Source organism: Sutcliffiella horikoshii, assembly GCF_008180725.1.
Lineage (GTDB): Bacteria > Bacillota > Bacilli > Bacillales > Bacillaceae_I > Sutcliffiella_A > Sutcliffiella_A horikoshii_B.
On sequence record NZ_VTEV01000003.1, the window covers coordinates 1 to 114,372 of the forward strand.

A 114,372-nucleotide genomic window follows, 5' to 3' on the forward strand; every position below is an offset into this window, starting at 1 on the left:
TCCAAAAGTTCATTAGTAGTTAAAGTAATCTTTTAAATGCGTAGCGATTTGCTTATCTGTATTGTCAGTAGCGATTACCTTACCAAACTTATTTACAACAATGTAAGGTTGGTCAAGAAACCATCCTTCACGATAAATAGTGCCGCCTTCCGGATCGCCTAACTCATACACGTTACCGAAATGCTTCATGGCTTCTGTTCGTGTTGTGATTTTGATGCCTTTTTCAATAGCTTTACTAATCAGGTATTCCAATTTTGACGAAGTAAAGGCAGTTTGCCACGTATGTTCATAAGTGAAGCCCATAAGGTTGTTTGCAACAATATCATCTAAGATAGAATCAATTTCAGTTTGAGGTCTTAGAGACAACTCGCCTATGGACGGAATTCTCATTTTCGGAATAAAAAAGTTATCGTCACTTGGATAACGTAGCGCATCCCCATTTCGCGCAGATGCTAGACGTTTTGAAATATAATCCCTTGAATAAGGACAACTTGAGTTATGAGGGTATGCAAACCCTTTTACCTCTAACCCCATTCCCACTAATTCATCAATGCTGTCATCAACTTCAATTTTCAATTGATTATCAGACAGTCTCAAACAAGCATGATTTGTATAGGAATACTGCAAAGGATCAGATAATACAAACACTTCGTTTCCTTCAGTGTCAGTTGTTTTCCCTGTGATTGTAACAATTTCCTCCCTAAGACCTGCATATGACGATGCATCGGTGTGAAATAGGAAACCTTCAAAAGGGTAGATGTAGTCAAAACCGGATATTCTATCCACTCTTAATTGTGTGTCTCCTACATCTTGACTAGTAACTACAAAAGAAACACCGAAATCCAAATGGTTGAATCCATGGCTTATAATTTCCCATCCAGCATCTTGCATTTCAATGAGTTGTGCGGTGGTTAAACCTTCAGAGGTATTTAACCTCCAATTATTAACGCACACTTCAGCAGGGACTCCATATTGTTCATGAATAGGGAAAGCCTTCGTATAGTCTTCTGGAGGAGAGTCATCATAAGAAATTACTAACATAGGTTTTGGTTTATAACTTAAATTGCTTACGTTATTTGCTAATGCTGTTTGTCTTATGAAATTATGGTTTTCTTCAATATCAATAGTTTCGACTGCTTTTAAACGATCATCAAGGTCTTTTTGTGACATAATATATGTCGCATCAAACCAGCCACCAATAGAATTTATTTTTTCGTCCATTTCGGCTACACTTGGTTCGTTTCCCAATCCGAATGATTCAGTTAGGTCGATCACCATTACCTCGCGCACTTCCGTTGTCTTCCCGTCAGCGGACGATGCACTACTGTGGATGTGTCGTAAATCAAGTCTTACAGTACCGTCTGATGGGCATTGTATAACTCCTGATAAATCATATTCTGTATTAACTTCTGGATAATCCTTAACCGTCACACTTGGCGACGTCGAACCAACCAATCTAAAACTAAAAGCCACTCCTGATACCGTTATCGCTTTTAGTTTTGCTCTGATATATATTTTATTACCTGACTTCATTTCCGAAATATCTTGTCTTATATGTGGGTCGCTCCCCACGCCTGTACCAGTCATAGATATAGTACTGTTAGCCACACTAATTGTAGAAACTCCACCACTCCAATTTGTCGTACCCTCTGTAAAGTCACCGTTGTCAACAAGGTTTTTATAGTAAACATTCGCCCTTTTAATGATAGATAACTCATCTTTAACATTTCTTATATTGCTACCTAAAGTTGCTTGCCCGTCACGAGCATCCACGACCTCTTGATCTTTATTGGGGTCTAGGTCAGCCGACTGTATTACATCTTCCATTCTAACATTCAAGTTATCTACTTCTGTTTGTTGAGCTTTTTCTGCCAACTGTACNAGCCACACTAATTGTAGAAACTCCACCACTCCAATTTGTCGTACCCTCTGTAAAGTCACCGTTGTCAACAAGGTTTTTATAGTAAACATTCGCCCTTTTAATGATAGATAACTCATCTTTAACATTTCTTATATTGCTACCTAAAGTTGCTTGCCCGTCACGAGCATCCACGACCTCTTGATCTTTATTGGGGTCTAGGTCAGCCGACTGTATTACATCTTCCATTCTAACATTCAAGTTATCTACTTCTGTTTGTTGAGCTTTTTCTGCCAACTGTACATCAACAGATTCCAATTTATCACGTAATAAAGGGTAACCTAAGCGAGCATCTACAACCTCACTTGGTTGCTCCACACCTGCAATTAAATCATCGACACGTTGAGTCTGAGTTGCCACTTCTGTCTCAATATCCGTTTTGAATTGTTCGATTTGGGACACTTGAATAACGATATTTTCTTCAATACTACCTGGCAAATCTCCATCTAATGTGGCATTAATCGTAACAAGAATATAACCATCTGAAGGATAAGTTTTCTTCTTGCCATCATCGTATTCCACATGGAATTCAGCGTGGAAATGACCATTTAACAAAGTATCCGTTTCTGATAGTTGATAGCTTAACTTCCCGTTCTCTGGATCTGTTATTTCTGCTGAAGCATTAACCACTGGTTCCGAAGAACCTCTTTTCGCCATAACAAACTTTGCTGTTGCTCCTGTTAAATCAACTGGCTGCTTCCCGACAGATGTAGCAGTATAAACAATAATATCTTTGGTATCTGTTTGCTTTAATTTTACAGACATTGGAGAACCTCCTTATAGAAATTGATAGTGAAAGTCGAAAGAAATTTCAAAAGGGTCACTTGTGCCAGTTAGTAAAAATTCATTCCAACCTGGCTCCAATGTAATTGCCTTAAAATTTGTATCAGGCACAATACTTAATTCGTTTTTGCTTGCAAGTATTCCGTTTAATTCGATAACATCACCTACATTAGAAGAACCTGTATAAGTCCATTCTTCATTCGTGGTCAGGTTTTTTATCTTCAAATTAGTGGATGCGCCTTGAAACTTAATAACTAATTTCATCTGCCTAGGGTTAATTAGTTCATCACCAGCGTTATAAATAGAAAAAGAGCTTGTCGAATGGATATAATCATCTACCGACAGCCCTTGGCCATAATCATAATTAAATATATACGCTTCAAGAGTGCTTCCTAACGACTGACTAAAGGCGCTAGGACTGCTTAGTGTAAAGGTAAACTCTCCAGTCAATGCGATTTGTGGAATATTAAAAGCAGAATCCACTTTTACTAACCACTTTCGACCTGGCTCTTGGTCACGAATAAGATAAAACGGCTTGCGAGAAAAGAATATCTGAAACACCTTATTCCGCTTAATCGGATATTCCAGATAATCTTTAGCTTTAATAGTGATTTTCCCCTCCATTTGCCGACCTTCGTACTGCGTACCCATATCAATATATCCGTGCGCACCTGGTACTGTGTCTCTTGTGTGGACAGGGGAAGGAGATGAGATGCGAAGATAGTTGACGATCATATCATTTTCTGACAGATCATACTCCACATCTTCATAAATCACTTTAAAATTGTGGATACTTCTCATGTTTTCATCCCCTTCATAAAGAGATTAGTGTCTATTTCTTGCTGTTGTATAATATCAATGATTGGAATAACAGCTCTTGCAATCTCGTAGCCGTCCACGCTTATAGGGATTACCACGTTTCCTTTTTGGGCATTAAAGCTTCCTGTCCCATTAGATGGTTCAGGTTTCATTTCACCTACAACATTGTTCATCAAAGCTCTAGCATCTGGAAGCATCTTCTCAGCGCCTTCTAGGAACCCATCAATCATATTGGATCCCCACTCTACAATGTGCCTACCTTCTCCTTCTTCAGCTGGAGAATTAAACCCTAGAAACCCTTTCACATTACTCATTACATTGGAAGCAACTTCACGAACTTTACCGATCATGGCCGTTATTCCATCAATGAATCCTGAAATCATATTTTTTCCCCAACGAATTGCATCAGTTTTTAATCCAGAGAACCAATTAGAAATATTTCTTTTAATGGTACCGAATGCTCCGGACAACAAACTCCAGGCACCGCTAAGGATGGCCTTTATTGCATTCCACAATCCTGACCAAATTTGTTTTAGTCCTTCGCCTAACTTTCTCCAGTCTCCTGTAAATAATCCTGTGAACACTTTTACAGCACCCATAATGATATTCAATGCGCCATCAAACACACCTTTTACAACATTCCAAGCAGTCTGTATTACTGAAATTACTACTGGCATCACTGCCTTTATGATACCTAAGATTAAATTAAATACGTTCTGAACTGCCGTCATAATTTGGGCTCCATTGTCTTGCCAGAACTTTAGTAATACTGCTAACTTTTCCTGCACAAAGGAAACAACGGCCGATAGTGCAGCAGTGATTGTACTAACAATTTGTTCACCATATTGAGCCCACAATGTAGTAACGAAGGTTACGAAATCAGAAAAGAAACCTTTCACAAGCTCAAAGAAATTTAAGAAATAATCTCTTAATCCACCGAGTTGTTCAGAGTTACTAGATACCCACGTTTGAACATAGGAGATTAATTGTTGAATCCAACCAATTAAAACAGAGAATCCAGCTTGTACAGGAGGTAAAATTTCAGTTGTGAAAAATTGAATGGCCGCACTTGCTCTGTCAAATGCTTCTTCAATAAAGGTTTGTATTTGAGGCATGTTCTCTGTGACCCAATCCAAAACAGTTTGGAACATTGGCATGAGTTGAATACCTAATGTAGTTGCTAGGTTCGATAGAGTATTCTTAGCTTGGTTCCAACCCTCTTTAAATCTTGCAGCCTTCTGGAGATCTTCTTCCGATATGACATTTGCATTCTCTTTCATTTTCGCTAATTCTTCAGCTGTCATGTTTAAAATAGGTGCTAATTCTTCCCCAGTTGTGGAAAGCAAGGCAGAGGCTATTGCATTACGTTCCGTTGCGTTCTCCATACCTTGAAGGGCTGTAATGGTTTCTTGGAATATTTGCTCTTGTGACTTTAACTTTCCACTGGAATCTGTAACGGCTACACCAAGTTTACCGAATAATTCAGCACCCTCTCCGACTCCATTAGCAGCATCCATAGCTTTTTCACCAAGTGCTGCAATATCTCCACTTGCCTGTTCCATGCTATATCCTACAGTTTTCATTACACCGTCCCAACGTTGAAATGCATCTGTTGAGTGTCCCGTTACCTGGCTAAACTTGTCTATTTCAGCAGCGACATTCATAGCTCGTCCAGTGAAAGTAGCTAACACACCACCTGCAGCAGTAGCAGCTCCTGCAACCGCAACTCCCCACTTGCCAACCGTTTTAATTCCTTCCACAAATTTACTGCCAACACCATCGGCTTTTTTCTCTGTTTTGGATAAACTTTCATCCGCTTTATCTGTGTCCACAAGAATGGATCCAAACAGTTTAAATATTTCCATTGATCTCACCTTCTTTCTTAAAGGCGTTTAGAATCCCTTTCACATCTTCAAGAATTTCTTTTTCAGATTTATCACTTTCTGAGGATATTGTAGGACTGTAAAATTCATCAAAAGGCATATAATTTTCTTTTGTCATATGCTGATAGCGCGCCAGATAAAGTTGCCACGCTTTTTCTTCGCGTTTCTTTTCAAGGGATTTCACTAGTAGTTTTCTTACATTTTTAAGAGGAAGTTTTAATACATAATCAAACGAATAATGGCTATGGAGCAGATGGAGGGTTTCTTCATACCCACCTACTTCATAGCCTCTTTGAAAAAAGCAACTAATTCACTGTCAGCGAAAACATTTTTAAAAGTTTCGATTGTTTTTGTTAGTGGTTGTTTTTTTACTTCTTCCATTGTATTTTCTTGAGCGATTGCAACTATCTCTAACATTTCTGTTTTTATTTTCTTAGAGTTTTTCACTACATATAGCATTAAAGAAACGCCAGACTTTACTCGCAACTCATCTACATTGTCATCTTTACTAGCTTGTTTAAAATTTTTTTGAATGTAATTTTGCAAATCTAATTTTTCATAAATCTCAGCTGCATGCGGTAGCATATCTAACGCTTTTTCTGTTTGGATCATTATTGAACAACCTCCCGGATAATAAAAAAAGGGGCATTAAGCCCCTAATTTTGGATAATAGATTTTGAATGGTACTTCTTCTAATGTTTCAGCATCAAAATGTGCTTCATATTCTAATGCTAATACTGCTTCATTTTTGTGTTGAGGTTGTAAAGTAAGTCCGTTCTTATTTAAAGCATTGTAAATTTGAATAATAACCGGTTCTTCTGATCCAGATAACTTACCTACATAAGTAATATTGTCTTTGTAATCAATTGATTCAATGGTAGGTTTAGCCGTAATCACATCATAATCAACATCAGTAGTGTCAATGTCGCTTGCAGCTAAAGCGTCTGCCAGTGTTTCTTTTGATATTTCTACAAGATTTACAGTCATTTTAACTTCCCAACCGTCAATCACTTGTAAATTCTTCGGCTTTCCTTTAGGACCATCTATTTCAATATTTCTAATCTCTGGAATCGCACTAAATTGTCCGCCACCTCTAGTTGCTCCTAATAATTTCCCAGATGTTACAGCCGTTGCAAACGTATCTGTTTCAACATCAAAATCTTTAAAATAAGCCCCGGCATCTAACAATAATTTCTCAGCTGTTTTATTTGTAAATCCACTAAACATTTGAAGACCTCCTATCAAAATATCTTAATTGAAAAATTAATTTTCGTTGGTTGATGTTGGTGTCGGTATTGATTGGTGGCAATCTATTTTCACGATAGATAGTAAACTGAATGTTTTCATCTAAATATCGCGCTTTGTCTAAACCTCTCCAGAATTTATCACTGATTTCTTCTATACTTGTAGTGTCTAAATTGTTGTCATAAATATCTACATCAAGATTAAACACTTCTATATCTTCATCTACAAAGCTTGTGGGGAGGTCATAAACGACATGCGGGTAAATAATGATATCTGGTACTTTCTGATAGTAAACTTTAGGGTAGTGTAAGGTGAGAAGGGGTTTTAAAGCATTCCTTAGTTCAATCATTCTGGACCATCCCCACTTTTATGCTCATTCTCGTCAATTAATCCTAATGCGCGATTTTCATCTTCAATGGCCGATAAATACTGAGCTTGAATTCTTCTGATTTCGTTTATGTTTTCATATACAGTGGTACGTAATAAGCCTCTTTTAGGAGAGCCATGTTCACCTAGTTCACCGCGCGATCCATACCAGGTGTCATGTTTAAACCCTATTTGCAAATCTCCTTCTCTTCTACGTAACCAATACTGTGAACTGCTATATAACCTGTTTGTATTTCCATAATCAAAAAAACCAGGCAAATGTCTCAGCTTCTCAATTAATCTTTTTCTGATTAATTTTGCAGTATCTCTGAGAGCAGCTCTGGTTAGCTCTTTTATGGTGTATTTAGCTCTGTCCACATTAGATGTGAATTTCACGCCATTTTTATCTATTTTTGTAACACTTTTAGGTAGAGGCATTATTCATCAGTCCCTCACACACTAATTCCACAGATTCAAAATCAGCGAAATCCTTTTGTGTTTTTGTGAAATAGTGACGAATTACTCTGTATCTAACATTCTCAAATTCAACTAATCTTTGACCTTCATACTCGTACTTATTTAGTACAAATGTTAGTTCAGGTTTCAATCCATGAGTAGCTGCAGCATAATGTTCAGACCTTGTTATCGCCTGAACATCACATAGGACAGTTACAGAGGTTTCCTCCACAATTGGATCACCCATGCTATTTTCAGCAGGAGATAAAGAAATTAGGATTAATTCATGGTCAAACACTATTAGCACCTCCACCGCTGATCAGCAGGTTGTGGAAGCGCCATTGAAAGTGTCTAGGTAAACCATTAGGGCTATCTCTGTTTTGGTATCTCCATGTGGATAGGTCCACGATAAACATCAATTGATTCGCTTTTTCTTCAGATAAAGTGAGGCCATGAACATCTTTCATCTCGGCAATCACACCACTAATTATGGCTAGAATGTACTCATCTCTAATTGTAGAGTTGCTAATACCTAGCCTAGCTTTCACAAGAGATAAAGCAGCTACAGTGTTCATTTATCTTCAACTTCTTCGATTAGCACTTCTTTACGCTTGTTGTCCTTGCTTGACAGCTCTTCAATCCGTTCCTTTTTAGCACGTCCGGACCGGGGGAATTTATCCCCCACCCGGTAAACGTGATTCTCATCTTGAAGATCTGTAAAGGCTTTGACTACGCGATATTTCGCCATGCTTTATCACCCTTTCAGATTAGAATTATTAAGCTCCAGCTGCCGCCTTTGTGATAACTACAAAGTATTCATTGTAGATAGGTTTACCATCATAACGAGCAGTACCTTTAAATACAGTCTCATCTTGGATAAATCGTACATCAGTAGATACAGCTAATTGAACACCTTTACGCTCGCCTAGTAAGTATTTCTTAAAGTCTCCTAGAACGATAGTGTCAGCCGGTGCATATTGACTAAATACAACTCTAGTCCCGTCAGGAAGACGTGGAGATTGAGCAGTTTGTACAACAAGACGTCCATCAGAAGTTGATAAAAATGTTTGTGGAGCAAGTTCAGCATAATATGTGCTACGCTTCATTACTGCAATCACTTCACCTACCGGTACTCCATCATCACCGTCATCAATGATGGACATTTTCCCAACGATATCAGCAAGAGTGAAATCAGATTCCACATTTTGAGCAGTGATACCATTTAAAGCAGTGATAACTCCTTGTGGTTGTTTAGAAGCAGCACCAGCACCTACAAGGATTGCTTTATCAATAGCTTTTGCAATCGCCATTGATAAACGGCCCTCAATAAAGTTTGCTAGATTAATCATGCTATCTTCCAGGACTGCATTACACACTGGAATGAATCCGCCCACTTTAAATCCATCTAATTCAGTTTGGCTGAATGAAGTAGCTAGTTCTTGAACAGGATCACACATCTCAGTCCAAATTGCCTCCGGGATAGCTCCATCCATGATAATACGAGCAGTGCCATTTAATTGTTGTACTGTCACTTCGCGGTAAAGAGCAGAGTAATCACCTAAGCGAGATTGGATCATATCAATTACAACTTCAGGGATTATTAAGTTTGTATCAGAAAGAGCACGCTTATTAAGAGCAGCTTCTGACACCTTAGAATAGAATTCACGTACCTCTGGACGGTTTAATCTTTCTAGCATTTGGCTACGAGTTTCAAACTTGTTAACTTTCATTCGTGTTTCCCCCTCCTGGACTCTGTTTGGTTGTTGTGAATCTGGTGATGCAGAACGTTGTCCTTCATCATTTTTAGGTTCCTTGGAATTCAATCCCTCAAGCTCACCTTCAAGTTTGGAGATTTCCTCTTCCAATTCTTTTTTCTTACCGTCATGCGCTTCCTTATCAGTGTCAAACTTGTTAATTTCCTCTTCTACGGTGGCAACTTCCTCGTCTGTACTAGCTTCTTCCAAGGCTGCTTCCAGGTCAGCAGAACGTTTAACAAGCTCCTCACCCTTTTGGTTTAATTCCTCAAGTAATGATTTACGCTGTTCAATTTTCTTCGCCAGCATTAGTTGTTTTAGTGCCATGCTTCAATCGCTCCCTCAATTGATTTTTTTTAGCTTCTCTCATACGCTTAATGTCCCTCTCGTAATCTGCTTTTCTAGCTTGTACAGAGGTGTCAGCGTATGCAGGGAATGTGACAACAGAAATCTCATGAAGGTCTACTTTCTTCAACCGCCATTTAATTGATCCGTCATCCCTAAACTCTGTTTCTTCTTCTAAGATTCTGAAACCAAAACTACACTGATCAACATCTCCACGCTTCAAACGAGCATAGGCATTAACCGCATCAGAATCATCTTCATTGACTTTGACTTTTCCCCACAGACCTTTGCCATCCACACGAAGCTCAAGTGTGCCTGACTTAGTTCTACCTAAAACAAGGTTAGTATCATGGTTAATAAGTGCTCTTACATCATTAGTGACACTTTCATTAAAAGCGCCTGGATCAATTTCTTCGAATGCCCCCGGCCACAGTTCTGTCTCAGAGTTAAAAACAGCAAAGTAACCTTCAATCACTTTCTCATCAGACTCAAATCGGGTAGTGAGTTCACTTGGAAGGCTACGGATTTGTACTTCCTTTTCTCTATTCATCATCCTCACCTCCTTGCAAGAGCTTCTTTTGATTGCCTAACATATCGGCAGGAACATAGTTCTCTAATGCCAACAACTCACTCATTCGTGAATCAGGGCTTAGACCTACCCAGTCCCTCCACTCATTCCTATCCATTGCCATACGGTCCACAAGCTCTTTTCCGGCACTTACAAGCTCAGTTAAGTCGTAAGAATATAAACTCCTTGCATTGAATTTGAAATACAAATCTGGAGCATACAGAAGCTTTCTGGTTAGTTCCTGCTCAATTCCTTTTGCTATTGGTAGGATAGTCGAACTAACGAAATGGTTATATTCATCTTTTTTGAATTCTCCAACCCCAACAAAAAAAGCAGGGATTCCAAAGATTCCTGCCACCGTCTTTTTATCCAGTTCTACTGCTTCGTTTATGGCTAAGTCTTTAAGAGATAGTGGTGTTACTTGTTCTACTTCTAAAAGTTCAGCCGGTATAATCCAGGGTTGTCCTGCCTTAGATCTTTTTAAGTACATATCATAGACAGCTTCCCTACCTGTTTCACTGGATAACTCAGCAGTGTGAGCATCTACTTTAACAATAAGAGAAGGCATGTACTTGCCACTCATAAATTCTTTCTTGGTGGCAGTAGCTTGCTTTAAGTTGTGGACGATATCTTTCAATACAACTTTATATCCTTCCCCCATGTATGGTTTATCCGGGTTAGGATTTACCACAAAATGAAGAATTTCATCATAGTTGTACGCTCTGCCCCCATACACAACTTCATATGCATTATCAGTATCACGAAATTTAACCTTTGATGCTGCAAAGGGAATCAGCTCATCAATCAACCCATCTTTAAATCTCGGAAAGACGACACTATTACCATCACCTTCTAACATCAGATTCCTAATAATGTTATAAACCCACGTCTTACGGGTCATAAGGCTATATGGATTAATGTCCATTTTCTTTGAAAGTTCATTTCGAACCCTTACATCTCCACTATCTGTATTCCTCATTAAGTGAATAGTCATAGATGAAATGAGATCAGCAATCTTGTGGACGGCTATTTTTACTTCTGGATTATCACTTAGCTTTGTATAACCAGGAACACATAAAGTGTCATAAGCATCAGTGGTTAAAAAGAACCCTAATGAAGAGTCAGTTGACTCGGTACTTCTAACCTGTTTTTTATTCTGACGTTTCTTTTTACTCAATTACCATCACCTCCCCCAAGCCACTTAGCAGCTGCAGTAGATTTCTCCATGTTTTCGAGTTTTCGCACAGCACCAAAAACCGCAGCATCGAATAAATCAATCCGTTGCTCCGGCATCACCTTTTCATATTGGATCATGTCATCTGTTTTCTCGATGGCCCTTACATTTTGCACACAGTATTCAAAGGCATCAGATCCAAGATAATAAAAGTTCCCATCCTTGGCTTTCTTCTCAATTAAACGGAAACCTTGTGATTTCTTGTGGAAGTATTGAGGCTGATCCACAATACTAAAACCATTTCGCTTCATACCTAAGAAAAATTCTTGAGCAAACTTCCTATCAAATCCTACCTGTTTAATTCTAAAACCTTTTTTCTTCATCATGACAAACCATTTAATAACATCATCATAGTTTACAGTTGGCGTATTACACATAGTCAACCAGCCATCATCTTGCCAGCCAAACAAAGGTATGTTGTCCTCCTCGGCTTTTTGGTGTGCTGTGACGATGGGGAAGAAGGCGTGGGTGATGACTATGTCCACATTGCCATATGAACCATACAAAGCAGCCGCGGTTAAATCGTGCATCTTAGATAAATCCGCACCGCCATACCAATCAATTCTTAATTTAGCCAGGTCATCTAAAGTCCAACTATATTTCTTGTCAGAGTTTTTAAATTCATCAATATTGAAATAAGCTTTCAAAGCAGATGTATATATATTCAAAGACTTTGCTAAAAAATCTTTTCTTTGTTGTGGATCGTTCTGAGCCTGCATGGCATCATTCATCATATCTGATGGACGAATAGAAACACCGTAGGCTGGATTTGCTTTTTCATGTTCGATTGGATTGGTGTAGTCCACATTACCATGCTCATCTTCATCAGCTTTTGCTATGAATACATAGTAAGCTTCATCTTTAACTGTCCCGTCTAATATCTTTTTACAATATTGTAGACGTTGATAACAGAAACTTGTCATGTTATCCCCAGCAGTGGTAATTCCAATCATCAATTTATTGGTATAAGCTTTCATAGCTTCTTTAATGATGTTATATTGCTTGGCCGTTTTATAAGCGTGGAGCTCATCGGCAATACCAATGTTACAGTTTAATGAGTCTTGCTTATCTGGGTTAGCAGCAAGCGCCTGAATGTATATGGATCCATCACCTAAGTCACCTGCAATGGAGTGTTCTTGGTTATTATCGATAACTCTAAAATTATCTCTTTCACCCATTTGGCCTAAATTGAAATTTATAAAATTAAAACTTTCTAGTGACTGTTTCAGTGCGGCAGCAACAATATAAACTTTACTACCACTTCGTCTATTTAAAAGACCAAGCGCCCATGCTAAAGCTGCAGCAAAGGATGTCTTAATATTTTTACGTGGAATATAAATAAACGCTTCTTTAAAGCGCCTAATTGTTGTGTTTTTATGGAAAAATCCTAGTAGATTGTAAACTTGAAACTTATGAAATGGTTCAAGTAAGAAAGGCGTACCCCTTAATGGTGTACCATCTTGCGTTTCACCTTGAGCATGGACAAATGTTTTTTCAATTATTCCGATAACAAACTCAGCATCTTTAGGATTGAAATCATATTCAGGATTCTTCAAGTCATTCAAGAAGCGTTGACAACCTTGTATTTGTTCCTTATTAGCAAGTTTTCTGCCTTCCACAATGCTCTTTGTGTACTCCATAACCAAATCGTAGTTGGCGAATTTTTGACTCATGAGTTACCCAACACCAGCTGCAACTTGGATTTAGGCTTGGCCGGCTCTTCTTTCCTTTTCGGAACACCAGGTTTCTTAATCGCGTTGAACGCTTTAGGGTTAATACAAAGAATATTGGAGTACGTTGCTAGGTCTTTCCTCAGAGCTTCCATTGCAGAATAGATAGGAGTCTTCCTATCATTGGTTGCCCCGGCTTTATTCGTGTATTCCTCTGTGATCTGATAGCCAGATTCCTCAAACGCTTTTTCAAATGCCTGGTACTGGGCTAACATCCCAACATAAATGTCGATAATCTGATCATAATCATCTTTGTACACGCCCAAATGAGCCATCTGCTTCACCGTTTGATTCCTCAGCTGAGTTTTCGTTTTCAATTTTGCCATGATGTTTCCACCCCCTTCCAGATTTGAAAAAGTCGCTCTATTGGAAAAAGTTGCCCCCTTCGGTCCCTGTACTTTTTCAAAAAAATTTTAAAAGGTGGGGGGGATATTTGTACGCTCTTTCCACTGAATTCCTTTTTCCGTTAGCTCGTTTGTAATTCGGTCATGCATTTGGTTATGACACTTGTTGCATAGAGATAAAAGATTCTCGGATAGCAACTTGTATTGAGGATGAGTCTCTAATGGATAGATGTGATGGACAGTAGTAGCAGCTGTGCACCGTCCGAACCTTTTGCATTGTCTACATTCGTAGTTGTCTCGTCTGAGGATGCGGTCACGCTTCTTCGTCCACAGTGAGGAACGGTAGAATGGGTGGACAGTCTTCATCTTCTTCTGATAGCTCCCTTACTACGCTTGAATGTATCCCTGTTCATCCCCATAATGTCATGCCAGTCGACCTTCTCAGGCTTGCGTTTCCTTTTCTTCTTGTTCATACCTTGGAGTTTCTGCCTCTGATCATCAGGTAAACGGTCAGCAATCCTCATATCATCACCCTCTAGGCATAATAAAAAGAGGCACTCCACAGATAAGGAACGCCTCTTTGATATATTTCGTTAATACCATAATAACTCTTTTAAAGCCTAATGCTCATTTTACATTCGTGTTTAAATCGTTTTCTAAACGTTTTGAATTCGTTTGAATAGTTAGGTGTAGGTTGTGGTGTAATCATTCGTTAGAATCAATCCTCGTAAGTCTGGTGATGTGTTCTCGGAATGCACATCACTTTCCTAAACATTTTTTGCAATAAATTCTAGCTGTTGGCTTATCTCCTACTACTCTGTCCCTATCAATAACACCATTGCATTTCATACAAATACCTTGTATCAATCTTAATGTTCCTTTAGCTTTTGAATGATGAAGTGAACCGCCTTTTCCAACGCAACAAATAACTAAAAGCAAAATTAAGAAAAAAGATATTATAGTAATGATGTTTCCACATAACATTACAGTTTTCACTCCTCGTTGCATAGTTTTGGTCATTTATCAACTGACTCGAATACCTCTATCCGTAAGATGAATGCTAACTTATAGAATATCCTCGGCTTAAACTTCTGGTGGTAGTAAGTCTCACTCATACCCAACTCATTGTAAACTTCATAATCAAATAGCTCATCATCACCAAAGTATTTCATGATGACTGCTTGCCTCTCTTGTTTCGTCAGCCGGTTCACTGCTTTTCTTATACGCCCAAGATGATTGTCTCTTGCTATCTCAAAGTCTACCTTCTGGATTACAGCATTCTCGGTGGAGGAATTGAATTCATTGGTGTTAGAAGGTGTAACAAGTGAATAAGAAGCGGTGACTTTCGGCAGACGCTCTTCTGGGACCGTTAGTAAATAATAACGATACAGTTCTAATGCCTGCTCAACATTCTTCTGAGTTTCTTTTCTATTTATCTTCGGTAACTTGAATAACTGTAATTGAGACACCAAGATCCCCTCCTATGATATAATGAGTTAGGTTTGGTCAGGAGCGATCCTGGCTTTTTTTATTTTCCTTCCACAAGGTCATAGAACCATACAGCGTCATTCAAATCGAGAGCTAGGTCAATTAGCTCTTTTTTTGTTTCATCATGAACCGGTGAAAGTTTTAGGAATTCTTGATACATCCACACGATTACGCTTGTATTCTCTTTTGAACCGTTGAAGCATCTTACTTTGACTTTCTTTTTAACTTCGTCCAATTCCAATACGTAGCCCTTGATACCATTATAACCTTCTCCGACTCCGATAACTTCTACCCAATCACCTTCTTTGTAAGGAAAAGCTGATTGTTTATCCATTTGTATTTTGTGCTGGTAAGCATAAACTAAAGAATCTAATGAATCATCTCGCTTCAAACTAGAACCTCCTCTCCGTTCTTTTGCTACGGTCATTCCTAGTTAAAGTGTTAATGTCTGCAAAAGCTGTTCCCTTTGGTACCTTTTTATCCATCTCATCTTTAGGACCAATAGGATGTTTCTTGATGTAATCCTGTCTTTCTTCCTCAGTCATGTACCAGACAGTTACTTTACCGATCATGAATTCTTCTCCTTTCTTAACAGTTATTCCGTATATTTACTAACTTAGGCTTTCTGTCTATCACTTGATCTTTCAAAACCTTTACTTTCATAGGGTTGTACTGATGAGATTTTCCCGGTTTAGTTCCACTTATATCAGAAAATAAATCTTTCAAAGCATCAAATATTTTATTGAAAGCTTTAACAAGTTCTTCAAAAGCACCCCTTACTTGTTCAATTGCTTCTTGGTACTCTTTATTTTCCATAAAGTCACCCTCTTGGATTTACTGTGCTATATCTTCGAACTGTTCAGTAACGACCATGCTTCTTTAAAAAATCTTCCGTATCCCTAATTCTGGTTATTAAAATACTGTTTTTGTGCCAAATCTCATTGGAGTCCTCTTTAATCCTAAGAAGTATCTCCAATTCATTTTCAGCACTATCAAGTTGACCATCTAAATACCCTTTGTCATATTGTTTGATAACAATTGCCTCCTGTTGCACCGTTTGAGTCAGATGTTTGTTAAACATTCTTCTCGTATTATGCAATACCAATTAAATCTTTATAAAGCTTTTCAAGTGTTTCCACTGGTACACCGCCATAAACTGTTCCTTCATAATGTTCACTTAGTTCTGAGATAACTTCCTTGTTTTCAGTTACTTCTTGAACACTTACAAATTCACCATCTTTGAAAATTGCTAACTCCATTGAAGAATACATTTCTAACGGTAAAGTCTTTCGTGGTGAACAATAATGACCGTAACTAGCTTGAATTGATAACCCAACTTCATCCGAAATTTTCACTTGTTTAAACATCCTAAAACCCATATCTTCATAAGTACCAATAGGCTGACCGTACTCTTTCATTTTCAAACTACCATCAGTTTCAACTAACTTTTTAATAAATTCCATTTTTCCACTACTCCTTTATTTCGCATTATGAGTCGACTATCCATTAATCCTCATCTTCCAGAGCAATGGCAATCTTGTAGTCTGTACCGTTGCTGGCCTCCATTCTCTTCTTATGGGTAGGAGAGGATAAAAACCGAACACTCTTCTCACTGACTCCCATATAATCAGCACATTCTTTTGCAGTCCCTACACAAATGAACTCATCACCCTTGTAGACTGCATAGTGCCTGGTAGTTTTCTTACACATGACTGACTAACCTCCTAATCTTCTAAACTAGAATCAAGTCCAATGGTGATGAGATAAACAAAAACTAAAATGCAGATAATCTCAAACATGCTGGATCTCCTTAAATAAGACTCTGATTTCACTTGAGAAACGATTAACAACATGCATTTCATGGTCCAAGTTCTTCACGATCAGCCAGTCAGCAGGATTAAGGTTGTTTTTAACCATTAAAATCTTTTGAGCTTTAGTAGGACGTTTGCCATGTTTCATAAACCTTCTCCTTCCAGAGGAGGAAGCAACCTTAGTTGCCCCCTTTTCCACCTCTTTTAATTTGGTTAGGGTGCTTGCAATTGATACCTCTGGCCGTTCCACTCAATAACAGTAGGAACACCGTTTTTAACCTTGATGACTTTAATATCCATTGGCCTGTCTCTCATGATTTACTTTGTTCTTTTCGAAATAGGCTTTTTCTATTTCCTCCCAAGTAAATCCATTATTTCACCCTCTGCAGCTTAGATTCTGATTCTTCCTCTTTCTCGAATTCATCCAGGCTAAGTTGGCCATCTTCCACCTTTGCGGTTCCATCCTTTTCAACCTGGTACTTGATTCCGTCATGAGATTCGTTAAACTCATCGATACTCATTTGAGATTCCACGATATGCAACGTCACATCTGAGCCAGCTTTCTTGTAAAAATTGAAAGATTGCTCTGCAGAAGTATCGCCTTTCACGATGAATTCAAGGGTGGTCTTTTTGCCATCCTTAGTAGTTTTGCTGAATTCACAAGTTAGTTTTTCTTCCACACCTTCGATCTGCAGCTCCACTACTTCACGAGTCATTTGAGAAAGCTCCTGCTTTTTCTCGTCATCGCCTTTCACGTAAAACTGGATAAGTTCTTTCTTGCTGTCCTTCGTCTGTTTGTTGAAGTTTGCTTTTACAGTTACTTGCATGCTTAGCACGCTCCTTCTAAGATTTTATAGACTACTTCATATTGATAGGTTGGTAGAGTTCCACTGTTTTCAAATCCGTCAATGCCCTCTTTGACTATCCATGAAAGACGTGCAACATGAGCTAAGATGTAGGCGTCTACCACATTGTCACTTCTGTGTGTAAATCCAAAGTGCTCTTCAACGGCTTTCATGATTGCCTTTTTCTTTTGAGGACCCGTCAGGCGTTTCTTGCTACCTTTCTCCCCTTCCCAACCGGTTATATTTACAAATTTCTTTACTGCATTTGGCGCTGCCTCGTAATAGCTTAATTTCCGCTTGTAAATCTCGTTTCTTATGCCGTGGTGCAATCCCCCTGCAAACATGGCTTTTTGCGTACTGAAGGGGAATCCTTCGATGCAGATAATATCATCGGGCTGAATGTGAGATATTACCTCGTTAATGAGAGTAATCATTCTTTTTGGATCAACTGAACCAACCCCGGTTAGTTCTTTTGCTCGTATTACCTCACCATGTTCATCTAAAGCAACAAATCCCGTTTTAGTAGATGGGTCAATTCCTACGAATCTCAATATTTCTTACCTCCGTGTTTATAAGGGCGGTGCTTGTTGAGCTCCATCTTTCTAAGGATATGGTGCTGCAGGTCAATCCCCTTACTACCAGCGGTATCGAATACCCGGATGCAAATATCCGCTAATTCTTCAGCGAATTCTTCCTCTGTTCCTTTGCGATCAGCTTCAAGTGCTTCACTAACCTCACTATGAATCAGTGCGAGTTGCGTAGCTGTTTCAATCGGCTGGTCGTACCATCCTTTTTTCTTGGCAGTTTCATGGGCCTCGTGACAAAGTTTACTTATTAGCATATTCCCAACTCCTCTCTCCGTTTTTGATTTTGATAAATGGCGTTAACCTCTGTTAAAGTAAGTTTCTGCAGATCTTTTCCGTCCGGTGTTCGGGTATACCCCATGTTGATAAGCCTGTGGATAAGCGTTTTTTTCTCCTCCTCTACCAGTTGCATTAAGCGCATCACTAACCTCCTGTTTGCAGTTCTAACCGCTCTTTATATTCCTTCAAATGCTCATTCATCCTATTGCGAAACTTTTCCTGAAAGTAGAATCGCAACTTTTCTTCATCATCATCCATGGCAAGCACCTTTTTTTCATAAATGAGGAAATCTAGGAGTAATAAAAGGGACTCTTGGTTGTAATCAACAGCATCTAAATACCATTCTCTAATTTGCATTTTTTTGATGTAGATCCCGCATCCGTTGGGTCTCTTTGTTGTAGTAGATGTCCACTTTCCCAGTAGGTCCATTCCGTTGTTTGGCAATGTCTACTTCCAGGATGTTTTTCTTGTCCGACTCAGCATCATAATATTCATCTCGGTATAGAAACCCGATGATGTCAGCATCCTGCTCGATACTGCCGCTTTCCCGTAGGTCTGACATAACAGGTCTTTTGTTGGCTCTTTGTTCTACACCACGAGACAGTTGGGCAAGTGTAATGACCGGGCACTTAAATTCTTTGGCCATTCCTTTCAAGTTGCTACTAATCTCAGACACTTGTAGATGTGCATTTCCGTTGTGGCTTTCTTCGGCTTTTATCAACGTGAGGTAATCAATCATGACCAAGATCTTCTTATCCGGATTCTCCCTCTTCACGTCACGTACATGCGCTCTCATTTCGTTAATGGTTTGTCCGGTCTTATCGAATATCTGAAGTTTAATCCTTTCCAGAATTCCTATTGCTGTTACCCAGTTCTGGCGATCGTTGTCATCGAAATAATGATATGGTTTTCTTGCCTTTATCCCTTGGATTCCTCCAAGAAGACATAACATCCGTTTGATCAGGCTTTCTGCACTCATTTCTAGTGAGAATATGACTGGAATAGCTCCTTTAAATCCTGCATTGGCAGCAATGTTTAGTATGAAAGCCGTTTTTCCCATACTTGGTCGGGCTCCGAAAATAATACTGTCTTCATCTTGGAATCCATCCGTCATATCATCCAGATCCATGAACCCGCTCGGGATTCCGGAATATCCCTTCTCTACTTTGATAAGAGGTAATTCGTACATCTGGACTAGGTGCTGATTTAAATCAAATTTCTCTTTGGTGCCAGTCTTGTCAATGTCATTTAGCTGCTTAATTACTTTTTGAATCTCGGTAGTATTGAATTCGGGATTATCCACAACAGGCTTTAAAATATTGTGGATATTAATCTTTTTCCAAGCTTCAATTACTGATGATTCATAGTTTTTAAACCCATGTACGGAAGGAACGCTTTCTTTCAAAAGGGAAAGGTGTGCAGTCCCTCCAATCCTGTTTAGGTTATGCCGGCCGATCTGTTCAATTATTGTGATTGCATTGATTGGTTGATCCTTATCGGCTATTTCTTTCATAGCGATAAACAGCTCTTTGTTTTGATAGTGCTGGAAGTGCTCTGTCTTCAAGGTGATTTCTGACATGATGGTGCTATCGATTAAGATACAACCCAATATGGCGCATTCAGCTTCGTAATTAATCACGCGATCCACTCCGTAACTTCCTCATGAAAGCAAGATGTTCATGATTTACTTTTGATTCAGATGGCAGTTCGTAAAGGTCCGCTATGGTAGGTGGAAACTTGCTTGTTAATACATGTTTTTTCACCTTGGACCTTACCTGGTTGAAATCTTGGTCTTCTAAGAATTCATGCCATGCTTCAGCAATTGTTTTGATTTTAATTTGTTGCTCAGAAGGCAAAATGTTTTTAGTAAAAGGATTGTTGTACATCTTTTCAATTAGTTGGATAATCTCCAAGACTTCCTTTTTATTCATTCTCAAACTCCTTTGCTAAGGCATCATAGTCCACATTATTGGCTTTCTTATGGGACTTGATATTTACTTGAAAGTGTTCCAGATCTTCCACTGACTTGATTCCTTCCTTTTTCCACTTTCTTAACTTGTTATAGACAAACAACCAAGTCTTTCCGTTTCCTCTTGCTGATTCTTTAATGGCCTCTTCAATCATCATTTGAGGATCAATGAAACCAAAATTCTCAAAGACATCATTTATGTCATCCCTAAGAAAATCATTTATGTCTTTTTCCCCTACGATTTTGCTCTTTTGAAGGAGTTCTAAAATCCTCTTCACAGTGTTTCTTTCCTCCTCCTCTTTATTTGTCTTTAAAAAAATGTCTTTAATAATGTCTTTAAGGGCGCCTTCGTCCTTACTCTCCCAATCGGTTACGGTCTCTTGGAGTTGGTGTTTTACCAACTTTTCAATTGGTGTTTTACCAACTTTAACCCCTAAAAAAGTTAGTGTTTTACCAACTAGGTCATCTAAGTCGATTGGTGTTTTACCAACTTTTTTGTTTTTTAGATTGAAATGAACTAACTGATCCACCCTATTTTTGTTCCATCCTTTATTAGGGTTTATGTGCCAAAGTTCGTAGTTTTTTTTAAACGAAAACTTTTTACCTTCTTGATTCCAGTCAATAACATTTGCCTCTTTTAAATAATGGAGTTCTTTTTTTATATCGCTCCTATGGATGCCAGCGACTTCAAAATCACTTAATTTATCAATCACGCAATCTTTTTTATTGCATCCATACGACAATCGGATAATGAGGTGAAGGATGGCTATTTGTCGCTTAGAAAAATCCCGTCTGATAATTTCATCCATCAGCTCATTTGCAATTCTTATGTAGCCATTTTCCACTTGAACATTAGCCAAGTCCCTTCACCCCCCATATTTCTTGATACAAATTAATATGTCAGCTTTGTTCTCGCCTCTCGGAATGATTTTCTTTTCTTTGAGGTCTGGATGATATCTAGACATAAAACCTTTAATATAACGAACATACAAATTCTTATGACCACCAGATAGCCCTTTATAGATGTACGGAATTTGAATATGGTACCTCAAATTACTCCAGCTCCATGCCCTCAAAATCATCAAAACTCATTTCTTCTGCTGCTGGCTTTTGCTTAGGAAAATCGTAATCAAGCATTTTCTTAAGAGCCACAACTTCCTGCAGGGTAAGCTCCTTGCTTTTCTTCTGGAACTTCTCTTGGATATAATCCTTTAAATCTTCTTTACTCACACCCCGGTCATTTACGATGTTTTGAATCTCTGCCCATGTTTTAGCCAAAGCATCGTCTGCGTCAATTACTTCTCCTTCATTAACTGAAATAGATTTATTATCTTCAGGAGTAATATCTACTCGTTGACGAGGTTGATATGGTTCTATTTCTTGTTGGTCCTGATCGTCAACGTCAATCCCGAACTGAGCCTTAAGCGCTCTTTTTAAAACGTGTTTCTTAAACATGTCGTTAAAGTATGTGTTCCATTGACTACCCGATTTTTTACTAAGGTGCTCAACCTCTTCACGTTCAATAATTACTAACTTATCTGGAAAACCTTCTCGTCTAGCAATGGCATAGCATGCAGCTACTTTACCTCGAGGGAACTTGATTCCATGTTTAACCACTCTTACTTCCTGTGTATTTTCATCTACCGCAAATTCAATATCATCATTTTCATGGACCAATTGAGTGGTAACACCTCGATAATCGTCACGCTGCTGTGCAAGGTACTGAATTCCCTCTACCGAAACCTGGATACTCATTTGGTTGCCATACTTGATGAAATAAATGTGATTTTTAAACGGATCCAAACCATTGTTTTTGCAGATTTGGATAAACAAAGCAAGTTCCTCGTTTGTAGCATTTTTCGCAATACTGTTTACTACAATGTCCAGTTCCTTTTGAGTGAAGTAATTCTCGAATTCATCAGTTCTAATTGGCGCAAGTTGATTTTTTGACATTACAATCTTCCTCCTCCATAGTTATCTGAAATCATCATTGCGAAATTAGCTATGTTGGCACATCTTAAAGTGATTTCATACTTGTCATGATCTTCTTTCAGTAATTCAGTTACTAATCTGTGATAATTTTTACTTAACTCACGTTTTAAAAATTGCCAGTGTTCATTTTTCCAATGCCCTTTCTGTTCGTTTAAAGCAAGCATTATTTCCATTGCCTGAGCAAACTCTCTTACTTCTTTTCTTGGTCCTGGTTGCGGATCCATCTGTTGAACAAAGTTAGCAACCTCGTCACCTAGTTCAAAAACATGAACACAATCCCTGTCAGCGCCCATTCGAAGGGCAATCATTTCGCTTCTTGGATGGTCCCTGTACGTTTCTAATAAAGGGTTATTTTGAAATGCATCTTTCGCTTTTCCTACAAATTGCAAGTGCTGATTAGTTATCTGATGGGTCAACGGACGATTCTCCCTTCAAAGAAACTGTTTTTATACTAAACTCCTCATCTACCACTCTCGCAACGATTAGCTGACCGGGCGGTGAAGTGAATTGAAGAATGGACTCCGCATTGTCCACAAAAGTAGGAGATATGATATCAGCTTGCTGGGAAAGAACTTCAATCAGTTCCAGACCTGCCTTAATTTTTTCAGCAGCAGAAAGCTTGCTGTAAGGTCTACCATCCATTTCGATTTCGAAGGTGGCTTTCTCTTCCCCGTTCTTTAATTTTTCGTATAGCTTCACAGTGATCTTGGTAAAGAGGTTGTCCACCTTACTGACCATCAACTCAGAACGAATGGTCCGGAACTTCTTAATTGCTTCCACAATGCGTTGTGATTCATTACGGTCTTTCCGGATAGCCTCTGTCTGCTGGCGCGCCTCTTTGATTTCATTTTCCAAGTAAGCAATACGGCTAGCTGCATCCAATTGAAAACGAATCTGCATGATTTCATCATCGATTTTCATTTTTTCACTTGTATCGATTTGAACTTTATCAGGAAGAGCGGAGAGGATAGTTTGGATAGCATTCCTTTCCTGCACCAACTTTTTCCCATGCTCGACCTCTGTGTTGAACCTCTTCTGTCTTTCCTCTTTCACCTTTTGGACAGAAGTTTCGTCCAGAGGCTGGCCGCACTTGGTGCAGTTTTCTTGAATTTGTTCTTCCTTAATGCGATTCACCGATTGCTTCTGTCGTTCAATCTGATCAGCAAATCCATTCAATTTGCTTTCTAACCGAATTCGTTCATTGTTGCTTTGAATGATTTCCTTATCATGATTGTCCAGATCTTCCCTTTGTTTTTTCAGAGTGTTTACTCGAGTGATAAGCTCTTGTTCATTGACATTCGAATCAGCGTATTTCTTCAATTGTTCTTCAAGCGTTAAAGATCGTTCAGCTGCTCGTTCATATGCCTTATCATTTTTGTTGTAGCGGTCACGATGTACCTTTTCCAAGTCATCCAATGAATACTTTTTCAGGTTGTCTTCTAATGCTTCTTTGTCCAGATTCTCCATCTTAGCCAGTACTTCCTTATTCAAAGGTTCGCTGATGTACTGGAGCAGTTGAGTGCGTTGTTCATCCCATTTCTGACTAGAAAAGAACGTCGGATTAAATAGTGAGAAGAAAAGTTTTTCATCCCACAGGGAATCAACCAATTCATTGAATGCTGTGGCTTTTTCCGGCACTTCATTGATGTAATACTTTGCTGTTTTCTTTTGGCTACGTGACAGGAGAATTTGAGTGCCATCTACTTCAATAAGCAGCTTCACTGTAGACTCTAGGTCAGTACCTATAGGCATAGGCTCAAGCTTGGAGCCCATTACATCTTTCCCGTACAGGCACCAGGTCACAGCGTCACCGATTGATGACTTGCCCGCACCGTTGCGGCCATGGATATTAGTAATGTCGCTGAGAACCACCTTTAAAGATGTGTGGTTTTTAAAATTCGTTAATTCTATTTCGATAAACGAGATCCGTTTCATATTTACCTCCATTTGATTTTTTAGAGGAATTCCGATAGAATCTTTACAACCAGTAAGATTTATCCGAAATTCCTTTTATGGCCCACTTTCCTACAAGTGGGTTTTTAATTTTCTCCAGCAACTTTTCTTTCGGCTCCTAGAATATCCACTAGGTAATCAATGGCATTCGATTCTAGGATTGTTTCTCCATTGTGGATGAGGATATAATCACCTTTTTTCACCTCATCCCCACAAGCATCATTTCCTTCATGCTGATCAGCTTCCTTTTCGTAACATCCATATGGGCAAATGTGGTCATATTCCTCATCTTCCATAACTTCAAATGTTTTATGACATAACCAGCATTTCTTCACTACCGTTTGCATTTTCCCACCACCTTTTTTAAAAAGTTGGAATACTTGTCCTCCTTCCCGGCATAATATGTACTAAGATGATTAAATTGGTGTCTGTAGCACCGCACTATCCTAGAGGGCAGACAGTCAGGTAAGGGGTGGACCTAACCATCCTTCGTCTAAGACAGTGCGGCAATACAGAAGACTTGCCGCAACACTTCCACAGTGTTAAAATAACAATTGTTCGTATTTAGTAGTATGAACGGCAGTTTAGTGTCTTCAGCACTAAGCTGCTTATTTTTGTTCTAATGCTTCTTTAATCAATGCTTTCCTTATGTATAAAACTTCTAGTTGACTTGCTATATAATCCGCCATATCCTTCATGCCTTGTGCTAAGTAGAGCTCCTTCACCTGAACACCTATTCCAATTGTGTTAATAAGAGATAAGTAGTCTTTCTTTGTTACAGTTTGATAGGTTGTTGCCATATTCAATCCCCCTTCCTTCTATAACTTCTCCACCAACTTCACAATGCGATCAGACCAACCTAGCTTTTCAACAGCCCATAAGCTAATACCAGCAATCAACATGAGTGAAGTAAATCCGAGCAAAGCAATCATTTTTCACCTCCTAGCTTGTCCTTCTATAGAAGAGCTCCAAGTTTCTGGAGCGTTTCATCGGACTGTTCGTTATTCGATATTAAATTTCTTAACAGCTTTATGTTTGTAATACTCTTCACCAGTTAATAGTTTGTAAATATGCTTGTTGAATAAATAGACTTCTGGAAGCAACCCTTCTCGTTTGTCTTTTGAAGTGTCCCATGCGACTAAATTTCTTGCTATAATCCTTGTTAGTTCCTTTACTGATACGCCTTTAACAATCTCGAAAACACTTTCAAATTCATCTTCATACATAAATATTTGATTCGCTACTTCACCGTCAAGTTCTTGTTCAAGTGAAACAATTTCCCCGTCAAACTTAGCTCTTAATTCGCTTGAACCGTAAATAACTTTTTCATTCACATTACTTCCTCCTTTTAATTGAGTAGTATCTGTCTACGATTACCTGGCTTTCTTCATCTGGATGATGTGTTTAAACCTACATTTTCTACACTCAATATGTGTGATATTTCCAACAACGTAGTTAATCACATCATCATCACTTCCACATTCACACTTTCTTTGTGCTGCATGAACACGATCCCAGGCTTTCACTTTAGGGTGTACTTCTGTTTCCAGACGTTTCATTGCCATAGGTTCAGATGTGGCGGTGATGAACCCTTGATGGATTACAATGTCATCACCGATAATGTAGTGGTATTCATACAATTTCAATTAAAAGTCCCCCTTTTAAATAGCTGAATTCTTATGACTTTGCTCCTCAATCCATCTAAAGAAAGCTTCTCGGTTTACCTTCTTATGTCTCCCTACAGGGAATACCGGAAAATCTTTTCGCTTCATCACTTCATATGCGTAGTGATAACTTACTCCTAAAATTTCAGAAACATGTTTCGCTGTCATCATGATTGGATACTTGTCTTTAACTTCCTGACTTATCATAAGTTGCACCCTCCTCTTTGTTAACCCATAGGTTGACTAATTTTCGAAAAATAAATCCTCAACTCTACAATTAAGGATGTGCGCCATTCGAATCGCTAATCTGACACTGGGGTTTTCTTTGCCGTTTTCAATTTTGTTCATATAGTACTCAGAAATCTTTAATTTTCTTGCAAGATCCTTCTGGCTCAAGGATAAATCTTCGCGTAATTCTTTGATGTTGTTTCCCAACAAGAAACCACCTTTCTAATAAAGTTGAGTTATTGGTTTACTTAACCTTATTATAACCCGGTGGAGTTATAAGTCAACAATTTTATTTAGTTTTATTTAATTTTATTTTTATTCGTATGAAATTTATTGTAGTTATTTAATACTAATTTAATTTATTTCCATATTAGGAACGCCTTTAATATTGATAACTCTTTTAGAGTGACGCATAATATATCTGTTGAGTGATAATGAAACAAGGGGTGAGTATTTAATTGGATCACATAAAAGAAAGCATTGGGAAGAGGATCAGGACTAAAAGAAAAGAGAGAAAACTTAGTGCTGAAGAATTAGGGAATCGAGTTGGAGTTTCTAAAAGTTTTATTTCTAAAGTTGAAACTGGAAAGAGTAAAGCTAGTGTTGAATTTTTGAATAAGATTAGTGATGTTCTTAATACACCAATAAGTTATTTTTTAGATGAATTTAAAGAAGAACCAGATGAAGAATTAAAACAAGAAGATGTGGAATGGATTTATTTTAGAAAAGAAGTAGAACAAGATGATATTTCTATAGAGGAAATTAAAAAGATATATAAATTTTATAAAATGACATTAGATGACAAAAATTGATTAAGTAAATTATATACAATTATTGATTTACCAAGGTGTCTTGTCACCTTTGTCGAAAAAGAACAAGATATTTTCGACAAATTCCCCCTTTTACTAATACCCAAATAGGGTATAATCAAAAATGAAAATACAAACACTCGTTCGTATTTTTGTTCGGTCATTATCCTGGGGGGGTATTTCAATGAATGATAAAAGGGTTGTCAAAGTTGATGAGTTGCCAGAAGGAATAATTATAGAAACAACATCCACTCTTCTTGTTGGTACTGGTTTGAAATACAACAAGGGAGCTGCTCAACAATGAAAGGATATTTTCGTAAAAGAGGGGACAAATGGAGTTTCACCGTGGATGTAGGTCGTGATCCACTCACAGGTAAGAGGAAACAAAAATCAAGAAGTGGATTTAAAACAAAAAAAGAAGCTGAGAAATCTCTAAATGAAATGATTTATGAATTAGATAAAGGAACATATTTTGAACCGAATAACATTTTATTTAAAGATTTCGCTTGGGAATGGTTTGATAACCACAAACACCGACTAAAGGTGACAACAGAAGAACAATATTATTCAAAAATTAAAAATCACATCATTCCGTTTTTAGGTCACTATAAATTAAGTGACATTAAGCCGGTTCATGGACAAGCCTTCACCAAGCACCTTTTATCAATTATGAAACAGTCCACAGCGCATAAGGTGTTCTCTATCACAAATTATATTTTATATGGTGCTGTTACTTTGGAGTTGATTCAAAAAAACCCTTTCAAAAATGTAACGAAGCCCAAAGATTCCCGAGGGAAAATTGATACCTGGGATTTTGAAGAATTAAATGCTTTTTTGAATTTCGCTAAAACCTATAAAGACGGGTTCAGAGATAATCCATTTTACTACAGGATATTCACTGTGGCTGCTTATACCGGAATGAGAAAAGGTGAAATATTAGGATTAAGAAAACAAGACGTGGATTTCGAAGCTAAGAAGTTAAATCTTCGAAAGAGCGTTATAGAAACAAAAAAAGCAGGAGTCTCAACTGGTGAATTGAAAACTCTTGCTTCTTATAGGCAAATCTCTATTGATGATCTCTTATGTTCCATTTTAAAGGAACAAATTTTAAAAAACAATAGTAATAAATTACGTTTAGGTGCAGCATACCAGCAGAACGGATTAATATTTTGCAGAGAAGATGGTGCACCTTTTAGACCCTCTACAATTAACAAACCTTTTAAGATTTTCATAAAAAAAAGTGGAGTCAAAGATATAAGGTTCCACGATCTAAGACACACACACGCTACATTGTTATTAAAGCTTGGAGTAAATCCTAAAATCGTTTCAGAAAGATTAGGCCATTCAAATGTTAAGATCACATTGGACATTTACTCACATGTTACTTCGGATATGCAAGAAGACACGATGTTTAGATTTTCTGAAAAGCTTTCTAAAATGCAGTAATGTGGTCAATTTGTGGTCATGCCCTATAAATGAGCTATGAAAACACTGTTACATCAAGGTTTATAGGGCTAGTTCCATAATCATATCCGGATCGTGCCTTAGAATGGCTTTTAACCCAGAGGCATAAGTAATACCAGCCTTTTCATTTACCTGCACTTGCAAAACATGTCTGCTTTTTCGCTCAACAGGATCTTCTAAGGTAATGATATTGCGTTGCAGCAAACTTTTTGATTCCTCTAGAATGGAATACAGTGTAGTGGTTTTCCCAGATCCAGTAGGACCGGTGAACAAGACAAGTCCATGGGAGTGCTTCATTAAGGAAAATAACTTTCTGGTAGAGTTCGGGAATAGGGATAGGTGTTTTAAAGGGAATTGTTTATCATCATGCGGCAGGATTCGGATAACCAGGCTTTCCTGGTTAACTGTCGGCAACGTAGAGAGTCGAAGGTTAATCGGTTTGGAGTCAACGTAGAGCTTTAAGGCGCCGTTCTGGGGTTTTCTTGTTTCTCCGATGTCCATTTCGGCCTGGAACTTTAAGTGGGACAACATTCTTTCATAGATTTCAAGCGGGAGTTCTTCTTGATCATAGAGGTAATGGTCGAGTCGAAAAAGAACTTTAGCAGACGCTTCTAGGGGTTTAATGTGAATATCTGAAACTTGTAAGCGGACTGCTTGACGAACAATTTCTTCACATTTCTTTTCAATATTCATTTGTCACCTCAATTGTCATTGAATTTAAGGGTTGTGATGTATTACTCCTTTCCAATAAAATTAACTGCCCTTATATTATTCTTCAAAAAATGACAGAATCCTTCAATGTTTTTAATTTCCTCAAAAAAAAGTTCCTCTCTTTAAAAAGATCAGGAACCTTTTAAATATTCTTCTATAATACGGCCAATCTTCTGAATTGCTCGCTTACCAGAAGGATTTTCAATTAGATTATCTACTAGAACTGCCATTATCAAGCTCTTCTCTCCAAATGTCACAATTCCACAGTCATGTTCCACACCTGGCAGCTCGCCTGTCTTGTTGGCAACTTGAACAGTATTTAGATTCATAAAAAATGGCAACTTGTCCAGGAGCTGTTGACCTCTTAACATACTCATCATTAATTGCTTACTTTCTACGTTCAATACATTAGACTTGGGATCTAGGAGAATCTTTAGACACGCAACTATATCTCGTGCACATGTTCTGTTTTCCAACCCTGCATCGGAAGCTTTAACATCCATCATTTTTCTTTCTAGTATCGTGTTGCTTAATCCTTGCTCCGTACAGAATTTGTTAACAGAATCTATTCCGATAAGGTCAATAACTTTATTGGTAGCACTATTATCGGATACCGTTATCATCAATGTTAAAAAGTCGCATAGAGTGAAACTTGTATCCTGATCTAAATACTGAATAACACCTGCTCCACCAACACGACTTTCACTTTCAATATTCATTCTGTCAGACAGATTTATGTTGCCTGCCTCCACCTGTTTAAGAGCTGCCATTAATAGCGGAATCTTTATCAGACTAGCCGCCTTTTTCGGTACATCACAATCTTTTTCCAGTAGCTGGCCACAATTGTCCTCCAGCATAAAACTAACGTGTCCGGCCGTGGAATCCACCACTGCCTGAACACGTTCCTTCAACTCCAACAATCGGGTTTCAGTTCCCATCATGTGCACTTGCCACCATTTCCCTTACTTTATCTGGACCAACAATCTTTTCGTTATATAAGTGGCATGCCACATAGTGCCTGTCCTCTACTTCCTGCCAATCAGGAACCGATTGGCTGCAAGCTTCCATGGCGTGAGGACAGCGGGTGCGGAAGACACAGCCGCTTGGTGGATTTATCGGGCTAGGTATCTCACCTTGGACAATTTGCCTTTCACGCTTGTCTTCTAGATCCGGATCCGGTATTGGTATGGCAGATAATAAGGCTTGTGTGTAGGGATGCAATGGCTTTTTGTACAGTGCCTTACTCTCCGTCAGTTCCATCATTTTCCCCAGATACATAACCCCTATTCTGTCACTGATATGCTTGACCATAGATAAATCATGGGCAATAAACAGATAGGTTAAGCCTTTTTCCTTTTGAAGCCGTTTCATTAAGTTCACAACTTGAGCTTGGACGGATACATCCAATGCAGAGATTGGTTCATCGGCAATGATAAAGTCTGGATCCAAGGCCAGCGCACGGGCAATACCAATTCGCTGTCTTTGTCCCCCGCTGAATTCATGCGGGTAACGGTTCGCATGCTCGCGGTTGAGACCAACATCCTCCAACAATTGATAGACGCGCTCTGTTCGATCTTTACTATTTTTATAGATTCCATGTACTTCCATGGGTTCAGAAATGATTTCTTTCACTGTAGAACGCGGATTAAGAGATGCATATGGGTCTTGGAATATCATTTGCATGTTTCGGTGGAAAGCGAATTTTTCCTTCTCCGTTAGGCTGTGGACATCTTTTCCGTTAAAGGTCACCTCGCCTGCTGTTTTCCCATAAAGACCAATGATGGTCCTTCCGGTAGTTGATTTACCACAACCAGACTCACCAACAAGGCCGAATGTTTCCCCTTGATATATATCAAATGATACGTTGTCTACCGCTTTTAAGGTTTGTTTTTTTCCAAGGAAAAAATATTTCTGCAGATTTTTTACTTGAAGTAATTTCTTTTGCATGATTATTCCCCGTCCTTTTGCCAGTACCTTCTTGCTGCACATAGTTCTTTTTCATAGATGGTATTTTTCATTGGAAGAATCTCAATATCTCTTCCAGTTTTCGGTGAGTGTAAGAGTTTGCCGTCTCCATGATAAATTCCAACATGATGGAGTTTTCCTTTACCTTCTTCATAAGCAAAAAACAATAGATCTCCAGGCTCCAAAGCATCAAGCGGAACCTCCAATCCTTCTTTCGCCTGGTCATGGGCATCACGTGGAATGGTATAACCGTTTGCTTTACACATCGTATAACTGAAACCGGAACAATCCATACCATAACCACTCATTCCACCCCATAAATACGGGAGGCCGAGAAATCTCTCTCCTGTCTGGACGATATCCGCTCCGGAGCCTTTAGGGATGGAAACTAGCCCATCATAAATTGAGGTATCATCCGACCTAAGCACACCAAACTCACCATCAGGAAGTTGAACCTTTACTGACCCTTCTCCTTTTTCCACTACCGGTAAAATGGTTTGAAAGCTCAACTCAAGTAACTCTTTCTCCGTTTTTGAATATAGGGGAGCCAGGTTGCTTGTCACTACTGCGACAGAGCTTTCTGTAAGCTTCCAGTTCAAAACTTCGGTAATTTGACATTTAGGAACCCAGCCTGGATATCCTCTTTGATCCTTTGATGAACCTTGGGTCAAAGCGATAATATGGTAATAATTCTCCTTCTCTTCCAATACGAGAACTTCCTGACCGAAAAGCAATTGAGACTGGATGAGGTTGTCATCACATAGTTCTAGTCTTGTTTCAAAGTTCAGTGAATCCAGCCAACTTTTTATATCGGTAGGATTGGAGGTGGCTTTTTCATCCAGTTTTCTTGGTGAATTATAAGAGGTCCAGATGGTAGCAACCGGTACATTTATGACATATTTACTCAACGTTGACTCCTCCTTTTACATCTACATCAGTGATCCCTAATCCATTAGCATTTGGAAAACTAATCTTTCGCCCGTTATAGAGGATACCACCTGTAATAATATCCGCGGCGAGCATAAGTGGTGCATCGAAATCGAATCGTGTGATGTTGCTTTTACTGGCGGCAAAATGCGCCGCTGCTGTGATCCCGAGCCTTGTCTCGATCATGCTGCCTACCATGCACTCGACTCCATAGGCTTCTGCGATACTATTAATTTTCTCGGCCTGAAATATTCCGCCCGACTTCATAAGCTTGATATTAATCAGGTCTGCACTTCGAGTTTGGAATACCTGAAGGGCTTGTTCTGGCGTGAATACACTCTCATCTGCCATTATAGGTGTTTCCACGGAGTCGGTAACCTGTTTTAAGCCATCTAAATCGTGTGCAATAACAGGTTGTTCCACAAGCTCGATATTCAACCCCAGGTCTTCCATTTTGCGAATACCGCGTATGGCTTCCTTTGCCGTCCAGCCCTGGTTTGCATCCAAACGGATTTCCACCGCATCTCCAACACGGCTTCTGATCTCTCTAATTCTCGCAATATCTGACGCCATATCGTCTTTCCCTACTTTTACCTTGAGAACACGGAAACCTCTCTCCAAATAATGCAAGGCGTCCTCACCCATCTCCTTCGGGGAATTGACGCTGACGGTGAAATCTGTTTCAAGTTCCGCTTTCGCACCTCCCAAGTATTGAAAAAGAGGCAGCTTGCTGTGCTGGGCCAAACAATCATAGATAGCCATATCCACTGCAGCTTTTGCACTTGAATTACGGACTAGTGATTTATGCAGTTTTTGCAGTAACGGTTCATAGTTTAGTAGGTTTTCATTTATTAGGTTCGGTTTTAAAATTTGTTGAATGGCATACTCCACACTATCAAGGCTGTCTCCTGTGATAACATGTGTTGGAGGTGCCTCCCCCCATCCGATTAGACCGTTATCACAGGTGATTTTCACTACCACTGCTTCTGCAACATACACCGTACGCAACGCTGTTTTGAATGGTTTGGAAAGAGGAACTGCCGTTCGAAAGGTCTCCATTTGTTGGATGTTCATGATTTTCTCTCCTTTCAATCCACTCCCGCTTGGATGGTTAATGTCTTGTTGTATGTGTTCAGTTCCGCTTTCGCACCATGAGGCACCGCAATATTAGGTGAGCAATGTCCAAATTGGAAACCGCTCATAGTCGGTTTATTTGCATCTTGAACATGCTGTGTGATGACCTCCTCTAGCGTCAAGGATGCTTTCCCTTCATCTGGTACACAGTTATGGAAATTGCCGATGACAATTCCCTTCGCATCCGCAAATTTCCCGGCCATTTTCAGCTGATTAAGCATTCTGTCCACTTTGTACGGTTGTTCATCAATATCTTCAAAGAAGAGGATCTTTCCTTTGGTCTGCAACTCAAACGGAGTTCCAAGTGAACTTACAAGCAAGGTTAGATTTCCACCAACCAACTCTCCGGTTGCAACGCCCTCATTCATCACTTCAAGCGGGGAAAGTTCTTCTGTATACACGATCTCCGTCGGTTCAAACAGCTGTTGAAAATACGCTTTGGATAGAGGATGGATGCTATCGAGTCCGATATCAGAGCTCAGCATCGGACCATGAAAGGAAGTTAATCCCGCCTGTTGGTAAAATGCATGATGTAAAAAGGTAATGTCGCTGTAGCCCCAGAAAATTTTGGGGTTATTTTTAATAATATCGTAATCTATGTTAGAGGCGATCCTTGCCGTTCCAAACCCACCACACGCACAAAAAATGGCCTTTACTTCTTCGTCCTGAAACATCGCATGCAGATCATCGATCTTCTCCTCATCCTTTGAAGCAAGGTAACCGTATGGGGCATCCACATACTTGCCCATCTTTATTTTCAATCCTAATTCGTCTTCCAAAAAAGGTAACGCAAGTTTCAATTTTTCTTGTTTCGGGGGACTTGCAGGTGCGATGACTCCTACTGTGTCACCTTTTTTCAAACGCAGTGGCTTCATGTTTCGCCACTCCTCTCCTATATAGTTTCTATCAAACTATGTATATGTATGGTTATGACTTATCAGTATGTATTCCCTATTTCAATGAAAAGGGTGTTCAGTGAACACCCTTCTCCTTTAAAACTTGGGTTCCGTTAAACACCGCTGTTGATTTACGCACTAGGGTTCGCTTTCCTAGGGGCGTTTGGGGAGCCTCCTCGGAAAAGCGCCTGCGGGGTCTCCCCTAAACGCTATCTCCCTAAGGAGTCTTCGCCTATTGCTCCAATCAACAGCTAGGTTGCTGCAAAAATCAACAGTTTGCTTTAACAGAGCCAAAACTTATAACCTTTTATTCTTTATCTGCCCATTTCAGTTCGATGTATCCAACAGGATGGCGAACGATTCCTTTTACCGCTTCGTTTTGAAGATAAACATGGTTATAGAAATACAATGGGATGATTGGCATCTCTTCAAATAGAACCTTTTCCGCTTCATACATGTACTCAAATCGCTTTGCTTCGTCAGCCTCGTTAAGGGCTTTTTGGATCAGTTCATCATACTTGGAATTGGCCCAGCCCGTACGGTTCATAGAATGACCAGTCTGGAAATTCTCCAAGAAGTTGATTGGGTCCGCATAGTCAGCCAAGAAAGAGCTTCGGGAGAATTGGAATTCTAAGTTTTTTTGCGCATCAAGGAATACATTCCATTCCATGTTTGCCAGTTTCACATCTACTCCCAGATTGTCTTTGAACATTTGTTGAAGTGTTTCAGCAATACGCTTATGCTCATCACTTGTGTTATAAGTCAACGTTACTTCTGGTAATGTTTCATACCCTTCTTCTTCCATTCCTTTTTTCAGTAACGCTTTTGCTTCTTCCGCATTAAACGTCACAAGGTCTCCGTTTGTCTCGCGGAAATCATTTCCTGATGGATCATTAAAGCCCTTAGCAACAAATCCTTTAGCTGGCTCTTCTTCTCTTTTTGTAATGTAGTCCACAACATCTTGTTGGTTAACTGCCATCGCAAATGCTTTACGGATGTTCGCGTTTTGGAAAGGTTCCTGTTCTACACCGAAACGGAAGAAGTAAGTTCCTGCTTGCTCCCCGACATTAACTTTTCCTTCTTTAAATAACTGCTCACTCACATCTGCAGGAACTCCTGAAGTATCCAGGTCCCCTGTTTGGTACATTTGGTATTCGGTGTTGGTATCATTAACCATTGCCCAGTGAACTTTATCAAGCTTCACTGCGTCAGCATCCCAATATTGTTCATTTTTAGCCATTACAAAGTGGCTTTCATGCTCCCACTCTGCAAGGTTGAACGGACCATTTCCTACAAAAGAATCCGCTTCTGCAAACCACTCTGGATTTTCTGTAGCCACCTTCTCATTGATTGGGAAGAAGGCTGGATTTGTAATAACACTTAAGAAATATGTTTGTGGAGCTACAAGTGTAACTTCTAATGTTTTCTCGTCAACTGCTTTTACCTTCACATCGTCAGCAGAGCCTTCGCCGTTGTTATACGCTTCTCCACCTTCAATGAAGTAACCCAGGAAGGCAGCAGGAGATGCTGTGTCAGGGTTTAAAAGACGCTTCCAGGCAAATTCGAAGTCTCCTGCAGTTACATCGTCCCCATTAGACCATTTTGCGTTGTCACGGATATAGAACGTGTAAGTTTTTCCATCTTCGGAGACATCCCATTTTTCTGCTGTAGCTTCTTGCGGAAGATGCTCGTCATTTAGGCGAGTCAGTCCCTCCATCAAGTTGTTTAGTGCGTTCCAGGAATAAGAGTCAAAGCCGATTGGCGGGTCCAATGATGTTGGCTCAGATCCGTTGTTCAAACGTAGAACCTTTTCTCCTGATGTGCTGTCGTTGTTGTTAGTGTCTTCGCTCGTGTCGGTTCCTGCGTTGTTGGTTGCTGTACATGCAGCTAAGATGAACACAAGCATCGCGGTCATTAATAATGCCATTACCTTTTTCATGTGTTACTCCCCCTCTTGATACTTAAATGTGTAAGACGTCGCTGTTGATTTCCGCTGAGCTTTGTTTTCCAATCAACAGCTATAAAACTCTATTTCACTATAAGTCTTACCTTATAGTAGAAATCACTGTTTTTACTGGTTTAGGAGCTCTTGGGTCCTGTAGCCAGCAATCTACATGATGTTCCTCGGACAAGGTTGTCTTCATCGGATATACGCGCTCACATACCTCCATCGCATGCTCGCATCTTGCTGCAAATGCACAGCCTGTTGGTGGTGAAAATAAATCCGGTGGAGACCCTACAATAGGCACCAGTTCTTCATCTTCTAAATCGAGCCGAGGAACGGAGTTTAATAGACCTTTCGTATACGGATGCTCTCCTCTGTAGAAGATCTCTCTCCTATTTCCAGACTCCACAATCTTCCCTGCATACATGACAGCCACACGGTCTGCCACTTGTGCTACCACACCGAGGTCATGAGTGATAATGATGATGGAGACACCTGTTTTCTTTTGGATATCTTTGAATAAGTTAAGAATTTGAGCTTGGATTGTCACATCTAGTGCTGTTGTTGGCTCATCTGCAATCAATACTTCTGGTTGACAGACGAGGGACATTGCTATGACAATACGTTGCCTCATTCCTCCACTGAACTGATGAGGATATTGTTTCAGGCGCTCTGCCGGACTAGGGATGCCGACTAATTTGAGCATGTCCACCGCCTGTTTCTTCGCTTCTGCTTTGGATACCTTTTTATGTTGTATGATCCCTTCCATAATTTGATCCCCTACCGTCAGGGTAGGATTCAAAGCTGTCATTGGATCTTGGAAAATCATGGAGATATCCGCTCCACGAATTTTTCTCATTTCCGGTTCGGACACTTTCGTTAAGTCTTTTCCTTTAAAAAGAATGGAACCTTCCGTAATGCGGCCCGGTGGTTCTGGAATTAAACGCATAATACTTTGAGACGTTACACTTTTCCCACAGCCTGACTCTCCTACGATGGCCAGCGTCTCCCCTTTATGCAGGTCAAAGGTTACCCCACGGACCGCCTTCACTTCACCACCGTATGTTGTAAAGGAAACATGTAAGTCTTTTACTTGAAGTACTTTTTCCATGATGTCACTTACCTCCTCAGCTTTGGATCTAGTGCGTCTTGTAATCCGTCTCCAAGCACGTTAAACGCAAACATGGTCATGGAGATGAAGAATGCCGGGAAGAACAGGCGCCACCAATGTCCTGAAATGATTGTTGGCAGTCCATCATTTGCCATTACACCCCAGCTCGCATAAGGTGCACTCACACCTAATCCAAGAAAGCTCAAAAATGCTTCGGCGAAAATAGCTGCCGGTACGGTCAATGTCATTTGAACAATGATTGGTCCCATCGTATTCGGAAGAAGGTTCTTTCTAATAATTCGAGACGTCTTCGTTCCAAATGTTTTAGATGCTAGCACAAACTCATAATTCTTAATTTGTAATACCTGCCCCCTGACAATCCTCGCCATCCCAACCCAACCTGTCACAGTTAGAGCAATGATGATAGTCAGTAATCCCGGGCCCATCACAACCATAAGTAAAATGACAACTAATAGATAAGGAAGTCCATAGAGCACTTCCACCACACGCATCATGGCGTTATCTGTCTTGCCGCCTTTGTAGCCTGCAATTCCCCCATAAACTACTCCGATAATAAAATCAATCAGCGCGGCCATCAAACCAACAAACAAGGAAATTCTCGCACCATACCAGGTACGAGTGAAAACATCTCTTCCAAGTTCATCTGTACCAAAAAGATGGGTAGAGGATGGTGGCTGATTCTGATTAGGCAGATTTGTTTCTGTCACACTGTAAGGAGAAAATATCGGACCAAAGATGGCCATGATAGTCAAGAATACGAGAAAAACCAACCCTGCCATCGCCAGTTTATTTTTCAAAAGCCTTCGCCAAGCGTCTTGCCAATAAGAAAGACTTGGCCGGACAACAGCCTCTGCTTCTCCCTTATTTTTATCCACAGGTTTAAACCATTCATCCGGCACTCTGTTTTCTTGATTTTCTTGAAGTTTACGCTGCGCCATATTAGTTCCCCTCCTTTTTATGAAGCTTAATACGAGGGTCTAATATCCCGTAAGCTATATCTACAAGAAAAAGCATGATGATTAAAAAAGCACTATAAAAAACAGTCGTTCCCATAATGACTGGATAGTCACGGGAGTTAATGCTTTCTACGAAATATTTCCCCATGCCGGGAATGGCAAAGATCTTCTCAATAACAAATGTTCCAGTCAAAATTCCTGCAGCAAGAGTTCCCAAGATTGTGACAACTGGAAGCAGAGCATTTCGAAGCGCGTGCTTAAACACAATTTTTGCAGGGGATAACCCTTTTGCCTTCGCTGTTCGTATGTAGTCCTGTGTCAACACTTCCATCATGCTTGCTCTAGTCAATCTTGCGATGATTGCCATCGGACCGGTTGCAAGAGCTAATGTCGGCAGTATCATATGCTTCCAGCTCGTCCAAGTGGCAGGCGGAAGCAAGCCCCAAGTAACTGCAACCTGCTGTATGAGCAAAGTAGCAAGGACAAAATTGGGGATAGATATCCCGAACACCGCAAAGGTCATTGCCATGTAGTCAATGACACCATTGCGTTTTAGAGCAGCAATCACTCCCAGGAAAATACCTGAAATAACGGCAATGGTTAACGTAATCATTCCAAGCTCAAACGAAATTGGAAATCCTCGGCCCAACATGTCATTTACTGTTTGGGACGGTTGTTTAATCGACGGGCCGAAGTCTAATGTCACTAGAGTCTTTAAATACATCACATATTGCACCGGTATCGGTTTGTCTAAGTGATAGTGTGCTTCTAAGTTGCGTTGAACCACATCGCTTGTAGAGCGCTCTTCATTGAGTGGCGAACCCGGAATGGCATGCATCAAGAAGAATGTCAACGTGATAATGACCCATAAAGTTATGAGCATTGCTAGTAATCGTTTTGTTATAAAAGTTCCCATTCTCCCACTCACACTTTCTATACTAAAGGGTTTTTATGTAATTAAGAATTCATCAACAGAATGTTGTTCGCATAGCCAATTCTGTCATCACAAGCATAGCCTGATAAGCTTCTTTTATATCTTTCGCCTGAAATTTGACAATTGTTGTCCCAGGCTCTATTTCGGTTCCAGGCATTAGGTTTGCCCATTCCGCTTGTCCGTAGTTGGCAAATTCAATACGTAACGTTGGATGATCAGGCGGTACCAAAGGCTTTATATTATGTATGTCATCCAATGCTTTAGATGTTCGCTCTTTAATTAGCGCTTGTGCTTTAATGGGAGTCAGTGATTTAGCAGCAGAACGTGAAGCCGCTTCCTTGACAACTGCACAATGTATACCAGGGATGAGGCTTTCTGCTTCAAAGGCTGTTTGGTCATCCCCTGCCACCATGATGACTGGTACACCATAATAACCAGCTACATAGGCATTAAAGCCCAATTCGCCAACTTGCACGTCATTTATGTACATATTCCTTACACCAAAAATCATGGAGTGTGTCATGACGCCTTTCATCGAAGCTCTTGCATGATATCCTACAAAAATGGCAGCATCAAAGCTATCATCCAATCCTTGAACCATAGAAAGAGGTTTCACATCTCCTGTAATCAATTTGGTTTCAGGGTGAAGATCCTCAATCAGTATGTTATTCATTTTTGAATGACTGTCATTGACGACAACTTCTTTAAAACCTTTTTGAAAAGCTGTAGTCACGACCGCATTTGCTTCCTGGGTCATTATTTTACGACCACGTTCATAGTTATGCAGCCTAGAATCGACATGGGTATGATCTACCAAACCACTAATTCCTTCCATATCAACCGATATATATAAATTCATCCAATTCCCTCCTTTCATGTTACAATTTTCTTAATATTATAACAGTATTATGTTTATGATTCAATCAAACTAGAAAAATATGAGTCTAATTATTCAGACTTTTTATTCAAATGTACTAAAACCTTATTAAAGCAAGGAATGTACATGAAACAAATGACACGTGTTATACAGGTTTTTGTATGAGTATGATAGTAATCTCTATATAAAAATGTATTTCAATAAAACTTTTTAGTATATTTTGGTATTTTGTTTCATAAAAAAGATCCAGACTGGAGTATTTCTCCTTGTCTGGATCCTTCCATTCTTATTTATTTAGAAGCTTCAACGATTCTCTAATAAATGCAGGAATGTCATCTGGTGTTCTACTAGAAACCAACTGATCATGACATACGACCACTTCTTTGTCATGGAAATGAGCACCTGCGTTTTGCAGATCAATTTTAATTGAAGTGTATCCCGTGATATCTCTTCCTTTAAGGGCTTCTGCCGTAATTAGTAATTGAGGACCATGGCAGATAGCAAAAACTGGCTTTTGGTCATCCATGAATGCTTTCGTAAAGGTAACAAAGCGGTCATCCGCCCTTAAAATGTCAGGTGAGAATCCTCCCGGGATGAACAGGGCATCGAAATCCTCAGGAGTTACATCATCTATTCCTGCATCAGTCGTGACCTCCACTCCATCCGTTTTTCCTTTAACCGTTTCTCCCTTGGATTTCTCAATAACTGTCAGCTTGTGACCAGCCTCTTCAAAAGCTTTGGCAGGTTCTGTGTACTCTGAATCTTCAAATTCATTGGTTAGTAGTACTGCGATTTTCTTAATCATTATATAACGACTCCTTTTTGTTAGGATTGCTCTGCTGCAAGTATGGTCCGTTTTGCAATTTATTCAGAGCCACTTAGCTACATTAGATAAAGTACCCGCCAGCAATCAAACTAAACGTTTCCTTGCGCATCCGGTAAGAACTGTTGAAAAATGGAGTCCTTCTGAATGGGATAAATCTCTTTTCCTGCCACATCGTTAATAATAATTTGGTTTCGCATGACTGCCAGACTTAAATTGGTAGCTGCTGTCCCATGAGAATGTTCAAGATTGGTGGACATATACATATGATTCATTCTGTTTTTCTTCCAAACTAAGCGAAACTTCTTGTCTACTTTGAATTCCTTTTCACTTTCCCATTGGATTTCCTCTTTATTATTCCAAATCCACTTAGGGATGTGAGGTTTGTAACCAGTTGCAAGTACCACTTTATCTGCTTGCACCGTAAATTCCTTCTCCTTCTCCCATTGGTGACAGGAGAGGATTAAGGAATTGTTTTCTTCTTTAATGGCATTTACTTCTGTTAAGGGCTGTATGGTAATCTTTTTATCCCGCCCTTCCACTGAACGGTTGTAAAGAAGGTCATAGATATTAATTAATGTTTCTTTGTCCACCCCGTTGCGGACCGTATCCAATCTTTCCAGTGCTTCCTTTCGCTTTTCATAAGGAAGAGAATGAAAGTATTGAACATAGTCTGGCGAGAATACCTCCTGTCCAAGCTTTGCACTCTCTAGTTGAGCAAAGTTGGAAGATCGAGTGTACCATGTTAGAGAGTAGTTATGGTGCTTTTGATCTTCAAGCAGTTCGTAAAAAACCTCAGCAGCACTCTGCCCGGATCCAACTATAATAAAGGATGAGGAACCTTTAATATCATTAGCTGCTTGTAAGTAATCACTTGTATGAACCAGATGTTCACTTTCTTCCATATTGTCTGGAATGAAAGGGACACTACCTGTCCCAACTACAACATGCCTTGCAAGATAGGTTTCGATTTCACTTGTATTTACCTTTTTCACCTCAACCTCATAAACATCCCCGTTAAAAGATACTGCCACTACCTCCGTATGAAATTGGCAGTTTTGAAGTTGCTCTGAGACCCATTTTGCATAAAGGTTATATTCTCTTCTAGGAATATCAAACCTACGATAAAAGAAAAATTGAAATAGCCTGTTCTGGTTATGTACATAATTAAGGAAACTGTAAGGACTTGTCGGATCTGCAAAAGTAACCAAGTCTGCAATAAATGGAACTTGCAAATCGGACTGCTCAATAAGCATACCTGGATGCCAATTGAAACATTCTTCTTTATCAAAAAAGATGGTTGTAAGATCAGGCTGCTTCTCTATTAATGCCGCCAAACCAAGATTAAAAGGGCCTATCCCTATTCCTATTAAGTCATATATTCTGTTCATTGACATCAGACTCCCCCATTTTAACTAGACTGTCTTATTTATACCCTGTATTCAGAAAAATACTTCCTTTACATATTGCCAAAAGAAAAAAGGGACAGAGACTTAGTCTCTGTCCAAAATCCCGTGTACGAAAGGAGAAGGAAGCTGCACACGATATATTTTATGCATAAATCTATGAACTGCTTGGTCATCTATCTCTTATCAAACGCACATTTTTTATTGTGTTGGAAGGTCAATCGTGACAGTTGTCCCGTTTCCTTCCTTGCTTTCAAAACGAATTTCCCCTTGATGTTCTTCAATAATTTTTTTAGTTATTGTTAACCCAAGACCCATTCCTTTATCTTTGGAAGTGAAAAAGGGATTGCCGATACTACTCATATTGGAAGATGAAATTCCAATTCCATCATCTTTGACTTGGATACTCCTTCTACCATCTCCTGTATCCGCCAAACCGCTTATGGTTATGGTTCCTCCGTTAGGCATTGCTTCCATCGCGTTTTTAATTAGATTGATAAATACTTGTTTGAGGTTATTTTTATCCCCTCTTACCATCGTTTCAGATCCTAAGTTTTCAATGGAAAAAGAAATATTATGATTAATAGCTTCATTCTCCACTAAGTTGATCACATATTGGAGAACTTCCAATATTGGAATAAGCGTTAGTTCCTTTGTTTGAGGTTTAGATAGAACAAGCAGCTCCGAGACAATATCATTTATTCTATCGATTTCAGATAGCACCATTTCCACATGCTTTTTGTTTGCATTTCCGGACCTTTGGATTAATTGAATAAACCCCTTGATAGAGGTTAGAGGATTTTTTATTTCATGGGCAATACCTGCAGAAAGTTCACCAACCACCGACAGTTTCTCTTTGGTTACCAACAATTGTTCCGTTTTTTTCAGAGATGATATGTCCCTTCCTATCGTAACAAGTGCTTTTCTCCGGCCATCCGCATGAAACAAAGGCACTTTAATTACATCAAACGTCTTCCGTTCCCCATCTGCAAGGCAGAACGACTCCTCTGCGCGAGAGATCTTGCCTTCCTTCCAGGTCTGCTCGTCTGTTTTCATACAGTATTCAAAAGCTTCCAAAAAATGTGGAGAATAAGCTCCTAATTCTACATCAGTCTTTCCTTTATAATCAACCTTTTCCAGATCATATAGCGCAAGACCATATTCATTGGTTTGCAGCCATCTACCTTCACCATCTTTGAAGCATACAAAGTCAGGCATATTGTTTATTAGAGTTGACAGCTCTTGTTCCTTTTGTTCGAGTTCCTTTAATGCCGCATGCTTTTTCAGCATCAGATATAACAATAGTGTCGTGATGAGTATAAAAAGCCAGCCTTTTAGAAGGCTAATATATTCTGAAATAACGTAATGGTCGTTTTGCTTTAGTACATATATCCAATAATCTGTCAGCCCAATCCATACAATCCCAAAAAAAAGATAGATTAAAGGTATAAACTTCAGCCAATTCCTCTTCATAAAATACCTCTTATATCTTTAAAAATAGTTTCATTTCATTAAAATATTGCCAATATTCCTCTGATACTTTCATTATATCTTTTAAACCGAAATATAGATACAAAGTCCCACTTGGGAAAGTCAGATGAAAAATCATTGAATTATACCTAAAAGTCATTATACACTTTCCTGTACCGTTATTTCTAGTTACTTTCGCAGTATAGTTCTTTTTTCACATGAAATAGTAAAGGTTTAACCTGTTACCAACAGGGTATATATTTGGTAAAACAAAGCTTTACTGGGAGGAATCTATATGGAAGATAGAGATGTAAGAGTTGATAAAAGGGAAACCAAAGAAGATCGCGGTTTAGTCGCATCAACATTCATTAAATATACTGCCTACCTCATTATATTTTTCGGAATTATCTGGTTCATAATCAGTTATTTGCTACCAATGTTCCAATAACCAAACAAAGCCCAAGTCTTGGTAGACTTGGGCTTTGTTATATTTTCATCATTAAAGAATGGTCCCAGAAAACTGAGGCATTTGTAAAGTAATGGATTGAATCTTTTCACCATTGATATCCACTGCCCACAATTTGTAATTCGGTTTCCCCCTCAACCAACTCTGATCCTGAATAAATAAAACCCTGTCTTTGTCACGAAAAAATACCGGTTCTGTAATTAAAGTACGAAAGCTTGTGATAGGCTGTACTTCTTTCCCACTCTCGTTCATGGTATACATTTCATAGATAAATTGTGATTTTTCTCGAGGATTTTCACTTGCAGCAGAAAACGCAATAATGTCACCAGTAGGAGAGAGTTTGCCGCTATAGATAATATTGGTATCAAACTCAAAATCAGGGTTTACATATTTTCTTTCTAACGTTTGAGTATCCATCACAATAAAGGAAGAATGCAGGCCTTTTTCTTCATCTACTCCCCATTCCACATAGCCAAGTTTTGTGCCATCATTTGTGAGCGAGAGACTTCGCTTTTTCAAGCTTTCATCATGAGTGAGTCGCTCCTTCTTGTCACCTGTTATAGAGATGGTATACAAATCAATGTTAGTTGGCCCTTCCTCCATTTCATTGCCTTCTTGATATTTCTTTGCCGCTAAATAGTAGATCGATTGGTCATCTTGTGAAAAAATCGCATCTGTTATAAGCTCATCATCTTGTGAGAGACGGACGAGATCACTACCATCACTATTCATAATGTAAAGTGATCTAGTTAATGTGTTTTCACCTTTTTCTTGGGATAAAAAGAGGATCTTATCCCCTTTAGAAGAATAACGAGGATGCACATGGCTTTCTTCCTGCCTAGGGTAAGTCAGCTGATTGACATTACTGCCATCAACATCTGCTTGATATAACGCTCCATCCCCGCTTTGAAAAAACGGAAAAACGATCGATTGGTCATCGGGAGACAGGGTGACAGTCTCTCCGAATCCGTTATCGATCGGGAGCCATGAGCGGGTAAATCGTTCTGAAAAGAAATATAAAAGGACGGATATGATGATGACAAATCCTATAAGGGAGATAGTGAATAGCTTTAATGTTTGTTTTTTCATCGGTATCGGCCTCTTTCTGATTGATGGAATTAGTTCTTAGTAGTTTACCCTTAATGGAAAATCCTACTTATTTTTTACTATATATTTTTTTAAAAAGCAAAAAGCAACCTAATGATAGATTGCTTCTGTTTATTAGTATTTACTATTAATCATATAACTTTATTTTGTTGTGTTTATGATTTGTTTTAGGATGATTTCTAGAGTGTTCGGTGCGCTGTCTTGGGACATGTTTTTTTGCAATTGATCTTTCTCATGCTTAAGCGCATCTAGTTGGTTTAAAAGTGTTTCTTCTGTAAGGTCCTCTTCGAATAAAACTTTTGCAAACCCTTTTTTCTCAAACGATTGGGCATTTAATATTTGGTCTCCCCTGCTTGCATTCCTAGAAAGAGGAATTAATAGCATTGGCTTTCGTAACGCCAAGAATTCAAAAATCGAATTGGCACCCGCTCTTGAGATAATGAACTCAGATGCTGCTAAAACATCTGGTAATTCTTGATTGATATATTCAAATTGCTTATACCCTTTTATACCTTTTAGGGAATGATCCATGTTTCCTTTTCCGCATAGATGGACAATTTGATATTGCTCTGTTAATTTCGAAAGTACTTGACGTAAAGTTTCATTGATTTTTTTCGCTCCGAGACTTCCTCCCATTATGGTAAGTATCGGTTTTTTCTCATGAAATCCAAGCCATGCTCTTCCTTCTTGAGCTTTGCCTTGGAATAACTCTTCTCTAATAGGAGAGCCAGTAAATAATACTTTATCCGATGGAAAGTGATTCATTGTCTCGTCAAATGTAACAAATACCTTCGTCGCAAACTTGGTTGCAATTTTATTAGCAAGGCCAGGTGTGATGTCTGATTCATGGATAATAACAGGTATCTTCAACATTTTCGCTGCCATCACGACAGGAACTGTTACAAATCCCCCTTTAGAGAATACGACCTTTGGCTTCACTTTGCGTAAGATAATTAAGGCTTCCATGGCCCCTTTAATGATTCTAAGCGGATCGGAAAAGTTCTTCCAGTCAAAATAGCGTCGAAGCTTACCACTTGAGATTCCGTGAAAAGGGATATCCTCTTTTCCGATAATATCCTCTTCCATTCCTTTTCTTGAACCGATATATGTAATATCCCACCCTGCGGCTTTTAATTTATTCATAATTGCGATGTTAGGTGTGACGTGACCAGCTGAGCCGCCGCCTGTAAAAACTATTTTTTTATTCGTCATGGTATCAACATCCTTCATGTCATTCTCTTCTTCTTATTATTAACGAAATATGCGTTAAAGGCAAAGATTTATGCAACAATGACGTTACCACAATTCATCTTTTTCGTAAAACATGCTACGGAACCATATTTGAAGTTCCATAGCCTGTTTTAGACTCATTTTATGTTTCTTGAAGGCAATGTTTCCCTGCATAATTGATATGGAAGTTGCTGTAACGTTTTTGTTACATTTTCTAGTTTTTGTTCTATTCGATGCAACAAGTAAAACGTAATCACAATTGGGAAACCAACTTCGCTTATCCATGTCCACCATTGATCCATGACCTCTACCCCTTTCTGTTTAAATAGGAAAGGCCTACTGTAATAGAGTAGACCTTTCCAAAGTTTGTTAAGCTATTTCAAATTCGATTACGTTACGTTCAACAATTCTAGCACTATCCTTTGAGACGAAGTTTCCACCTTTAGAGGTAAAAACATTTGCGGCAATAATAGTATCCATTGCTCCTTCCATTTCCACCTGTGTTAGACCTGCTCTGGGATCATCAACTGTCACCTTAACCTTCGAGCCTTCTTCATTAAGGAAGATTAATTCTAGTGTAAACATGTACACACCTCCTTTCTTTTATGGATATAGTTGTACAAATTAGCCTAGGAAGTGCAACTCACTACGTCTAACATTAGAAACAGGTGTTGTCTGAAGACCAGAAATTGCTCCTGCTGCTTGTAGTAGTGCTGTCGCCTCAGCATCCACTTTAATATTGTTGTAGTTTTTCGAACGGTACAACAAGTTCCCTTTTTCATCCTCACCTAATTCATACATCAGGCGAAGTTGGACATTTTCCACTGCGTAATCTGCCATGCTCTCACCCCCTTTCACCTTCTATATAAAAAGTTAAAAGGGAAAAGTAGTGAACATATGAAAAAATATTAGTTTTTGGTTGATTTAACACCGCTATTCCTTTCCGCAAACGGCTTCGCTTTCCGCGGGACGGTGCTTGAGCCTCCTCGCTGCGCTGCGGGGTCTCAAGCTACCGTTACTCCCCCGCTGGAGTCTACGCCATTTGCTCCAATCCACAGCTTGAAGATACATGATAAAAGTTAATACGCTTATCCTAAAACTAAAATTCAAGGCTTCTTTAAACCTTAGGTAAACAAAAAAACCTTGTTGATTGGAGTGGAAGGCGTGCAGATGCCCGCGGGAGGAAGGGACAGGTGAGACCCCGGAAGGCGAAGCCTGAGGAGGCTCACGGACCGCCCTTCGGATAAGCGAAGCGCCTGGAACGGAAATCAACCGTTTTATACGCTTCCTAAATCAAAAAAGCCACTCCATTTACAAAGGTAGATGGAATGGCTGAATATGAATTTATGAAACAGATTGCTTTAGTTCTAACTTAGGTTTCTGTCTGGAAAGCTTTTGCAACGCCGATTCGTTATAACCAACAATCAACTTTTTCCCACTAGTAATGATTGGTCTTCTAAGCAGCTTCGGCTCCTCAATGATTAATTCAATTAGTTGGGAAAGAGATAATTCATTCACATCAATTCCAAGTTCCTTAAACGTTTGACTTCTAGTAGCTAGGATTTCATCTATTCCCTCTGTCGTTAATGAAAGGATCTTCATCATCTCTTCTTTGTTTGGCGTTTCCCTAAAGATATGCTTCTCCTGAAACTGAATGTTATTTCCTTTCAACCACTTCTTTGTCTTTCTACATGACGTACAACTTGGGTAACTGTAAAAAATGATTTCATTCATTATGCTTACCTCCCCGTTTTCTTCAATATTTTATGTTATTCACATTGTATACCATTTGTATAACTTTTGTACAGTAAAATGATAACTATTTTATGAACAAATTGCGACAACTTTTTTTCTTGATGAAAAAAGAAGGCTTTCTGTTTAACTTTGCACTATAATGGAAATAGGTATGGTAGAAAAATAGTTGCATAATCATTATGGATCTGGTGAAAAATGTACTTATCTTGTAATCGTCACAAACTAGAAACAAACGCTTATTTACAAGTAAAGTATTGGTACATTATAATAGGAAAGTGACAAGCATAAGGATTAGTGCGTAAGGAGGGGATACATATGGATCGTATGTACCGTGTAATGGGTTTCTGGACTGGGATTTTCGCGGTTATGTTTTATCTTGGCCACATGACTCAAACGTCTTTACTTTTCTTCGGACAAACGGTATTCTTCATTTTATTAAGTTATCTTAAGCTATCTGAACGTATGTACATCTATATTTTCGGAGCATATTTAACAATTTTCTTTGTTGCCTTCTCGTATTGGACAACATTTATGATGGTGCCTGGATCTGGTGGTCATTAAACATACGTAGCTAAACAATAAAAAGCGATTGACTTATGTCATCGCTTTTTATTGTGGATTCAAACCTATTAACTTGTTCCATATATTTGTTCCTTTTTCATGAATAAGCACATGAAAAGAATTGCTCCAGCTGCTATCCATAATAAGTGTTCTAATTGCCCTGTTCTGCTTGCTTTTCTCCGAGAATGGATTTGGATCCTGATTTTCTTGAAGGTAATCAAGTATGCCTGCCGCCACCAGAAATTCTCCTTGCCTCATGGTTCCTGCATGAGCGAAATCCAACTCATTTAAGCACTCTTCTAAAGCATCTAAGTGTATATGGGAGGTTAAATCCATGTCGGTAGGATATTTTAAAGGATCATTTATTAGTTGATGCTGGTAATAACCACGAAGACTCCCCTTTAATAAGTCCTTACTGGATAGTTCACAGAAACGGTATCCATAATCAACTGTTATAATGGTGCCTTTAAGCAACCACTCTCCAAGTATTTTCGTAAAGTCCATCATCGCTAAAGGAATTTCCATCCTCTGCCCTTCAGAAAAACTTAATTTGTTCTTAGTAATATAAGCAAGGATGTCCTCATTAAAAAGAGGAGCGTTTTTCTCCGCTAGTCTACCATCCTCGTTTATGGTTACGAAAACTTCCTTTAAAGATCCATTTGTGTATTCCAAGACATGAACAGGTAATGCATCGAAAAGTTCATTGGAAAACAAAACACCTTCTCTAAGTTGATCGGGGACTTCCTCTAATGAAGTGAAGTATCTCACAGGTGCCGTATGTGGGATTGTGGTTTGCTGCAATTTGATATGATAGGGGCTTGTTTCTACCATCACATAATTCAAGCGATCATAGAGTGGTGCATCAAGGAGCATTACTTCTTCCAATAGATGCTTAGCAAACCTCCCATTTCCGCCGCCTACCTCGATGATGACTGGCGGAATATCGGTTTCATTAAAATACTTTACTATCAGTTTTGCAAATAGTTTCCCGTAAACGTTGTGGACATTACTACTTGTGATAAAATCCCCTCTCGTACCTACCTTATTCTTTGGTTTCATATAATAGCCTTCAGAAGGGTGATAGAGTGCAGCCATCATATATTGGGAATAATCCAGTTTTTGTCCCGGGGCCTCCTCTATTTTTTCTTGCAGAAATGTTGGAATCATTCCTTAGAACCCATTAAGAAATGGGTTGCTATCCATTTCCTTCTCGATGGTTGTAGTCATTCCATGGCCAGATAAAACGGTCGTTTCTTCAGGAAGCGTCAACAGCTTGTTGTGTATGCTTTGTATAAGCTGATCGTGATTGCCACCTGGGAGATCTGTCCTTCCTATACTGCCGGCAAAAAGAGCATCACCTGCAAAAACCACTTTGCTAGGTTCATGATAAAAGCTCACACTGCCTGGTGAGTGGCCTGGCGTAAACATTATGTCTAGTTCGAAATTGGAAATGACTAGTTTTTCTTCGGATTGAATAAGGTGGTCCGCAGGCATAGCAGTTATCGGCCCAAGTTGAAAAAACTGAGAGCCATTTAGACTTGGATCACCAAGCCAATTTTTTTCTTTTTTATGTACATATACTGGTATATCCCAGTGTTTGCGTACTGCATCTACTGCACCAATGTGATCAAAATGTGCATGTGTTAATAATATAGCTAACGGTTTAAGCGCATTCTCTTCCAAGTAGGAATTGAATGCTTGCCCTTCGCTTCCCGGGTCGAAAATGATGCATTCTTTTCTATCATTTATTAATAGGTACGCATTCGTTTGCAGTGGACCTAATGGTAGCTGTTTCCATTTCATTTCTTTCCACACCTTTCCTTGAAGTATCTATCCATCTATTTTACACTAAGAAGTAGAACTTGAGAAACGAAAGGAAATTGCCTATGAAGTCAATGTTCGGTTTGGAAATTCAATGTGCAGAGGATAAACCGCAATACTTTCAGAACCTTCTCTTACAACTTAAACAAATAGCCAGTATTTTTGATTCTGATGATAGCATGCTTATTACCGATTCTGCTATGGAGGCTAAAGTCGTAAAAAACATGTTGATGGACTGGAGTATACTAGAGGAAACGTATTCACTTTCCCTCATAGAAAATCCAATTGCTACAAGTCTTTTCACCGATTATGGTTTTGTTTCAGAAAAAAACAATCATTATTTGTATCAAGATATGATATCCATATTTAGAATTGAAAGCGGTAAACAAGTTAATATTGATATGTTTCTCATTCAGTTGGAGGAATCAATTATTGCTATAGAGGAACAATATAAGAAATCCTATATCATCGATAAAGAAAATAAAGAATTTATGCAGAAAGTGGCTCGAGCATATGACATAGAAGTGTCAATTTTTGACCTCGACAAATAGTGAGAAAACATTTAAAATGTAAATGGAGTGTAGTGTAATGTTCCATTACATACTTATTTTACGGAATTTCTTTCAAATAGAAATGGAAATGATCTCTGAAAGGGGCGTTAACCTTGCCATTAGTTATTATTTTTGGACTTGTAACACTTTTATGCGTATTTGGACTTGTCCGTTCCCTTAAAGAAAAAAACTTCTTAGCAGTTCTTTTCGCATTTGGAACAGTTGCAGTTTTTGGTTGGTTTACGGTAATGACTGTCATTGAACATGGTTACCCGGTAGCACATTAATTTACTAAGACAAGAAAAAGAGTATCCACCCGTTCTGGGAGGGATACTCTTTTTTGTGTGGAGTGAAATATTTAAACCAAAATCTAAATGCTGAATATACTATATTCAAGGATTTAAGGAAATACTATAAATAGAAAATTTGTAGGAGGGTGATATGGTTGGCATTAAGAACATTGTGCGGTAGTTGCAGTGGGACAGGGAGAAGGAAGCTCTTCATACTGCCCTTCTATAAGAAATGTAACAAATGTAAAGGACAAGGCCGCTTAACAAAAAGTTTCTATATTTAATTAGATAGAATGAAAAAATGCCAGCGCATCTCACACTTGAAGTGCCTGGCATTTTTTCATTTATTTTAAGCGTTTAGATTCCACTGCGCGCAGCTTATCTTCCATTTGTACACTTTTGTCCCTGCGATCATCTATCCTAATGTTGGTCGCTACTCGATGAAGGCCTTTTTGGAACGGCGCTTCGTGGATAACTTGTACCACGTGCAATAATGTCGGGAGCTCTCCCTCTATAATGGTGCTCATCGGAGTTAATTTATAGTTGATTTTTCCTTCTTTTTTAAATCCCTCTAATATATCTTGAATATCTGCAACATAGTCACTTACACTTGGCCCATTGGTTCCAATAGGTATAACGGTGACATCAACAATTGCCATTCTTTTTACACCCCTCTTTTAGGATAATTCCACTAGATTTACTATTTCCTTTGTTGAAGGAATTATTAATTGCTCTAATTGATAACCGTATAAACAATAGATGCCGTTTGGAGAACATTTCAATGGTTTGTTCTCCATATCTTTTGCGAGAACCTTTTTCTCTCCACTTGTGGTATCGAATGAAATGAATTGAAAGCCTTCGGTATATCCATCTGCATTCCCAGCACGATTCGATTCAAATGTATAAAACATTTTTGAGTTTTCTACAAAATCATAATAAGGAATAAAGTAATTGGAATATAAAGTGAGTAAGGGCGCTTCATAGGATTGAGTATCTTCCAAGTCAGGATATCGCGAAAACGTATAGGAGGCGATACCTCCATCATCCACTGCCCCAACGCTAAGAAGTAGGTTTTCATAGGAATGAAACATTACGACGCTTTCCTTAAGCTGCTTCTTTTCTTGCGTAGTTACGTTCAATGCATTAAGCGGAGCTTCCAAGGCAGGCATATCTTGGTTCCAATCTATAAAACCTAAATCTTCATCTGAAAGCCATTGTACAAAAGGGTCTGTTACATCTTGTTTTAACATACTTTTGTTTTTAACATCAAGCAAAAAGCTGTCATAAGACCAGTCCTCCTTAAATGAGGAAACAACTAGCTGTTGACCAGAAATGGGATTCCACGAAAAAACAATATCTATGGAGTTATCAAATTGCCATTCTGCAAGTTCTTCTCCTTTATCAGATAGAACCCTTAACTTCCCTTCTGTAGTGGAAACGGCAGATCGAACAAGAAACATTTCATACGTCTTATTCGCTTCTACTGACATTATCAGCTCTTCAGATTTATAAAATACATCTGTTTCACCGGAAACCAGATCAAAGGAATGAACGATAGAACCTGTTCCATCGTTAACAATATATAATATGGTTTCATCATTCAACCATTCTGAAACAGCACTAAATTGATCAAAGGGTATAGAGAGCTTTTTCTCATTATGAAAGTTTAATGGTTTGAAAGGTTTTTGTTTTTCCTGATTTGAGAGAGTAGGTGCGTTACTAACTTCCTTGGGGTGAGAAGGAGATTGACATCCTAACAACATACAAATTATGATACAGACTACCCAAAAATTCTTTTTCATTGCACCCCTCCTTTTTTCCTATCTTAATAACGATTATGAGGCAGGAAAGGTTTCAATACAAGCTAAAAAAAATAATATTCCTACAGTAATAATTTTCATCTCAAAAAAAACGGCAAGCTGGCTGCTTTGCCGTTTAAGTGTATAAGGAAGCTAAGAAAATACCGAGGGTTTTTTGATAAATAGTGTCGTATTGGGACAGTGGAAGGGGATTAATTCCTTTACCTAGTTCCAATGTAAAGCCGGGCTTTTTATATTCCTGAATGAACCAATCTTTAAATCCAGCGTGACTGTCAACATAACGGACGCTTTTATAGGTACTGACCCTCTCAAATTCCTGAGCGATCCTTTCACTTTCCTTAGGTTCCATCCCTTCATATCCCCAGTAGAACTCTTCTCCTTGGGTGTGAACAGCAATCACTTTATTGAAGTCTTCTTTATCGGCCAGGTTTGCCATTGCCACTGCTTCAGGCTCAGTCAATGGCAGGTCACCTGGATAATCTCTAGGAGAAGGAACTTTCTCTTCTTTTCTAACCTTTTCAATTTTCCAGTTGGCAGGGAAATGTTTATTTAAATCTATTCCCCTAATGTTTGCCTTCCAACCTAAATAATCAGGACGATCAAGATTAATACTTTCCACAAGTTCCTTGTATGGTGTTTCAGCTGGAGGGCCATTTAGTACAAGATCTACTCCATCAGGGTTTACCATCGGCACAACGGAAAGCTCTGATTGTTCATAAAGAGGTGTGCAAGAGATTCCTCTTAGTGGGGTAAAGTTTGTTAAACATCTAAGGTAATCATTGAGTAAATTCATAATTACTGCACTAGTAATCCATTCGTTTGCATGAAAACTGCCATTCCAATGTATTTTATTTTTCCCTTTCCCTAATCGAATGTGATGCAGTGGTTTTCCCATCACAGATTGTCCAATAGAAGTGCATTGAATAAATGGATATATGTCCTTTAGCTTTTCAATGTCATTTTTTAATGATTGATAATCGTATCGCTTTTTAGGATTCACTATGTTTTGTGTCATTCTATGTGGGATGTTCAGAACATCTCCAGTTTTTAAACGAGCAAAATCTTTATCTTGATTTAATAACAGCATACAATCTGGTGACAGATTTAGTTTTTGAGCGATTGTATGGATGGTCTCGTATTTTTGAATTCTATGATCTCTAGATACATAACCCGGAATAGCTATTTCTTCATCCATTTTAAGGGGTTCTGAACTAGATGATGTTGCAGGGTTGGAATCGCATATTAAATCCAATGGCACCCCAAATAATTGGCCATAGTACCATAATGAGTCCCCTTTTCTTGCCAAGACCTTCATTCTAAATCACCGCCCACCATTAGCATTTATACTAATCCATATGGTGATAGGGTAAAATTTAGAACGATAAGTAGATGTATAATGAAAAAACACCGAAAAGCAATTAACCTGCCTTCGGTGTTTTGTATTTATTCTTCCAATTTACTATCGTCCATTTGAATGGATGTTCCATCATAGAAACGAAGCAAATCTCCATAAACGATTTCATCGGAATATTGAAGCTCTTTTTTCGCTTTTTCCATGTAAGGCTCACATGCAGACTGGTCTGTCTCTTGTTCAGTTTCCTTATCATAGCAAGCGTTTTTTGCATATACCACTTTGTCTGTTACAAAGCTACCGTCACGGAAAACTACAAAATTATTTCTGTCTTCGGAGAAGAGATCTGCACCGAATTGAATATCATTTTTCGTTTCCATTCCAAGTAAATGTTTGATAGTAGGCTTAAGGTCAATCTGTCCACCAACAGTATCAAATTCTTTCGGATTTTTATCCGTTACACCAGGGATGTGAACGAACATTGGCACACGCTGCAATTGAGCATTTTCAAAAGGAGTTATCTCTTTTCCTAAATACTGGCTCATTGCTTCATTATGGTTTTCAGAGATACCATAATGATCTCCGTACAGGATGATGATGGAATCTTCATAAAGACCTGATTTCTTTAACTCATCAAAAAGCACTTTAATTGATTCGTCACTATATCTTACTGTAGGGAAATAACGGTTCAAGGTACGACTGTTAGAATCGAATTCATCTACAAATTTATCTTCTTCATCCAAGACAAATGGGAAGTGATTGGTTAACGTGATAAATTTAGCATAAAAAGGTTTTTCTAAATCCTGCATGTATGGGATGGATTGTTGGAAAAACTCAATATCCTTTAAACCCCAACCTACAGAGTTTTCGTCGTTTACATCATAACTTTCAATATCGAAGAATTGGTCATATCCAAGTGACTTATACATTACATCGCGGTTCCAGAAACTTTTGTTATTTGCATGGAAAGTAACCGGTGTATAACCTTCTTCTTTAATTACGTTAGGTGTTGCTGTATGGAAATCATTTGTTCCATGAGTGAAGAACACGGCACCGCGTCCTACAGGGTATAAGGAATTATCTAATAAAAATTCAGAGTCAGATGTTTTCCCTTGACCTGTTTGATGAAAGAAGTTATTGAAATAATAACTTTGGTCTTTTAATTCATTTAGGAACGGAGTGATCGGCTCACCGTTGATTTCCTTATCAATAACAAAGGATTGCATGGATTCTAATTTAACTACAATGACATTTTTGCCTTTTGCAATTCCATAAAGATCGTCATTCGGTGCTTTATAGCTAGCATTAATATAGTTTTGAATTTCAGCCAGTTCGCTTCCATCCGCCATCGCACGTTGTGCACGAGTTTTGGACTGGATAACAGCATCGTACACATGATAATTGTACGTACCCAAGTTTTTCACAAGAATTTCACGGTCAAATGTACGAGTCAATAATTGAGGTCTTTCTGTTTCAGCTAAACCTAGATTGAAAAGAAAAATACCTACAATGGATAAGAAGTACATCTTGCGAACTTTCGGTCTCCACGTGCTCATGCTCACAAATGATGGAGTCCACTTTGCAATGGCAATCAGAATAATTACATCAGTGAACATCAGTAAGTCAACCGGAGTCATTAGTTCTGTAATACTACCGCCTAGATCACTCATGTTACCTGATTGGAAAAGTAAAGGTATGGTGATGAAATCATTAAAGAAGCGGTAATAGACTGCATTTGCATAAAGTACAAACGAAACGATAAAACTTGTAATAATCAGGTATCGCTTCATCCCCTTTTCTTTAAAGAAGAGGGCAAAACCGGCAATAAGCAAAATAAAGCTTAATGGGTTAATAAATAAAATAAACTCTTGTTTTAGGGATTCAATTGTAATGTTAAAACTTGTTTTATATACGATATACGTTTTTATCCAAAGCAGGACAACTGCAATTAGGATAAAAGGCACTTTAGATTTAAAGGCTTGCTTCATCTTTTTTACCTCCTTATAGCAAAGACAGGGAAGCTCTTTATTAGTTCGGTATTTATTATTATTGTTTAAAAAACTTTTTAGATGTATCCATGACCAACTTTTCATCACTCAAAAAATTTGGCTACGACATATCTTAAAACTTTTTTTACAAAAAATCAATGGATAATTAATACTGTATTTATATTAAAGAGCTAGAATAATAGTCTTGGCGTTGTTTGCAACTATATATAATAGACGCGGTACAAGCCGAAAAGTTTCAAAAAACAAAGATGTTTTTTTATTCAAAATAGTCAAACAAAATGGAGGCTTCTATTTAAGAAGCCTCCATTACGCGCTATTCTCGCTTCTTTCTATCTTTTTTACCCAAGAGAAAGAAAGAATAAACTATACACTTTTTTACAATTTTGTTTTGGCTAGGTAAGCCGCTCCGATTACCCCGGCATCATTTCCTAAAGTTGCTTCAGCAATTTTCACGCCAACCTTGGTTCTTGAAAATAAGTATTTTACAAAATGATGACGAACTGGATCTAATAATTTATCTCCTGCTTTTGATACTCCCCCACCAATAACAATTTTCTCCGGGTTCATGGCGTTTGCCAAATTTGCTAGAGCCAATCCTAAATAAGAAGAGACTTTATCGACTACGTATTTCGAAATTTCTTCTTTAGCATCAGCCTGTTCAAAAATTAACTTTGCTGTTAATCCTTCTTGTTGTGCTAACTCTTCCAGCTTACTACCAGGATTTTTTTCCATTGCTTCTTTAGCTAGACGAACAATTCCAGTTGCAGATGCAATCGTTTCTAGACACCCTGTTTTTCCACAGTTGCAAGGTGCTCCACCTTCTGGGATTACGGTAATATGCCCTATTTCTCCGCCTGCTCCGTTTATGCCATGCACAATTTCTCCATTGGTAATAATACCGCCGCCAACTCCCGTTCCAAGGGTAACACAAATGAGATCCTTAGAACCTTCACCGGCACCTTTCCACATCTCCCCGATTGCAGCAAGGTTCGCGTCATTATCAACCACTACAGGCAATCCAGTTTCTACTTCTAATAGATCTTTAAGGGGATAGTTTTCCCAACCTAAGTTAACTGCTTCATATATTAAACCTGTTGTCATATTGACTGGACCTGGCGCACCCATTCCAAGTGCTTTTAATTTTGATTTTGACTCGCCAAGTTCTTCTAATTTACTATCTATCGCTTTTGCAATATCTGTTGTGATATTTTTTCCTTTTTCACTTATATCCGTAACAATCTCCCATTTGTGAGCGATTTCACCGTATTGTGTAATAAACGCCATTTTTATCGTTGTGCCCCCTAAGTCGACACCCACTAACCATTTGTTTTCCATTTGTTTCACCTTTTCTTTATCTTAATTTGGATAATTCTTGTCGCAGGATGATCATGGCGGACTGGAATACACTTGCGTCCAGTACTCCTGAGCGATAGAGCTCCCTTATTTCATCTTCCATTAGCTCTAGATCTGCTATTTTGTCACCTGTGTAGATAAAGGCTCCATAGCTTTTTAAGAGTTGTCTTATGTCAAACATTGTTTTCATGACTTCACCTTTTCTGCTTTACTAGTTGAAAGGGTTTACGCTCCATTTTTAGTATATAGGATTCACTTGCGACGTCAAGGAAGAAAACATAAGAATACCCCACTTGGTCCTATCAATTCTCAGAACTTTAGTAGAATGGTTAACCGCCGCTGTAGATTTCCGCAAATGGCTTCGCTTTCCTAGGGGCTGACGAGAGCCTCCTCGGCAAGCCTGCGGGGTCTCCACCTAGCGCTATCTCCCTCAGGACAAGGAAGGCTTCGACAGCGAAACATCGCACGAAGAAAATGCGTAGCATTTTCGAGGAGTCTCCGCCATTTGCTCCAATCCACAGCTAGGAATCACATGTGTGAAAAGTTAATGGTGTTATTACTTAAACAATTCCGTGGTTTTGTCTTAACCTTAAATGAATGTAGTAAACTTCTTGATTGAAGTGGAAGAGCCGTAGACGCACGAGGGCAAGTCAAGCGCTTGGAACGGAAATCAACAGTATTAAATGTTTTCTTGATCTTCATGAAAAAACGGATGGAACAGGGCCATCCGTTTTTCTTTATAAAATTCTTCTTATCTATCCGGATCTTCAGAATGTAGGATTGTAGGCCTTCTGTTTTTCAACGGAATCGGTGATCGTATGATTACATCACGGAATCCTCTGTAGTTGAATGGGATGAATGGCCATAGGTAGGGAACGTTGTAAGACTTCATCCCCATCAAGAATAGAATGAGAATGACGAGCCCGATCATAAATCCAATTACTCCAAACAGGTAAGTCAATAAAAGGAGCACAATCCTAAATAATCTGTTTGCCAAGCTGAGCTCATAACTAGGAGTTGAAAATGTCCCTATAGCAGCAATGGCCAGGTATAAAATTATTTCTGGTACAAAAAGACCTACTTTTACTGCAACATCCCCTATGAGAATTGCCGCTACTAACCCAAGTGCGGTACCTAGAGAGGTTGGCGTATGAATGGCTGCCATTCTGAGCATGTCCATACCGATTTCTATAATAAGTATTTGAGCGATTAGAGGAACTTCACCCGTTTCAGTCGGGCCGATATAAGATAATTGTTCAGGAAGTAATTGTGTATTGGTTGCTAGCAAGTACCATAAAGGCAGAATAAATATGGACGCCCAGACTGCAAGAAATCTAACCAGTCTTAAGTAAGCCCCTACTACTGGTTTGTTTCTGTACTCTTCAGCATGTTGAAGATGATGCCAAAAAGTAGCAGGAGTTATGATGACACTAGGAGAACCGTCTACTATTACAAGTACATGTCCTTCATATAAATGCGCTGCTGCTGTATCAGGTCTTTCTGTGTATCTGACTGTAGGATAGGGATTCCAGTGTCTTCCTCCTACAAATTCCTCTAGCGTTTTTTCGGCCATTGGCAGACCATCTGTGTCAATGTTTTGCAATGACTCTTTAATTTTTTCAACCAGATCAGGATCTGCCAGTTCATCCATATAACAGATACTAATATCAGTCTTTGACCTTCTTCCAACCTGCAAGTATTCCATTCTGAGTGAACTGTCTCTTATTCTTCTGCGGATTAATGCACAGTTGAATATCATTGTCTCGACGAAACCATCCCTGGAACCGCGAACCACTCTTTCCATGTCAGGTTCTTCCGGACCTCTGACAGGGTAAGTCCTCGAGTCAATTATGATCGCTTCCTCCAGACCTTCTACAATGATGACAGTTGGACCTGCAAGGACTTGATCTACAACTGTTTCCAAATCGTCGGTTTTACCAATTTCGACATAAGGTATGTAGGTCTTTAATAACTTGTCCAGAGGTTTTTCATCAAGATCTTCTGGCAATAGGTCGGATAGAAATTTCATTAAAAAGAGCATGATATCATCTTTACCGAAACCATCCACTAGGAACATCCCTATTTTTCTACCTGCATAATGGAGATCTAGAAAGATTAAATCAAAACTTTTATCAACTGCCATTCTTTCTTTTAAATATCCAACATCTTCATCGAAGTTTCCCGACATTTTTCTAGTTGGTTTATGCCAAGTCAAAATGATTTCCTCCTAATTCTTCATGTATTAGGTATGAAGTACTTATCATCTTTTCATTTTCTGCTAATCCCAATGAAAAAATACAAGATCATACAAAAAAACAGCAGGAACTCCCATCTCAAAGGTATGGTAGTCCTTACTGTTTTTTCATTAAAATTTATTCTTCTATTAACCCATCTATTTCTGTTCGAAGGCTAGTATATGCCTCCACGGTAGAATCAAGTTCTATTGCCTTGTTAATGGAGCTGGATGCCTTTTCAGCGTCATCCAGCTCCAAATAAACTAAGGCTAAATTATAATGCGCTTCATGAAAACTGGGCTGAAGAGTAGTAAGTCTTTCTAATCGATTTTTCGCATTCTCTATGTTGCCTTCTTGAATATCAATGTAGGAAAGGTAAAATAGGACCTCAGGAAATTCCTCTTCCTTTTCCTCTAGATCAATAAGCAGATTAAATGCTCCTTCATATTCTTCTTGTTGAATTAATGTTTCCGCCTGTTTAATAAGCGCAGTCGGATTTTCAGCATTGTACCCTTCTTGTAAGAGAAAGAAAGTTAATACAGAAGCTGCCGCTAAACCAAAAATTCTTTGGATGAATTTTTGGTGATTCGGTAAATGCACTATAGCTGATGCTAAGAAACCACCAATCAACCCGCCAATATGACCAGCATTATCAATACCTGGAATGGTGAATCCAATCGCTAGATTTATTCCTATTAATACGAGAATGTTCGTACCCATTGTCCGGAAAAATAACTTGGGATGGGTTATTCCAACAAACAGGAGCGCACCAAAGCAACCAAAAATTGCCCCAGAAGCACCTGCAGATAACGATGAGGTAAAAACAAAACTAGCTAAAGAACCAGCAAATCCTGCAAACAAATAAATGGCTAGAAAGCGAACGTTCCCATATATTCTTTCCACCGCAGTGCCAAGATAAAATATAGCCATCGTATTCAGCAGTAGATGAAGAAATCCAATATGGAGAACTATAGGGGTAAAGAAACGCCACCACTCCCCCTCCAGAATGGCTGGGTTATATTTTGCACCGTATTTTACCAATGTCTCAGGATCTTGGCTTCCCCCATTCGTCTCAAGTATATAAAACATCAACAGGTGTAAAAAGATAAAAAAGTAGGTGAAAAGGGGTTTTCCATGTTGAAATAAGGACCTTTCCTTTTTATCTCTTTGGGAGGATGTGTTTAGGACACTTTGCTTGAGATGATAGAGTCCAAGATCATCTAGTGCGTCCTGTTCCTTTATGGTTACCTCATCCCCAGTTACATGAGAAATCCTATTTAATGCTTTTTGTGTATTGCCTTCATGCAATACGATAGAATGAATTTCCGTTTTTTCACTTACAAAAGGTTCTTCCACCCTAAACTCCCAATCATCGACAGGAGGGTATGAAGATACATATATATTGAATGCTTGTAAACGACGCTTACGCAGTTGCTGCTTGAAATTAACAACGTGTCTGGATGCATTTTCAATATCACGTTGAAGCCACGTGCTCCAATCTAGATCATGTCGATAGATCCTGATGATTGGTGCTTTTTTATGGGTAAGGTTTTCTAGCCAAAGTTCGTTTTGATCTGGAGAGATATGTAAAATTCGATATTCTTTCATTACAACAAAATGTTGAATAAGCTGCCAAAATAAGATATCTTGCTTCAATTTCCCACCTCCTTGTTCCCTTTATTTTAAATGGTCCAAGGAGAAAAGTAAAAATATAACTAAACGAATGTCGTTTCTAGAAGCTATTATCTAGAAGTTTAATTATTGATTTCAAATCTTGCAGCAATAACAGAAAGTGATTTAGACAGGGCATTCAATTTCTTTCCTATTTCATTTGTGTACTCCATTTGTTCGACCTGATTTTCACTTGCTGATAGCATTTCCTCTGAGCTTGCTGAAGTTTCTTGCGAGACAGAGAGCAAACTGTCCGCTGCAAACTCTAAATTAGGTAAAAACTCTTTCCAACCCTTCAAGTCTCCATTTATGACAGTTAGATTCTCGCTCACTTCTTCCATTTCAGACATGAGCTCGTCAAATGTAACTTTTGAAAGGTTTGCCATGTGTAAGTTATCTTTAATTTTCACATGCATGTTTTCAAATTCATTTACAGCTTTTGCTGTTACATTTTCCATATGCCCGATGGAATTTGTGATTTCCTCGGCGGCAGAAGTTGATTGTTCTGCTAAATTTCTTACTTCGTTAGCTACAACGGCAAATCCTTTCCCTGCATCTCCTGCTCGGGCAGCTTCAATGGTTGCATTCAGTGCCAATAGCTTTGTTTGTTCAGCCATCCCTTTGATTAACCCCACTAATCCTGTAATAGAGACGGAATAGTCTTTTACATTTTTCACGGTGTTGGACAATTCCTCAAAATCCTGTTCAAATTTAATAATAGTTGTGATGAGCGTATTCATGTGTTTTTTCCCAATCTCGGCAGAGTCATCCATTCGATTGGAACTAGAAAAAACATGTGACATATTTTTTTGCATTTCCTCAATAAGGTCTTTCATTTCTTTAATCGATTGAACGCTGGTCTCAGAACTAGAAGCAGTTTGCATTGCCCCTTCTTTTACCATATTGATGGAACTAATCAATTGATGTGTGGAAACCATGGAATCTTCTGATGAAAGTCCAAGGTGGTTACCTGTTTCTTCTAATTCTTTCGTCGTTTGCTTGATCTCTTTTAATACTTGTGTCATGTTATGAATCATGGAATTATAGCTCTTGTTTAAAGACACAATTTCAGGAATAGATGTCTTAATGTTTTTAGCTGGCCGAAGATTCCCTTCTCTTCCTTCTCTCATTGCTTCCCGAAGAACAGATAATGGCTTTGTTAAAGTCCTTACGAAAATAATGGTAATGCAAGTGAAAAGCACGATACTACCAATAATGACCATAAGTGTGAAAATACCCATTTCATGGACAGGGCTTAAATAAGAACTAGTTGGAATAATCAAACCATAAATTCCATCCAACTCCTTCATCTCCCTAAAGGAAATAGTATATTCCACCCCATTAATGTTCTCTTTAATAATTCCATTTTTACTGTTTACCATTGATTCCACCATGGAATCTGTTATATTAGGAAGATTACCTTCACTTACTTTAAAAGGAAGTGTCTCGTTATTAGTTATGTAAAAAAACTCCGAAAAGATTCCATCCTCTTTCAATGTATCCCTTTGTGAGCGTATGTTCACCTCTAACTGTTGCATAAAATATGCATCATCACTTATGTATGTAAACTTTAAGTTTTCTGCAATGTATCCCATAAGTTCTACTTCTCTAACAAGACGGTTTTCTATACTATTGACGGTCATTTCTTTTGATTTGATATAAGAAACTAACCCGACTGCCGAAATGGAAGCCAACATTAATGTTATAAAGAGTAGGAATACTCTAGTTCCTAAGTTTATTTTTCCGATGTAATGTTGAAACTTCTCGTCCATTCTCTTTTTATATTTTACTAGTTGTTTCATCCAGTTGATCCCCCTGTAACTGCTATTCGTCTAACAGAATAAATTATAGAGGAAGAATATTAATGTAATGTTAATTTTATGTAATTTTAATGACAAAAGAAAAACCACCAGCAACTACTGGCAGTTTATCCTCGAAATACGGTTTGTAAAAAGCGGTCTCGAACAAATGGAATGTCCATTCCGAATGCTACAACAAATCTCCTGATGCTAGCGATTCCCAAAATATAATTTAGGATTTTATAACGACTTTGGTAAATGGCATATGTACCCACGCCTATTAGAAAAATTCTTAGTAAGAATCCCATTGTCATCCCTCCTATCTATATCTTGCTTAAAAATGAAAAAAACATGCCCAAGAATAGGCATGTTTTAGAATACTTTATCTTTTATTTCTGAAAGTACTTGAACAGAGTATTGAAACTGCTCCGCCTCTTTTTCACTTAAGTCAAGTTCAAGAATTTCTCTAATTCCGTTTCTATTGACGATAGCGGGAACTCCAATGTAAATGTCCTCACTTTTATATTCTCCATCCAAATAGGCTGACACGGTTAAAATGGAATTTTCATTTTGAAGGATTGCCTTTGTCAGCCTAACAAGCCCCATGGCAATTCCATAATAGGTTGCACCTTTTCTCTCTATAATTTGGTAGGCTGCATCTCTTACACTGACAAATAGGTCATTCAGATCTTCCTCTTTGTACTTTTCCTGTTTTGCCATCAGCTCTAAGATTGGTTTTCCACCAATATCAGCTTTACTCCATACAGGCAGTTCCGTATCTCCATGTTCCCCAATGATATAAGCATGTACATTGCGGGCATCTACTTGAAAATAATCACCGAGAACATAGCGGAACCTAGCAGTATCTAGAATGGTTCCAGAACCGATTACCCTCTCTTTAGGCAAGCCCGAAAACTTCCAAGTAGCGTAAGTTAAGATATCAACTGGATTTGTTGCAACGAGGAAAATACCATCAAATCCATTCCCCATTACTTCATCCACTATACTTTTAAATATTTTCGTATTCTTTTCGACAAGATCTAATCTCGTTTCACCTGGTTTCTGATTGGCACCGGCACATATCACCACAATGTCTGCATCCTGACAATCCTTGTAATCACCATACCAGATTTTTGTTGGTGTTGGTGCAAATGCTATTCCATGATTTAAGTCCATTGCATCGCCTTCTGACTTCTCCTTGTTCAGATCAATCAATACGAGCTCTTCTGTCACACCTTGATTCAATAAGGCAAATGCATAACTTGAACCGACAAACCCTGTTCCTATTAGAGCAACACGACTAATTCCGTTTCTCATGGTATCTCCTCTTTTCACCTAGGTTACGTTACAACTTTATTATACCAAAAAGATTGTGAAATACTGAGCAAAATATAACTATTTTGTTACATAAGTATTAGAATAGTGATGACACTTGCTATTAAAATGGAGGAGATGTTGACTACATCGTTGTTCACCCACGGATTGCCTTTTACTAATTGTGTGGGTTGTTGACAGTGTACCTTCTTCTCCACTTGTTTTCCGCACACTTTACATCTGTAGGCGGATTGCACAGTTGCTCCTAATATTGTATCAATAAAACAACCCATCACCCCAAATGCGGTAAGTAAAAGGGTTATCGTGATAGTTATTTCGCTCCAGAAGAAGTAGGAAACTAAACTTATTAAAGCAGAACCTGCAACCGCCGCTAGTGTACCTAGTAAAGAGATTGCCCCCGAAGTTCCTGGCTCCACTGTTTTCATTTGAACAATAGAGAAAGGCCTTTTCTTACTTAAGGACCCTATTTCCGATGCCCATGTATCTGAATTTGCCACAGCAATAGAGGCAATAAATCCGTATATCCAAAATTCTGCAGGAAACACGTATGCCGATAAACCTATTAATGCAGGTACGCCTCCATTAGCGAAAACTTGCATTATATCTCGTTGCGAACCTTTTTCGTGCATATCTCTAATGCTTTCCTTCTGCTTACGATTATATTTACTCCAGAAACTAGAGGTAACAAAGAACAATCCAATCAATAGGAGACCATATCCTTTAAAACCTAATGCAATAAAAATCCCTACTAAGAAGGTGCCAACCGCTCCGGATGCAGCTAATGCCTTTAACTTATATCCTCCCCAAGCCAATGCAGCAATACCTATTAACAATAAAATCTCATTTTCTAATAGCGCAGTCATACACGACCTCATTTGTCACAATTTTATGTACGGGTATATCGAATGGATCTGTCGGGACTTTTTTAACCAGCTGTTCAGTAAATGCCAATGATACTTTAGAGCCAGTGTAATCAACCAGGTAACGGTCGTAATATCCACCGCCGAAGCCTATTCTATACCCTTCCTCATCAAAGATTAGACCAGGAACTAGAATGAATTCGAGCTTGTCTTTATGACATATTTCCACTTCGGTGACGATGGGCTCTTTTAATCCAAAGTAGACGGTTTCCAGTTGATTGAAGTTTTCTAGGAAATAAAACTCCATGCTTTTATTCTTTGGAATGCATTTCGGTACGGCCACTTTCTTTCCTTCGTCCCACGCGCGCATGATAATGTCTTCTGTATCCACTTCTGGGAAACGTGAAATGGTCACAGCAATTGTCTGAGCATCCTTCCATTCTTTTGAAGCAAACAGCTTATCGTGAATCGCTTTGCATTTTGTTGCATGGCTTGAACGGTCCATGTTCCCTAGTATTTTTTTCATCTCTTCCCTTAACACACTTTTCTCTTTCATACCTTGCCTCCTAAGACACTCTTACTACTACCATACCAAAATACATCTTTCAGGCTCAAGCACCACAGGAAGGAAACAGGGTGTTAAAGAGACACCTGGACTTTATTTTCCCCATCCCGAAAAAAAACTGGCATTATAAAAAAAATAATGATATTATAGTAAGGTCTGAATTGAATGCACTATATGTTTGGAGGGATAACGATGCGCGTAAACGTAACTTTAGCTTGTACTGAAACTGGTGATCGTAACTATATCACTACTAAAAATAAACGTAACAACCCAGATCGTCTTGAGCTTAAAAAATACAGCCCAAGATTGAAAAAAGTAACTGTACACCGTGAAACAAAATAAGCAGCAGGATTTTCCTGTCTGCTTATTTTTTTTGCCCATTATCCAGCTTCTACAGGGCTAATATTCTTTTTATTTTTAACCTTCACAGAAGTACCCGCTTTATATCCTTCGCTAATCTGATACCTTGGAGCAATTGTTACATTCCTTATGGATGATGGCGAGGTGTGCTCAATGGTTACATCATCCCAGACAATACTCCTGCTTAACTCACAATCCTTCGTTATTTTGGAGCTTTTACCGATGATGGTATATTTACCAATAACCACATGGTCCCCCAAATAAGAGTCGTTGCCGATGTATGCCGGCCGATTGATGGTCACATTGTCTTCCATTTTTACATTTGATCCCACCCATAGGTTTGGCAATACCTCTTCAGCAGCTATATTGACTCGTACTTTTTTATCCAACATATCGTACTGTGCCTGCCGGTAATCCTCATGACTACCAATATCTTTCCAATACCCATTTGCATGGTAGCCATAAAGGCTCATGCCGTTTTTAATTAGCCTTGGAAAAATGTCTTTGCTGAAATCATATGCTTTTCCCTTTTCCATCATACATAATACAAACGGATCTACTACATAAATTCCGGTATTTACAATTTTACCGAATTCCTCGTCTTTCAGTGGTTTTTCCACAAACCGCCTAATATGTCCTTCTTCATCTATATCAACAACTCCGAACTTATTCGGCTTTTTGACTTCCTTTGTAAAAATGGTAAATAAAGAATGTTTTTGTACATGATAGCGTACCCCTGCCATCAAGTTAAAATCGGTTAAAGCATCACCGCTTATAACTAGAAAAGGTTCATCAAGGAGGTGCTCAGCATTTTTCACGCTCCCCGCAGTACCTAAGGGGACCGTTTCCTGGAGGTAGGTTATTTGTACGCCCCATTGGGATCCATCCCCAAAGTAGCTTCTAATTTTATCGCTTAAGTATTGAAGGGTGATGATGATTTCTGTAATACCATGCTCTTTTAAGAGCTCAATGCTGTATTCCATAACAGGTTTATTCAGTAGTGGCACCAATGGTTTTGGGAGTTTTTGTGTTAACGGCAACAGCCGGGTACCTTTTCCCCCAGCCAATATGACTGCTTTCATATGTTATATCCCTCCTACTGGACGGAAGAAGTAGTAACTGTTGTCTCATAAACTGCCTCTGTCTGATCTCTTACATCTTCCCAGTTGTATTTTTGGTTCACTTCATTAAATGCTTTGTCACCGAGTTGTGAACATAACGTTGGGTTCTCAATTAAAGAATATATCTTTTCACAAAGATCTATGCCATTTCCAGGCTCAAACAACAGACCGTTTTCTCCATCTTTAATGATAGAAGAAAGTCCTCCAGTCTTAGCCGCTATAACAGGCTTACCAGCTGCCATGCCTTCTATGGCCACTATCCCGAATGGCTCATAAATGCTGGGTACAATAAGCATGTCGCATCGCTCTAGTAAGGTAGCTTTTTCATATTCATTTACATATCCAATGAACAGTACGTGTTTATCCAGCCCAGCTTGCTTAACTAATGCTCTATAATCCGACAGATAAGGCCCTTTACCAGCTAGTATAAAAAGACATTCAGGATAAGATTCATTTATTGTATTTGCAGCATCTATTAAAGTCTTTATTCCTTTTTCAGGCACCATTCTGCCTAAAAAAAGAATCAGGTGTGAATATGACCTTCGGCTTATAAATTCCTGTAAGCTGTCACTTCCCTCATCGAAAATGGCAACACCATTAGGGATAACATAAATATTCTTTTTCCCGCTAATGTTTTTCTCCACTTTTTTCTTCATATATGCGCTACAAACAATCAATACATCGGATTGTAGAATCAATAACTCTTCCCATTTTGCAGTTTGCAGCTGCATATTGGTATCAAGATTGCTTCTACCTTCTTCTAGTGCATGAATAGTTGACACTAAAGGGAGACTCATACTTTCTTTCAATGCCCTTGCAGCAAATCCCACAAGCCAATCGTGGGCATGAATGATAGTAATTTGTTGTTGACTAGCTATGTTCTGCACCTGTTCAACCAAATTCATATTGGTTTGCGCGACAAAAAGATGAAAATCATCATAAGAACATTCCACTTCTTTAGCCCTGTAAACTTTTATCCCCTCCACTGTCTCCGCCTCAGGTGCTCCAAGGCAATGAGGGGTCACAAGCGACACATGATGGCCAGCTTTTCCCAACTGTCTCGACAATTGCCATACATGTTGCCCAAGTCCCCCTAACATAGCAGGAGGAAACTCCCAAGATAACATGACAATATGATAGGTATTTTTTATATCTTCTTGTAACAAATGATTATGTGAAGAGCGAACAGAATAGAATACATCAGAAGTAACAGTTTCCTGAAATGTTCCAGAATTTAACTGATGTGCTTTTTGAAGTTCAAATGAGGGTTTTTCATAAAAAGTATATGCAGCTTTCAACTGTTGCCATTTTCTTTTATCAATTATATTTATTGGTGTCCATAAAGCTGCCGTTTCTAAGGACTCCTTAATTCTGCACTCCATTTTCAAGTTGTCGCTTTGAAAAAAAGGGAAAAATCCGTCCGCTTTTCCTACACCAATTTCCGCTCGAATGAAATGGAATTCGTTGATTTCTGGAAGAGTTTTGCTCCCACTATTCATTTTGGTTAGTATATCTAAAAAGAAGACATTGTTTCTACTAGCTTGTGAGCTTCCTTTCCAACCAATCAGCCTAATTACCAACCCTTCCTCCCTTAATGACTGATAGGACTTAACAAAATCTTTCCTCCATTGGTCCACCATCCATTCAACTTTTGGTCCTCCAGCATCATTCAACATCAACTTAAAAAATTCCTTATCCGATCCAATGTTGCTCATGGTAAAACCTCTTCCCCCACGAATCTATCTTTTCTTTCATCTTATCACGTGAATTTTCTTTTCCACAACAGCCGGTTTTTGTCGTCTTTTGTGTTATAACGTAAATTTTTTATGTCCGTTGACAAAAAACGTTCACAAAACCGTCATATGTTTCTGAGGAATTTGTCGAAAGACTATTTTTCCATCTCTACTCCTGTGATATAAAAAAGAGAGAAACTTTTATCTGAGGTGAAAAAATGTTAATTGCAAGTATAAGTTTAATCATTATTGCAGTCGCAGTGATTGTAATTTCCTTCTTTGTGGACGACAAATTCGCTGATCTAGAAAAAGAAATGGAACAGTTATCCTTTGATGTTGTTCAGGATAAATATAAGTTGGAAAGAAAAATGAAAGTATTAGAAGAAGAACTATTGGGTGGAACTACTCCTATACATAAGGTTAAAACGAAGAGACAAGCAACTCACCAAAATGTAAGTGAAGAAGATGTTGCTATATCTCTTTACCAAAAAGGATACACTCCTTCTCAAATCTCTCAATTCACTTCCACTTCCATGGACAAAGTTGAACAGATCCTTCAATCTGCCAACCTAAAAGGAAACGTAGCCAATGAGAACTAATCTTAGAGCATTCGCAATTGGCATCCTCTTCGCAACAGGAGTTATGGGAGTTGCCTATTCCATTGTAAGCGCAGGGGCAACCACATTAAATGAAGAAAGTATTCAGGCATATGCTGCAGAAAACGACCTTCACGTATTATCAAAGGAAGAGTATGACGAGTTATTGCCAAAAGTAGAACCGGTAGAGGAAATTGAAACAGAACCAAAAGAAGAAGTGAAAGAAGAGAGTAACAGCAACGAAGAAGCAAAAGAAGAAGCAACTGAAGTTGTAGAAGAAAAAGAAGAAACGAATGAACCTTTTGAAATCGTGATACCAGATGGAATGGCAACTTACGAGATCACCGCGTTATTAGCACGCGAAGGCATCATAGAGGATGACAAGAAGTTTGACGCTTACCTTGAAGACAAAAACATTGCAACCAAGGTACGTTCTGGTACGTTCACCATGAAAAAGGGCATGAGCTATGAAGAAGCTGCAGACGTGTTGATAAAATAATCTTATACATGAAGAAGCACCTCGCTGACATAAAGGCCACTGATAAACTGATAACGTAAAGTTTTTAAGATTCCTAGCTGGTGATTGGAGCAAAAGGCGAAGACTCCTGAGGGAGATAGCGCTAGGTGGAGACCCCGCAGGCGAAGCCGAGGAGGCTCTCGTCAGCCCCTAGGAAAGCGAAGCCATTTGCGGAAATCAACAGCGGTGTTTAAAAATATTCTAAAATCAAAAACTTTTTCAGTGGCCTCCTGACATAGGAGGTGCTTTTTTGTATGGAACTAAGGGAAGTTTACCTACAGCTTCCAGCAGGATAACGGTAGGACCGCTCCATCAGACGAACAAACTGTTCACTGGAATAGAGCTCCTGATAACGAATCGGGCGATAATCTGGAAATACGGGCGATTCCATTTAAACCGACTGTTCCATAACTATTCTATTAGCCTAAAACCAAAAAGTAGCAGTCTCCCCTGTCCGATGTCCACCGGATAAAGAAAACTGCTACTATTTCCAAATTCCTTCATTAACCTTATTCCTTTACCTTAAGAAGCCTCAAGCTATTTAACGTAACAAGCAGTGTTGCACCCATATCGGCAAAGATTGCAATCCACAGGGTGAGCCAGCCCGGAATAACCAACAATAACGCTAAAACCTTCAATCCTAATGAAAACGAAATGTTCTGCTTAATAATGGTCAATGCCTTTCGGCTCAGTCTGATGGTGAAAGGAAGCTTACGGAGGTCATCACCCATCAACGCTACATCTGCCGTTTCCAAAGCGGTATCGGTTCCCGCCCCTCCCATCGCTACTCCTACAGAGGAAGCTGCAAGGGCCGGCGCATCGTTAATTCCGTCCCCCACCATCATCATACTACCGTGCTTTTCTCGTAATTCTTTGATATAGCGAAGCTTATCTTCCGGAAGCAGACTTGATTTGACATGATCTATCTCTACCTCGTGTCCAATAGCTTCGGCAGTCCTATCGTTATCACCTGTCAGCATGTATAAATCAGGAATACCCAGTTCCCTCAATTCTTTCACACTGGAGACACTACTTTCTCTAATCTCATCTCGGATTCCAATAACACCAAAGACTTTGTCAGAAGAACCGACTACAATCACTGTCTTTCCTGCATTCTGAAGCTGATGGATACTTTCGGTTAACCTGTTCATTTCAGGGTGCTTTTCACCTGAAAACCAGTTAGGACTTCCCGCTTGATAATTAATACCTTCAATAGAAGCCTTTATCCCTTTCCCTGCTACTGATTCAAAATGCTCCATGGCATAAACCTTCTCAGCTACTCCCATTTCCTCTGCTTTCTGGAGGATTGCTGAAGCTAAAGGATGGGTCGAACCACTTTCTAGTGTCGCAATGATTCTTAGCAGCTCTTCCTCTGTTAGTTGAAAGGCCTGAACATCTGTCACTTCTGGTGCGCCTAAAGTGAGCGTCCCTGTTTTATCAAAGGCAATTGCTTTGATTCTACCCACTTCTTCAAGGAACACCCCACCCTTGATCAAGACTCCATTTTTCGCAGCATTCCCAATAGCTGTCACAATGGCAATAGGTGTAGATATAACGAGCGCACATGGGCATCCAACAACAAGAACCGCAAGCCCTTGATATATCCAAGTGTTCCAATCAGCCCCTAGTAACAATGGTGGAACTATTGCTACTAGGAAAGCAATCACGATGATAAGTGGTGTATAGTTTTTTGCGAACTTATCCACAAATGCCTGAGAAGGCGCTCTTTCTGCCTGAGCTTCCTCTACAAGATGAATGATCTTAGCAATCGTGGTGTCTTCTACCCTTTTGGTAACCTCTACCTCTAAAAGGCCATCCTCATTAAACGTACCTGCAAACACTTCATCATTCACACTTTTAGAAACAGGTATGCTTTCACCAGTGATTGCAGCTTCACTGATGGAAGCCCCGCCTTTCACAATGTTGCCATCCATTGCGATTTTTTGGCCAGGCTTTACAAGCATACGATCACCAATCTTAATATCTTTTACGGATACCTGTTTTTCAGTTCCTTCTATTAATATAGTCGCCTGTTTAGGAGAAACATTCATAAGCGATCGTATCGAAGCTCGCGCCTTTTCCATCGAATAAGATTCCAAAGCTTCACTTATCGCAAAAAGAATGACGACAGTGGCACCCTCTCCCCATTCACCAATAAACGCAGCACCAATAATGGCAATGGTCATTAATGTCTTCATATCAAATTGAAGCCGAATTAGATTATTTAATCCTGTTAAGAACAATCTATATCCGCCTATCAAAATGGATGCTGCGAAAAGAATAGTTGTAGAAAGGTGACCTTCTCCCTGCTGAAAAAATGCCACCCAGCCCGCCACAAGGAAAAGAAATGAGAGAAGGACGGTAACATGCTTTTTGTAAAAAGGAACAGTAGGTTCTTCAGGTAATTCCTCTCGTTCCGGAGACACTTTCAGTTTGTCAAAAGCACCTGCTTTCTCGATCTGGCTTAAACTTGCAGCACCAGTTACAGAAACCTTGGATGCACCGAAATTCACTTTTGCATCCGTGACTCCTTCTATCTTTTTAACATTGTTCTCGAATTTTTGGGCGCAGTTTGCACATGATAATCCTTGAATTCTATATACTTGTTCTTCGTTATTTTTCACGTGTCTTCACCTCATTTTGATGGGTAAAGGCGATATCGATTAATTGTCTAACATGATTATCATCCAAGGAGTAATATACGAGCTTCCCTTCCTTCCTAAACTTTGCCAATCCGAGATCTCTTAACAGCCTCAGGTGATGGGATGCTGTTGCGACTGTACATTCAGTAATCGTTGCAACATCATGCACACAGAGTTCTTCGGCTAGATTGAGTGCCTGCGCTATTTTCAGCCTGGTTGGATCAGATAAAGCCCGGTATATTTTTGCCACATCATTTGTTATTGTTTCATCTATTTGTTTCTTCACATTTATTACTTTTGTTTCATTTGCACATTCTTCTTGACACTGCGGTGTTGTCAATACTTCTGAACTAGACTTTGTTGACATAAAAAGTCCCCCTATACATTCAAACATTCATTTGAATATTAGTATATGCCAACTTAGCTAAAATAGTCAATACATTCAATTAAAATCAAATAAGGTAAAATAAGAACCCTGAAATGGTAGACATACTTATCACAGAAATAACAAACGCTACCACCAGTTTTTTCTTAAAGATACTATTTAATAAGGCGACTTCAGGTAGACTCGCCCCAGCTGAACTGATGAGCAAAGCCATAACAGGTCCCAAAGCCATTCCTTTAGCTATCATCATCTGCGAAATGGGAATCATAGTAGAAAGTCGGATATATAGAGGTATACCTAATATCGCCGCAATAGGAACAAGCCACCAATTTTCACCTCCAAGATATTGTGTAATCAATGAAGTTGGAACAGCGCCATGAATGATGGCTCCAATGGCTGCACCAATCAATAAAAACGGATAAACAGTTTTCATTAGTGTAAGTGTTTCTCTCCAAGTTCGTTTGAGGTCAAACCGTTTGGTTTTCGGTTCATAGTCCTTCAACAACACATTTTTTAATTGCTTTTCAAAACCTAATCTACCCAAGAGTAGTCCAATCATAATGGAAAGAGCCGTCGTGGTTAAGGTATATATTAGAGCTACCTTCCAACCAAGCAATGCTGTCATAATAGTCAGGATGGTCGGATCCAAAACAGGTGAAGCAAAAAGGAATACCATCACAATCCCAAAAGGTATCTTTCTTCTTAATAATGTGACCACCATTGGTATGGTGGAACAGGAACAAAATGGGGTAATGAAAGCGAATAAGACAGCGAATAGAGCACTTAGAAGTATATTACCTTGATTGAGCCACTTCTCCATTTTTTGAAAAGGCACAAAAGATTGGATGATGGAAACCAAAAACGTAATGAGAACAAATAGGACCGTTAATTCCAATGCGATATACAAAAAACTAGTAATTATTTCTTTCCACATAAAAAACACCCCTTCATTTTTATTTGCATTTTGCAAGTATTACTTTGGTAAAAAAGCAAGTATCCCAACTTGCTTAATAATACGGCTTACAGCACATGTTACTTTTGCTCATCGCTGCATTCAATATTTTTAAAGACTCTACTACATCAGTGCTCTCTTTTTCACTTAGATTCAAAAAAACATTCCCTAAATAATGAAGCATTTGTTGATTGATACCATCTTCCAAATGCTTACCTTTCTCAGTTAGGTATAAGTGATACATTCTTTTGTCTTCAGCTGATTGTCTTTTTTCCACCAACTCCAGTTTCACCAGTGTTTGAATTTGTCTGCTAAATGTGGTAATATCCATGCCAATTGTTTCCGCTACCTGTTGCATGGAAGGTCCTTTCGATCTTGCGAGTTCGTAAAGAATATGACTTTGCACTTGGGAGATATCAAAATCTTCTACCGAGCAGCAATTTTTGTTCAACATCCCAAACCTTCGCATCGTGATTTGAAGAATCGCCCTTATATCTTCCATATTTTCACCTCTTACTTTTATTATAGTTATTTATTTGCATTTTGCAACTATTTGTTATGAAATTTAACCTTTTTAGCGCAAATTATTTTAATTAGCGCTAAAAAGATATTATTATTCTTCTGGCAATAACAAAATTTTACCTAACTTTCCCTTTTCTTTAAAATAAATTTGGGCTTCTTTAGCTTTATCTAACGGGAATGTTTTATCAATGACTGGTTTTATTTTACCTTCAGCTATTGCCTGAAGCATATCCTTAAACTCTTCTCTCGTCCCAAGCACGGAACCATACATAGTAATATGTTTAAGATACAACGTTCTAAAATCCAGATTTGTCTTCTGCCCACCAGCTGATCCTGAAATACAAAACTTACCACCATTCTTTAAGACTTGAAGAGATATGGAAAATAAAGCATCTCCAACTACATCTAACACCGAGTCTATCGGCCCATCATTTACATGTAGTATTTCTTGAGAGAGATTATCGGCTTTATAAGATAAAACATGAGCCGCCCCTAGTTCCTTCAATCTTTCCGCTCCGTTTAGGTCCCCTACAATTGCAATTACCTTTGCACCAAAGACTTTTGAGGCAATTTGGACATTTAGGGAACCAACCCCCCCATTAGCGCCTGTTACCATGACCGCTTGTCCAGGTTGAATCTGAATCTGTTGGACCATATGCCAAGCTGTTAATCCACTTACTGAAAATACAGCACTTTCCGAATAACTAGGAAGAGGCATATCGAAACATAGATTAGCAGGCCACACCACGTATTCCGCATAACCACCTTCGTATTCAGATCCTATAAAGGACATATCTTCTGAAATATGTTCCTTACCTTCTTCCCCACTAGACGTAAAAGGGAATAAAACAACATCTCTTCCAATGATAGATTTCTCCACCTTATTTCCCACTTTCACTATTGTTCCCGTTATGTCAGAACCAGGTGTACGTGGGAATTGTACTCCTTCTGGTTTCCAACCTGACTTTGAACCAGTACCGTATGCTCCTTCTCTCATCCAGATTTCCGTATTATTTATCGCACAGGCTTTCACCTTTACAAGCACTTCATTTTCTTTTGGATCAGGTATTGGTATGTCTACTACTTCCAACATATCAACATCTCCATATCCGATTACTTGGACCGCTTTCATATAGACAACACCTTCACCTTCTCTTATCTTCAACTATAGTATTAACATTTTCTTATATAATAAAAAAGCAAGCGTATCTCTACGTTTGCTTTTTGTCTCAACTTAACAGCAATCACTATCCTTCAATCCTAAGAGAACTAGTCCTTTTCCTTGCGGTGTTTCTTGAACATCCAAGACAAGGTCTGTTGTCATGTTTTCAATTTTTGGATCAATTGCCACTTTTATTGAGTTTAATGTTTCCACTTTATCATCTGCTTTTGCCTCATCCAGAGACAATCCTAATTGTGGGCTTCCTCAGCCCCAGCCTGCAAAGTAGACACGTATGTTGTTTGCCCCATTTTCACGCAGGACATCATTTAGCACATCTCTCGCTTCGTTTGAAACCTTCACGGCCAGTCACCTGCCTTCTTATAATTTTTCTAAATGCTCGTTTAATTCTTAGTTTTGTTCGTACAGGTTTTGAAGCACTTCTTTTAACTCCGGCTTCACATTAATGACAGGACGGATAGAAGTTGCAAGCTTTTCCGCTTCTTCCACAGTACTAGCTTTCCCAAGGTGAAGAAGGGTACCCATCGCCACCGTTCCGGTTCTATTACGCCCTCCGGAACAATGGAAGTATACTTTCTTTCCTTCTTGTAGAGTTTGTACGACATATTCAATAGCTGCTTTCACCGATTCATCCTGTTTGGCTGTATCATCCACGATTGGCATATGGATTCTAGGAAGGTTGTCTTCCACGTTATCCTTTTCCGCCCGCAAGTCTATGATAACATCCAGGCCTTCATTTGTATGTGCAACTTTTGCTTGATCCGCACCGCCAATAAAGACATTTTTCATTAATGATTGGTAGTTTTTTTCGTTTGTCATATTGATTCACTCCTTACAACAGATTCTCTTTTTCCCATGGCAGGATGGCGCATTTTTCTTTCGTGGACTTTACTCTTTGTATCCAGGGGAGTTCATGTTTCCCTCTGCCTGATAAAACTTGGTCTGTCGTATCTGTATTAGCAAAACTTTGATTGATGATCCACCAGCGCGGGGTTATGAAAGCACGCTCAAGGTCAGCATGTAATCTTTCAGCCTCCAGTACAGGGGTTGCTTCTGGCAAGGTAACGATAAGTACTGCTGTTTCTTCGGCATTACGAAGGCGTGGAAGCAGGTTTTGGACTTCTTTTGGCACCTCACCCGTTGAACGCAACAATTCCTTTTGATACGATTGTGCTGCGTCAAGCAAAAGCAATGTATGACCTGTTGGCGCAGTATCGATGATGACCACTTCTTCATCTGCCTGACCAACTATCTTGGCAAACTTCTGGAATACCGCTATCTCTTCAGTACAAGGTGAGTTTAGATCTTCCTCAAGGTAGGCAAGCTGCTCCTCGCTCAGATCCTCTCCCGCTTGTTCCAAAACATGTTTTTTATATGATTCTACTTCTGCCTTAGGGTCCACCTTACTGATCGTTAAATGCTCTTTCCTCGTTTTATCTTTTAACGCATGCTCTAAATGCGCAGCAGGATCCGTTGTTGTGAGATGGACTTTCATGTCTTTTTCTGCAAGCTTCATTGCCAGTTTGGCTGCGAGAGTAGTTTTACCAACGCCTCCTTTGCCCATAGTGAATACTACGCGAAGATTATTTCTAACAACATCTTCTACCACAGAATTAAAATCTGCAAGTTCGGTAAGTATTTCAAGATTTACCTGACTTGATTCCTCAACTTGTATCTTTTCACTGTTTAACCAAGCCTTTAACGGGCTGATACCCGTTAATGAATACGAAACATAAGGAAGATACGTCATGGAAATATTGTCGAATGTATTCACGGCAACTTCCATCGCTTTCTGTTGCTTATCGTAAAATGCCAAGGAAACTTCATCGGTCATTGACGGCTTCTCCATTAAACCATTGACTATAAGTTGCTGATTACGAAGACCGATTTCACGCAACTCCTCTGAGGCACGCGCAGCTTCTATGATTGGCGATTCATCAGGTCTTGTTACCAGAAGCAACTGAGTTTGGGAGGGATCTGACAATGCCTGCACCGTCTGTTCATACAGTTCCTTTTTGGCCCCAAGCCCGGAAAGTGGTCCTAAACAGGAAGCTCCATGCGTACTCTCCTCCAGGAAATTGTTCCACGCAGTAGGCAGGGAAAGCAGCCTAAGTGTATGCCCGGTTGGAGCTGTATCAAACACAATCACATCATATTGCCTTGTTACCTCTTTTTGTGTTAGTAAGGTGGAGAATTGGTCAAAGGCTGCAATCTCAACCGTGCATGCTCCTGATAACTGCTCTTCCATGGTAGCCAATACTGATTCCGGAAGTTTTCCTTTATAAGGACCCATCACACTTTCCCGGTAATCTCTAGCCGCTTCCTCAGGATCAAGGTTGCAGGCAAAAAGTCCTTCAACACCTGGAACTTCAGAAATGTCATTTGTCAGTTCCGTTTGAAACACATCCTGCAGGTTGGAGGCTGGATCGGTGCTGACAATCAATACTCTCTTTCCTTCTTCGGCAAGTGCGATGGATGTGGCACAAGCTGTAGATGTTTTACCAACACCACCTTTACCTGTGAAAAATAGATAGGGTGTTTCTACCATTGTTTTCGGTTGGAATGTTGGGAGCATAAAGCCACCCTCCTAGTTGATTGAGTTTAGTGTAATGTTGAGTTTCTTTTTGGGTTTTTCGTGAACAAGTTCCTCTATTTTCACACCGGTCCATTCAGCAAACTCCTCGTTTGTAGGGTAATCTGCCATCTTTACAACTTCTCCATCTACTAGAGTAATTGGAAGACATTCCGGTCCTTTTTCCATTAGCAATTCATTCACCATTTGGTTTGTAACAAATGGTTCAGGCTCCGATCCTAAATTGTAACGAGTGATTTCGATTCCTTTTTGCTGCAAGGAAAATACAGCACTTGCCACTCTTGTTAGTTCTGGGTCCACACTTGGCCCACATACACCAGTTGCACAGCACATTGCTGGATCAAAAATTTCGATTTTAGCCAAATTTAATTTCCCCTTTCCGTTATAGAAAAAATAGCCGAGATATTTCGCTCGGCCATTTTTATTATTTACCAGTCTCAGCAAACGTTTTGATTCTGTCGCCGATCTCGTCACGTACACGTTGGAAAAACTTCCATTTTTCTTCTTCAGTTCCTTCCGCTTTGGCAGGATCATCAAAGCCCCAGTGAACTCTCTCTTTGTTTGGCGGTGTTGCCGGGCAAACATCTGCTGCATGACCGCAAAGTGTTACGACTAGGTCTGCTTTTTTCAAGATTTCAGGGTCAATTGTGTCGGAAGTTTGGGTGGTGATATCCACTTCCACTTCGTTCATTGCTTTTACTGCGTTTGGGTTTACACCGTGTGCTTCGATTCCTGCTGAGTATACGTCCCACTCGTCGCTTAAGTATTTTTTTCCCCAGCCTTCTGCCATTTGGCTGCGGCAAGAGTTACCTGTGCATAGGAAGTAGATTGTTTTTTTCGTCATGATGAAAAACTCCTTTATGTTTTAGTTGTTAACCAATTATTAAAAGCCAGAAATATAGGCCTAATAGCGTAATAAATAGGGTTGGGATGGTTAGGATGATACCTACTTTGAAGTAGTATCCCCAACTTATCTTTACACCTTTAAGGCTTAATACGTGTAGCCATAGTAATGTTGCCAAGGAACCGATTGGCGTAATTTTTGGACCAAGATCAGATCCGATAACATTGGCATAGATTAACGCTTCACGAATTGTTCCGGTTGTGGATGTGTCTTTGATTGCTAGTGCATCAATCATAACAGTCGGCATGTTATTCATGAATGATGAAAGAATGGCTGCAATGAACCCCATGGAAATCGTTGCAACGAATAGTCCTTCATCAGCTGCCATTTGAATGACATCTGTCAGGAGGTTAGTCAACCCTACATTTCTTAGACCATACACTACAACATACATCCCAATGGAGAAGAATACGATGGCCCATGGTGCACTTTTCAATATCTGTTTCGTGTGAATTACCTGGCTGTTTCTGCTTATTAATAAGAAGATGATAGCAACAGTGGCTGCAACGAACGAAACAGGAATACCAGCAAATTCACTAGCAAAGTATCCGACAAGAAGGACCGCAAGTACAATCCATGACAAGTTGAAAAGCTTCACGTCTTTAATCGCTTCTCTTGGTGCCTTCAATACGGACATATCATAATTTTCCGGGATACTTTTACGGAAGAACAAGTAAAGCACCACGATACTTGCACCAAGCGCAAAGAAGTTTGGAACAATCATGCGTGAAGCATATTCTACAAACCCTATTTCAAAGAAGTCCGCTGACACTATGTTTACTAAGTTACTTACTACTAATGGCAGTGAGGTAGTGTCTGCAATAAATCCACTTGCCATGATGAACGGCAAAATCATCTTTTCTTTAAACTCTAGGTTCCTCACCATAGCCAGAACAATTGGTGTCAGAATAAGGGCAGCACCATCATTAGCGAAGAATGCAGCTACCACTGCTCCTAGCAAGGTAATATAAATGAACATTCTTACGCCGCTTCCTTTTGCGAATCGAGCCATGTGCAATGCCGACCATTCAAAGAATCCTACTTCATCTAAAATGAGGGAGATGATGATCAAGGCCACAAACGTCAATGTTGCATTCCAAACGATGCTTGTTACATCAATTACATCAGTAAAGGTAACAACGCCGAATAGTAATGCAAGAAGCGCTCCTCCGCAAGCTGACCAGCCTATGGACAATCCTTTAGGTTGCCAGATAACAAAAACTAATGTAAGTAAAAAAATCACAGATGCCAAAATAATATCCAGCAAAATATTCCCCCCTTAACAACAAGTAATTCTAAGTCCTTTTTCCTCGAGCTCTTTCAACTTTTCTTCTAGTGAAGGAACATGCACTAATATAGAAGTGATTAATCCATAGTGCGGATGTTCGGTATTGATGGAATACATAATCCACTGACCTTTTCTTGATTCTTTAACCAGACCCACTTCTTTTAGCTTTTTCACATGCTGACTAATAGAAGGCTGACTCATTTGGAAAATCTCGACAAACTCACATACACAGCAATCGTGATCTTGTAGAAGAGCCAACATGGAAAGCCTCGTTTTATCACCTAAAATTTTCAGCGTGACAGCCGCTTCTTCCATCTTCAATACTTGTTGCATACGAACACCTGCCTTTGGAAAAGATATGCAATATAACCAAACGCTTATATAACAATATGCTTATATAATAAAACACTTATATGCATGTTTCAAGCTTTCTTTTGTAAAGAAATTGTGAAGAATAATTGTAGAATTATCAGATAATTGATATAATAAATTCAAGAAAGCGCTTCCAAAAACATATGAGTGGGAAAGGTGATGCTGTGTTATGATGGACTATCAGTACAGACGACAAGCTTTTCAAAACCTACATGTGGAACAAGAAGAAGCAAAGAATGATTTAAAACTAAAAGTTAGAAAATCCAAATCGATGTTGGCTACCATAGCCGCATTCTTTTCCTTTTTTCATCACACATCTTAAGGAGCTTTCATGCTCCTTTTTATTATGCTTTTTTGCACAAAAAAATCGGGACAAAATGAATTGTCCCGTTAATTAACTATTTATTAATGCCCTGAAGTAGCAGATAAACCTACTCGGTCAATTAGTGTCTTACTTTCATCATTAAGGCCAATGATGCTCACATTCTTACCCAGTCTTTGATATTTCAATACCGTTTTGGAAATTGCAGTGACTGCAGATTGATCCCAAATATGCGTGTTACTAAAATCTATGATGATTTCTTTTGGGTCATTATTATAATCGAATAAATCTACAAAGTGACTCATCGTTCCAAAGAACATTTGTCCAGAGATTTGATAATGCATGACCTCTTCTTTTAATGTCATAGTTGCTTTGATTTTCGCCATCTTCCACCCGAAGATTAGTGCACTTAGAACAACCCCTGCGGCTACACCTTTTGCAAGGTCGTGAGTATAAACAACAATAGCAACCGTTACAACCATTACTACTGCATCAGCGCGAGGTATTTTGTGCAGTTCTCGAATGGACTGCCAATCAAATGTTCCAATGGAAACCATAATCATTACTCCGACAAGTGCAGCCATCGGAATTTGAACCACTACATCTCCAAGCACCATGATGAGGAATAGAAGGAATGTCCCTGCCACTAATGCAGAAAGCCTTCCACGGCCACCTGATTTAACGTTAATGACAGATTGTCCAATCATGGCACAACCAGCCATACCACCAAAGAACCCGGTTACGACATTAGCGATACCTTGTCCTTTCATTTCTCTATTCTTATCACTCTTAGTATCTGTCATTTCGTCTACGATTGTTGCGGTTAAAAGAGATTCAAGGTTACCTACGATTGCAAGTGTAAAAGCATAAGGGAGGATAATCATAAATGTCTCCCATGACAAATCAACCATTGGGATATGGAAGAAAGGTAAGGTTCTTGAAATTTCTCCTTGATCGCCTACTGTACTTAGTCCAAATCCTCCACCAAAAAGCGTAATTGCCGTGATAACAACAATTGCCACTAATGCAGATGGTAAAGCTTTAGTGACTCTTGGAAGCAAGTATATAATGGCAAGTGTAGCAATGACAAACCCTACCATTATCCAAGATCCTCCTTTTTCTGGAGTGAAATGGACTAATTGTGCGGTAAAAATTAAGATTGCTAAAGCATTAACAAATCCAATTATTACTGCCTGAGGAAGAAAAGATATATATTTCCCAAGCTTAAATACACCCATTAGAATCTGGATGATACCTGTTAAGACAGTAGCTGCGAACAAATACTCAATTCCGTGATCTGCAACCAATGTAATCATCAGTAAAGCCATTGCTCCGGTTGCAGCAGAAATCATCCCTGGTCGTCCACCTGTAAAAGCGATAACCACGGCAATACAGAAGGATGCATAAAGGCCTACCATCGGGTCAACACCTGCAATGATAGAAAATGCGATCGCTTCAGGAATGAGGGCTAATGCTACGGTCATACCGGCAAGTACGTCACCACGCACGTTGCCAAACCATTCTTGTTTTAAGTTTGCTACGTTCATAGCACACCTCTTTCTAGTTTATTTAGTTTTGTGACTTTCTACTCTCAAGAAAGTCGGGTCCGTTTGCAACAGAAAGAATCATACCACATATTTTCTAGGCTGAAAATCAGCATGAAAACGGGAACATGCGAGAATACCTCTATAATTCTTCCTTTTTCTCAATCAATCTCTTGTTTTTGTATATCTGTAAAAAAATAGACAATGAATCAAAAAGAAAAGCTCTGTTCAATAAGAACAAAGCTCTTTTCTTTAGTCATTCAATTCGTAATGGCTACCCTTTACAAGATAGAATATATTCTCTGATATATTGGTGGTGTGATCGGCCATACGCTCAATATATCGGCAGATGAAGCTCAATTGGGTAATTTCAGGAATCATATCAGGGTGGTCTTTTGTCAACTGCAGTAGCTCACGGATGTTTTGACCGTATAGCTCGTCCACTTGATCATCCATGTCCGCTACCTTCTTCGCTAAGACTACATCTTCATCATAATAAGCTTTCAATGCAAGTGATAACATTTCAGTTGCAATGCTATGCATTTTCTCAATTTTCTCAAGTTGAATGATTGGTTGAGTGTTTTTCCCGATTCTTATCGTCGATTTTGCAATATTTACAGCAAAGTCTGCGATACGCTCTACATCCGTGGAGATTTTTATCGCTACAAAGATTCTACGTAAATCAATCGCCACTGGTTGCTGTTTGGCAATAAGAAGAATAGCAAAGTCATTTATCTCTTCATCTAAACGGTCTGCCTTGTTGTCCTCTTCAATGATTTGAAGCGCAAGATCCACGTTTTGATTTGTTAAGGCGTCAATGGATTTTCCCATTGCAATTTCAGCCAAACTACCAAGTTCCAATAATTTATCTCTTAACGTTTCTAAATCCACATGAAATTGACGCAATACCATCTACCTCTTCCTCTCTACCTTTATTATCCGAATCGACCAGTAATATAGTCTTCTGTACGCTTATCTGACGGATTAGAGAACAATTTATCTGTTTCAGAATATTCTACCACTTCTCCATTTAAGAAGAAAGCTGTTCTGTCGGATATACGTGCAGCCTGTTGCATATTATGCGTAACAATGACGATACTGTAGTCTTTCTTTAATTCTTGAACGAGTTCTTCCACTTTAAGAGTAGAGATAGGGTCAAGTGCAGATGTTGGTTCATCCATTAAGATAACGTCCGGCTCGATTGCCAAACAACGAGCAATACATAAACGCTGCTGTTGACCACCAGATAGACCATATGCGTTTTCTTTTAGACGGTCCTTCACTTCATCCCAAATAGCCGCTCCACGTAAGCTTTTTTCCACAATTTCATCAAGGACTTTTTTGTTACGGATTCCGTGAATTCTTGGTCCATAAGCAATATTGTCATAAATGGATTTCGGGAACGGGTTAGGCTTTTGGAATACCATTCCTACATTTGTTCTTAGTTCTTCGACTTTATAGGATTTACCTAAAATGTTCTTTTCACGATAAAGGATATCACCAGAAACTCTTACACTTGGTACTAATTCAACCATACGGTTCAATGTCTTGATATATGTGGATTTCCCGCATCCGGAAGGTCCGATAATTGCCGTCACTTCGTTTTCATAGATCGGCAAGTTGATGTTTTTCAACGCTAAATTTTCCCCGTACCATAGGTTCAAATCTTTTGTATGATACACAATACTTTTGTCTTTTGGAGTTATTGTTTTAGAAGAATTGTTCTTCGTTTCACGTTCAGGCACCGTAATTTGCATAGATGATTCCTCCTAGGATTAAAATCTTCTTTGGAATTTATTTCGAATAACAACTGCAATGGAATTCATGACTAATAAAATGAAAAGTAGTACTACGATAGTAGCTGCTGCTAAGTTTGCATATTCTGCAACAAGAGCTGCGTCAATTGTCCAGTAGTAAATTTGCATTGGAAGTACCGTGAATTTGTCAAAAATCCCCTCAGGTAGCGGAATTAATAACGCTGGAATTCCCAATACAACTAGTGGAGCTGTTTCCCCGATGGCGCGTGATAACGCAAGGATAACTCCTGTTAAAATACCCGGTAATGAAGCTGGCAAAACGATATTCTTAATTGTTTGCCATTTAGTCGCACCCATTCCATAAGATGCTTCTCTTAAGTAACCAGGAACAGAGCGGATTGCTTCTTGACTCGCTACTACTACGATAGGAAGAACTAATAATGCCATTGTCAGACCACCAGCGAGCACGATATTTCCAAGGCCAGCCGCTCTAACAAAAATAGTTAATCCCAAAATACCAAATACAATGGAAGGTACACCTGCTAGGTTTGAAATATTTGTTTGTAAAAAGCGTTGTAGGCGTCCTTTTTTTGCATACTCTTCTAAATAGATAGCCGTTCCAACCCCTAAAAACAAAGTGATTGGCGCAACGACTAACATTAGCCATACAGTACCCATAATGGCACCCATAATTCCAGCTCGATCTGCCATTGTGGATAATTTATTCGTGATAAATTGAAGATCAATCCAACCTATACTCTGTGAAATAACACGGTAAAAAAGAATAATGAGTACAACAAGACCAATTAATGTCGCTGCTAAAAATAATGATTTAGCGATATTGTTCACCGTTAATCTTGAATTCATTTTCTTTTGTACTTGAGCTGCATCAACATACTTCATCTTAATATTCCTCCCTATACTTGCGAGAGATATACTGGGCGATTAGGTTCATGATAAGTGTAAACACAAACAAGGTCATCGCAACAGCATACAAGCTATAATATAAAGTTGAACCAGCTGGTGCATCTCCACCGGTTACTTCCACAATGTATGCGGTCATCGTTTGCATAGATTGTGTGACGTCAAACGTAAAGTTCTTTGTACTTCCACTCGCAATCGTTACAATCATCGTTTCACCGATTGCACGGGAAATAGCTAGAACAAATGATGCGACAATTCCAGACATAGCTGCAGGAACTACTACTTTCCAAGCAACCTCAAGTTTCGTTGATCCAAGTGCCAATGCTCCCTCTCTCATTGCATTGGGAACGGAGCTCATCGCATCTTCCGATAAAGAGGCAACCATTGGAATGATCATAATTCCCATTACTATTCCTGGACTGAGGATATTGGTTGGTTCTAAACCAGGAATGATTTGTCTTAATAGAGGAGTTACAAATGTGAATGCAAAGAATCCGTAAACGATTGTAGGAATTCCTGCTAGCACCTCTAAGATAGGTTTTAAAATTCTTCGTACTCTATCTGATGCATATTCGCTTAAGAAAATTGCACTCATTAAACCGATAGGGATTGCCACAACCATGGCAATGACGGAAGAAATAATTGTTCCTGTCAATAAAGGAAGCACACCGAATTGTGCATTTTCACCTAAAGGTTTTAATTGTGTACCAGTAAAGAAATCAAGAAACGGAATTCTAGTAAAGAATTCTACTGTTTCAAATAATAATGTAAAAATAATACCTAATGTTGTAAAAATAGAAATGGTTGCGATACCCAAAAGAAACTTAGGCACAAACGCTTCAATAAACCTATTTGTGTTCAGAGTCGTCTTTTTCTTATTGATTAACTCTCTCACATTGATGCTGTCTTTCTGATTAGCCAATTTGAAATCCCCTTTCATCCTTTACCCTAACGTAACAAGGACCATCCAAAGCCTATTTTAAAATACATAGAGGAAGATGAGCAGCAAGGAGCCCCTCATCTTCCCTGAAAACTTACTTTAAACCTTCAAGCTCTTCTACTGCAGTTTTGATTTCTTCATCTGTCAATGGAGCAAATCCTGTTTCACTTGCTACAGTTTGTGCATTTTCCATTGTGTAGATTGCATAGTCAAGTACTTGAGGCTTTTCTTTCGCCATACCTACGTTTAAGTAAGTGAATACTGGGCGAGTAAAGTTTGCATAGTCACCGTCTTCAGCGATTGTGTCAAGAGAAGGTTCTACAGGACCATTACCGAAGTCAACTTTTACAGCCGTTAATTTATCTGTATTGCTTGCATAGTAACCGTAACCGAAGAATCCGATTGCGTTTTTATCTTTAGAAACAAGGTCTACTAGTGTAGAGTATTCTTGTTGTAAGTTAACACCTTCAACTAAATCTTTTTCTTCAAGGATTTTTTCCCAGAAGAACTCATATGTTCCGTGGTTTTCGTTTGGACCGTAAGCTTTGATTGGCTCATTCGGGAAATCTGGATTGATATCAGACCAGTTTTTAATATTGCCTTCAGCTAAGAAGATCTTTTTAATGTCTTCTTCCGTTAATTCAGTTGCCCAGTCATTTTCTTTGTTGATTACGATTGTTAAACCGTCAAGTGCAACTTTCATTTCTTTTACTTCCATGCCAAGCTCATCAGCTTGTGCTTTCTCTTCATCTTTAATTGTACGAGATGCGTTATTGAAATCAGTCCCGTCTTCTACTAGGAATTTCTTGAATCCAGCAGATGTACCAGCACGACTTACTTCAACAGATACGCCCTCTTGAGCTTCTGTCATGTATTTTTCAGCCATTAAGGACATGAAAGGAAATACTGTTCCAGATCCATCAATTACTACACTACCTTCAAGTTCTTCTCCGCCTTCAGCTGATGCTCCTTCTGAAGATCCTTCGTTACCACCGTTGTTGTTTGCATTCCCACATGCTGCAGCGAATACCGCAAGTGATGCAACGATAGCTAGTAATAAAAAACGTTTGAAGCTTTTCATTTCTTAATTCCCCCTAAGGTTTTTGTTTTGTTTGATGTTTCTGTGTTTATCTTGCCCTACGAATAATAGAATATAACTTGTGTGTTAACTACGTATGAATCAAGTGTAAAGGTTTTGTAAATGTCGTTTTTCCTGTAGTTTTATAGGGAATAATGAAGGAATTTTGTGTATGTTTGCTATTGCAAAATATATATACGGGCATAAGGACGCAAAAAAGCACCCCTATTTGGAGTGCTTTTTTACTATTACTCTGTATCTTCTTCGTTATTTTGTTCTTCTGATTCCTCTAGATTCTCTTCAGTTTTTTCCCCATTAGCACGTTCTTTCTTTAAGTTGAAGTAAGCATCCATAACCGCATCACCAATCCGGGTACTTATTCCACCTGTTACATTAAAGTCAGTAGATGCATAAGGGACCATAATCGCAAAAGCGATTTCTGGATCGTCATAAGGAGCATAACCTACTAAATTAAAGTTAAGCGTTTCATAGGAGCGTCGTTCTCCATTAGGAAGATACTCTATATACCTTGACTGTGCTGTTCCGGACTTCCCAGCTGGTTTATATTCCTTCATTGTAGAACTTTTTGCCGTTCCTCTTGATCCATGATAAACCCTGATAAAACCATCTTGAACTCGCTTAATTTGACTATCTGTCATGTCTACTCTGTTCATTACTTTAGGTTCAAATGGTTCCACTACACGACCTAAACCTTCCCCATTATTCGGCTCTCTAATTTCTTTTACTAATTGGGGCTGCATTCTATAACCTCCATTTGCAATGGTAGAAACGTATTGAGCCAGTTGGAGAGTAGTGTACGTATCATATTGTCCGATGGATAAATCTAGAAGCAGACCAGGCAGACTAGTTTCTGTGCCTTCAACTCCGGCAGATTCACGGGGAAGGTCAATTCCTGTTTCTACCCCTAAACCGAATTGAGCCAAATAGGATCTAAATGTATCATAAGCGTCTGGTGGTATATACAACGGCTGCCTTGGCGAGTAATTTGCACCGGCAATAGCCATCGCAATTCTGAACATATACACGTTCGAAGACCTTTCCAGTGCTGTTAAATCATTAATACTCCCCATATTGGTATAAGAAGCCTTTCTTAAAGCTTCTGATCCGCGACCAATATATAAAGGTGAATCATATAAATAAGAATTTGGTTGGATGACGCCATGCTGATAACCTGCTAGCACTGAAGCTCCTTTCACCGTTGAACCTGGTTCATAAGCTTCTTGAATGGCACCCAATGCATTATCATAGATTTTTAATTGGCCATCTTCTTCATCACGAATTAATTGCTTTCCTGCAAGTGAAAGAACTTCCCCAGTTTTTGGATTCATAACTACAACAAAAGCACGGTCTAGAAATCTTGCTTTGGCACTTGGGGTTGCTCTTGTTTGAAGCATTTCTTCTATTAACACTTCTTCGACTTTTTGCTGGAATTCCATATCAATTGATAAGATCAAATCTTTCCCACGCTGTCCATCATAAACTTTTTCTTGGCGAAGGAGGTTTCCACCCGTATCTGTCACATTACGCACTCTTGCCTTTTGACCTTGAAGAACATTTTCGTATTGTGCTTCTAATTGAGAGGTACCGATTCGATCATTTCTACTATATCCACGTGCAAGGAATTCATCAATCTTCTCACTTGGTATTCCTGACTCTGAAGTTGAAACTTTGCCAAAAACAGAATCTAGGGTTGATCCATAAGCATAAGATCGGATGAAATCTGTTGTAATATCTACACCAGGCAAGTCTGTTAACATTTCACTGACCATTGCAAATTCCTTTGCGGTCACATCTTGGTTCTTAACAATTTGCGGGGTCAGTGCATACCCTTTATTAAACTCTCTGAAGATAGCGAGTATTTTTTTTTCTTCTTCTGTAATCTCATCTAATTGCTCTTTCGTAATTCTATCTAATTGCAAATCGTATAAGTCACTTTCTTCTAAATCACCATCTGAAACCTTTTTTCGATCTTCATCTGTTATTAATTTTGCCGCTTCTTCAGGTCGAGTCAAAATCCAATAATCTTTCTTATCCCTCTCCTGAATGTTTTCAGTATCCATCGTTATTATCTCAGAAAGTTTTTTTGCAACCTCCAACTGTTCCTTTGAGCTGGTGGATTGCATTCTCGTATATGTAATCGCATTTAATGGGGTGTTGTCTACAACTACATTACCATTGCGATCATAAATTTTCCCTCTTGGAACTAAAGTATTAACCGTTACGTTTTCAGTCCGATCCACTTCTTTACGGTAATCTTCCCCAAAAACGATTTGAACAAATCCAAGTCTTAGAATGAGGGCTGAGAACAGTAAAAAAACCGCAAAAAACAAAAGGTTTAAGCGCGACGGGACGTAATTCTTTTTTTTCTTTTTTTGCTTTTGATTGGTCATCCTTTACACCTTTTCATTAATTATTTCGAGTGGCTAAATTAAGCAACTTGTTTATAAAAAGTAAGAGACACCTACGCTAGTCTGTATAGGTGCCTGTGTCATTTTCTATTGTATAGGAAATCGCAATAAATTTCTATTATTAAATCCCTATTAAGGAGTTGATTCTCCCTCCCCGTCTCGCAAAGTTGTCACAATTGGATGTGGTTCTTCCTTTGGAGAAGGAATGGGTTCTAATTCTACTTTACGGACAAACGGATAGATTAATGCGTGCCCCGCACCAATCACACACAATAGGATCGGAATACTCTTTTGCGTATCAAAAAAGATAACAGCAATCAAAAACAAGATAATAGAAGTAATTCGCCCAAAATTTAAGAAGATTTCCCTGACAACAATATATTCAATGCGCATCTCTGCTGCTTTCCACCCTCTGCCAATCACATCATAGGTTAAGGATACATAAGGAACTAACAACAACGGATAGGCAATTGCGATAGTTACTGCGTACATGAGCAACTTAACGTATGTTAATTCAAAGATAAGAAAGAAAATCGCTCCATACAATATTAGTCCTCCAAGTAGGATCGCTTTCTTCCTTAACTCTTTCTTAATAAGCCTTGTCGCCAAATAGTAACAGACAAATGCGACAGCTGAATTTAACAATCCAAACGTTCCTAGTGCCAATTCGCTGTTCGTTGTAATAAATACCAATACAGAAACTGCAAAAAGGAAAGTACCTTCACGTAATCCTTGGAAGAAGTGTGCATTTGTTATGTATCCCCAGTTCGCATTATTTTTTCTTTCCTGCAGTATACGTCTTAATTCAAAGCTTCCTTCTGCTCCACGCCTTTTTAAAAATAGGCTTAAGATTACTGCAGCAAAAAAAAGAATGAGGGAGATTGTGAAGATCACCGTGTAACCTGTAAACTTTTCTAATGTAGAGATAATATATCCAGCTGCAAAGGGTCCAATCATTCCCCCGACTGAAGTCAATATCCCCAAAAATCCATTAAAAAAGTCTCTGGTTTCCGGCTCTGTAATTTCAAAGGTCAATACGTTGAAAGCAAGCCAGTAGAAACCATATCCTATGCCAAGCAGTGCTCCTAAAAGCAATAAATAGGTAGAGGCTTTGTCTCCAATGAACAAAACAAACAAATAAAAAAGTGCTAAGAATACGACTCCTAAACGTAGCACAATGACACGATCGATTTTTTTGGCCCATCTACCTGCCAATATAAATGTTAATGGCTGAAAAATGACTATCGCCAAATTGTAGAAGCCTAGGTCGCTGAATTCGCCTGATTGCTTCCAGAGGTACACATTTACAAATGTATTGGATAGAGCGATGCTTAGTGAATAAAGTCCACCGATGATTAAGAGTAGCATCAGGTCCTTGTTTACTTCGACATCGCCGATCAGTTTTTTTAGTGCTGCCATTATTACCCCGCTCCTTTATCTACGTTTATTGTGGCTTAAAGGAGTGGGAGTTATGTACTTTGATTTTTGAACATCTTGAAGCAACTGTTTAACTCCGCTGTTGATTTCCGCAAATGGCTTCGCTTTCCTAGGGGCGCTGCTGGAGCCTCCTCGGCTTCGCCTGCGGGGTCTCCACCTAGCGCGCGCTATCTCCCTCAGGAGTCTTCGCCTTTTGCTTCAATCAACAGCTATAGGACAACATGCCAAATAAAAACTCCCATCCACTTATGGATGAGAGTTTATGGGGTAGAAATTATTTTGCTTCGTTGTAAAGTTTTCCTACTACATCCCAGTTGATTACGTTGAAGAATGCGTTGATGTAGTCAGGACGGCGGTTTTGGTAGTTTAGGTAGTAAGCGTGCTCCCAAACGTCAAGGCCAAGAACAGGAGTCTTACCTTCCATTAATGGAGAGTCTTGGTTTGGCGTGCTTGTAATTTCAAGTTCACCATTGTTTACTACTAACCAAGCCCAACCAGAACCGAAACGAGTAGCTGCAGCTTTTGCAAACTCATCTTTAAAGTTGTCAAAGCTACCAAATTTGCTAGTTAGAGCGTCAGCCAATTCACCGTTTGGAGAAGTAGCACCACCTGGAGTTAGGATGTTCCAGAAAAGGCTGTGGTTCGCGTGTCCACCACCGTGGTTGCGAACAGCTGTTTTGATGTTTTCAGGAACTGCATCCATGTTGGAAATTAGCTCCTCTACACTTTTACCTTGAAGTTCTGCTTGTCCTTCAAGTGCAGCGTTAATTCCAGTTACGTAAGTATTGTGATGCTTTGTGTGGTGAATGTTCATTGTTTCTTTGTCGATGTGAGGCTCCAATGCGTCGTATGCATAAGGTAATTGTGGTAGTTCGTATGCCATAATTATCTCCTCCTATTTGTTATGTAATAAAAATCGAACCAAAAAAGCAAGACCCCTTTGATCCGTTAGTTTCAGATTACCAAAACTTGTACAATCTTTCAATTAATCTGCTTGCCTTGCTTAAAATAATTATCCACTACTAAATGGATAACTCTTGGGACAAGCGATACATACTTTCATCAATCTTATGAGGCATGGAGAATACTTCATCAAAGGAATAATCAACAATCTCATTTTTTTCCATTCCCACTGCTCTTCCAGCTTTTCCTGCCATTAATAACTCAACAGCCCGTCCACCTAAGCGGCTTGATAAAACACGGTCAAATGCAGTTGGTGTTCCTCCCCTTTGAATGTGTCCAAGAACCGACACCCGCGTTTCTAATTGTGTTTCTTTTTCAATTAGTTTAGCAAAGTCCATTCCACTGCTAACGCCTTCTGCAAGGACAATGATCGTATGTTTTTTGCCTCGTTTTTGCCCACTCTTTATTCGTCCTACTACATCTTCAAGTTTAAATCCTATCTCAGGGATGATAATGGTCTCTGCTCCACCTGCAAGCCCCGCCCATAAAGCGATATCCCCTGCATGCCGGCCCATTACTTCAATAATAAATGTTCGTTCATGAGAAGTTGCAGTATCTCGTATTTTATCAATAGCGTCGATTACTGTGTGAAGAGCTGTATTAAATCCGATGGTATAATCCGTTCCAGCAATGTCATTATCAATGGTTCCGGGCAATCCGATACATGGAAAGCCATGTTCTGTTAGCTTTTGTGCACCACGGTAAGACCCATCTCCTCCAATAACCACAAGCCCTTCAATTCCATGTTTTTGCAACTGTTCTATACCTTTTTGCTGCCCTTCAAGGGTTTTGAATTCTTCACTTCTAGCTGTATATAAAACGGTTCCGCCGCGGTGGATGATATCTCCAACAGATCCTAGCTCCAACTTTTTTATATTACCAGCCATAAGTCCTGCATACCCCTGATAGATGCCATATACATTTAAGTTGTGGTATATTGCTTTTCTTACAACAGCCCTTACTGCCGCATTCATTCCAGGCGAGTCTCCGCCACTTGTTAAAACTCCAATCGTTTTCAAGCCATTCACTCCTTTTACGTACCTATTATTGCTATAGCACAAATATGTCCTTTTCAAACACTTCTAGTATAACCTTGTTTATATGAAAATAAAGAACACAATGATCATTATTCCCTGGATGATTCCCTTCACCAATGCACTGCTGAAGAGACCAACGACAGACCCGAACCCGGCTTTCATGGAGGCTTTTAATCCATTTCTATTAAACATCAGTTCACCAATGACCGCACCCAAAAATGGCCCAAGGATAATACCTGCTATTGGGATCACAAACGGGCCAATCAACAACCCTATGGTACTACCCCATATAGATGCGTTGCTTCCGCCAAATTTTTTAACACCTAAAAGGTTTGCAAAGTAGTCCGCGACAAATAATAAAATGACAAACAATACGGTGATGGTCCAGAAAATAAAAGTCAGCTCTTCGAAGGAGAAAAACACACCATAAAGAAGAAATCCACCTACTAAAAAGAGCACACTTGGAATGATAGGATAGACGAGACCAACAAAAGCGATGACAAATAATCCAATAATTATTGTCCAATACAAGATTTCCACTTCAAAACCCTCTTTCATATATTTTAAAAAAACCAGACCCTTAAGAGTCTGGTTTATTTATACGTTCTTACCTATTATAAAGTTTCGTGATCTTCGCCTAAAACTGCCTCTGCGATATTTACAGCATGGTCCCCTATGCGCTCAAGGTTACTGATAATATCTACAAACACAATTCCAGCTTGGCCGGAGCATAATCCCTCATTCATACGTAAGATATGTTTCTTACGAAGTGAGCGCTCCATTTTGTCAATTTGATCTTCTTTCATACGAACATCATTTGCAAGTGTTTTATCATTCGAACGAAGTGCCTCAATAGATTCTTTTACAGTGGAAACTGTTAGTGAGAACATTTCCTCTAAATCCTTCTCAGCAGCTTCCGTTAATTCTACCTTGTTTGCAATTTGATAATCCACTAATTCGACGATGTTTTCGAAGTGGTCACCAATTCTCTCGATATCTCTTACTGTATCCATTAATACAGAATGTTCTTCAGACTCATTATCTGATAAAGAACTTGAAGATAATTTTACAAGATAGTCTGTGATTTTTCTATCAAGGTTATTAATCGCTTCTTCCACTTGATATGCTTGTTCGGAGTACTTCGTTACGCCAGTCTTTAAATACTCGTGTGTAGATTCGAGTCCTACAACCGAATATTCACCCATACGAAGCACTTCCTCTTTTGCTTGTCCAAGTGCCAATGATGGTGATTGTTCGATAAAAATTGGATCTAAATGCTTTGGTTTGTATTCTACAAAGCTATCCTCACCAGGAATGATTTTAGTAACAATTAAAGCCAGTAACCCAATGAATGGTAACTGAATAATCACATTGGCAATGTTAAATGAACCGTGTGCAAATGCGATGGTCATTTCTGGATTCAGGTCTAACATCTGTTGGAGAAACTCTACGTACATTTGGAAAGGAATCAACAATATCAAAACAATGGCTGTTCCCAAGACATTAAACATTACATGTGATAGAGCAGCACGTCTTGCAGCAACGCTTGCCCCAAGAGCAGCTAAAACTGCTGTAATCGTTGTACCAATATTGTCTCCAAAAGTACAGGTAATGCAGCACTAAGATCCATAGCACCTTGTCCATAAAGTTCTTGCAGAATCCCTACAGTAGCACTTGAACTCTGAACAATAACGGTAAAGACCGTTCCAACTACTACCCCAAGTATTGGGTTATCACTCATGGTTACCGTCAAATCAATGAAAGCCGGCAACTCTCGTAGTGGTTTAAGTCCCCCACCCATGATCTTCAAACCATAGAATAATGTACCAAAACCAAAGACTATCTGACCTAAGTATTGGATTTTCTGGTTTTTAAAGAAGAATAATAAGATTGCACCTGCGGCAATGATCGGCAAGGCATACTCATCAATTTTAATACCAATGATAAATGCTGTAACAGTTGTACCCACGTTTGCACCCATAATGACACCAATCGCTTGGCGTAAGGTCATGAATCCCGCACTAACCAAACCTACTGTCAGTGCCGTGGTCCCAGAACTTGATTGAATTAAGACCGTTACAAGAATACCCGCAAATACACCCATTAGCGGATTTGTTGTAAAACGATCTAAAATATCTCTCAGCTTATCACCAGCTGATTTCTGCAGTCCGTCACCCATGTATTTAATCCCGAAAAGGAAAATACCCAGACCACCAATAAATTCAAAAATTAACTTCTGAACATCCAAGTCCAATACATTCAACCCCTTAATCAAAAACAATATAGTATCGACAAAAATCTACAAAACCAAATACAATTATTAACCTAATATGATTCTAATGTAAATACCCTTCATAATAAATTTACATTATCTTTACAAACCGTAACTTGAAATTTACATTAGTGACTGTTATGCAATTATATATTGTTCACTTACCCAAATTAAGATAACATGAAATGGATATATTACTTTAAAAGGACTGATAGATATTGAATATTTTCTCTCAATTTGTAAAGAGCTTGTATTCCCCGAAAGCAATGGCCTCCTTTCGCTTTCAAGGAATAGGTAAAACCATCCTGTACGTATTTTTTCTTGTTCTTATATCTTCTATTCCCATGTTTATTACTTTTGGAACTAGTGCAGTGAAATTAGTTAATAGTACAGAAGAATTTTTGCAAAACGAAACCCCAGACTTTTATATACAGGACGGAGAATTTTTTGCAGATGTAGAAGATCCTTTCATTGTAGATGAAGGAGGTTTCACTATTATCCTGGATCCTGAAAATGAGTTATCGTTAGATGAGATTAACTCTTATAGTGATGTTGTAGCCGTCCAGTCAAAGGAGATAATTTTTAAAGGAGCAGGACAGACCGATTTTGTACCATTAAGTGATTTTCAGGGTACAGAAGTTGCTAAAGAGGACTTACTTCAATTCATGGATTCTGTGGGAAGCGCATTTCCTATCATTATTACAGTTTTAATTGTAGTAGGCTATTTATTCTTTGCAGCTACCAAATTCGTTCAAATCTCTATTTTAGGTTTGTTTGGGTTATTACTTAAGAATATGTTAAAAAGGAATAAATTACAGTATCGCCACACATGGGTATTGGCTGCGTATGCGGTCACGCTTCCTACATTAATTTTCACGATTATACAGGCAAGCAGTTTAGTACTACCATTTTCATCTTTAATAAGCTTTGCTGTGTCTCTATTTATACTCTATCTTATTATTAAGGAAGTTAAAGTTAAAAAGCCGACTACTCCAAACAATTAATAAAAAACACCGACAAATTTCACATAATTTGTCGGTGTTTTTTTGTTATTTTTTTCTTGGACGAGCATATAGTTAAGTATGCTTGACAGAGGGGGAAGTAAAAAATGATCCGATTATTCGTTGCAGCTCTAATTCTCGTTACCATCTACAGCATCTATTATGATTTATCATCCGGCACCATCCCCGAGCCCGCCGCACCGGTTGCAGCTCCTGTTCCAGTTACTAACCCTGATACAGAATCAGAAAGTTCCACCCTATCCTCACCTACTAACAACCTTTACATAGAAGTTGAAATAAAAGCTGGTGATACCGTACTCACTGTTGCAGAAAAAATTGCAAACAAACCAATCCCTGTCTCCATCACACAACTAGTGGAAGACTTCCAAAGCCTAAACGATGGCATCACCCCAGAAAAAATCCAAATCGGCAAAACCTACAAGTTTCCTGTCTACTAACAGCCAGGAAACTTTTCCTTTATATCTGTTGAAGTAGAAGGAGCGTAGACGCTTGGAGGAATGGACAGGTGATACCAATCAAAGAAGCCACTGAAAAACCGACATCTCATGTACTTAATGACTTTTAGCTGTGGATTGGAGCAAATGGCGTAGACTCCTGAGGGAGATAGCGGTAGCTTGAGACCCCTGAAGCGTTGTGAGGAGGCTCAAGCACCGCCCCTAGGAAAGCGAAGCCATTTGCGGAAATCAACAGCGGTGTAAAATTAACACCTTAATCAAAACTTAATGAGTGGCTTCGGCGCAGCCTAGTAGCTCACGGACCGACCACAGGCAAGCGAAGCTCCTAGAACGGAAATCAACGATTTGTTCCAGTCTTCTGACACCAGGAAACTTTTTCACTTGTCAGATGGAGATACGATTGTTAAAATATGTTGGGAGTTAGTGGATAATACTAGCTTTTTCTCTCATTACAAGCTACTCTTATGAAAGAAAGATGTTTTGATCTGTAGATCATTCCTAAAGGAGCGATTCACTCGTGAATGAAATAATACATCGTACAAAAACCCGCCCGGTTAAAGTTGGAGACATTACAATTGGGGGCAGTAACGAACTATTTATCCAAAGCATGACAACCACCAAGACACATGACGTAGAAGCAACGGTTGCAGAAATTAAACGTTTGGAAGAAGCAGGCTGTCAGGTAGTCCGTGTGGCGTGTCCGGACGAGCGCGCAGCTAATGCCATCGCTGACATAAAAAAACAAATAAACATTCCGCTAGTTGTGGATATCCATTTTGATTACAAGCTTGCTCTTAAAGCAATTGAAGGCGGAGCGGATAAAATCCGTATTAACCCAGGTAACATTGGGCGCCGCGAAAAAGTAGAAGCCGTTGTAAAAGCGTGTAAAGAAAAAGGCATTCCGATTCGTATCGGCGTAAATGCAGGTTCTTTGGAAAAGCGTATCATTGAAAAATACGGTTACCCTACTGCAGACGGCATGGTGGAAAGTGCACTTCACCACATAAAAATATTAGAAGACTTAGATTTCCATGATATCATTGTTTCCATGAAAGCTTCTGATGTGAACCTTGCTATTGAAGCATACGAAAAAGCAGCAAAAGCTTTTGACTACCCACTTCATTTAGGTATCACAGAATCAGGTACCCTTTTTGCTGGTACAGTAAAAAGTGCTGCCGGCCTTGGAGCAATTCTAAGCAAGGGCATCGGGAACACGTTACGTATTTCCTTAAGCGCTGATCCTGTAGAGGAAGTAAAGGTTGCACGAGAACTATTGAAATCATTTGGCTTATCCTCTAATGCAGCAACACTTATTTCTTGTCCTACATGTGGACGAATTGAAATTGATTTAATTAGCATTGCAAATGAAGTAGAGGAATACATCTCTACGATCAAGGCACCAATTAAAGTAGCGGTCCTTGGTTGTGCTGTAAACGGACCTGGTGAAGCACGCGAAGCTGATATTGGAATCGCAGGCGCACGTAACGAAGGACTACTTTTCCGCAAAGGGGAAATTGTCCGGAAAGTGCCGGAAGCTACCATGGTGGACGAATTAAAGAAGGAAATCGATAAAATTGCAGAAGAATACTTTGCAAAACAAGAAGAAGAAAAGGCAAAAGCTTGACACCAATTGGTGCCAAGCTTTTTTGCTGCCTTTTAAATGGATGAACCATTTAGGTGGTGTTAAAACAATGGTAGTACAAAAATCCCAACAACAATGGAAACGATACCGATTCCGATTGCCCATGCTCCTAACCCTGTTGCCCCACGCTTGCGGGCAATAAAGCCGACGATAATACCGGCAGCTCCCATAATGATCGGTAGGAAGAACAACGACAAGATTGATAAGGCTAACCCTAAAATCCCCAGTCCTCGTCCACTCATTCCCATTACGTCACTGCGCTCTTCTTCAAAAATTGCTTCTCGTTCTCTGCTTCTATCTGATTGTACAACAGGAGGCACTGCAACCTCAGCTGCATGCTCTTCTAAAAAGTCCTGATGTCCTTTCGCTCTAGAAACATGAGGTTCTTCATAAGCCAAGTCTGAATCAAAACGGTCAAGTTTCTCTTCGTTTTTCTCAAATTCACTTGCCATTCGTATCCCTCGCTTTCTTAAGAAGTTAGGAGCATTAATTAGTATGAACAACTCAAGGCAAAATCATGGGTGTCAAACTTTGTTAAGTTTTGTTACTTTCACTTCAGTAAATTGACTAAGAAATAAACAGAAAAAAGGACAAAATATGATAAAATAAGTGTAGCAATAGGACTGGAGGCAATTATGAGAAAAAGATTCGGGATTGACATTGACGGGACGTTAACCTGCCCTTCGACTTTTGTACCTTTTATCAATCAAACACTAAATAAAAATATAACGTTAGATGACATGAAACAATATGATTTAACCCCTCTTATGGGCTTAGATGAAGCAGGGTTTTGGAAATGGATGGACGAGATGGAACCAATTATTTATAAAGATGCCCCACTTGCCGCAGGAGCAAAATCAGTTGTACAACGATGGAAAGATGATTTTGATCTCTATTTTATCAGCGCCCGCAGAAACCATCTTTTTGAAGTCACACAAAACTGGTTTTCAAAGCAAGAAATTGATTACGACCACTTAGAATTAATCGGTACACACAATAAAATTGCTGCAGTAAAAAAACATAACATAGAACTCTTCTTTGAAGATAAACACGATAATGCCTGTGATATAAGTGAAGAATGTGATATACCTGTCATATTATTTGATACTCCATACAATAGGGAACCGATTCCTGCAAACGTACACAGAGTCTTCAGTTGGAAAGAAGCAGACAAAAAAGTACAATCGTTACTACAAACAATTAGTGCTTCACAATAAATGTAAAGGAGAGTGGATAAATTAACATCCACTCTCCTTTTTATTTTGACCTAGACATCGCCATCAGAAGTTTTGTTTCAATTGCCTTTACAAAGTCTTCAGTGCTAATATCCGTTCTTTTTGATCCCATATCGCGGATCATCATCATAATGTCTACAAGATCCTCTCTTTTTAAAGAGGAAAGCTGTCCACTCTTCGCTGTCATCTCATACACCCTTACGCATCTTTTAAAACATATTTCGTGTATAACCGCCCATTTTCAGAGGGCACACATGTAAAATGGGTGGTAATTACTATATATGAGATAATCCCAAATTTGTTACTTTAGACACATTCCGGGCACTTACCATATATCTCAAATTTATGGCCAGTGATGTCATAACCTTTCAAGTTATCATCAAGGTCCTGCATCGGACAAGTTTCAATTTCCTTTGTCTTTCCGCACTGCATGCAGATAAAATGATGATGATGATGTTTTGTGGAGCAGGTAAATCGGAAATGTTTTTCGCCAGAAAGCTCTGTACTCTCCAGTATTTCTAATTCCACAAACACAGCAAGGTTACGGTAAATTGTATCAAAGCTTAAACCAGGATAATTATCCTTCATGGAGTCCAACACATCTTTTGCAGTTAAATACTTATCTTCTTTGGCAAACAGTTCAAGCATTTCCTGTCTTTTTCCGGTATATTTATATCCTTTGTCTTTCATCAAAGTGAGCGCCTGCGTTACATTCATTTTTTTACACCCCTTACTTTATTCCAAAGAATGGTGAATATTAAAATAAGAACCGATAAGATTACAATGGTCCCTCCAGGTGCAAGATCAAAATAAAAAGATGATATCAATCCACCAATAACTGCGATTTCACCAAAAATGATCGCGAATACGACCGTTTGCTTAAAGCCTCTGCTCAATCGCATGCTTGCAGCTACAGGCAATGTCATAAGAGAGGAAACTAATAGTATCCCGACAATGCGCATAGAAGCAGCAATGACGAGGGCTACCATGATGATAAAAACCAAATGAAACACTCGTGCATTTACGCCTGATACCTTTGCATGCTCTTCATCAAAGGAAAGGACAAAGAACTCTTTATAAAATAAAACGATGGTAAGCAGCACGCCAATCGTTACGATAAAAACTGTCCAAAAATCAGAAGTTGTCACAGCACTTACACTACCGAATAAAAAATTGAATAAATCTGTATTAAAGCCATCTGCAAGGGAAATAAAGATTACTCCAAGACCGATTCCAGATGATAAAATAATTGGGATAGCTAGCTCCTGGTAGTGTTTATACACTCCTCGCAATTTTTCTATAAACAGTGCACCAGTCACAGAAAACGCCATCCCAAAATAAATTGGGCTCACACCGACCATCAATCCGAATCGCTTTTCCACAAGCAGGCTTGCTGCAATTCCGGCCAAGGTCACATGGCTCAGGGCATCGGCAATCAAAGAAAGTCTTCTTACTACAACAAATACACCTAATAGCGGTGCTAAAAAGCCAATCAAGATGCCTGTATAAAATGCATTTCTTAAAAATTCAAATTGCATAAACGCTGATATCATTACATATGCCCTCCATCATGGTGATGGTGATCATGACTTAAAACATGCACATCATGCCCGTAAAACTGTGAAAGGTCATTTGTGCGTAATTTTTCAAACTCATCTGTCACACCGTGAAAATGTAAATGTTTGTTCAAGCAAGCCACATGTGTCACTTTTTCGGTAATAGTTCCCACATCATGTGTTACCAGAATTAATGTGATGCCTAGTTTTTTGTTCAAGTGGGAAAGCATGGAGTAAAAATTTTGCACATTTTTTATATCTACTCCAACTGTTGGCTCATCTAGAATCAGAAGGTCCGGTTCACTCACTAAAGCCCTTGCGATAAATACACGCTGCTGTTGGCCTCCTGATAGATCTCCAATATTTCTGTCCGTGAAATCTTCCATCCCTACCGCTCGTATAGCTTCTAATACTTGCTTTTTGTGTTGTTTGTTGAAGAAACGCAATAGGCCAACCTTTGAAACAAGTCCTGTTGAGACTACTTCAAAGACGGTTGCAGGAAATCCGGAATTAAAACTGTTTGCCTTTTGGGAGACAAAACCGATCTTGCTCCAATCCTTAAATTTGCGAATATCTTTACCAAACAATTCAATGCTTCCCTTTTGAGGGCGCAAAAGCCCAAGAATACACTTTAAAAGTGTTGATTTACCTGAACCATTAGGTCCTACTAGCCCAAGAAATGCACCTTTTGGCAAGCTCAAATTTATATTTTCAATTACGTTTTGTTTTTCATATTTATAGGATAGTCCCTTAATTTCGAGTACTTTTTCCAATTTCATCACACCTTAAAAGATAAGAATCATTACGATTTTATAACAATAAGTTAGTATACAACAGGTGGTGGGAAAAGTAAATATTAGCGACTTGTTTTAGTTTGGCTTGTACATTTGTTAATGAGGACAATTTTATATGTTTTTTATTGCCGAGATTGTCTTCATCTCCCAATGAAGACAATTTTACACAGTTTTACTTACCGAGAGTGTCTTCATACATCACATGAAGGCAGTCTCAGAAGTATTTTCTTGATGAGATTGTCTTCATACCCAAGATGATGACTGTTCAGACGTATTCTCAGGATGAGATTGTCTTCATGTCTTCATACCCAAGATGAAGACTGATTTAGACGATTTCTCTTGATGAAATTGTCTTCATACACAGATGAAGACCGTTTCAGACGATTTCCCTTGATGAGAGTGTCTTCATACACCAGATGAAGACACTCTCAGACGAATTTCCTGGATGAGAATGTCTTCATACCCCAGTTGAAGACATTCCCAGACCTTTTCCCTTGATGACATTGTCTTCATCCATACATAACAACTAAGCTCAAACAAAAAAAGCCCTATTCAGGCTTTTCCTTTATGAGTGGCAAGCGGTAACAAAAGGTGGAGCCTTCTCCTAGTTTGCTATCGATAAATAACTCGCCATCATGGTCTTCTATTATTTTTTTACATAGCGGAATGCCTAAGCCATTTCCCTTTTCCTTCGTTGTGAAGAAAGGTTTACCGATTCGATCCAACACCTCTTCGGCCATTCCTTTTCCGTTATCTACCACCGTAATTTCATAAAAGGTATCCGATTTTTTGGCTCGCAATAGAAACAATTTGTTTTTCTGTTCAGGTGCGTACGCTTCAATCGCATTCCTTAAGAAATTCAGCATAACTTGTTTGATCATTGCCTCATTGACCAATACCTGATCATCTACTTCATCAATTTCGAAATCGAAATCTATATTATGTAATAAGCATTCTGATTGAAAAATATAAACCAAGGACTGAAGGATATATTGCGGTTGGATAAGCTGCTTTTTTACTTTTTTTCTGGATACTGATAAAAAGTCCTCGATAATGGAATTCATTCGATTGATTTCTGCCATGATGGTATCGTAATATTTACTCCAATTGTTCGTGATTTGGGAGAGTTGAATGAACCCCTTGATAACGGATAAAGGATTTCTCAATTCATGCGCCATTCCTGCAGAGATTTGTGAGACAGATTCCATCTGTTGTTTGTATACTAGGAGGTTTTCAAATTTCTGTTGATAGGAGCGGTCATGAATGATAAAGAATACTTTCTCCGAACGTTCAAATAAGATTCCTTGAATCTGGTATAACACTTCATCGTCATAGCAAATTCTTTCTTTGAACTTCTTATTATGGATAACCTCTTCATAGATCTCATATAACTTATCCTTTAAAAAAACAGGAGTCAATAAATCATCGAATTCAAGGTTTATATAGTCTTCACCAACATCAAGTTCTAACAATTTTAAGCATCGGTTGTTGATGTATTCTATCATACCGCCTTTAGAAAGAACTAATATAGCAATATCCAATGAGTTAGTCATAAACTCATTTACCTTTAATGATTGTTCAATCGTACCGTAATGAAGTGGCAAGACAACAGAACTATCCTTATTTTCAATTACATGTCCTGACAGATAGATACGTTCTCCAGAAAGAATTCCTGTATAGACGACTTCATAGAAACTTCCGTTTATCCGGTGAAATAAAATTCTCTTAATTTCTTTCCCGTCCGAATCGGAAATGTCCTTCAAATATGTATAAACCTCTTGGCGATAGCTTGATGGGAAGCTGAGAAAAAAAGAACGATTCTCTTCCAACACTGATAGAAATGTGCTGGCTCTCTCATTCCATTCTTCAATAAAGCCATTTGCATTCAGGATTAGCCTTAGGTCTGAACTTAAATATTGAAAAATATCTTGTTCTTTTTTATCTATTATAAACGACAAGGTGACTCCCCCTCGTTACCTTTGAATATCATTTGTTTTAATGGAATATTTTAATTATACAATAATTTCCCAACAGTTGTCATATTATTTCGTAAAGGTAGCCTTTTTGTTTTTCCAACATAGGCTAAAATGGGAGGGATAATATGATGAACATTTATCAGCAAATCGTAAATAAAAAGCTTCATAACATTACGGCAGAAGAATTGATGAAGTATAGCGGAGAATATAACATCTCCTTGACATTGGATCAGGCAAAAAAGGTAGCTGCTCTTTTGCAGTCCAAAAAAGTGAATGTATTTAACACGTCCGAGAGAATCCAATTAATGAAGGAAGTTGCAAAGATTACTGGCCACGAGACCGCTAAAAAAGTAAATCAGCTATTTTTGGAGTTTACAAAGTAAGAAAATCAGCTAAGAATAAAAGAACTTTAGGTGTTGGATAATCACCGCTGTTCCTTTCCGAAAATGGCTTCGCTTTCCTAGGGAAGGTGCTTGAGGGGTCTCAAGCTACCTTTATCTCCCTCAGGAGTCTTCGCCTTTTGCTCCAATCAACAGCTAGGAATCAATAAAAACTTTACGTTATCAGTTTTTCAGTGGCCTCCCTCACTGCGGGGTTTCAACCTACCGTTTCTCCCCCGCTGGAGTCTCCGCCATTTGCTCCAATTCACAGCTGAAAATTTTCGTAAAAGGTACGTTCTTGCTTATTCAATTAACTCGGGTAGATACTTTCCATATTCCCTTCGTTGAATGAAGTCCTTTGTTGGTTGGAGTGGAAAGCGCGCAGACGCCCGCGGGAGGAAGGGACAGGTGAGATCCCGGAAGGCGAAGCCTGAGGAGGCTCCCCAAATGCCCCTAGGAAAGGGAAGCCTAGTGCGTAAATCAACAGCGGTGTTTAACAGAGCCTATCTTTTAAAAAAGAAGCAAGGGCATTTTTCTGGCCCTTGCTTCTTTCTAATTAGTCATTCACAATTTTCGTTAATAGTTCTTCATCAAACTGCTTGTTTTTGAGCATGGAAATTTCATGTTTGTATGGCGGTTTACGGTCTTTCTTGTCTTCACCGACGTAAGGCGTCTCCAATATTTTTGGAATATGCTTTAATTGATCATGATGAACAATGTAATTGATTGCATCAAAGCCAATATGACCAAACCCTATGTTTTCATGGCGGTCTTTACTAGCACCACACGCATTTTTACTGTCATTTATATGAAGGACCTTCAGTCTGTCTAACCCAATGATATCGTCAAACTGCTTCAGGACCCCATCAAAATCATTAACAATATCGTACCCAGCATCATGCACGTGACAAGTGTCCAGGCAAATGGAAAGTTTTTCGTTTAGATGAACTCCATCAATAATGGCTGCGAGTTCTTCAAAAGTACGTCCACATTCAGAGCCTTTTCCTGCCATGGTCTCAAGTGCAATTTGAACATTCTGCTCTTTGGTCAGTGCCTCATTCAACCCTTTTATAATCTGGTTGATCCCAACTTCCGTTCCCGCACCGATATGCGCACCTGGGTGGAGGACAATCTGTCTTGCCCCGATAGCTTCCGTTCTTCTTACTTCTTCAGCTAGAAAATTCACTCCAAGCTCATAAGTTTCAGGTTTCTGAGAGTTACCAATATTAATGATATATGGAGCATGTACAATAATCTCTTTTAAACCATGCTCTTTCATATGTGCAAGACCTGCTTCTATGTTAAGGTCTTCGATTTTTTTTCTTCGTGTATTTTGAGGAGCCCCTGTGTAGATCATAAATACATTTGATCCATAAGATGCTGCCTCTTCACTTGCAGCAAGCAGCATTTTTTTCCCGCTCATGGATACATGGGATCCAATTAGTAAGTTTTCCATAACATCACCTCTTTTAACAATCAGCCTTTATTTTATCATAAGGATGCCATGAAAGGTTACCGTGTTGCTCATGATTATCTTTTCTTTAGGCGGCGTTGTCTCTTTTTGTACTGCTCTACCTCGTATTTGTGTTTCTTTTTGTAGCCTGGTTTTACTTTGGTTGATTTTTTAACAGCAGTTTTCGCAGCAACGTCAATTTCATTAATTTGTTTTTTACGGTTTTGACGTTTATTACGTTGGCCGATTTCCACCAACTCTCCGTTTTTCAAGTCTATCTGAGTAAACTCTATTCCCAACTTTTCGATTTGAGCTAAAGCATTCTCATCTGTTGGTTCATAAAGCGTAATAGCATTACCGGAATAATCTGCACGTGCTGTACGTCCAACTCGGTGAACATAGAAATCAAGGTCTGAAGGAAGCTCATAGTTAATAACATGACTGACTCCTTCAATATCAATTCCTCTTGCAGCCAGGTCTGTTGCTACCACATATTGATATTCCAAATCATTGATTTGCTTCATCATCTTTTTACGTTCACGCGGGTTAAGATCTCCATGAATTCTACCTACTTTTAACCCTTGTTCAAGCAATGCATCTGCCACTTCGTCTGCTTTTTTCTTCGTGTTAGTAAAGACGATTGCTAAATATGGATTATATTGTACAAGAACATCATGCAATAATTTCGTTTTACTTTTAGATTTAACCGGAATTAGCAGGTGTTTGATTTTCGCTGCAGTCACCTGTTTAGGCGCAACATGTGTGTACTTTGGGTTTTCCATGTATTTGCGCAAGAAAGGCTTCAGTTTTTCAGGTATCGTCGCTGAGAATACCATAATCTGTAGATTTTTCGGCATTGCTGCAGCAACCTTATCAATATCTTCAATGAAACCCATATCAAGCATAAGGTCGGCTTCATCGACTACAATTGATCTCGCAGTATGAACTAAAAGAGCATTTTCTACCATTAAATCTTTTATACGGCCAGGTGTTCCGACTACAATGTGCGGCTGTTGTTTAAGGCGATCAATCGTACGTTGTTTGTCCGTACCTCCAATATAACAACGTGCAGTAATCATGTCTTCACCAGAACAGAATTTAGTGATCTTCAATACTTCTTGATAAATTTGATTAGCAAGCTCTCTTGTAGGTGCTGTAATAACGGCTTGTACTTCCTGTACAGATGGGTCAATTTTGCTCAAAATAGGGATCAGGTAAGCATGTGTTTTCCCTGTTCCTGTTTGAGACTGTCCAATGGCACTTTCTCCGTTTAATAGGGAAGGAATCATTCTTTCTTGGACTTCTGTCGGCTTTTGGAATCTAAGTTCTTTTACCGCTTCTAAAATGAACGGTTTTAGATTAAATTTTTCAAACGTTGTATTCATGTATTTACCTCCACTTTTAAAATCATGCATGGAATATGTATCTATGTCATTATTTTAAAGTTTCTATTTTCATTTATGAGTTATTCCTGTTCCGATACGTTCTGTTTAACCCCAAACAACTATTATAAAGGAGTTTTGGTTTTTTGGCTACACTACGGTTGTGCCCATTCTTCCCAGACTATAAACATGCCAAGCACTATCCGCATAAATTATAGGAGACCAGAAAAGCTACTTACATTCCGGCAATTATATAAAAGATAATTTTTCACGAAAGAAAGGAGGATTACCATGTTTTTTGGACCGAATCGATCGATGCCACCTATGCAGCAAACAATGCGGCCTTCCCCATTCCGCATGGGTCCAGGTCCCTCTCCGTTTATGCAACAGCCGCAGAATAACATGTTCAATATGTTTAATATGCCCAATTCAAACATGTCCAATATGCCAAATCAAATGTTGAGAAATCCATCTTCACCATTTATGGGTGGCGGTGCAGGAAGAGGAATGGGCTTATTAGGCGGCGGAAATAGCGGTGGAGGCGGCGGAGGACTGCTTGCCAAACTCTTTGGAAGAACAGGAGCCAGAAGCATTGGGAACATGGGCGGACTTGGTCAATTGGCCAATACAGGCGCAGGTGGAGGACTAAGTCAACTCGCAAATGCAGGGACCCTTCAGCAACTCATCAACCCAAACAACCTAACAGGCATGCTTGGAAATGTTCAAAAAGCGTTAAAAATGGCAGAGGGTGTTGTGCCGATGGTTCAGCAATATGGACCTCTTGTAAGGAATATGCCTGCCATGCTCAAGCTATACAACGAACTGAAAAATGTTGATGATGACGATGATACTGATAACGATAACGAGTTGACGGATGAAGCAAAAACGGAAGATGTTGAAAGTGAGAGCGCAAGTGCGAGTGCAGCGAAAAGCAATACGAAGAAAAAAGTGAAGAAGGCCAAAAAAAAGCCTACTTCCACAGAGCCCGAAGAAAAGGAAAAACCAGCAGGCAGTTCCGCACCTAAACTTTATATCTGAAGTTCCTAATATCTTCTTTTGTACTAACCTTCTTATTTATACTATAATAGATGGTAAGTAGTGAGAGAGTGTTTATCACTCTCTTATTTGATGTAAGGAGGGTTATCCCTATATGGAACTTATTAAAATCGCCCCTCGTGGCTACTGCTATGGTGTAGTCGATGCTATGGTGATTGCAAGAAATGCAGCATTGGATAAAACATTGCCACGACCAATCTATATTTTAGGTATGATTGTTCATAATAAACATGTTACAGACGCGTTTGAAGAAGAAGGAATTATCACATTGGATGGTGCCAACAGACTCGAAATCCTTGATCAGATTAACGAAGGTACCGTCATTTTCACTGCACATGGCGTCTCACCGGAAGTAAAGATCCGCGCAAAGGAAAAAGGATTGACCACCATTGATGCGACATGCCCGGATGTTACCCGTACACATGATCTGATCCGCATGAAAGAAGCACAAGGTTATGAAGTTATTTACATCGGAAAAAAAGGACATCCTGAGCCAGAAGGTGCGGTGGGAGTTGCACCTTCCATCGTTCATCTAGTGGAGACGCTTGATGATGTCGAAGCCTTGTCGATTGACAGTGAGAAGATTATTGTAACCAACCAAACTACTATGAGTCAGTGGGATGTAGCCGACATCATGGTTAAGGTTCAAGAAAAATACCCACATGTCGAACAGCACAAAGAAATTTGTCTTGCTACACAAGTCAGACAAGAAGCGGTGGCAGACCAAGCCGGACAAGCCGATGTGACAATAGTCGTTGGAGACCCAAAAAGCAACAACTCCAACAGACTGGCTCAAGTTTCTCAAGAAATTGCCGGAACCCCTGCCTACCGAATTTCCGATATCAGCGAATTGAATGTAGAATGGTTGATGAATGCTAGCACGGTTGCAGTTACTGCAGGTGCTTCTACACCAACTCCGATTACTAAGGAAGTTATTCAGTTTGTGGAGCAATTTGATCCGTTGAATGAAGATACCTGGAAGACAACGAAGAATGTACCTTTGCAAAAGATTTTGCCGAAAGTGAAGAAGGCGAAAACTTCATAAGGTTGACTGCACCCTCTTTTTGGAGGGTGTTTTTTTTGAGTGTGTCGAGGGTTAAGGTTATTGTTAGAAGAGTAGAATTTATAATTTCTACATTATCTTTCTGGCTTTTGCGACGGGCTTCGGGCATTAAGGCATTTTCTCTCTTACCATTCTACCTTTCCCTGTAACTTTTAGGGCGTTGAGACACCTTCTCTCTTCCCTTTTCTCCTATCTCGGAAGCTTTTCGGGCGCTGAGACACCTCTCTCCACTTCAACCATAACTCTTAGGGCATTGAGACTCTCTCCCCTAATAAAAAGAAACGACCCACAAAGGTCGTTCCTCCAAACATCACATAAATCTAAACGGATCTGTATTCGTCTCGGAAACTAGAACTTCAAGCTCCCAACTCTTTTCCCGCACTGCCTCTTCTAATCGCAGTGCGACACCTTTTTTCATAATCTTCTCAGCGTAATGCCCAGGGTCAACCATATTCAATCCGATTGCCATTGCATCATGAGCGGTGTGAAAATAAAGATCTCCTGTCACATATACATCCGCACCGGCAAATTTTGCAGCGTGAATATATTTGTTTCCATCTCCGCCTAATACCGCTACCTTCTTAATCTCACTATTCAAATTTCCCACTACTCGTACATTTTCCACTTCAAGACCTTTTTTCACATGAGAGGCAAAATCAGCAAGCGACATTCCATCCTTCAACTTTCCAACCCGTCCCAAACCAAGGGGATTCATTTCATTTTCAAGTTTGTAAACATCATAAGCAACTTCCTCATAAGGATGAGCTTTAAACAAAGCCTTCAAGACGCGTCTCTCAATAGAAATAGGGTATACAGTCTCCACCTTCAACTCTTCAACTTTTTCAAGCTGACCTCTTTTCCCAATAAAAGGCTCTGTCCCATCTAAAGGAAGAAACCGACCTTCTCCCTCTGTTGTGAAAGAACAGTGACTATAGTTTCCAATATGCCCTGCCCCCGCTTCACCCAAAGCCTCAAGTAGTGTTTCTGCATGGGAAACTGGAACAAATACGCTTAGTTTCCGAAGTTCTTCTTGATAGGTTGGAACCAGCACTTTTATATCCTCAAGCTCAAGAGCTTCGGCCAGCAGGTCATTCACACCACCTTGTGCCACATCAAGATTTGTATGTGCTACATACACGCTAATATCATGCTTGATACATTTAGTCACGATTTTCCCGGCAGCTGAATTATCCGTAACAGTTGGAAGAGCTCGGAAGATTGGCGGATGATGAGCTATAATCAAATCAACATTCTGATCTATTGCCTCGTCAACTACCTCTTCAAGAACATCAAGCGTCACCATTACTTTGTGGATTGGTTTATTCAATGTACCAATCTGAAGACCGATTTTATCCCCTTCGACTGCATATTTTTTAGGGGAAAAGTGTTCGAACCACTCGATAACCTGCAAGCCGTTAACTGTTTTCAAATCCCAGTTCCTCCTCTACCAGTCTGATTTTTTCTGTTAGTTCTTTTCTTTTTTGTTCATTCGCCTCTGTTTGATCGGCTGCATCAAGCTGCGCCACTATTTTTTTCCAATGCGCAAGTTCATGTGTCCACTTTTGTACAAATACATCATTTCGTTCCTTCGCAAGAAACGGGCCTACAAGCAAATACGCATCTTTTTTCACAGAGTAAGGTTTATCACTTTCTCCACGTTCTGCCACTAGAATCTCGTAGATCCTTCCATCATCCAGTAAAATTTGTTCTGCAACAAGTTCCCATCCATTATCAAGCAACCATTCCCTAATCTTTTTTGCACCTATATTCGGCTGAAGGATAAGCGTTTGAACTCCTGCTAGTTTTTCCTTGCCTTTTTCAAGGATGGACTGAATTAAAGTCCCTCCCATTCCGGCAATAGTGATGCAAGTAACCTCACTTGGAGAGATCACTTCCAATCCGTCTCCTTTTCTTACTTCAATGACCTTTTCTAATTCTGTTTTTCGAACCTGTTGAACGGCAGACTGAAAGGGACCTTCTACCACTTCTCCGGCAATACCTCTTTCAATCATCCCCTGCAAATAGGCATAACAAGGTAGGTAAGCATGATCTGAACCGATGTCTGCCAATACACTGCCTTTTGGTATAAAAGAAGCTACTGCTTCTAAACGTTTTGAAAGCTTTAATTCATTCATGTCAGTTCCTCTTTACTTATGTATTTGAATTCCTATGTAACAAGTATAAAAAAAAATCCTTCACAAATGCAAAGGATCTTTTATATGTGTAACATTTTTCTAAAAAAACAAATCTTAATGTTCGCCTTCTTCACTTTCTTCACTTTCTTCACTTTGAGCGCCGTTAGCCAGCCACTCAGCAAGAACTTCAGCTTCTTTAGGTGTAGCCAAGCCAGCAGGCATAGCGCCTTGTCCATTTACAATAACGTTTTGAATTTCTTCTTGGGATAGACGGTCACCAACATCTGTTAATGCAGGTGCAGCGCCTGCTCCTTCTAAGTTACCGCCGTGACAGCCGATACAAGAGTTTTGTTGGTAAAGCTCTTCTGCAGACAATTCTACAGTTTCGTCTTCACCGGATGCAATTTTTTCAGCCTGATCAAGTCCAACGAAAGATAATAGGAACATTAGTCCAAGACCTAATACCGCGATAAATGCAAAAGGAATAAGCGGATTACGATTCATGCTATTCAAACCTCCTTATGTACATGTACGTGTGTCTTATCTTATACAAGCACTCTCTATTTTACTTTATATTTTACTATAGGAAAAGACTTAAATGCGAACTTCTCTCTTAAATTCACAGTTTAGACAAAAACCTTCATCGCATAGATGAAGGTTTCTATATTTGTTGGTTATATTGTACCTCAAAATGAGAGAAGTGATGTGTTTTTGGAAAAATAATTTTTGATTTCAAAAACACCGCTGTTGATTTCCACAAATGGCTTCGCTTTCCTAGGGGCGGTGCTTGAGCCTCCTCGCTCCGCTGCGGGGTCTCAAGCTACCACTATCTCCCTCAGGAGTCTTCGCCTTTTGCTCCAATCAACAGCTAGAAATCCCTTTCACTATATTCCCAGGGACCTTGCGATGACCATTCTTTGTACTTCGGAGGTTCCTTCACCGATTTCTAGGAGTTTTCCGTCGCGCATGAAACGTTCTACGTGGTACTCTTTCATGTATCCATAGCCGCCATGGAGTTGCACGGCTTGATCTGCGATTTCCATGCATACTTCAGATGCATATAGTTTACACATGGATGCTTCTTTCGAGAATGGTCTTCCCTGATCTTTTAACCAGGCAGCTTTATAAACCATGGTTCTGGCAAGTTCAAGTTTCATAGCCATGTCCGCTAGTTTAAATTGGTTAATCTGAAAACTTGATAAGGATCTTCCAAATTGTTTTCTTTCTTGAGAGTAAGCGAGCGCTCGCTCAAAAGCTGCCTGTGCAATTCCTACAGCCATGGCACCAATTCCGATGCGGCCTCCATCAAGGGTAATTAGGAACTGTCTGAATCCTTCTCCACGCTTACCTAGAAGGTTTTCCTGCGGCACACGGACATCTTCAAGGACAAGTTCAGTTGTGTTGGAAGCGTTAAGTCCCATTTTTTCGTAATTATCAATCACTTGAAACCCTTTAGCATCTGTTGGAACGATGACAGCAGAGATTTCTTTTTCATTGCCTTTTTTATCGGTGATAGCCGTTAATGCCAAATGCTTGGCGTAGGAGGCGTTGGTAATGAAACATTTGTTACCATTAATGATGAAATCCTCACCATCTTCTATAGCAGTTGTCTTTGTACCACCTGCATCAGAACCGGCATTAGGTTCAGTCAACCCGAATGCACCGAGTGATTCTCCTGTACAAATTGGTACGAGATATTTTTGCTTTTGCTCTTCTGTGCCAAACAGGTTTAATGGTGCCCCACCTAATGATACGTGAGCAGAATAAGTAATACCAGTGGATCCACAAGCTCTGCTCAGTTCTTCTACGACAATAGCAAAACTAACTGTATCCGCGCCTGCTCCCTCATATTCTTCTGGAAAAGGAAGCC

At 39.2% G+C, this 114,372-nt stretch carries 134 protein-coding genes and 2 pseudogenes (1 of these 136 only partly in view); 17 read left to right on the forward strand and 119 right to left on the reverse strand.

Annotated features, from left to right (window positions below):
- Positions 1–12 precede the first annotated feature (12 nt).
- The 46 genes and pseudogenes from FZC76_RS06810 to FZC76_RS07020 form a co-directional block, all read right to left on the reverse strand.
- Positions 13–1,827 (reverse strand): polysaccharide deacetylase family protein, encoded by a 1,815-nt coding sequence (locus FZC76_RS06810; protein WP_455771343.1) that lies wholly within the window; start codon positions 1,825–1,827, stop codon positions 13–15.
- A gap of 13 nt (positions 1,828–1,840) precedes the next feature.
- Complete coding sequence (locus FZC76_RS06815; protein ID WP_148987520.1) at positions 1,841–2,683, reverse strand: BppU family phage baseplate upper protein; 843 nt, start codon at positions 2,681–2,683, stop codon at positions 1,841–1,843.
- A gap of 12 nt (positions 2,684–2,695) precedes the next feature.
- Positions 2,696–3,502, reverse strand: a complete 807-nt coding sequence (locus tag FZC76_RS06820) for a phage tail family protein (protein WP_148987521.1) — start codon at positions 3,500–3,502, stop codon at positions 2,696–2,698.
- Positions 3,499–5,385, reverse strand: coding sequence for a phage tail protein (locus tag FZC76_RS06825; RefSeq protein ID WP_148987522.1), 1,887 nt, complete (start codon positions 5,383–5,385; stop codon positions 3,499–3,501). The genes FZC76_RS06820 and FZC76_RS06825 overlap by 4 nt, the downstream gene beginning before the upstream one ends.
- Entirely contained in the window at positions 5,372–5,587 is a 216-nt protein-coding gene (locus FZC76_RS06830; RefSeq protein WP_148987523.1) for a hypothetical protein, read from the reverse strand. The genes FZC76_RS06825 and FZC76_RS06830 overlap by 14 nt, the downstream gene beginning before the upstream one ends.
- Before the next feature lie 92 nt (positions 5,588–5,679).
- A complete protein-coding gene (locus tag FZC76_RS06835) occupies positions 5,680–6,015 on the reverse strand; it encodes a hypothetical protein (RefSeq protein WP_148987524.1) in 336 nt (111 codons plus the stop codon).
- A gap of 36 nt (positions 6,016–6,051) precedes the next feature.
- On the reverse strand, positions 6,052–6,630 hold the full coding sequence (locus FZC76_RS06840; RefSeq protein ID WP_222928505.1) for a myosin/kinesin family protein: 579 nt from the start codon (positions 6,628–6,630) through the stop codon (positions 6,052–6,054).
- A complete protein-coding gene (locus FZC76_RS06845) occupies positions 6,623–6,997 on the reverse strand; it encodes a hypothetical protein (RefSeq protein ID WP_148987525.1) in 375 nt (124 codons plus the stop codon). Before FZC76_RS06845 ends, FZC76_RS06840 begins: the two co-directional genes overlap by 8 nt.
- Complete coding sequence (locus tag FZC76_RS06850) at positions 6,994–7,452, reverse strand: hypothetical protein (protein WP_148987526.1); 459 nt, start codon at positions 7,450–7,452, stop codon at positions 6,994–6,996. Before FZC76_RS06850 ends, FZC76_RS06845 begins: the two co-directional genes overlap by 4 nt.
- Positions 7,439–7,768 (reverse strand): phage head-tail adapter protein, encoded by a 330-nt coding sequence (locus FZC76_RS06855; protein WP_222928506.1) that lies wholly within the window; start codon positions 7,766–7,768, stop codon positions 7,439–7,441. Before FZC76_RS06855 ends, FZC76_RS06850 begins: the two co-directional genes overlap by 14 nt.
- Positions 7,761–8,045, reverse strand: coding sequence for a hypothetical protein (locus FZC76_RS06860; protein ID WP_148987527.1), 285 nt, complete (start codon positions 8,043–8,045; stop codon positions 7,761–7,763). Before FZC76_RS06860 ends, FZC76_RS06855 begins: the two co-directional genes overlap by 8 nt.
- The gene (locus FZC76_RS22920; protein ID WP_187441981.1) at positions 8,042–8,218 is read right to left on the reverse strand and encodes a hypothetical protein; all 177 of its coding nucleotides are present in this window, start codon (positions 8,216–8,218) and stop codon (positions 8,042–8,044) included. Before FZC76_RS22920 ends, FZC76_RS06860 begins: the two co-directional genes overlap by 4 nt.
- 28 nt (positions 8,219–8,246) lie before the next feature.
- Positions 8,247–9,551, reverse strand: a complete 1,305-nt coding sequence (locus FZC76_RS06865; RefSeq protein ID WP_148987528.1) for a phage major capsid protein — start codon at positions 9,549–9,551, stop codon at positions 8,247–8,249.
- Positions 9,514–10,122 (reverse strand): HK97 family phage prohead protease, encoded by a 609-nt coding sequence (locus FZC76_RS06870; protein ID WP_148987529.1) that lies wholly within the window; start codon positions 10,120–10,122, stop codon positions 9,514–9,516. Before FZC76_RS06870 ends, FZC76_RS06865 begins: the two co-directional genes overlap by 38 nt.
- Complete coding sequence (locus tag FZC76_RS06875) at positions 10,112–11,314, reverse strand: phage portal protein (RefSeq protein WP_148987530.1); 1,203 nt, start codon at positions 11,312–11,314, stop codon at positions 10,112–10,114. The genes FZC76_RS06870 and FZC76_RS06875 overlap by 11 nt, the downstream gene beginning before the upstream one ends.
- Positions 11,311–13,044 (reverse strand): terminase large subunit, encoded by a 1,734-nt coding sequence (locus tag FZC76_RS06880; protein ID WP_148987531.1) that lies wholly within the window; start codon positions 13,042–13,044, stop codon positions 11,311–11,313. Before FZC76_RS06880 ends, FZC76_RS06875 begins: the two co-directional genes overlap by 4 nt.
- The gene (locus tag FZC76_RS06885) at positions 13,041–13,427 is read right to left on the reverse strand and encodes a P27 family phage terminase small subunit (protein WP_148987532.1); all 387 of its coding nucleotides are present in this window, start codon (positions 13,425–13,427) and stop codon (positions 13,041–13,043) included. The genes FZC76_RS06880 and FZC76_RS06885 overlap by 4 nt, the downstream gene beginning before the upstream one ends.
- 87 nt (positions 13,428–13,514) lie before the next feature.
- Entirely contained in the window at positions 13,515–13,811 is a 297-nt protein-coding gene (locus FZC76_RS06890) for an HNH endonuclease (RefSeq protein ID WP_148987533.1), read from the reverse strand.
- A complete protein-coding gene (locus FZC76_RS22925) occupies positions 13,808–13,969 on the reverse strand; it encodes a hypothetical protein (RefSeq protein ID WP_187441982.1) in 162 nt (53 codons plus the stop codon). Before FZC76_RS22925 ends, FZC76_RS06890 begins: the two co-directional genes overlap by 4 nt.
- Before the next feature lie 235 nt (positions 13,970–14,204).
- The gene (locus FZC76_RS06895; RefSeq protein WP_148987534.1) at positions 14,205–14,429 is read right to left on the reverse strand and encodes a hypothetical protein; all 225 of its coding nucleotides are present in this window, start codon (positions 14,427–14,429) and stop codon (positions 14,205–14,207) included.
- Positions 14,430–14,461: 32 nt separating this feature from the next.
- Positions 14,462–14,914 carry an ArpU family phage packaging/lysis transcriptional regulator gene (locus FZC76_RS06900; RefSeq protein WP_316246594.1) on the reverse strand — a complete coding sequence of 151 codons (453 nt, stop codon included), beginning with the start codon at positions 14,912–14,914 and terminating at the stop codon, positions 14,462–14,464.
- A gap of 59 nt (positions 14,915–14,973) precedes the next feature.
- Positions 14,974–15,324: a KOW domain-containing RNA-binding protein gene (locus FZC76_RS06905; RefSeq protein ID WP_148987536.1), complete on the reverse strand. Its 351-nt coding sequence runs from the start codon at positions 15,322–15,324 to the stop codon at positions 14,974–14,976.
- A gap of 1 nt (position 15,325) precedes the next feature.
- Complete coding sequence (locus FZC76_RS06910) at positions 15,326–15,505, reverse strand: hypothetical protein (protein WP_148987537.1); 180 nt, start codon at positions 15,503–15,505, stop codon at positions 15,326–15,328.
- 16 nt (positions 15,506–15,521) lie between these two features.
- Positions 15,522–15,749, reverse strand: coding sequence for a hypothetical protein (locus tag FZC76_RS06915; protein WP_148987538.1), 228 nt, complete (start codon positions 15,747–15,749; stop codon positions 15,522–15,524).
- A 43-nt stretch (positions 15,750–15,792) separates the two neighbouring features.
- Entirely contained in the window at positions 15,793–16,014 is a 222-nt protein-coding gene (locus tag FZC76_RS06920) for a hypothetical protein (RefSeq protein ID WP_148987539.1), read from the reverse strand.
- Between the two features lie 10 nt (positions 16,015–16,024).
- Positions 16,025–16,396 carry a hypothetical protein gene (locus FZC76_RS06925; protein ID WP_148987540.1) on the reverse strand — a complete coding sequence of 124 codons (372 nt, stop codon included), beginning with the start codon at positions 16,394–16,396 and terminating at the stop codon, positions 16,025–16,027.
- A 43-nt stretch (positions 16,397–16,439) separates the two neighbouring features.
- Positions 16,440–16,643 carry a hypothetical protein gene (locus FZC76_RS06930; RefSeq protein WP_148987541.1) on the reverse strand — a complete coding sequence of 68 codons (204 nt, stop codon included), beginning with the start codon at positions 16,641–16,643 and terminating at the stop codon, positions 16,440–16,442.
- Between the two features lie 81 nt (positions 16,644–16,724).
- Entirely contained in the window at positions 16,725–16,892 is a 168-nt protein-coding gene (locus FZC76_RS22930) for a DUF6906 family protein (RefSeq protein WP_187441983.1), read from the reverse strand.
- Positions 16,893–17,033: 141 nt separating this feature from the next.
- Positions 17,034–17,102, reverse strand: a pseudogene (locus tag FZC76_RS06935) (dUTP diphosphatase); the annotation flags it as partial.
- Positions 17,103–17,115: 13 nt separating this feature from the next.
- Complete coding sequence (locus FZC76_RS06940; RefSeq protein WP_148987542.1) at positions 17,116–17,571, reverse strand: hypothetical protein; 456 nt, start codon at positions 17,569–17,571, stop codon at positions 17,116–17,118.
- Between the two features lie 2 nt (positions 17,572–17,573).
- Positions 17,574–18,140 (reverse strand): hypothetical protein, encoded by a 567-nt coding sequence (locus FZC76_RS06945; protein ID WP_148987543.1) that lies wholly within the window; start codon positions 18,138–18,140, stop codon positions 17,574–17,576.
- Entirely contained in the window at positions 18,137–18,430 is a 294-nt protein-coding gene (locus FZC76_RS06950; protein WP_148987544.1) for a pyrophosphohydrolase domain-containing protein, read from the reverse strand. The genes FZC76_RS06945 and FZC76_RS06950 overlap by 4 nt, the downstream gene beginning before the upstream one ends.
- Positions 18,424–18,594, reverse strand: coding sequence for a Fur-regulated basic protein FbpA (gene fbpA, locus FZC76_RS06955; RefSeq protein ID WP_148987545.1), 171 nt, complete (start codon positions 18,592–18,594; stop codon positions 18,424–18,426). The genes FZC76_RS06950 and fbpA overlap by 7 nt, the downstream gene beginning before the upstream one ends.
- A 2-nt stretch (positions 18,595–18,596) precedes the next feature.
- Positions 18,597–18,809, reverse strand: a complete 213-nt coding sequence (locus FZC76_RS06960; RefSeq protein ID WP_148987546.1) for a hypothetical protein — start codon at positions 18,807–18,809, stop codon at positions 18,597–18,599.
- A complete protein-coding gene (gene dnaB, locus FZC76_RS06965) occupies positions 18,799–20,100 on the reverse strand; it encodes a replicative DNA helicase (protein ID WP_148987547.1) in 1,302 nt (433 codons plus the stop codon). The genes FZC76_RS06960 and dnaB overlap by 11 nt, the downstream gene beginning before the upstream one ends.
- The gene (locus FZC76_RS06970) at positions 20,084–20,383 is read right to left on the reverse strand and encodes a replicative helicase loader/inhibitor (RefSeq protein WP_148987548.1); all 300 of its coding nucleotides are present in this window, start codon (positions 20,381–20,383) and stop codon (positions 20,084–20,086) included. The genes dnaB and FZC76_RS06970 overlap by 17 nt, the downstream gene beginning before the upstream one ends.
- Positions 20,376–21,281, reverse strand: a complete 906-nt coding sequence (locus FZC76_RS06975) for a replication protein (protein WP_148987549.1) — start codon at positions 21,279–21,281, stop codon at positions 20,376–20,378. The genes FZC76_RS06970 and FZC76_RS06975 overlap by 8 nt, the downstream gene beginning before the upstream one ends.
- 193 nt (positions 21,282–21,474) lie before the next feature.
- Positions 21,475–22,374, reverse strand: a complete 900-nt coding sequence (locus FZC76_RS06980) for a RecT family recombinase (RefSeq protein WP_148987550.1) — start codon at positions 22,372–22,374, stop codon at positions 21,475–21,477.
- Positions 22,374–22,829 (reverse strand): hypothetical protein, encoded by a 456-nt coding sequence (locus tag FZC76_RS06985; RefSeq protein ID WP_148987551.1) that lies wholly within the window; start codon positions 22,827–22,829, stop codon positions 22,374–22,376. The genes FZC76_RS06980 and FZC76_RS06985 overlap by 1 nt, the downstream gene beginning before the upstream one ends.
- Positions 22,810–24,348, reverse strand: coding sequence for an AAA family ATPase (locus tag FZC76_RS06990; protein ID WP_148987552.1), 1,539 nt, complete (start codon positions 24,346–24,348; stop codon positions 22,810–22,812). Before FZC76_RS06990 ends, FZC76_RS06985 begins: the two co-directional genes overlap by 20 nt.
- Before the next feature lie 104 nt (positions 24,349–24,452).
- On the reverse strand, positions 24,453–24,713 hold the full coding sequence (locus FZC76_RS06995) for a YqaI family protein (protein WP_262372474.1): 261 nt from the start codon (positions 24,711–24,713) through the stop codon (positions 24,453–24,455).
- 261 nt (positions 24,714–24,974) lie between these two features.
- Positions 24,975–25,166, reverse strand: a complete 192-nt coding sequence (locus FZC76_RS07000) for a hypothetical protein (protein WP_148987553.1) — start codon at positions 25,164–25,166, stop codon at positions 24,975–24,977.
- Between the two features lie 201 nt (positions 25,167–25,367).
- Positions 25,368–25,700, reverse strand: a complete 333-nt coding sequence (locus tag FZC76_RS07005) for a hypothetical protein (RefSeq protein WP_148987554.1) — start codon at positions 25,698–25,700, stop codon at positions 25,368–25,370.
- A 39-nt stretch (positions 25,701–25,739) separates the two neighbouring features.
- Positions 25,740–26,006, reverse strand: coding sequence for a hypothetical protein (locus FZC76_RS07010; RefSeq protein ID WP_148987555.1), 267 nt, complete (start codon positions 26,004–26,006; stop codon positions 25,740–25,742).
- Between the two features lie 21 nt (positions 26,007–26,027).
- Entirely contained in the window at positions 26,028–26,237 is a 210-nt protein-coding gene (locus FZC76_RS07015; protein ID WP_148987556.1) for a helix-turn-helix domain-containing protein, read from the reverse strand.
- 36 nt (positions 26,238–26,273) lie between these two features.
- Positions 26,274–26,465, reverse strand: a complete 192-nt coding sequence (locus FZC76_RS07020; protein ID WP_187441984.1) for a helix-turn-helix transcriptional regulator — start codon at positions 26,463–26,465, stop codon at positions 26,274–26,276.
- A gap of 251 nt (positions 26,466–26,716) precedes the next feature.
- On the opposite strand from FZC76_RS07020, the gene FZC76_RS07025 reads away from it, so the two are divergent.
- Together FZC76_RS07025 and FZC76_RS07030 are read left to right on the forward strand one after the other, a co-directional pair.
- Entirely contained in the window at positions 26,717–27,070 is a 354-nt protein-coding gene (locus tag FZC76_RS07025; protein WP_148987558.1) for a helix-turn-helix domain-containing protein, read from the forward strand.
- 297 nt (positions 27,071–27,367) lie between these two features.
- A complete protein-coding gene (locus tag FZC76_RS07030; protein WP_148987559.1) occupies positions 27,368–28,513 on the forward strand; it encodes a site-specific integrase in 1,146 nt (381 codons plus the stop codon).
- A gap of 60 nt (positions 28,514–28,573) precedes the next feature.
- On the opposite strand, the gene FZC76_RS07035 is transcribed toward FZC76_RS07030, so the two are convergent.
- The 14 genes from FZC76_RS07035 to FZC76_RS07100 form a co-directional block, all read right to left on the reverse strand.
- The gene (locus FZC76_RS07035) at positions 28,574–29,224 is read right to left on the reverse strand and encodes an ATPase, T2SS/T4P/T4SS family (RefSeq protein ID WP_262372476.1); all 651 of its coding nucleotides are present in this window, start codon (positions 29,222–29,224) and stop codon (positions 28,574–28,576) included.
- Positions 29,225–29,373: 149 nt separating this feature from the next.
- On the reverse strand, positions 29,374–30,183 hold the full coding sequence (locus tag FZC76_RS07040; RefSeq protein ID WP_148987560.1) for a serine hydrolase: 810 nt from the start codon (positions 30,181–30,183) through the stop codon (positions 29,374–29,376).
- Complete coding sequence (locus FZC76_RS07045) at positions 30,170–31,189, reverse strand: ABC transporter ATP-binding protein (RefSeq protein WP_187441985.1); 1,020 nt, start codon at positions 31,187–31,189, stop codon at positions 30,170–30,172. The genes FZC76_RS07040 and FZC76_RS07045 overlap by 14 nt, the downstream gene beginning before the upstream one ends.
- Positions 31,190–31,191: 2 nt before the next feature.
- Positions 31,192–32,115: a C40 family peptidase gene (locus tag FZC76_RS07050; RefSeq protein WP_148987561.1), complete on the reverse strand. Its 924-nt coding sequence runs from the start codon at positions 32,113–32,115 to the stop codon at positions 31,192–31,194.
- Positions 32,108–33,208: a dipeptide epimerase gene (locus tag FZC76_RS07055; protein ID WP_148987562.1), complete on the reverse strand. Its 1,101-nt coding sequence runs from the start codon at positions 33,206–33,208 to the stop codon at positions 32,108–32,110. The genes FZC76_RS07050 and FZC76_RS07055 overlap by 8 nt, the downstream gene beginning before the upstream one ends.
- A 14-nt stretch (positions 33,209–33,222) precedes the next feature.
- Complete coding sequence (locus FZC76_RS07060) at positions 33,223–34,143, reverse strand: S66 peptidase family protein (RefSeq protein ID WP_148987563.1); 921 nt, start codon at positions 34,141–34,143, stop codon at positions 33,223–33,225.
- Positions 34,144–34,471: 328 nt separating this feature from the next.
- Positions 34,472–36,103 carry a peptide ABC transporter substrate-binding protein gene (locus FZC76_RS07065; RefSeq protein ID WP_148987564.1) on the reverse strand — a complete coding sequence of 544 codons (1,632 nt, stop codon included), beginning with the start codon at positions 36,101–36,103 and terminating at the stop codon, positions 34,472–34,474.
- A gap of 106 nt (positions 36,104–36,209) precedes the next feature.
- Positions 36,210–37,220, reverse strand: coding sequence for an ABC transporter ATP-binding protein (locus FZC76_RS07070; protein WP_148987565.1), 1,011 nt, complete (start codon positions 37,218–37,220; stop codon positions 36,210–36,212).
- An 8-nt stretch (positions 37,221–37,228) separates the two neighbouring features.
- A complete protein-coding gene (locus tag FZC76_RS07075; RefSeq protein ID WP_148987566.1) occupies positions 37,229–38,179 on the reverse strand; it encodes an ABC transporter permease in 951 nt (316 codons plus the stop codon).
- A 1-nt stretch (position 38,180) separates the two neighbouring features.
- On the reverse strand, positions 38,181–39,113 hold the full coding sequence (locus tag FZC76_RS07080; RefSeq protein ID WP_148987567.1) for an ABC transporter permease: 933 nt from the start codon (positions 39,111–39,113) through the stop codon (positions 38,181–38,183).
- A gap of 52 nt (positions 39,114–39,165) precedes the next feature.
- A complete protein-coding gene (locus tag FZC76_RS07085) occupies positions 39,166–39,990 on the reverse strand; it encodes a M55 family metallopeptidase (protein WP_148987568.1) in 825 nt (274 codons plus the stop codon).
- A 304-nt stretch (positions 39,991–40,294) separates the two neighbouring features.
- Positions 40,295–40,813 (reverse strand): type 1 glutamine amidotransferase domain-containing protein, encoded by a 519-nt coding sequence (locus FZC76_RS07090; protein WP_148987569.1) that lies wholly within the window; start codon positions 40,811–40,813, stop codon positions 40,295–40,297.
- A gap of 110 nt (positions 40,814–40,923) precedes the next feature.
- Positions 40,924–42,222 (reverse strand): lysine N(6)-hydroxylase/L-ornithine N(5)-oxygenase family protein, encoded by a 1,299-nt coding sequence (locus FZC76_RS07095; protein WP_316246595.1) that lies wholly within the window; start codon positions 42,220–42,222, stop codon positions 40,924–40,926.
- A 216-nt stretch (positions 42,223–42,438) separates the two neighbouring features.
- Entirely contained in the window at positions 42,439–43,710 is a 1,272-nt protein-coding gene (locus tag FZC76_RS07100) for an ATP-binding protein (RefSeq protein ID WP_148987571.1), read from the reverse strand.
- A gap of 292 nt (positions 43,711–44,002) precedes the next feature.
- Here FZC76_RS07100 and FZC76_RS22935 point away from each other — a divergent pair, with 292 nt between their 5' ends.
- Positions 44,003–44,155 (forward strand): hypothetical protein, encoded by a 153-nt coding sequence (locus tag FZC76_RS22935; RefSeq protein WP_010194621.1) that lies wholly within the window; start codon positions 44,003–44,005, stop codon positions 44,153–44,155.
- A gap of 51 nt (positions 44,156–44,206) precedes the next feature.
- On the opposite strand, the gene FZC76_RS07105 is transcribed toward FZC76_RS22935, so the two are convergent.
- From FZC76_RS07105 to FZC76_RS07130, 6 genes are all read right to left on the reverse strand, one after another.
- Complete coding sequence (locus tag FZC76_RS07105) at positions 44,207–45,262, reverse strand: TolB-like translocation protein (protein WP_148987572.1); 1,056 nt, start codon at positions 45,260–45,262, stop codon at positions 44,207–44,209.
- 159 nt (positions 45,263–45,421) lie between these two features.
- Entirely contained in the window at positions 45,422–46,492 is a 1,071-nt protein-coding gene (locus FZC76_RS07110) for an undecaprenyldiphospho-muramoylpentapeptide beta-N-acetylglucosaminyltransferase (RefSeq protein WP_148987573.1), read from the reverse strand.
- A gap of 155 nt (positions 46,493–46,647) precedes the next feature.
- Positions 46,648–46,812, reverse strand: a complete 165-nt coding sequence (locus FZC76_RS07115; protein ID WP_148987574.1) for a YvrJ family protein — start codon at positions 46,810–46,812, stop codon at positions 46,648–46,650.
- A gap of 67 nt (positions 46,813–46,879) precedes the next feature.
- Positions 46,880–47,095 (reverse strand): DUF2922 domain-containing protein, encoded by a 216-nt coding sequence (locus FZC76_RS07120; RefSeq protein ID WP_148987575.1) that lies wholly within the window; start codon positions 47,093–47,095, stop codon positions 46,880–46,882.
- Between the two features lie 39 nt (positions 47,096–47,134).
- Positions 47,135–47,350 carry a DUF1659 domain-containing protein gene (locus FZC76_RS07125; protein WP_148987576.1) on the reverse strand — a complete coding sequence of 72 codons (216 nt, stop codon included), beginning with the start codon at positions 47,348–47,350 and terminating at the stop codon, positions 47,135–47,137.
- A gap of 504 nt (positions 47,351–47,854) precedes the next feature.
- On the reverse strand, positions 47,855–48,244 hold the full coding sequence (locus FZC76_RS07130) for a Spx/MgsR family RNA polymerase-binding regulatory protein (RefSeq protein WP_316246596.1): 390 nt from the start codon (positions 48,242–48,244) through the stop codon (positions 47,855–47,857).
- A 336-nt stretch (positions 48,245–48,580) separates the two neighbouring features.
- Between FZC76_RS07130 and FZC76_RS07135 the strand changes: the two genes are divergently transcribed.
- Positions 48,581–48,826 (forward strand): DUF2626 domain-containing protein, encoded by a 246-nt coding sequence (locus FZC76_RS07135; protein WP_010194612.1) that lies wholly within the window; start codon positions 48,581–48,583, stop codon positions 48,824–48,826.
- Between the two features lie 48 nt (positions 48,827–48,874).
- On the opposite strand, the gene FZC76_RS07140 is transcribed toward FZC76_RS07135, so the two are convergent.
- Both FZC76_RS07140 and FZC76_RS07145 read right to left on the reverse strand, forming a co-directional pair.
- A complete protein-coding gene (locus FZC76_RS07140; RefSeq protein ID WP_148987578.1) occupies positions 48,875–49,993 on the reverse strand; it encodes a class I SAM-dependent methyltransferase in 1,119 nt (372 codons plus the stop codon).
- Positions 49,994–49,996: 3 nt separating this feature from the next.
- Entirely contained in the window at positions 49,997–50,629 is a 633-nt protein-coding gene (locus FZC76_RS07145) for an MBL fold metallo-hydrolase (protein ID WP_148987579.1), read from the reverse strand.
- 83 nt (positions 50,630–50,712) lie between these two features.
- Here FZC76_RS07145 and FZC76_RS07150 point away from each other — a divergent pair, with 83 nt between their 5' ends.
- Positions 50,713–51,198: a hypothetical protein gene (locus tag FZC76_RS07150; RefSeq protein ID WP_148987580.1), complete on the forward strand. Its 486-nt coding sequence runs from the start codon at positions 50,713–50,715 to the stop codon at positions 51,196–51,198.
- A gap of 113 nt (positions 51,199–51,311) precedes the next feature.
- Positions 51,312–51,485: a DUF2759 domain-containing protein gene (locus FZC76_RS07155; RefSeq protein ID WP_148987581.1), complete on the forward strand. Its 174-nt coding sequence runs from the start codon at positions 51,312–51,314 to the stop codon at positions 51,483–51,485.
- 347 nt (positions 51,486–51,832) lie between these two features.
- Here FZC76_RS07155 and FZC76_RS07160 read toward each other — a convergent pair whose 3' ends face one another.
- The 13 genes from FZC76_RS07160 to FZC76_RS07220 all read right to left on the reverse strand — a co-directional run bounded on the left by FZC76_RS07160 (position 51,833) and on the right by FZC76_RS07220 (position 66,476).
- A complete protein-coding gene (locus FZC76_RS07160) occupies positions 51,833–52,147 on the reverse strand; it encodes an MTH1187 family thiamine-binding protein (RefSeq protein ID WP_148987582.1) in 315 nt (104 codons plus the stop codon).
- 18 nt (positions 52,148–52,165) lie between these two features.
- Positions 52,166–53,290, reverse strand: a complete 1,125-nt coding sequence (locus FZC76_RS07165; RefSeq protein ID WP_148987583.1) for a YqgU-like beta propeller domain-containing protein — start codon at positions 53,288–53,290, stop codon at positions 52,166–52,168.
- Positions 53,291–53,423: 133 nt separating this feature from the next.
- Complete coding sequence (locus FZC76_RS07170) at positions 53,424–54,623, reverse strand: M14 family metallopeptidase (protein ID WP_148987584.1); 1,200 nt, start codon at positions 54,621–54,623, stop codon at positions 53,424–53,426.
- A gap of 128 nt (positions 54,624–54,751) precedes the next feature.
- Positions 54,752–56,647: an LTA synthase family protein gene (locus tag FZC76_RS07175; RefSeq protein ID WP_148987585.1), complete on the reverse strand. Its 1,896-nt coding sequence runs from the start codon at positions 56,645–56,647 to the stop codon at positions 54,752–54,754.
- A gap of 396 nt (positions 56,648–57,043) precedes the next feature.
- The gene (locus FZC76_RS07180; RefSeq protein ID WP_148987586.1) at positions 57,044–58,003 is read right to left on the reverse strand and encodes an ROK family glucokinase; all 960 of its coding nucleotides are present in this window, start codon (positions 58,001–58,003) and stop codon (positions 57,044–57,046) included.
- 16 nt (positions 58,004–58,019) lie between these two features.
- Complete coding sequence (locus FZC76_RS07185) at positions 58,020–58,211, reverse strand: YqgQ family protein (protein ID WP_148987587.1); 192 nt, start codon at positions 58,209–58,211, stop codon at positions 58,020–58,022.
- A 561-nt stretch (positions 58,212–58,772) separates the two neighbouring features.
- Positions 58,773–60,209, reverse strand: coding sequence for a spore germination protein (locus FZC76_RS07190; RefSeq protein WP_148988017.1), 1,437 nt, complete (start codon positions 60,207–60,209; stop codon positions 58,773–58,775).
- A 184-nt stretch (positions 60,210–60,393) separates the two neighbouring features.
- Positions 60,394–61,911: a rhomboid family protein gene (locus tag FZC76_RS07195; RefSeq protein WP_148987588.1), complete on the reverse strand. Its 1,518-nt coding sequence runs from the start codon at positions 61,909–61,911 to the stop codon at positions 60,394–60,396.
- Positions 61,912–62,009: 98 nt separating this feature from the next.
- Positions 62,010–63,728, reverse strand: a complete 1,719-nt coding sequence (locus tag FZC76_RS07200) for a methyl-accepting chemotaxis protein (protein ID WP_148987589.1) — start codon at positions 63,726–63,728, stop codon at positions 62,010–62,012.
- A 125-nt stretch (positions 63,729–63,853) separates the two neighbouring features.
- Positions 63,854–64,033 carry a hypothetical protein gene (locus FZC76_RS07205; RefSeq protein WP_010194595.1) on the reverse strand — a complete coding sequence of 60 codons (180 nt, stop codon included), beginning with the start codon at positions 64,031–64,033 and terminating at the stop codon, positions 63,854–63,856.
- A gap of 64 nt (positions 64,034–64,097) precedes the next feature.
- Positions 64,098–65,042 (reverse strand): L-lactate dehydrogenase, encoded by a 945-nt coding sequence (locus FZC76_RS07210; RefSeq protein ID WP_148987590.1) that lies wholly within the window; start codon positions 65,040–65,042, stop codon positions 64,098–64,100.
- Positions 65,043–65,128: 86 nt separating this feature from the next.
- Complete coding sequence (locus FZC76_RS07215; RefSeq protein ID WP_148987591.1) at positions 65,129–65,923, reverse strand: DUF92 domain-containing protein; 795 nt, start codon at positions 65,921–65,923, stop codon at positions 65,129–65,131.
- Positions 65,901–66,476 (reverse strand): 5-formyltetrahydrofolate cyclo-ligase, encoded by a 576-nt coding sequence (locus FZC76_RS07220; RefSeq protein ID WP_148987592.1) that lies wholly within the window; start codon positions 66,474–66,476, stop codon positions 65,901–65,903. The genes FZC76_RS07215 and FZC76_RS07220 overlap by 23 nt, the downstream gene beginning before the upstream one ends.
- A 201-nt stretch (positions 66,477–66,677) precedes the next feature.
- Between FZC76_RS07220 and rpmG the strand changes: the two genes are divergently transcribed.
- Positions 66,678–66,827, forward strand: coding sequence for a 50S ribosomal protein L33 (rpmG, locus tag FZC76_RS07225; RefSeq protein WP_010194590.1), 150 nt, complete (start codon positions 66,678–66,680; stop codon positions 66,825–66,827).
- Between the two features lie 38 nt (positions 66,828–66,865).
- Here the strand turns inward: rpmG and FZC76_RS07230 are convergent, their stop codons facing one another.
- Positions 66,866–67,927, reverse strand: coding sequence for a sugar phosphate nucleotidyltransferase (locus FZC76_RS07230; protein ID WP_148987593.1), 1,062 nt, complete (start codon positions 67,925–67,927; stop codon positions 66,866–66,868).
- 14 nt (positions 67,928–67,941) lie between these two features.
- Positions 67,942–69,681, reverse strand: a complete 1,740-nt coding sequence (locus FZC76_RS07235) for a glycosyltransferase family 4 protein (RefSeq protein WP_148987594.1) — start codon at positions 69,679–69,681, stop codon at positions 67,942–67,944.
- 236 nt (positions 69,682–69,917) lie between these two features.
- Between FZC76_RS07235 and FZC76_RS07240 the strand changes: the two genes are divergently transcribed.
- Both FZC76_RS07240 and FZC76_RS07245 read left to right on the forward strand, forming a co-directional pair.
- Positions 69,918–70,298, forward strand: coding sequence for a hypothetical protein (locus tag FZC76_RS07240; RefSeq protein WP_148987595.1), 381 nt, complete (start codon positions 69,918–69,920; stop codon positions 70,296–70,298).
- Positions 70,288–70,794: an endolytic transglycosylase MltG gene (locus FZC76_RS07245; protein ID WP_148987596.1), complete on the forward strand. Its 507-nt coding sequence runs from the start codon at positions 70,288–70,290 to the stop codon at positions 70,792–70,794. The genes FZC76_RS07240 and FZC76_RS07245 overlap by 11 nt, the downstream gene beginning before the upstream one ends.
- Positions 70,795–71,321: 527 nt before the next feature.
- Here the strand turns inward: FZC76_RS07245 and FZC76_RS07250 are convergent.
- The 12 genes from FZC76_RS07250 to FZC76_RS07300 all read right to left on the reverse strand — a co-directional run bounded on the left by FZC76_RS07250 (position 71,322) and on the right by FZC76_RS07300 (position 81,611).
- Entirely contained in the window at positions 71,322–73,436 is a 2,115-nt protein-coding gene (locus FZC76_RS07250; protein WP_148987597.1) for a heavy metal translocating P-type ATPase, read from the reverse strand.
- Positions 73,426–73,821, reverse strand: a complete 396-nt coding sequence (locus FZC76_RS07255; RefSeq protein ID WP_148987598.1) for an ArsR/SmtB family transcription factor — start codon at positions 73,819–73,821, stop codon at positions 73,426–73,428. The genes FZC76_RS07250 and FZC76_RS07255 overlap by 11 nt, the downstream gene beginning before the upstream one ends.
- Before the next feature lie 85 nt (positions 73,822–73,906).
- Positions 73,907–74,773: a permease gene (locus FZC76_RS07260; RefSeq protein ID WP_148987599.1), complete on the reverse strand. Its 867-nt coding sequence runs from the start codon at positions 74,771–74,773 to the stop codon at positions 73,907–73,909.
- Between the two features lie 73 nt (positions 74,774–74,846).
- Positions 74,847–75,293: a MarR family winged helix-turn-helix transcriptional regulator gene (locus FZC76_RS07265; protein WP_148987600.1), complete on the reverse strand. Its 447-nt coding sequence runs from the start codon at positions 75,291–75,293 to the stop codon at positions 74,847–74,849.
- Between the two features lie 111 nt (positions 75,294–75,404).
- On the reverse strand, positions 75,405–76,445 hold the full coding sequence (locus FZC76_RS07270; protein ID WP_148987601.1) for a zinc-binding dehydrogenase: 1,041 nt from the start codon (positions 76,443–76,445) through the stop codon (positions 75,405–75,407).
- 102 nt (positions 76,446–76,547) lie between these two features.
- A complete protein-coding gene (locus FZC76_RS22940; RefSeq protein WP_187441986.1) occupies positions 76,548–76,721 on the reverse strand; it encodes a hypothetical protein in 174 nt (57 codons plus the stop codon).
- A 162-nt stretch (positions 76,722–76,883) separates the two neighbouring features.
- The gene (locus FZC76_RS07275) at positions 76,884–77,312 is read right to left on the reverse strand and encodes a protein-tyrosine phosphatase family protein (RefSeq protein WP_148987602.1); all 429 of its coding nucleotides are present in this window, start codon (positions 77,310–77,312) and stop codon (positions 76,884–76,886) included.
- Positions 77,313–77,325: 13 nt separating this feature from the next.
- Positions 77,326–79,068, reverse strand: coding sequence for an arsenical pump-driving ATPase (gene arsA, locus FZC76_RS07280; RefSeq protein ID WP_148987603.1), 1,743 nt, complete (start codon positions 79,066–79,068; stop codon positions 77,326–77,328).
- A 12-nt stretch (positions 79,069–79,080) separates the two neighbouring features.
- Positions 79,081–79,449 carry an arsenite efflux transporter metallochaperone ArsD gene (arsD, locus tag FZC76_RS07285; RefSeq protein WP_148987604.1) on the reverse strand — a complete coding sequence of 123 codons (369 nt, stop codon included), beginning with the start codon at positions 79,447–79,449 and terminating at the stop codon, positions 79,081–79,083.
- A 61-nt stretch (positions 79,450–79,510) separates the two neighbouring features.
- A complete protein-coding gene (arsC, locus tag FZC76_RS07290) occupies positions 79,511–79,930 on the reverse strand; it encodes an arsenate reductase (thioredoxin) (protein ID WP_148987605.1) in 420 nt (139 codons plus the stop codon).
- A gap of 28 nt (positions 79,931–79,958) precedes the next feature.
- A complete protein-coding gene (locus FZC76_RS07295) occupies positions 79,959–81,257 on the reverse strand; it encodes an arsenic transporter (protein WP_148987606.1) in 1,299 nt (432 codons plus the stop codon).
- A 12-nt stretch (positions 81,258–81,269) separates the two neighbouring features.
- Positions 81,270–81,611 (reverse strand): ArsR/SmtB family transcription factor, encoded by a 342-nt coding sequence (locus FZC76_RS07300; RefSeq protein ID WP_148987607.1) that lies wholly within the window; start codon positions 81,609–81,611, stop codon positions 81,270–81,272.
- A gap of 208 nt (positions 81,612–81,819) precedes the next feature.
- Between FZC76_RS07300 and FZC76_RS22945 the strand changes: the two genes are divergently transcribed.
- The gene (locus tag FZC76_RS22945; RefSeq protein ID WP_187441987.1) at positions 81,820–81,972 is read left to right on the forward strand and encodes a hypothetical protein; all 153 of its coding nucleotides are present in this window, start codon (positions 81,820–81,822) and stop codon (positions 81,970–81,972) included.
- A gap of 83 nt (positions 81,973–82,055) precedes the next feature.
- On the opposite strand, the gene FZC76_RS07305 is transcribed toward FZC76_RS22945, so the two are convergent.
- The 12 genes and pseudogenes from FZC76_RS07305 to FZC76_RS07360 all read right to left on the reverse strand — a co-directional run bounded on the left by FZC76_RS07305 (position 82,056) and on the right by FZC76_RS07360 (position 96,335).
- A complete protein-coding gene (locus tag FZC76_RS07305; RefSeq protein WP_148987608.1) occupies positions 82,056–83,519 on the reverse strand; it encodes a SulP family inorganic anion transporter in 1,464 nt (487 codons plus the stop codon).
- Positions 83,520–83,768: 249 nt separating this feature from the next.
- Positions 83,769–84,428 (reverse strand): phosphate signaling complex protein PhoU, encoded by a 660-nt coding sequence (phoU, locus tag FZC76_RS07310; protein ID WP_148987609.1) that lies wholly within the window; start codon positions 84,426–84,428, stop codon positions 83,769–83,771.
- Positions 84,429–84,451: 23 nt separating this feature from the next.
- Positions 84,452–85,273: a phosphate ABC transporter ATP-binding protein PstB gene (gene pstB / locus FZC76_RS07315; RefSeq protein ID WP_148987610.1), complete on the reverse strand. Its 822-nt coding sequence runs from the start codon at positions 85,271–85,273 to the stop codon at positions 84,452–84,454.
- Positions 85,274–85,291: 18 nt separating this feature from the next.
- Positions 85,292–86,176 carry a phosphate ABC transporter permease PstA gene (gene pstA, locus FZC76_RS07320; RefSeq protein WP_148987611.1) on the reverse strand — a complete coding sequence of 295 codons (885 nt, stop codon included), beginning with the start codon at positions 86,174–86,176 and terminating at the stop codon, positions 85,292–85,294.
- Between the two features lies 1 nt (position 86,177).
- Positions 86,178–87,137 carry a phosphate ABC transporter permease subunit PstC gene (pstC, locus tag FZC76_RS07325; protein ID WP_148987612.1) on the reverse strand — a complete coding sequence of 320 codons (960 nt, stop codon included), beginning with the start codon at positions 87,135–87,137 and terminating at the stop codon, positions 86,178–86,180.
- A 94-nt stretch (positions 87,138–87,231) separates the two neighbouring features.
- A complete protein-coding gene (locus tag FZC76_RS07330; RefSeq protein ID WP_148987613.1) occupies positions 87,232–88,218 on the reverse strand; it encodes a PstS family phosphate ABC transporter substrate-binding protein in 987 nt (328 codons plus the stop codon).
- A gap of 245 nt (positions 88,219–88,463) precedes the next feature.
- Positions 88,464–90,626, reverse strand: coding sequence for a peptidoglycan D,D-transpeptidase FtsI family protein (locus FZC76_RS07335; protein WP_148987614.1), 2,163 nt, complete (start codon positions 90,624–90,626; stop codon positions 88,464–88,466).
- Between the two features lie 150 nt (positions 90,627–90,776).
- On the reverse strand, positions 90,777–92,063 hold the full coding sequence (locus FZC76_RS07340) for an MFS transporter (protein WP_148987615.1): 1,287 nt from the start codon (positions 92,061–92,063) through the stop codon (positions 90,777–90,779).
- 292 nt (positions 92,064–92,355) lie between these two features.
- Entirely contained in the window at positions 92,356–92,964 is a 609-nt protein-coding gene (locus tag FZC76_RS07345; protein ID WP_148987616.1) for a superoxide dismutase, read from the reverse strand.
- Positions 92,965–93,103: 139 nt separating this feature from the next.
- Positions 93,104–94,063 (reverse strand): 6-phosphofructokinase, encoded by a 960-nt coding sequence (gene pfkA, locus FZC76_RS07350; protein WP_148987617.1) that lies wholly within the window; start codon positions 94,061–94,063, stop codon positions 93,104–93,106.
- Positions 94,064–94,141: 78 nt separating this feature from the next.
- Entirely contained in the window at positions 94,142–94,621 is a 480-nt protein-coding gene (locus FZC76_RS07355; protein WP_148987618.1) for a DUF456 domain-containing protein, read from the reverse strand.
- A 74-nt stretch (positions 94,622–94,695) separates the two neighbouring features.
- Positions 94,696–96,335, reverse strand: a pseudogene (locus FZC76_RS07360) (Na/Pi cotransporter family protein).
- Positions 96,336–96,571: 236 nt separating this feature from the next.
- Between FZC76_RS07360 and FZC76_RS07365 the strand changes: the two are divergent.
- From FZC76_RS07365 to ispG, 3 genes are all read left to right on the forward strand, one after another.
- The gene (locus FZC76_RS07365) at positions 96,572–97,357 is read left to right on the forward strand and encodes a DUF1189 domain-containing protein (protein ID WP_148987619.1); all 786 of its coding nucleotides are present in this window, start codon (positions 96,572–96,574) and stop codon (positions 97,355–97,357) included.
- Between the two features lie 104 nt (positions 97,358–97,461).
- A complete protein-coding gene (locus tag FZC76_RS07370) occupies positions 97,462–97,812 on the forward strand; it encodes a hypothetical protein (RefSeq protein ID WP_148987620.1) in 351 nt (116 codons plus the stop codon).
- A gap of 535 nt (positions 97,813–98,347) precedes the next feature.
- The gene (gene ispG, locus FZC76_RS07375; protein ID WP_148987621.1) at positions 98,348–99,454 is read left to right on the forward strand and encodes a flavodoxin-dependent (E)-4-hydroxy-3-methylbut-2-enyl-diphosphate synthase; all 1,107 of its coding nucleotides are present in this window, start codon (positions 98,348–98,350) and stop codon (positions 99,452–99,454) included.
- A 59-nt stretch (positions 99,455–99,513) separates the two neighbouring features.
- Here ispG and FZC76_RS07380 read toward each other — a convergent pair whose 3' ends face one another.
- Positions 99,514–99,924, reverse strand: a complete 411-nt coding sequence (locus tag FZC76_RS07380) for a DUF4190 domain-containing protein (RefSeq protein WP_148987622.1) — start codon at positions 99,922–99,924, stop codon at positions 99,514–99,516.
- Positions 99,925–100,107: 183 nt separating this feature from the next.
- Between FZC76_RS07380 and FZC76_RS07385 the strand changes: the two genes are divergently transcribed.
- Positions 100,108–100,689 carry a hypothetical protein gene (locus FZC76_RS07385; protein WP_187441988.1) on the forward strand — a complete coding sequence of 194 codons (582 nt, stop codon included), beginning with the start codon at positions 100,108–100,110 and terminating at the stop codon, positions 100,687–100,689.
- Between the two features lie 40 nt (positions 100,690–100,729).
- Here FZC76_RS07385 and FZC76_RS22950 read toward each other — a convergent pair whose 3' ends face one another.
- The 5 genes from FZC76_RS22950 to FZC76_RS07405 all read right to left on the reverse strand — a co-directional run bounded on the left by FZC76_RS22950 (position 100,730) and on the right by FZC76_RS07405 (position 105,015).
- The gene (locus FZC76_RS22950) at positions 100,730–100,894 is read right to left on the reverse strand and encodes a hypothetical protein (RefSeq protein ID WP_187441989.1); all 165 of its coding nucleotides are present in this window, start codon (positions 100,892–100,894) and stop codon (positions 100,730–100,732) included.
- 119 nt (positions 100,895–101,013) lie between these two features.
- Positions 101,014–101,424: a Fur family transcriptional regulator gene (locus FZC76_RS07390; protein WP_148987624.1), complete on the reverse strand. Its 411-nt coding sequence runs from the start codon at positions 101,422–101,424 to the stop codon at positions 101,014–101,016.
- Complete coding sequence (locus FZC76_RS07395) at positions 101,421–102,260, reverse strand: metal ABC transporter permease (RefSeq protein ID WP_148987625.1); 840 nt, start codon at positions 102,258–102,260, stop codon at positions 101,421–101,423. The genes FZC76_RS07390 and FZC76_RS07395 overlap by 4 nt, the downstream gene beginning before the upstream one ends.
- Positions 102,260–103,042, reverse strand: coding sequence for a metal ABC transporter ATP-binding protein (locus FZC76_RS07400; RefSeq protein WP_148987626.1), 783 nt, complete (start codon positions 103,040–103,042; stop codon positions 102,260–102,262). The genes FZC76_RS07395 and FZC76_RS07400 overlap by 1 nt, the downstream gene beginning before the upstream one ends.
- 563 nt (positions 103,043–103,605) lie before the next feature.
- The gene (locus FZC76_RS07405) at positions 103,606–105,015 is read right to left on the reverse strand and encodes a two-component system sensor histidine kinase NtrB (RefSeq protein WP_148987627.1); all 1,410 of its coding nucleotides are present in this window, start codon (positions 105,013–105,015) and stop codon (positions 103,606–103,608) included.
- Between the two features lie 143 nt (positions 105,016–105,158).
- Between FZC76_RS07405 and FZC76_RS07410 the strand changes: the two genes are divergently transcribed.
- The gene (locus tag FZC76_RS07410) at positions 105,159–105,416 is read left to right on the forward strand and encodes a DUF2624 domain-containing protein (RefSeq protein WP_262372478.1); all 258 of its coding nucleotides are present in this window, start codon (positions 105,159–105,161) and stop codon (positions 105,414–105,416) included.
- Between the two features lie 553 nt (positions 105,417–105,969).
- Here FZC76_RS07410 and FZC76_RS07415 read toward each other — a convergent pair.
- Positions 105,970–106,869, reverse strand: coding sequence for a deoxyribonuclease IV (locus FZC76_RS07415; protein ID WP_148987628.1), 900 nt, complete (start codon positions 106,867–106,869; stop codon positions 105,970–105,972).
- A gap of 74 nt (positions 106,870–106,943) precedes the next feature.
- Complete coding sequence (locus tag FZC76_RS07420; RefSeq protein WP_148987629.1) at positions 106,944–108,251, reverse strand: DEAD/DEAH box helicase; 1,308 nt, start codon at positions 108,249–108,251, stop codon at positions 106,944–106,946.
- A 288-nt stretch (positions 108,252–108,539) separates the two neighbouring features.
- On the opposite strand from FZC76_RS07420, the gene FZC76_RS07425 reads away from it, so the two are divergent.
- Positions 108,540–109,286, forward strand: coding sequence for a YqfQ family protein (locus tag FZC76_RS07425; RefSeq protein ID WP_262372479.1), 747 nt, complete (start codon positions 108,540–108,542; stop codon positions 109,284–109,286).
- A 112-nt stretch (positions 109,287–109,398) separates the two neighbouring features.
- Positions 109,399–110,349 carry a 4-hydroxy-3-methylbut-2-enyl diphosphate reductase gene (locus FZC76_RS07430; protein WP_148987630.1) on the forward strand — a complete coding sequence of 317 codons (951 nt, stop codon included), beginning with the start codon at positions 109,399–109,401 and terminating at the stop codon, positions 110,347–110,349.
- 328 nt (positions 110,350–110,677) lie between these two features.
- On the opposite strand, the gene FZC76_RS07435 is transcribed toward FZC76_RS07430, so the two are convergent.
- The 4 genes from FZC76_RS07435 to FZC76_RS07450 form a co-directional block, all read right to left on the reverse strand.
- Positions 110,678–111,796, reverse strand: coding sequence for a Nif3-like dinuclear metal center hexameric protein (locus tag FZC76_RS07435; RefSeq protein WP_148987631.1), 1,119 nt, complete (start codon positions 111,794–111,796; stop codon positions 110,678–110,680).
- On the reverse strand, positions 111,783–112,502 hold the full coding sequence (locus FZC76_RS07440; RefSeq protein WP_148987632.1) for a tRNA (adenine(22)-N(1))-methyltransferase: 720 nt from the start codon (positions 112,500–112,502) through the stop codon (positions 111,783–111,785). Before FZC76_RS07440 ends, FZC76_RS07435 begins: the two co-directional genes overlap by 14 nt.
- A gap of 114 nt (positions 112,503–112,616) precedes the next feature.
- Positions 112,617–113,006, reverse strand: a complete 390-nt coding sequence (cccA, locus tag FZC76_RS07445) for a cytochrome c550 (protein WP_148987633.1) — start codon at positions 113,004–113,006, stop codon at positions 112,617–112,619.
- A 380-nt stretch (positions 113,007–113,386) separates the two neighbouring features.
- Positions 113,387–114,372 carry the 3' portion of an acyl-CoA dehydrogenase family protein gene (locus FZC76_RS07450; RefSeq protein WP_148987634.1) on the reverse strand. Its footprint extends 154 nt past the window's final position, so only the last 986 of its 1,140 coding nucleotides appear in the window; its start codon lies beyond the right edge, outside the window; its stop codon occupies positions 113,387–113,389.

Bases quoted from the DNA above. Each gene is read 5' to 3' on its own strand.
- FZC76_RS06810 (WP_455771343.1), bottom strand. From the start codon at position 1,827: ATGGAAGATGTAATACAGTCGGCTGACCTAGACCCCAATAAAGATCAA.
- FZC76_RS06820 (WP_148987521.1), bottom strand. From the start codon at position 3,502: ATGAGAAGTATCCACAATTTTAAAGTGATTTATGAAGATGTGGAGTAT.
- FZC76_RS06825 (WP_148987522.1), bottom strand. From the start codon at position 5,385: ATGGAAATATTTAAACTGTTTGGATCCATTCTTGTGGACACAGATAAA.
- FZC76_RS06835 (WP_148987524.1), bottom strand. From the start codon at position 6,015: ATGATCCAAACAGAAAAAGCGTTAGATATGCTACCGCATGCAGCTGAG.
- FZC76_RS06840 (WP_222928505.1), bottom strand. From the start codon at position 6,630: ATGTTTAGTGGATTTACAAATAAAACAGCTGAGAAATTATTGTTAGAT.
- FZC76_RS06845 (WP_148987525.1), bottom strand. From the start codon at position 6,997: ATGATTGAACTAAGGAATGCTTTAAAACCCCTTCTCACCTTACACTAC.
- FZC76_RS06850 (WP_148987526.1), bottom strand. From the start codon at position 7,452: ATGCCTCTACCTAAAAGTGTTACAAAAATAGATAAAAATGGCGTGAAA.
- FZC76_RS06860 (WP_148987527.1), bottom strand. From the start codon at position 8,045: ATGAACACTGTAGCTGCTTTATCTCTTGTGAAAGCTAGGCTAGGTATT.
- FZC76_RS22920 (WP_187441981.1), bottom strand. From the start codon at position 8,218: ATGGCGAAATATCGCGTAGTCAAAGCCTTTACAGATCTTCAAGATGAG.
- FZC76_RS06865 (WP_148987528.1), bottom strand. From the start codon at position 9,551: ATGGCACTAAAACAACTAATGCTGGCGAAGAAAATTGAACAGCGTAAA.
- FZC76_RS06870 (WP_148987529.1), bottom strand. From the start codon at position 10,122: ATGATGAATAGAGAAAAGGAAGTACAAATCCGTAGCCTTCCAAGTGAA.
- FZC76_RS06880 (WP_148987531.1), bottom strand. From the start codon at position 13,044: ATGAGTCAAAAATTCGCCAACTACGATTTGGTTATGGAGTACACAAAG.
- FZC76_RS06885 (WP_148987532.1), bottom strand. From the start codon at position 13,427: ATGGCAAAATTGAAAACGAAAACTCAGCTGAGGAATCAAACGGTGAAG.
- FZC76_RS06890 (WP_148987533.1), bottom strand. From the start codon at position 13,811: ATGAAGACTGTCCACCCATTCTACCGTTCCTCACTGTGGACGAAGAAG.
- FZC76_RS22925 (WP_187441982.1), bottom strand. From the start codon at position 13,969: ATGAGGATTGCTGACCGTTTACCTGATGATCAGAGGCAGAAACTCCAA.
- FZC76_RS06895 (WP_148987534.1), bottom strand. From the start codon at position 14,429: ATGTTATGTGGAAACATCATTACTATAATATCTTTTTTCTTAATTTTG.
- FZC76_RS06910 (WP_148987537.1), bottom strand. From the start codon at position 15,505: ATGATCGGTAAAGTAACTGTCTGGTACATGACTGAGGAAGAAAGACAG.
- FZC76_RS06915 (WP_148987538.1), bottom strand. From the start codon at position 15,749: ATGGAAAATAAAGAGTACCAAGAAGCAATTGAACAAGTAAGGGGTGCT.
- FZC76_RS06920 (WP_148987539.1), bottom strand. From the start codon at position 16,014: ATGTTTAACAAACATCTGACTCAAACGGTGCAACAGGAGGCAATTGTT.
- FZC76_RS06925 (WP_148987540.1), bottom strand. From the start codon at position 16,396: ATGGAATTTATTAAAAAGTTAGTTGAAACTGATGGTAGTTTGAAAATG.
- FZC76_RS06930 (WP_148987541.1), bottom strand. From the start codon at position 16,643: ATGTGTAAGAAAACTACCAGGCACTATGCAGTCTACAAGGGTGATGAG.
- FZC76_RS22930 (WP_187441983.1), bottom strand. From the start codon at position 16,892: ATGAAACATGGCAAACGTCCTACTAAAGCTCAAAAGATTTTAATGGTT.
- FZC76_RS06940 (WP_148987542.1), bottom strand. From the start codon at position 17,571: ATGCAAGTAACTGTAAAAGCAAACTTCAACAAACAGACGAAGGACAGC.
- FZC76_RS06950 (WP_148987544.1), bottom strand. From the start codon at position 18,430: ATGCTAATAAGTAAACTTTGTCACGAGGCCCATGAAACTGCCAAGAAA.
- fbpA (WP_148987545.1), bottom strand. From the start codon at position 18,594: ATGCGCTTAATGCAACTGGTAGAGGAGGAGAAAAAAACGCTTATCCAC.
- FZC76_RS06960 (WP_148987546.1), bottom strand. From the start codon at position 18,809: ATGCAAATTAGAGAATGGTATTTAGATGCTGTTGATTACAACCAAGAG.
- FZC76_RS06970 (WP_148987548.1), bottom strand. From the start codon at position 20,383: ATGAATAAAAAGGAAGTCTTGGAGATTATCCAACTAATTGAAAAGATG.
- FZC76_RS06980 (WP_148987550.1), bottom strand. From the start codon at position 22,374: ATGTCAAAAAATCAACTTGCGCCAATTAGAACTGATGAATTCGAGAAT.
- FZC76_RS06990 (WP_148987552.1), bottom strand. From the start codon at position 24,348: ATGAAACGGATCTCGTTTATCGAAATAGAATTAACGAATTTTAAAAAC.
- FZC76_RS06995 (WP_262372474.1), bottom strand. From the start codon at position 24,713: ATGCAAACGGTAGTGAAGAAATGCTGGTTATGTCATAAAACATTTGAA.
- FZC76_RS07000 (WP_148987553.1), bottom strand. From the start codon at position 25,166: ATGGCAACAACCTATCAAACTGTAACAAAGAAAGACTACTTATCTCTT.
- FZC76_RS07015 (WP_148987556.1), bottom strand. From the start codon at position 26,237: ATGATAAGTCAGGAAGTTAAAGACAAGTATCCAATCATGATGACAGCG.
- FZC76_RS07030 (WP_148987559.1), top strand. From the start codon at position 27,368: ATGAAAGGATATTTTCGTAAAAGAGGGGACAAATGGAGTTTCACCGTG.
- FZC76_RS07035 (WP_262372476.1), bottom strand. From the start codon at position 29,224: ATGAATATTGAAAAGAAATGTGAAGAAATTGTTCGTCAAGCAGTCCGC.
- FZC76_RS07040 (WP_148987560.1), bottom strand. From the start codon at position 30,183: ATGATGGGAACTGAAACCCGATTGTTGGAGTTGAAGGAACGTGTTCAG.
- FZC76_RS07045 (WP_187441985.1), bottom strand. From the start codon at position 31,189: ATGCAAAAGAAATTACTTCAAGTAAAAAATCTGCAGAAATATTTTTTC.
- FZC76_RS07055 (WP_148987562.1), bottom strand. From the start codon at position 33,208: ATGAACATCCAACAAATGGAGACCTTTCGAACGGCAGTTCCTCTTTCC.
- FZC76_RS07060 (WP_148987563.1), bottom strand. From the start codon at position 34,143: ATGAAGCCACTGCGTTTGAAAAAAGGTGACACAGTAGGAGTCATCGCA.
- FZC76_RS07065 (WP_148987564.1), bottom strand. From the start codon at position 36,103: ATGAAAAAGGTAATGGCATTATTAATGACCGCGATGCTTGTGTTCATC.
- FZC76_RS07070 (WP_148987565.1), bottom strand. From the start codon at position 37,220: ATGGAAAAAGTACTTCAAGTAAAAGACTTACATGTTTCCTTTACAACA.
- FZC76_RS07075 (WP_148987566.1), bottom strand. From the start codon at position 38,179: ATGGCGCAGCGTAAACTTCAAGAAAATCAAGAAAACAGAGTGCCGGAT.
- FZC76_RS07080 (WP_148987567.1), bottom strand. From the start codon at position 39,113: ATGGGAACTTTTATAACAAAACGATTACTAGCAATGCTCATAACTTTA.
- FZC76_RS07085 (WP_148987568.1), bottom strand. From the start codon at position 39,990: ATGAATTTATATATATCGGTTGATATGGAAGGAATTAGTGGTTTGGTA.
- FZC76_RS07090 (WP_148987569.1), bottom strand. From the start codon at position 40,813: ATGATTAAGAAAATCGCAGTACTACTAACCAATGAATTTGAAGATTCA.
- FZC76_RS07095 (WP_316246595.1), bottom strand. From the start codon at position 42,222: ATGAACAGAATATATGACTTAATAGGAATAGGGATAGGCCCTTTTAAT.
- FZC76_RS07100 (WP_148987571.1), bottom strand. From the start codon at position 43,710: ATGAAGAGGAATTGGCTGAAGTTTATACCTTTAATCTATCTTTTTTTT.
- FZC76_RS22935 (WP_010194621.1), top strand. From the start codon at position 44,003: ATGGAAGATAGAGATGTAAGAGTTGATAAAAGGGAAACCAAAGAAGAT.
- FZC76_RS07105 (WP_148987572.1), bottom strand. From the start codon at position 45,262: ATGAAAAAACAAACATTAAAGCTATTCACTATCTCCCTTATAGGATTT.
- FZC76_RS07110 (WP_148987573.1), bottom strand. From the start codon at position 46,492: ATGACGAATAAAAAAATAGTTTTTACAGGCGGCGGCTCAGCTGGTCAC.
- FZC76_RS07115 (WP_148987574.1), bottom strand. From the start codon at position 46,812: ATGGATCAATGGTGGACATGGATAAGCGAAGTTGGTTTCCCAATTGTG.
- FZC76_RS07120 (WP_148987575.1), bottom strand. From the start codon at position 47,095: ATGTTTACACTAGAATTAATCTTCCTTAATGAAGAAGGCTCGAAGGTT.
- FZC76_RS07125 (WP_148987576.1), bottom strand. From the start codon at position 47,350: ATGGCAGATTACGCAGTGGAAAATGTCCAACTTCGCCTGATGTATGAA.
- FZC76_RS07130 (WP_316246596.1), bottom strand. From the start codon at position 48,244: ATGAATGAAATCATTTTTTACAGTTACCCAAGTTGTACGTCATGTAGA.
- FZC76_RS07135 (WP_010194612.1), top strand. From the start codon at position 48,581: ATGGATCGTATGTACCGTGTAATGGGTTTCTGGACTGGGATTTTCGCG.
- FZC76_RS07140 (WP_148987578.1), bottom strand. From the start codon at position 49,993: ATGATTCCAACATTTCTGCAAGAAAAAATAGAGGAGGCCCCGGGACAA.
- FZC76_RS07145 (WP_148987579.1), bottom strand. From the start codon at position 50,629: ATGAAATGGAAACAGCTACCATTAGGTCCACTGCAAACGAATGCGTAC.
- FZC76_RS07150 (WP_148987580.1), top strand. From the start codon at position 50,713: ATGAAGTCAATGTTCGGTTTGGAAATTCAATGTGCAGAGGATAAACCG.
- FZC76_RS07160 (WP_148987582.1), bottom strand. From the start codon at position 52,147: ATGGCAATTGTTGATGTCACCGTTATACCTATTGGAACCAATGGGCCA.
- FZC76_RS07165 (WP_148987583.1), bottom strand. From the start codon at position 53,290: ATGAAAAAGAATTTTTGGGTAGTCTGTATCATAATTTGTATGTTGTTA.
- FZC76_RS07170 (WP_148987584.1), bottom strand. From the start codon at position 54,623: ATGAAGGTCTTGGCAAGAAAAGGGGACTCATTATGGTACTATGGCCAA.
- FZC76_RS07175 (WP_148987585.1), bottom strand. From the start codon at position 56,647: ATGAAGCAAGCCTTTAAATCTAAAGTGCCTTTTATCCTAATTGCAGTT.
- FZC76_RS07180 (WP_148987586.1), bottom strand. From the start codon at position 58,003: ATGGAAAACAAATGGTTAGTGGGTGTCGACTTAGGGGGCACAACGATA.
- FZC76_RS07185 (WP_148987587.1), bottom strand. From the start codon at position 58,211: ATGAAAACAATGTTTGACATAAGACAACTCTTAAAAAGCTATGGAGCC.
- FZC76_RS07190 (WP_148988017.1), bottom strand. From the start codon at position 60,209: ATGTCGGGAAACTTCGATGAAGATGTTGGATATTTAAAAGAAAGAATG.
- FZC76_RS07200 (WP_148987589.1), bottom strand. From the start codon at position 63,728: ATGAAACAACTAGTAAAATATAAAAAGAGAATGGACGAGAAGTTTCAA.
- FZC76_RS07205 (WP_010194595.1), bottom strand. From the start codon at position 64,033: ATGGGATTCTTACTAAGAATTTTTCTAATAGGCGTGGGTACATATGCC.
- FZC76_RS07210 (WP_148987590.1), bottom strand. From the start codon at position 65,042: ATGAGAAACGGAATTAGTCGTGTTGCTCTAATAGGAACAGGGTTTGTC.
- FZC76_RS07215 (WP_148987591.1), bottom strand. From the start codon at position 65,923: ATGACTGCGCTATTAGAAAATGAGATTTTATTGTTAATAGGTATTGCT.
- FZC76_RS07220 (WP_148987592.1), bottom strand. From the start codon at position 66,476: ATGAAAGAGAAAAGTGTGTTAAGGGAAGAGATGAAAAAAATACTAGGG.
- rpmG (WP_010194590.1), top strand. From the start codon at position 66,678: ATGCGCGTAAACGTAACTTTAGCTTGTACTGAAACTGGTGATCGTAAC.
- FZC76_RS07230 (WP_148987593.1), bottom strand. From the start codon at position 67,927: ATGAAAGCAGTCATATTGGCTGGGGGAAAAGGTACCCGGCTGTTGCCG.
- FZC76_RS07235 (WP_148987594.1), bottom strand. From the start codon at position 69,681: ATGAGCAACATTGGATCGGATAAGGAATTTTTTAAGTTGATGTTGAAT.
- FZC76_RS07240 (WP_148987595.1), top strand. From the start codon at position 69,918: ATGTTAATTGCAAGTATAAGTTTAATCATTATTGCAGTCGCAGTGATT.
- FZC76_RS07245 (WP_148987596.1), top strand. From the start codon at position 70,288: ATGAGAACTAATCTTAGAGCATTCGCAATTGGCATCCTCTTCGCAACA.
- FZC76_RS07255 (WP_148987598.1), bottom strand. From the start codon at position 73,821: ATGTCAACAAAGTCTAGTTCAGAAGTATTGACAACACCGCAGTGTCAA.
- FZC76_RS07260 (WP_148987599.1), bottom strand. From the start codon at position 74,773: ATGTGGAAAGAAATAATTACTAGTTTTTTGTATATCGCATTGGAATTA.
- FZC76_RS07265 (WP_148987600.1), bottom strand. From the start codon at position 75,293: ATGGAAGATATAAGGGCGATTCTTCAAATCACGATGCGAAGGTTTGGG.
- FZC76_RS07270 (WP_148987601.1), bottom strand. From the start codon at position 76,445: ATGAAAGCGGTCCAAGTAATCGGATATGGAGATGTTGATATGTTGGAA.
- FZC76_RS07275 (WP_148987602.1), bottom strand. From the start codon at position 77,312: ATGACAAACGAAAAAAACTACCAATCATTAATGAAAAATGTCTTTATT.
- arsA (WP_148987603.1), bottom strand. From the start codon at position 79,068: ATGCTCCCAACATTCCAACCGAAAACAATGGTAGAAACACCCTATCTA.
- arsC (WP_148987605.1), bottom strand. From the start codon at position 79,930: ATGACGAAAAAAACAATCTACTTCCTATGCACAGGTAACTCTTGCCGC.
- FZC76_RS07300 (WP_148987607.1), bottom strand. From the start codon at position 81,611: ATGCAACAAGTATTGAAGATGGAAGAAGCGGCTGTCACGCTGAAAATT.
- FZC76_RS22945 (WP_187441987.1), top strand. From the start codon at position 81,820: ATGATGGACTATCAGTACAGACGACAAGCTTTTCAAAACCTACATGTG.
- FZC76_RS07305 (WP_148987608.1), bottom strand. From the start codon at position 83,519: ATGAACGTAGCAAACTTAAAACAAGAATGGTTTGGCAACGTGCGTGGT.
- phoU (WP_148987609.1), bottom strand. From the start codon at position 84,428: ATGGTATTGCGTCAATTTCATGTGGATTTAGAAACGTTAAGAGATAAA.
- pstB (WP_148987610.1), bottom strand. From the start codon at position 85,273: ATGCAAATTACGGTGCCTGAACGTGAAACGAAGAACAATTCTTCTAAA.
- pstA (WP_148987611.1), bottom strand. From the start codon at position 86,176: ATGAAGTATGTTGATGCAGCTCAAGTACAAAAGAAAATGAATTCAAGA.
- pstC (WP_148987612.1), bottom strand. From the start codon at position 87,137: ATGAAAGGGGATTTCAAATTGGCTAATCAGAAAGACAGCATCAATGTG.
- FZC76_RS07330 (WP_148987613.1), bottom strand. From the start codon at position 88,218: ATGAAAAGCTTCAAACGTTTTTTATTACTAGCTATCGTTGCATCACTT.
- FZC76_RS07335 (WP_148987614.1), bottom strand. From the start codon at position 90,626: ATGACCAATCAAAAGCAAAAAAAGAAAAAAAAGAATTACGTCCCGTCG.
- FZC76_RS07340 (WP_148987615.1), bottom strand. From the start codon at position 92,063: ATGGCAGCACTAAAAAAACTGATCGGCGATGTCGAAGTAAACAAGGAC.
- FZC76_RS07345 (WP_148987616.1), bottom strand. From the start codon at position 92,964: ATGGCATACGAACTACCACAATTACCTTATGCATACGACGCATTGGAG.
- FZC76_RS07370 (WP_148987620.1), top strand. From the start codon at position 97,462: ATGATCCGATTATTCGTTGCAGCTCTAATTCTCGTTACCATCTACAGC.
- FZC76_RS07380 (WP_148987622.1), bottom strand. From the start codon at position 99,924: ATGGCAAGTGAATTTGAGAAAAACGAAGAGAAACTTGACCGTTTTGAT.
- FZC76_RS07385 (WP_187441988.1), top strand. From the start codon at position 100,108: ATGAGAAAAAGATTCGGGATTGACATTGACGGGACGTTAACCTGCCCT.
- FZC76_RS22950 (WP_187441989.1), bottom strand. From the start codon at position 100,894: ATGACAGCGAAGAGTGGACAGCTTTCCTCTTTAAAAAGAGAGGATCTT.
- FZC76_RS07390 (WP_148987624.1), bottom strand. From the start codon at position 101,424: ATGAATGTAACGCAGGCGCTCACTTTGATGAAAGACAAAGGATATAAA.
- FZC76_RS07395 (WP_148987625.1), bottom strand. From the start codon at position 102,260: ATGATATCAGCGTTTATGCAATTTGAATTTTTAAGAAATGCATTTTAT.
- FZC76_RS07400 (WP_148987626.1), bottom strand. From the start codon at position 103,042: ATGAAATTGGAAAAAGTACTCGAAATTAAGGGACTATCCTATAAATAT.
- FZC76_RS07410 (WP_262372478.1), top strand. From the start codon at position 105,159: ATGATGAACATTTATCAGCAAATCGTAAATAAAAAGCTTCATAACATT.
- FZC76_RS07415 (WP_148987628.1), bottom strand. From the start codon at position 106,869: ATGGAAAACTTACTAATTGGATCCCATGTATCCATGAGCGGGAAAAAA.
- FZC76_RS07420 (WP_148987629.1), bottom strand. From the start codon at position 108,251: ATGAATACAACGTTTGAAAAATTTAATCTAAAACCGTTCATTTTAGAA.
- FZC76_RS07425 (WP_262372479.1), top strand. From the start codon at position 108,540: ATGTTTTTTGGACCGAATCGATCGATGCCACCTATGCAGCAAACAATG.
- FZC76_RS07430 (WP_148987630.1), top strand. From the start codon at position 109,399: ATGGAACTTATTAAAATCGCCCCTCGTGGCTACTGCTATGGTGTAGTC.
- FZC76_RS07440 (WP_148987632.1), bottom strand. From the start codon at position 112,502: ATGAATGAATTAAAGCTTTCAAAACGTTTAGAAGCAGTAGCTTCTTTT.
- cccA (WP_148987633.1), bottom strand. From the start codon at position 113,006: ATGAATCGTAATCCGCTTATTCCTTTTGCATTTATCGCGGTATTAGGT.